Origin of the sequence: Actinoplanes sp. L3-i22, assembly GCF_019704555.1 — a bacterium.
Lineage (GTDB): Bacteria > Actinomycetota > Actinomycetes > Mycobacteriales > Micromonosporaceae > Actinoplanes.
Window position 1 is genome coordinate 6,903,192 of sequence record NZ_AP024745.1, and the last position, 115,343, is coordinate 7,018,534.

At 71.5% G+C, this 115,343-nt stretch carries 94 protein-coding genes (2 of these 94 cut by a window edge); 45 read left to right on the top strand and 49 right to left on the bottom strand.

Annotation, left to right across the window (positions count from 1 at the left end; translation table 11 throughout):
- From L3i22_RS31095 to L3i22_RS31110, 4 genes are all read left to right on the top strand, one after another.
- A protein-coding gene (locus tag L3i22_RS31095; RefSeq protein WP_221321063.1) for an FtsX-like permease family protein crosses the window boundary here: on the top strand, positions 1–1,386 show its end. The gene continues 1,743 nt to the left of window position 1, outside the view; the window shows 1,386 of its 3,129 coding nt (coding positions 1,744–3,129); its start codon lies beyond the left edge, outside the window; its stop codon occupies positions 1,384–1,386.
- On the top strand, positions 1,383–4,079 hold the full coding sequence (locus L3i22_RS31100; RefSeq protein ID WP_221321064.1) for an FtsX-like permease family protein: 2,697 nt from the start codon (positions 1,383–1,385) through the stop codon (positions 4,077–4,079). The genes L3i22_RS31095 and L3i22_RS31100 overlap by 4 nt, the downstream gene beginning before the upstream one ends.
- A 149-nt stretch (positions 4,080–4,228) precedes the next feature.
- Entirely contained in the window at positions 4,229–6,139 is a 1,911-nt protein-coding gene (locus L3i22_RS31105) for a translation factor GTPase family protein (protein ID WP_221321065.1), read from the top strand.
- Between the two features lie 201 nt (positions 6,140–6,340).
- Positions 6,341–7,324 carry an arabinan endo-1,5-alpha-L-arabinosidase gene (locus L3i22_RS31110; protein WP_221321066.1) on the top strand — a complete coding sequence of 328 codons (984 nt, stop codon included), beginning with the start codon at positions 6,341–6,343 and terminating at the stop codon, positions 7,322–7,324.
- Between the two features lie 87 nt (positions 7,325–7,411).
- On the opposite strand, the gene L3i22_RS31115 is transcribed toward L3i22_RS31110, so the two are convergent.
- Together L3i22_RS31115 and L3i22_RS31120 are read right to left on the bottom strand one after the other, a co-directional pair.
- On the bottom strand, positions 7,412–8,626 hold the full coding sequence (locus L3i22_RS31115) for a hypothetical protein (protein ID WP_221321067.1): 1,215 nt from the start codon (positions 8,624–8,626) through the stop codon (positions 7,412–7,414).
- A complete protein-coding gene (locus L3i22_RS31120; RefSeq protein ID WP_221321068.1) occupies positions 8,626–8,901 on the bottom strand; it encodes a hypothetical protein in 276 nt (91 codons plus the stop codon). The genes L3i22_RS31115 and L3i22_RS31120 overlap by 1 nt, the downstream gene beginning before the upstream one ends.
- A gap of 135 nt (positions 8,902–9,036) precedes the next feature.
- On the opposite strand from L3i22_RS31120, the gene L3i22_RS31125 reads away from it, so the two are divergent.
- Both L3i22_RS31125 and L3i22_RS31130 read left to right on the top strand, forming a co-directional pair.
- Positions 9,037–9,336, top strand: a complete 300-nt coding sequence (locus L3i22_RS31125; RefSeq protein WP_221321069.1) for a GlsB/YeaQ/YmgE family stress response membrane protein — start codon at positions 9,037–9,039, stop codon at positions 9,334–9,336.
- Positions 9,337–9,349: 13 nt separating this feature from the next.
- Entirely contained in the window at positions 9,350–9,811 is a 462-nt protein-coding gene (locus L3i22_RS31130) for a YdeI/OmpD-associated family protein (RefSeq protein ID WP_221321070.1), read from the top strand.
- Positions 9,812–9,814: 3 nt separating this feature from the next.
- Here L3i22_RS31130 and L3i22_RS31135 read toward each other — a convergent pair whose 3' ends face one another.
- The 4 genes from L3i22_RS31135 to L3i22_RS31150 form a co-directional block, all read right to left on the bottom strand.
- Positions 9,815–10,495 (bottom strand): GPP34 family phosphoprotein, encoded by a 681-nt coding sequence (locus tag L3i22_RS31135; RefSeq protein WP_221321071.1) that lies wholly within the window; start codon positions 10,493–10,495, stop codon positions 9,815–9,817.
- Positions 10,496–10,501: 6 nt separating this feature from the next.
- Positions 10,502–11,491: an acetamidase/formamidase family protein gene (locus L3i22_RS31140; protein WP_221321072.1), complete on the bottom strand. Its 990-nt coding sequence runs from the start codon at positions 11,489–11,491 to the stop codon at positions 10,502–10,504.
- Positions 11,484–12,890, bottom strand: a complete 1,407-nt coding sequence (locus tag L3i22_RS31145; protein ID WP_221321073.1) for an APC family permease — start codon at positions 12,888–12,890, stop codon at positions 11,484–11,486. Before L3i22_RS31145 ends, L3i22_RS31140 begins: the two co-directional genes overlap by 8 nt.
- A gap of 199 nt (positions 12,891–13,089) precedes the next feature.
- Positions 13,090–13,428 carry a hypothetical protein gene (locus tag L3i22_RS31150; RefSeq protein ID WP_221321074.1) on the bottom strand — a complete coding sequence of 113 codons (339 nt, stop codon included), beginning with the start codon at positions 13,426–13,428 and terminating at the stop codon, positions 13,090–13,092.
- A gap of 118 nt (positions 13,429–13,546) precedes the next feature.
- Between L3i22_RS31150 and L3i22_RS31155 the strand changes: the two genes are divergently transcribed.
- Entirely contained in the window at positions 13,547–15,508 is a 1,962-nt protein-coding gene (locus L3i22_RS31155) for a SpoIIE family protein phosphatase (protein WP_221321075.1), read from the top strand.
- Here L3i22_RS31155 and L3i22_RS31160 read toward each other — a convergent pair.
- Positions 15,491–18,220, bottom strand: coding sequence for a helix-turn-helix transcriptional regulator (locus tag L3i22_RS31160; RefSeq protein WP_221321076.1), 2,730 nt, complete (start codon positions 18,218–18,220; stop codon positions 15,491–15,493). The two genes, L3i22_RS31155 and L3i22_RS31160, sit on opposite strands and share 18 nt — an antisense overlap.
- 103 nt (positions 18,221–18,323) lie before the next feature.
- Here L3i22_RS31160 and L3i22_RS31165 point away from each other — a divergent pair, with 103 nt between their 5' ends.
- Positions 18,324–21,068, top strand: coding sequence for an AAA family ATPase (locus tag L3i22_RS31165; protein WP_221321077.1), 2,745 nt, complete (start codon positions 18,324–18,326; stop codon positions 21,066–21,068).
- Here the strand turns inward: L3i22_RS31165 and L3i22_RS31170 are convergent.
- From L3i22_RS31170 to L3i22_RS31180, 3 genes are all read right to left on the bottom strand, one after another.
- Positions 21,062–21,817, bottom strand: a complete 756-nt coding sequence (locus L3i22_RS31170; RefSeq protein ID WP_221330239.1) for an endonuclease I family protein — start codon at positions 21,815–21,817, stop codon at positions 21,062–21,064. The two genes, L3i22_RS31165 and L3i22_RS31170, sit on opposite strands and share 7 nt — an antisense overlap.
- A 104-nt stretch (positions 21,818–21,921) precedes the next feature.
- On the bottom strand, positions 21,922–23,853 hold the full coding sequence (locus L3i22_RS31175) for a GDSL-type esterase/lipase family protein (protein ID WP_221321078.1): 1,932 nt from the start codon (positions 23,851–23,853) through the stop codon (positions 21,922–21,924).
- 180 nt (positions 23,854–24,033) lie between these two features.
- On the bottom strand, positions 24,034–26,835 hold the full coding sequence (locus L3i22_RS31180) for an RICIN domain-containing protein (protein ID WP_221321079.1): 2,802 nt from the start codon (positions 26,833–26,835) through the stop codon (positions 24,034–24,036).
- A gap of 162 nt (positions 26,836–26,997) precedes the next feature.
- Here L3i22_RS31180 and L3i22_RS31185 point away from each other — a divergent pair, with 162 nt between their 5' ends.
- The 3 genes from L3i22_RS31185 to L3i22_RS31195 all read left to right on the top strand — a co-directional run bounded on the left by L3i22_RS31185 (position 26,998) and on the right by L3i22_RS31195 (position 29,478).
- The gene (locus L3i22_RS31185) at positions 26,998–27,762 is read left to right on the top strand and encodes an MBL fold metallo-hydrolase (protein WP_221321080.1); all 765 of its coding nucleotides are present in this window, start codon (positions 26,998–27,000) and stop codon (positions 27,760–27,762) included.
- Positions 27,763–27,806: 44 nt separating this feature from the next.
- On the top strand, positions 27,807–28,583 hold the full coding sequence (locus L3i22_RS31190; protein ID WP_221321081.1) for an alpha/beta fold hydrolase: 777 nt from the start codon (positions 27,807–27,809) through the stop codon (positions 28,581–28,583).
- A gap of 106 nt (positions 28,584–28,689) precedes the next feature.
- Positions 28,690–29,478: an alpha/beta hydrolase gene (locus L3i22_RS31195; RefSeq protein WP_221321082.1), complete on the top strand. Its 789-nt coding sequence runs from the start codon at positions 28,690–28,692 to the stop codon at positions 29,476–29,478.
- A gap of 120 nt (positions 29,479–29,598) precedes the next feature.
- Here L3i22_RS31195 and L3i22_RS31200 read toward each other — a convergent pair whose 3' ends face one another.
- A complete protein-coding gene (locus L3i22_RS31200) occupies positions 29,599–30,045 on the bottom strand; it encodes a hypothetical protein (RefSeq protein WP_221321083.1) in 447 nt (148 codons plus the stop codon).
- Positions 30,046–30,324: 279 nt separating this feature from the next.
- Here L3i22_RS31200 and L3i22_RS31205 point away from each other — a divergent pair, with 279 nt between their 5' ends.
- Together L3i22_RS31205 and L3i22_RS31210 are read left to right on the top strand one after the other, a co-directional pair.
- The gene (locus tag L3i22_RS31205; RefSeq protein WP_221321084.1) at positions 30,325–30,627 is read left to right on the top strand and encodes a transposase; all 303 of its coding nucleotides are present in this window, start codon (positions 30,325–30,327) and stop codon (positions 30,625–30,627) included.
- The gene (locus tag L3i22_RS31210) at positions 30,624–31,523 is read left to right on the top strand and encodes an IS3 family transposase (protein ID WP_221321085.1); all 900 of its coding nucleotides are present in this window, start codon (positions 30,624–30,626) and stop codon (positions 31,521–31,523) included. Before L3i22_RS31205 ends, L3i22_RS31210 begins: the two co-directional genes overlap by 4 nt.
- A 758-nt stretch (positions 31,524–32,281) precedes the next feature.
- On the opposite strand, the gene L3i22_RS31215 is transcribed toward L3i22_RS31210, so the two are convergent.
- Positions 32,282–34,198 (bottom strand): FAD-dependent oxidoreductase, encoded by a 1,917-nt coding sequence (locus tag L3i22_RS31215; protein WP_221321086.1) that lies wholly within the window; start codon positions 34,196–34,198, stop codon positions 32,282–32,284.
- 144 nt (positions 34,199–34,342) lie between these two features.
- Between L3i22_RS31215 and L3i22_RS31220 the strand changes: the two genes are divergently transcribed.
- Positions 34,343–34,885 (top strand): hypothetical protein, encoded by a 543-nt coding sequence (locus L3i22_RS31220; protein WP_221321087.1) that lies wholly within the window; start codon positions 34,343–34,345, stop codon positions 34,883–34,885.
- A gap of 124 nt (positions 34,886–35,009) precedes the next feature.
- Positions 35,010–36,587, top strand: coding sequence for a hypothetical protein (locus L3i22_RS31225; RefSeq protein ID WP_221321088.1), 1,578 nt, complete (start codon positions 35,010–35,012; stop codon positions 36,585–36,587).
- A 59-nt stretch (positions 36,588–36,646) separates the two neighbouring features.
- Here L3i22_RS31225 and L3i22_RS31230 read toward each other — a convergent pair whose 3' ends face one another.
- Positions 36,647–37,210, bottom strand: a complete 564-nt coding sequence (locus L3i22_RS31230) for a TetR/AcrR family transcriptional regulator (RefSeq protein WP_221321089.1) — start codon at positions 37,208–37,210, stop codon at positions 36,647–36,649.
- Between the two features lie 97 nt (positions 37,211–37,307).
- On the opposite strand from L3i22_RS31230, the gene L3i22_RS31235 reads away from it, so the two are divergent.
- A complete protein-coding gene (locus L3i22_RS31235; RefSeq protein ID WP_221321090.1) occupies positions 37,308–38,210 on the top strand; it encodes an SDR family NAD(P)-dependent oxidoreductase in 903 nt (300 codons plus the stop codon).
- A gap of 46 nt (positions 38,211–38,256) precedes the next feature.
- On the opposite strand, the gene L3i22_RS31240 is transcribed toward L3i22_RS31235, so the two are convergent.
- Complete coding sequence (locus tag L3i22_RS31240) at positions 38,257–38,874, bottom strand: TetR/AcrR family transcriptional regulator (RefSeq protein WP_255657299.1); 618 nt, start codon at positions 38,872–38,874, stop codon at positions 38,257–38,259.
- Between the two features lie 55 nt (positions 38,875–38,929).
- On the opposite strand from L3i22_RS31240, the gene L3i22_RS31245 reads away from it, so the two are divergent.
- The gene (locus tag L3i22_RS31245) at positions 38,930–39,754 is read left to right on the top strand and encodes a PHB depolymerase family esterase (RefSeq protein WP_221321091.1); all 825 of its coding nucleotides are present in this window, start codon (positions 38,930–38,932) and stop codon (positions 39,752–39,754) included.
- A gap of 146 nt (positions 39,755–39,900) precedes the next feature.
- On the opposite strand, the gene L3i22_RS31250 is transcribed toward L3i22_RS31245, so the two are convergent.
- Positions 39,901–40,332 carry a PPOX class F420-dependent oxidoreductase gene (locus tag L3i22_RS31250; protein ID WP_221321092.1) on the bottom strand — a complete coding sequence of 144 codons (432 nt, stop codon included), beginning with the start codon at positions 40,330–40,332 and terminating at the stop codon, positions 39,901–39,903.
- Positions 40,333–40,409: 77 nt separating this feature from the next.
- Between L3i22_RS31250 and L3i22_RS31255 the strand changes: the two genes are divergently transcribed.
- From L3i22_RS31255 to L3i22_RS31275, 5 genes are all read left to right on the top strand, one after another.
- Positions 40,410–41,618 (top strand): lactate racemase domain-containing protein, encoded by a 1,209-nt coding sequence (locus tag L3i22_RS31255; RefSeq protein ID WP_221321093.1) that lies wholly within the window; start codon positions 40,410–40,412, stop codon positions 41,616–41,618.
- A gap of 44 nt (positions 41,619–41,662) precedes the next feature.
- Complete coding sequence (larE, locus tag L3i22_RS31260; protein WP_221321094.1) at positions 41,663–42,505, top strand: ATP-dependent sacrificial sulfur transferase LarE; 843 nt, start codon at positions 41,663–41,665, stop codon at positions 42,503–42,505.
- Positions 42,506–42,898: 393 nt separating this feature from the next.
- A complete protein-coding gene (gene larB, locus L3i22_RS31265; RefSeq protein ID WP_221321095.1) occupies positions 42,899–43,561 on the top strand; it encodes a nickel pincer cofactor biosynthesis protein LarB in 663 nt (220 codons plus the stop codon).
- On the top strand, positions 43,558–44,958 hold the full coding sequence (larC, locus tag L3i22_RS31270) for a nickel pincer cofactor biosynthesis protein LarC (RefSeq protein ID WP_221321096.1): 1,401 nt from the start codon (positions 43,558–43,560) through the stop codon (positions 44,956–44,958). The genes larB and larC overlap by 4 nt, the downstream gene beginning before the upstream one ends.
- Positions 44,959–45,371: 413 nt before the next feature.
- A complete protein-coding gene (locus L3i22_RS31275) occupies positions 45,372–46,289 on the top strand; it encodes a patatin-like phospholipase family protein (protein ID WP_255657300.1) in 918 nt (305 codons plus the stop codon).
- Between the two features lie 157 nt (positions 46,290–46,446).
- Here the strand turns inward: L3i22_RS31275 and L3i22_RS31280 are convergent, their stop codons facing one another.
- The 3 genes from L3i22_RS31280 to L3i22_RS31290 all read right to left on the bottom strand — a co-directional run bounded on the left by L3i22_RS31280 (position 46,447) and on the right by L3i22_RS31290 (position 49,344).
- Positions 46,447–47,466 (bottom strand): alpha/beta hydrolase fold domain-containing protein, encoded by a 1,020-nt coding sequence (locus L3i22_RS31280; RefSeq protein ID WP_221321097.1) that lies wholly within the window; start codon positions 47,464–47,466, stop codon positions 46,447–46,449.
- Positions 47,467–47,576: 110 nt separating this feature from the next.
- Positions 47,577–48,794: an NAD(P)/FAD-dependent oxidoreductase gene (locus L3i22_RS31285; protein ID WP_221321098.1), complete on the bottom strand. Its 1,218-nt coding sequence runs from the start codon at positions 48,792–48,794 to the stop codon at positions 47,577–47,579.
- Between the two features lies 1 nt (position 48,795).
- Entirely contained in the window at positions 48,796–49,344 is a 549-nt protein-coding gene (locus L3i22_RS31290) for an OsmC family protein (protein WP_221321099.1), read from the bottom strand.
- Positions 49,345–49,435: 91 nt separating this feature from the next.
- Between L3i22_RS31290 and L3i22_RS31295 the strand changes: the two genes are divergently transcribed.
- From L3i22_RS31295 to L3i22_RS31305, 3 genes are read left to right on the top strand one after another with little or no spacing between them, the layout of a single operon-like run.
- Positions 49,436–50,590 carry a homoserine O-acetyltransferase gene (locus tag L3i22_RS31295; protein WP_221321100.1) on the top strand — a complete coding sequence of 385 codons (1,155 nt, stop codon included), beginning with the start codon at positions 49,436–49,438 and terminating at the stop codon, positions 50,588–50,590.
- Positions 50,587–51,873 carry an O-acetylhomoserine aminocarboxypropyltransferase/cysteine synthase family protein gene (locus L3i22_RS31300; protein WP_221321101.1) on the top strand — a complete coding sequence of 429 codons (1,287 nt, stop codon included), beginning with the start codon at positions 50,587–50,589 and terminating at the stop codon, positions 51,871–51,873. The genes L3i22_RS31295 and L3i22_RS31300 overlap by 4 nt, the downstream gene beginning before the upstream one ends.
- Before the next feature lie 23 nt (positions 51,874–51,896).
- Positions 51,897–52,379, top strand: a complete 483-nt coding sequence (locus L3i22_RS31305) for a CoA-binding protein (protein ID WP_221321102.1) — start codon at positions 51,897–51,899, stop codon at positions 52,377–52,379.
- Here L3i22_RS31305 and L3i22_RS31310 read toward each other — a convergent pair.
- Positions 52,373–52,570: a hypothetical protein gene (locus L3i22_RS31310; protein ID WP_221321103.1), complete on the bottom strand. Its 198-nt coding sequence runs from the start codon at positions 52,568–52,570 to the stop codon at positions 52,373–52,375. The two genes, L3i22_RS31305 and L3i22_RS31310, sit on opposite strands and share 7 nt — an antisense overlap.
- Positions 52,571–52,737: 167 nt before the next feature.
- On the opposite strand from L3i22_RS31310, the gene L3i22_RS31315 reads away from it, so the two are divergent.
- A complete protein-coding gene (locus tag L3i22_RS31315; protein ID WP_221321104.1) occupies positions 52,738–54,933 on the top strand; it encodes a bifunctional diguanylate cyclase/phosphodiesterase in 2,196 nt (731 codons plus the stop codon).
- Between the two features lie 56 nt (positions 54,934–54,989).
- Positions 54,990–55,169, top strand: a complete 180-nt coding sequence (locus L3i22_RS31320; RefSeq protein WP_370644551.1) for an Lrp/AsnC ligand binding domain-containing protein — start codon at positions 54,990–54,992, stop codon at positions 55,167–55,169.
- 73 nt (positions 55,170–55,242) lie between these two features.
- On the opposite strand, the gene L3i22_RS31325 is transcribed toward L3i22_RS31320, so the two are convergent.
- From L3i22_RS31325 to L3i22_RS31340, 4 genes are all read right to left on the bottom strand, one after another.
- A complete protein-coding gene (locus L3i22_RS31325; RefSeq protein WP_255657301.1) occupies positions 55,243–55,767 on the bottom strand; it encodes a copper resistance CopC family protein in 525 nt (174 codons plus the stop codon).
- 38 nt (positions 55,768–55,805) lie between these two features.
- Positions 55,806–56,966, bottom strand: a complete 1,161-nt coding sequence (locus L3i22_RS31330) for a Dyp-type peroxidase (RefSeq protein ID WP_221330243.1) — start codon at positions 56,964–56,966, stop codon at positions 55,806–55,808.
- A gap of 17 nt (positions 56,967–56,983) precedes the next feature.
- Positions 56,984–57,538, bottom strand: a complete 555-nt coding sequence (locus L3i22_RS31335; protein WP_221321106.1) for a copper chaperone PCu(A)C — start codon at positions 57,536–57,538, stop codon at positions 56,984–56,986.
- A 79-nt stretch (positions 57,539–57,617) separates the two neighbouring features.
- On the bottom strand, positions 57,618–59,495 hold the full coding sequence (locus L3i22_RS31340; protein ID WP_255657302.1) for a cytochrome c oxidase assembly protein: 1,878 nt from the start codon (positions 59,493–59,495) through the stop codon (positions 57,618–57,620).
- 182 nt (positions 59,496–59,677) lie between these two features.
- On the opposite strand from L3i22_RS31340, the gene L3i22_RS31345 reads away from it, so the two are divergent.
- From L3i22_RS31345 to L3i22_RS31365, 5 genes are all read left to right on the top strand, one after another.
- The gene (locus tag L3i22_RS31345) at positions 59,678–60,424 is read left to right on the top strand and encodes a hypothetical protein (protein ID WP_221321108.1); all 747 of its coding nucleotides are present in this window, start codon (positions 59,678–59,680) and stop codon (positions 60,422–60,424) included.
- Positions 60,425–60,462: 38 nt separating this feature from the next.
- A complete protein-coding gene (locus tag L3i22_RS31350) occupies positions 60,463–60,759 on the top strand; it encodes an antibiotic biosynthesis monooxygenase (RefSeq protein ID WP_221321109.1) in 297 nt (98 codons plus the stop codon).
- A 147-nt stretch (positions 60,760–60,906) separates the two neighbouring features.
- Complete coding sequence (locus L3i22_RS31355; RefSeq protein WP_221321110.1) at positions 60,907–61,800, top strand: DedA family protein; 894 nt, start codon at positions 60,907–60,909, stop codon at positions 61,798–61,800.
- Positions 61,801–61,875: 75 nt separating this feature from the next.
- The gene (locus L3i22_RS31360) at positions 61,876–62,598 is read left to right on the top strand and encodes an SDR family NAD(P)-dependent oxidoreductase (protein WP_255657303.1); all 723 of its coding nucleotides are present in this window, start codon (positions 61,876–61,878) and stop codon (positions 62,596–62,598) included.
- Positions 62,599–62,956: 358 nt separating this feature from the next.
- Positions 62,957–63,286, top strand: coding sequence for an STAS domain-containing protein (locus L3i22_RS31365; protein ID WP_221321111.1), 330 nt, complete (start codon positions 62,957–62,959; stop codon positions 63,284–63,286).
- Between the two features lie 188 nt (positions 63,287–63,474).
- On the opposite strand, the gene L3i22_RS31370 is transcribed toward L3i22_RS31365, so the two are convergent.
- A complete protein-coding gene (locus tag L3i22_RS31370; protein WP_255657304.1) occupies positions 63,475–64,026 on the bottom strand; it encodes a TetR/AcrR family transcriptional regulator in 552 nt (183 codons plus the stop codon).
- Between the two features lie 72 nt (positions 64,027–64,098).
- Between L3i22_RS31370 and L3i22_RS53830 the strand changes: the two genes are divergently transcribed.
- On the top strand, positions 64,099–65,355 hold the full coding sequence (locus L3i22_RS53830) for an NADP-dependent oxidoreductase (protein ID WP_255657305.1): 1,257 nt from the start codon (positions 64,099–64,101) through the stop codon (positions 65,353–65,355).
- 545 nt (positions 65,356–65,900) lie between these two features.
- On the opposite strand, the gene L3i22_RS31380 is transcribed toward L3i22_RS53830, so the two are convergent.
- The 7 genes from L3i22_RS31380 to L3i22_RS31415 form a co-directional block, all read right to left on the bottom strand.
- The gene (locus tag L3i22_RS31380; protein ID WP_255657306.1) at positions 65,901–66,527 is read right to left on the bottom strand and encodes a TetR/AcrR family transcriptional regulator; all 627 of its coding nucleotides are present in this window, start codon (positions 66,525–66,527) and stop codon (positions 65,901–65,903) included.
- Between the two features lie 187 nt (positions 66,528–66,714).
- The gene (locus tag L3i22_RS31385; protein WP_221321113.1) at positions 66,715–67,458 is read right to left on the bottom strand and encodes an ABC transporter ATP-binding protein; all 744 of its coding nucleotides are present in this window, start codon (positions 67,456–67,458) and stop codon (positions 66,715–66,717) included.
- A gap of 76 nt (positions 67,459–67,534) precedes the next feature.
- Positions 67,535–69,340 (bottom strand): ATP-binding cassette domain-containing protein, encoded by a 1,806-nt coding sequence (locus L3i22_RS31390; RefSeq protein WP_221321114.1) that lies wholly within the window; start codon positions 69,338–69,340, stop codon positions 67,535–67,537.
- Positions 69,337–70,206: a branched-chain amino acid ABC transporter permease gene (locus L3i22_RS31395; RefSeq protein WP_221321115.1), complete on the bottom strand. Its 870-nt coding sequence runs from the start codon at positions 70,204–70,206 to the stop codon at positions 69,337–69,339. Before L3i22_RS31395 ends, L3i22_RS31390 begins: the two co-directional genes overlap by 4 nt.
- A 5-nt stretch (positions 70,207–70,211) precedes the next feature.
- On the bottom strand, positions 70,212–71,357 hold the full coding sequence (locus L3i22_RS31400; protein ID WP_221321116.1) for an ABC transporter substrate-binding protein: 1,146 nt from the start codon (positions 71,355–71,357) through the stop codon (positions 70,212–70,214).
- A gap of 15 nt (positions 71,358–71,372) precedes the next feature.
- Positions 71,373–73,385 carry a thiamine pyrophosphate-binding protein gene (locus L3i22_RS53835; protein ID WP_255657307.1) on the bottom strand — a complete coding sequence of 671 codons (2,013 nt, stop codon included), beginning with the start codon at positions 73,383–73,385 and terminating at the stop codon, positions 71,373–71,375.
- A complete protein-coding gene (locus L3i22_RS31415) occupies positions 73,385–74,860 on the bottom strand; it encodes an aldehyde dehydrogenase family protein (protein WP_221321117.1) in 1,476 nt (491 codons plus the stop codon). Before L3i22_RS31415 ends, L3i22_RS53835 begins: the two co-directional genes overlap by 1 nt.
- A 313-nt stretch (positions 74,861–75,173) precedes the next feature.
- Here L3i22_RS31415 and L3i22_RS31420 point away from each other — a divergent pair, with 313 nt between their 5' ends.
- Both L3i22_RS31420 and L3i22_RS31425 read left to right on the top strand, forming a co-directional pair.
- Entirely contained in the window at positions 75,174–75,935 is a 762-nt protein-coding gene (locus L3i22_RS31420; RefSeq protein ID WP_221321118.1) for an IclR family transcriptional regulator, read from the top strand.
- 21 nt (positions 75,936–75,956) lie between these two features.
- A complete protein-coding gene (locus tag L3i22_RS31425) occupies positions 75,957–77,138 on the top strand; it encodes a CaiB/BaiF CoA-transferase family protein (protein ID WP_221321119.1) in 1,182 nt (393 codons plus the stop codon).
- Positions 77,139–77,151: 13 nt separating this feature from the next.
- Here the strand turns inward: L3i22_RS31425 and L3i22_RS31430 are convergent, their stop codons facing one another.
- The 6 genes from L3i22_RS31430 to L3i22_RS31455 all read right to left on the bottom strand — a co-directional run bounded on the left by L3i22_RS31430 (position 77,152) and on the right by L3i22_RS31455 (position 85,801).
- Positions 77,152–78,210: a shikimate dehydrogenase gene (locus tag L3i22_RS31430; RefSeq protein ID WP_255657308.1), complete on the bottom strand. Its 1,059-nt coding sequence runs from the start codon at positions 78,208–78,210 to the stop codon at positions 77,152–77,154.
- Between the two features lie 293 nt (positions 78,211–78,503).
- Entirely contained in the window at positions 78,504–79,466 is a 963-nt protein-coding gene (locus L3i22_RS31435; RefSeq protein WP_221321120.1) for an MBL fold metallo-hydrolase, read from the bottom strand.
- Positions 79,463–81,100, bottom strand: a complete 1,638-nt coding sequence (gene pqqE / locus L3i22_RS31440; RefSeq protein WP_221321121.1) for a pyrroloquinoline quinone biosynthesis protein PqqE — start codon at positions 81,098–81,100, stop codon at positions 79,463–79,465. The genes L3i22_RS31435 and pqqE overlap by 4 nt, the downstream gene beginning before the upstream one ends.
- Positions 81,097–82,056 carry a hypothetical protein gene (locus tag L3i22_RS31445; protein ID WP_255657309.1) on the bottom strand — a complete coding sequence of 320 codons (960 nt, stop codon included), beginning with the start codon at positions 82,054–82,056 and terminating at the stop codon, positions 81,097–81,099. Before L3i22_RS31445 ends, pqqE begins: the two co-directional genes overlap by 4 nt.
- 563 nt (positions 82,057–82,619) lie before the next feature.
- Positions 82,620–84,725, bottom strand: a complete 2,106-nt coding sequence (locus L3i22_RS31450; protein ID WP_221321122.1) for a PQQ-binding-like beta-propeller repeat protein — start codon at positions 84,723–84,725, stop codon at positions 82,620–82,622.
- 11 nt (positions 84,726–84,736) lie between these two features.
- Positions 84,737–85,801: a ThuA domain-containing protein gene (locus tag L3i22_RS31455; protein ID WP_221321123.1), complete on the bottom strand. Its 1,065-nt coding sequence runs from the start codon at positions 85,799–85,801 to the stop codon at positions 84,737–84,739.
- A gap of 168 nt (positions 85,802–85,969) precedes the next feature.
- Here L3i22_RS31455 and L3i22_RS53840 point away from each other — a divergent pair, with 168 nt between their 5' ends.
- Both L3i22_RS53840 and L3i22_RS31470 read left to right on the top strand, forming a co-directional pair.
- Positions 85,970–87,166, top strand: a complete 1,197-nt coding sequence (locus tag L3i22_RS53840) for a citrate/2-methylcitrate synthase (protein WP_255657310.1) — start codon at positions 85,970–85,972, stop codon at positions 87,164–87,166.
- 4 nt (positions 87,167–87,170) lie between these two features.
- Positions 87,171–90,269, top strand: a complete 3,099-nt coding sequence (locus L3i22_RS31470; protein ID WP_221321124.1) for a TIM barrel protein — start codon at positions 87,171–87,173, stop codon at positions 90,267–90,269.
- A 22-nt stretch (positions 90,270–90,291) separates the two neighbouring features.
- On the opposite strand, the gene L3i22_RS31475 is transcribed toward L3i22_RS31470, so the two are convergent.
- Positions 90,292–92,052 carry a hypothetical protein gene (locus tag L3i22_RS31475; RefSeq protein ID WP_221321125.1) on the bottom strand — a complete coding sequence of 587 codons (1,761 nt, stop codon included), beginning with the start codon at positions 92,050–92,052 and terminating at the stop codon, positions 90,292–90,294.
- A gap of 201 nt (positions 92,053–92,253) precedes the next feature.
- On the opposite strand from L3i22_RS31475, the gene L3i22_RS31480 reads away from it, so the two are divergent.
- The 3 genes from L3i22_RS31480 (at position 92,254) to L3i22_RS31490 (ending at position 95,277) form a co-directional block, all read left to right on the top strand.
- Positions 92,254–93,432, top strand: coding sequence for an endonuclease (locus L3i22_RS31480; RefSeq protein ID WP_221321126.1), 1,179 nt, complete (start codon positions 92,254–92,256; stop codon positions 93,430–93,432).
- A gap of 174 nt (positions 93,433–93,606) precedes the next feature.
- The gene (locus L3i22_RS31485) at positions 93,607–94,356 is read left to right on the top strand and encodes an enoyl-CoA hydratase/isomerase family protein (protein ID WP_221321127.1); all 750 of its coding nucleotides are present in this window, start codon (positions 93,607–93,609) and stop codon (positions 94,354–94,356) included.
- A 270-nt stretch (positions 94,357–94,626) separates the two neighbouring features.
- Positions 94,627–95,277, top strand: a complete 651-nt coding sequence (locus L3i22_RS31490; RefSeq protein WP_221321128.1) for a DUF6082 family protein — start codon at positions 94,627–94,629, stop codon at positions 95,275–95,277.
- Here the strand turns inward: L3i22_RS31490 and L3i22_RS31495 are convergent.
- The 9 genes from L3i22_RS31495 to L3i22_RS31535 all read right to left on the bottom strand — a co-directional run bounded on the left by L3i22_RS31495 (position 95,211) and on the right by L3i22_RS31535 (position 106,547).
- A complete protein-coding gene (locus L3i22_RS31495; RefSeq protein ID WP_221321129.1) occupies positions 95,211–95,525 on the bottom strand; it encodes a DUF397 domain-containing protein in 315 nt (104 codons plus the stop codon). The genes L3i22_RS31490 and L3i22_RS31495 overlap by 67 nt on opposite strands.
- The gene (locus L3i22_RS31500) at positions 95,525–97,324 is read right to left on the bottom strand and encodes a Xaa-Pro dipeptidyl-peptidase (RefSeq protein WP_221321130.1); all 1,800 of its coding nucleotides are present in this window, start codon (positions 97,322–97,324) and stop codon (positions 95,525–95,527) included. Before L3i22_RS31500 ends, L3i22_RS31495 begins: the two co-directional genes overlap by 1 nt.
- 216 nt (positions 97,325–97,540) lie before the next feature.
- Positions 97,541–100,798, bottom strand: a complete 3,258-nt coding sequence (locus L3i22_RS31505; RefSeq protein WP_255657311.1) for a GH92 family glycosyl hydrolase — start codon at positions 100,796–100,798, stop codon at positions 97,541–97,543.
- 320 nt (positions 100,799–101,118) lie between these two features.
- Positions 101,119–102,129 (bottom strand): LacI family DNA-binding transcriptional regulator, encoded by a 1,011-nt coding sequence (locus L3i22_RS31510; protein ID WP_221321131.1) that lies wholly within the window; start codon positions 102,127–102,129, stop codon positions 101,119–101,121.
- A gap of 286 nt (positions 102,130–102,415) precedes the next feature.
- Positions 102,416–102,817: a hypothetical protein gene (locus L3i22_RS31515; protein WP_221321132.1), complete on the bottom strand. Its 402-nt coding sequence runs from the start codon at positions 102,815–102,817 to the stop codon at positions 102,416–102,418.
- Positions 102,818–103,126: 309 nt separating this feature from the next.
- Positions 103,127–103,786 (bottom strand): methionine ABC transporter permease, encoded by a 660-nt coding sequence (locus L3i22_RS31520; RefSeq protein ID WP_221321133.1) that lies wholly within the window; start codon positions 103,784–103,786, stop codon positions 103,127–103,129.
- Between the two features lies 1 nt (position 103,787).
- Positions 103,788–104,807: a methionine ABC transporter ATP-binding protein gene (locus L3i22_RS31525; protein ID WP_255657312.1), complete on the bottom strand. Its 1,020-nt coding sequence runs from the start codon at positions 104,805–104,807 to the stop codon at positions 103,788–103,790.
- A 4-nt stretch (positions 104,808–104,811) separates the two neighbouring features.
- Positions 104,812–105,765, bottom strand: coding sequence for a MetQ/NlpA family ABC transporter substrate-binding protein (locus L3i22_RS31530; RefSeq protein ID WP_221321134.1), 954 nt, complete (start codon positions 105,763–105,765; stop codon positions 104,812–104,814).
- 197 nt (positions 105,766–105,962) lie between these two features.
- Positions 105,963–106,547, bottom strand: a complete 585-nt coding sequence (locus tag L3i22_RS31535; protein ID WP_221321135.1) for a TetR/AcrR family transcriptional regulator — start codon at positions 106,545–106,547, stop codon at positions 105,963–105,965.
- A 78-nt stretch (positions 106,548–106,625) separates the two neighbouring features.
- Here L3i22_RS31535 and L3i22_RS31540 point away from each other — a divergent pair, with 78 nt between their 5' ends.
- Positions 106,626–107,426: an SDR family NAD(P)-dependent oxidoreductase gene (locus tag L3i22_RS31540; RefSeq protein ID WP_221321136.1), complete on the top strand. Its 801-nt coding sequence runs from the start codon at positions 106,626–106,628 to the stop codon at positions 107,424–107,426.
- Positions 107,427–107,539: 113 nt separating this feature from the next.
- Here L3i22_RS31540 and L3i22_RS31545 read toward each other — a convergent pair whose 3' ends face one another.
- Positions 107,540–109,126, bottom strand: coding sequence for a peptide chain release factor 3 (locus tag L3i22_RS31545; RefSeq protein ID WP_221321137.1), 1,587 nt, complete (start codon positions 109,124–109,126; stop codon positions 107,540–107,542).
- Between the two features lie 242 nt (positions 109,127–109,368).
- Between L3i22_RS31545 and L3i22_RS31550 the strand changes: the two genes are divergently transcribed.
- The 3 genes from L3i22_RS31550 (at position 109,369) to L3i22_RS31560 (ending at position 114,275) form a co-directional block, all read left to right on the top strand.
- Complete coding sequence (locus L3i22_RS31550) at positions 109,369–111,135, top strand: NAD(P)/FAD-dependent oxidoreductase (RefSeq protein ID WP_221321138.1); 1,767 nt, start codon at positions 109,369–109,371, stop codon at positions 111,133–111,135.
- A 75-nt stretch (positions 111,136–111,210) separates the two neighbouring features.
- Complete coding sequence (locus L3i22_RS31555; protein ID WP_221321139.1) at positions 111,211–112,398, top strand: PHB depolymerase family esterase; 1,188 nt, start codon at positions 111,211–111,213, stop codon at positions 112,396–112,398.
- 89 nt (positions 112,399–112,487) lie between these two features.
- On the top strand, positions 112,488–114,275 hold the full coding sequence (locus L3i22_RS31560; RefSeq protein ID WP_221321140.1) for a LamG-like jellyroll fold domain-containing protein: 1,788 nt from the start codon (positions 112,488–112,490) through the stop codon (positions 114,273–114,275).
- Between the two features lie 70 nt (positions 114,276–114,345).
- Here the strand turns inward: L3i22_RS31560 and L3i22_RS31565 are convergent, their stop codons facing one another.
- The gene (locus L3i22_RS31565) at positions 114,346–115,248 is read right to left on the bottom strand and encodes an RNA polymerase subunit sigma-70 (RefSeq protein ID WP_221321141.1); all 903 of its coding nucleotides are present in this window, start codon (positions 115,246–115,248) and stop codon (positions 114,346–114,348) included.
- A 78-nt stretch (positions 115,249–115,326) separates the two neighbouring features.
- On the opposite strand from L3i22_RS31565, the gene L3i22_RS31570 reads away from it, so the two are divergent.
- A protein-coding gene (locus L3i22_RS31570; RefSeq protein ID WP_221321142.1) for a dihydrofolate reductase family protein crosses the window boundary here: on the top strand, positions 115,327–115,343 show its 5' end (the start). 541 nt of this gene lie beyond the right edge of the window; only the first 17 of its 558 coding nucleotides appear in the window; it begins with the start codon at positions 115,327–115,329; its stop codon lies off the right edge, out of view.

The window sequence follows — 115,343 nt, forward strand, 5'->3', positions numbered from 1 at the left end:
CCGGCCACCGACCGCGGCGTCGCGGTCGGGCAGTGGCTCGGCGGCGCCGGCGACACCCCGCACCTGATCGCGGTCGACACCACGCACGCCGGCCAGGTCCTGCGCGGGCGCCTGCCCAGCGGCCGGGACTGGACGTCGGCGACCCGCGGGCTCGCCCCGGCCGGGCCGGCCGCCGGCATCCCGGTCCAGGCCGGCGCCACCCTCGCGATCCGGGGCACGGCGACCGGCTCGGTCCCGCTGACCGTGACCCCGCAACTGCTGCTGCAGGACACCGCCGGGCTGCGGACGGTCTGCACCAGCGCGCCGGTCCCGCTCGACGGCACCCGGCACGCCCTGGCCGGGTGCGCGCCGGCCGACGGGGTCCGGCTGGTGGCGGTGGCGCTGCCGGTCGACTACGACTTCAACTACCTGTTCACGCCGTCGCAGGCCCGGTTCACCGTGGCGATCGGCCTGCCCGGGCCGGCCGGCGACGTCAGCGGCTGGACCACCTCGGCCGTGCTGCCGGACCGCGGCCAGCTGCAGCAGCCGGCGATGACCGCGGCCGGCAACCAGCTGCGGATGACCGGGACCGTGCAGCTCGGCGGCGACGCCGGCAAGCTGGCGCTGATCACGACGGCGTTCCCGGCGCTCGACGCGGTGCCGGTGGTGGTCTCGCAGAAGCTGGCCGACGGGCTCGGGGTCGCCGCCGGGAAGCCGCTGGATCTGACGGTCGGGACGACGGTCGTACCGGCAAAGGTCGCCGGGATCGTGCCGGCCGTGCCCGGCGCACCCGGCGCCGCCGCCGTCCTGGCCGACATCGACGCGCTGTCCCGGGTGCTGACCGCGCGCGGCGAGCTGACCTACCCGGTCGACGCCTGGTGGGCCGGGTCGCCGGCGCACCCCGACGTGGCCGCCCTGCACCTGGGCACGACCACCACCCGGGCCGGCGAGACCCGGCGACTGACCGCCGGGCCGCTCAACGCCGGGCTGCCCGCGGTGCTGAAGCTGCTCGTCCCGGCGGCCGTCCTGCTCCTGCTCGCCGGGGTGATCCTGCACGTCACGCACGACCTGCGGGACCGGGCGGTCGAGGTGGCCCGGCTACGGGGCCTGGGCATGACCGGGCGGGAGATCCGCACGACGCTGCTCGCCCAGCACGCCGCGATCCTGCTGCCGCTGCTCGCCGCCGGAACGCTGGTCGGCGCGCTCGCGACCGTGGTGGTGGCACCGCTGCTGATCCGCTCCGAGACCGGCGCCACACCCGTGCCGCCGGTACAGCCGAGCTGGCCGTGGCCGGCCGAGCTGCTGCTGATCGCCCTGCTCGTGGCCGGCTGCACGCTGGCCGTCGGCGCGGTCGCCACCGTCCAGGCCCGCCGCGCCGGCGCGGCCCAACTCCGGGTGGTCTCATGATCCGGTCCGCGATGCACTGGCCCAGCGTCCGGGGGCGGGCCCGGGCCGACGCCGGCCCGCTGCTGCTCTCCGCCGTGGTGGTGCTGGCGGTGACGATCCTGGCCGGGGCGGTGCCGGTGCTGTTGCGCGACACCGCGGACGAGGCCGTCCAGCACGCGGTCCGGCTCGCCGGCGACGACGCCGACGTACGGGTGCAGGCGCGCTGGGAGTGGGACGACGGCGCGAACGGCGGCCGGGTCCGGGTGCCGAGGTCCGCCGAGGCCCTCGACGACCTGCGGGACCGGTCGCTGGGGCAGTTGGGACCGTTGGAGGAGGTGCTGCTGCCGCCGATCGAGGTCACCGACAGCCCGTACCTCAAAATTCTCGACGGCCTCGAGCCGCGCAGCTTCCGTCTCGACTATCTGGCCGGCGCGGCCGGGCCCGCGGTCACCTGGGTGTCCGGTGGCGCGCCGCGGCCGAGCACCGACCAGCCCGAGGTCGAGGTGCCCTTCGACAACACGCCGTGGCCGGTGCAGGCCGGCGTCTCCGAGGCCACCGCGGCCCGGCTCGGGGTCAAGCCCGGCGATCGGCTGCGGCTCGAGGACGCCCAGCACGCCGCCAAGGACGTCCGGATCAGCGGCGTCTTCCGGCCGGTCGACCCGGCCGACCCGACGTGGCAGGTCGCGCCGTGGCTGCTCGACCCGGTGTACGGCAAGGACGGCGCCGGCATCACCCGGTTCGGTGGCCTGCTGTCGAAGGAGTCGCTGCCCGACGCCCGCCTCGCCTTCGGCCAGGACGACATGCCCCGCACGGTCCGCTTCCGCCCCGACCCGCGACTGCTGACCCTGGACTCGGCGCAGCGGATCGTCGCCGCCGTGATCCAGCTCAAGGTGTCCTCGACGACGTCCGGTGACCGGTCGGCCGAGGCCCAGTGGGCGACCCAGCTCGACTGGGTGCTGCGCGACGTCCAGGACGAGATCGACGCCGCCACCGCACAGGCGTCGGTGCTGCTCACCGCGGTGACCGTGGTCGCCGTGCTGATCCTGCTGCTGGCCGCGAACCTGCTGGTCGCCCGGCGCGCCCAGGCGCTGACCGTGGCCCGGCAGCGCGGCGCCTCGCTGACCGCCCTCGGCGCCGAGCTGCTGCTCGAATCGGTGCTGGTCGCGGCCGGTGCGACGGCCGCCGGCGCGCTGGTCGCCACGCTGACCGCGGGTGGCGTCGCGTGGGGCTGGCTGCTCCCGGTGGTGCTCGCCGCGGTGCTCGCCGGGCCGGCGTTCGGCCTGGTCGCGGCGTATCGGGCGACCCGCGACCGGCGGGTCCCGGCCAACCGCAGCGCCCGCCGGCTCCGCGAGCGCACCGCCGTGCTGCGCCGGCTGACCCTGGAGGTCGCCGTGCTCGCCGCGGCCGCGGTCGCGCTGACCCTGCTCGTCCAGCACGGGGTGCTGCCGTCGGCGGGCGGGACCGTGCTGCTGCCGGCCGCCGCCCCGGCGCTCGGCGTGCTGACCGGCGCGATCCTGCTGCTCCGGCTGCTGCCGCTGGTCACCGGGCTGACGTTGCGGCAGGCGTTGCGCTCGGCCCGGCCCCTGGCGGTCTTCGCGGCGGCCCGCGCCGCCACCTCGGCGTCCCGGGTGCTGCCGGTGCTCGCCCTGGTCAGCGCGGCCGGGCTGGCGTCGTTCGCGCTGACCGTGACCAGCACGGTCGACCGCGGGCTCACCGACGGCGCGTGGCGCGACGTCGGCGCCGACGCCCGCCTGGAGCTGACCACCGACTCGGTCGACACGGTGCCCGCGCTGACGAAACAGCTCGCCGCCGGGGCCGGTGTCCGACACGCGGTCGCCGCGCAGGTCCAGGACGCGGCGCCGATCGTGGTGGGCAGCGCGGCCCGGCCGTCCCGGCTGGTCGTCGTGGACACCGCCGCGTACCGGGCGCTGCTCGCCGACACCCCGTTGCCGGCGCTCCCGGCCCTGCCCGCCGCACCGGCCGGGTCGGTGCCGGCCCTGGTCCGGTCGGCCGCGGGGCACGTGGCCGTCGGCGATGCCCTGGCGCTGCCGCGCGAGGGCGGCGGCCCGGCCTTCCCGCTCGTGTCGGTCGGCGTCGCGCCGCCGGTCGACGGCGCCGAGGACGTGGTCGTCGTCGACGCGGCCGCGATGACCGCCGCGGGGTACCACGTCGTGCCGAACACCGTCTGGGTGACCGGGCCGGGCGCGGAGAAGACGGCCCGCGGCGCCGACGCGCAGATCGTGCTGCGCACCGACGTGGAACGTGGTCACCGCGGCGCGCCGCTGGTCACCGGCCTGATCCGGCTCGCCTGGGCGTCGGCGATCACGCTGCTGGCGCTCGGCCTGCTCGGGTTCGCGCTGGGCGCGGCGGCCGGCGCCCAGGACCGCTGGCAGACCCTGAGCCGGCTGCGGACCCTCGGCCTGCGCACCGGTGAGGCCCGCCGGGTCGCGGCCGGTGAGCTGCTGCCCCTCGCGCTGGGCGCCGCGCTGGCCGGTCCGCTGCTGGGCGTGCTGCTGGCCCGGATCACGCTCGGCCCGCTGTCGTTGCGGCTGCTCACCGGCCAGACCGACGATCCGGTGCTGGTCCTGCCCTGGGCGATGATCGGGGTGGTCGCGCTGGCGTTCCCGCTGATGGTCCAGGCGGTCGTCGCCGCGGAGTCGTCGTCGCGCCGCCGCCACCGCCTCGGCGAGGTGCTGCGGGTCGGTGGTTCCTGAGGAGGTTCGGCGTTAATCGGTTGCCGGGGCGGCCCCGGGGCTGATGGGGTGGGCTGGTCAGTGCCCCCGAGCGGAAGAAGAATCCGAGATGCGAGCTGCGTTCATGTCACCCACGGAATCAATTCGATTCGTTCTTGAGGACATGACGCTTGAGCATTCTCAATCTCGGCATTCTGGCGCACGTCGACGCCGGTAAGACCAGCCTCACCGAGCGGTTGCTGTACACCGCCGGTGTGATCGACGAGATCGGCCGCGTGGACGACGGCAGCACGCGGACCGACAGCCTGGAACTGGAACGGCGACGCGGGATCACCATCAAATCCGCGGTCGTCTCGTTCACCGTCGGCAATCGCACGATCAATCTGATCGACACGCCCGGGCACCCGGATTTCATCGCCGAGGTGGAGCGGGCGCTGTCCGTTCTCGACGGTGCCGTCCTGGTGATCTCGGCCGTCGAGGGCGTCCAGGCGCAGACCCGGGTGATCGCCCGCACGCTGCACCGCCTGGGCATCCCCACGCTGATCTTCGTCAACAAGGTGGACCGCGGCGGCGCCCGCTTCGACGGCCTGCTGACCGAGATCGCGGACCGGATCAGCCCGGCGATCATCCCGATGAGCCGGGTCGACGGCCTCGGCACCCGGGACGCCAAGGTCCGCGCCGACGTCGACCCGCTGCGCCTCGCCGACCACGACGACCGGGTGCTCGCCGCGTTCGTCGAGGACCGGCCGATGCCGCCGATCCGGGTGCGCGGCCGGGTGCATCCGGTCTACTTCGGGTCCGCGATCACCGGCGCCGGCATCGACGACCTCGTCGACGGGATCACCCGGCTGCTGCCGCCGGCGACCGCCGACCCGGCCGGGCCGCCGACCGGAAGGATCTTCAAGGTGGAGCGCGGGCCGGCCGGGGAACGGCTCGCCTACCTGCGGATGTTCCGCGGGACGCTGCGCGTCCGGGAGACCGTCGGCGCGGACCGGGTGACCGGGATCGACATTTTCGCGGAGGGCGCCGCGCGCGCCTCCGGCGCGATCACGGCGGGGCAGATCGGCCGGCTGCGCGGGCTCGGCTCCGCTCGGATCGGGGACGATTTCGGCGTACGGGAAAATGGTGTTGATGAAGGTGTTTTTGCCCCGCCCAGCCTGGAGACCGCGGTCGTCGCGGCCCGGGGCGCGGAACGCGGCGCCCTGCACGCCGCGCTGACCGAGCTCGCCGAGCAGGACCCGCTGATCGATCTGCGCCAGGACGACGAGCGGCAGGAGGTGTACGTGTCGCTCTACGGCGAGGTGCAGAAGGAGGTGATCGAGGCGACCCTGGCCGAGCAGTACGGCCTGGCGGTGACCTTCCGGGAGACCACGACGCTGCACGTGGAGCGGCTGCTCGGGGTCGGTGCGGCGGTCGAGTTCAACAAGGTGGACCCGAACCCGTTCCTGGCCACGATCGGTCTGCGGGTGTCCCCGGCGCCGGTCGGCTCCGGGATCAGTTTCGGTCTGGAGGTGGAGCCGGGGTCGATGCCGCCGGCGTTCTTCACCGCGGTCGAGCAGACCGTTCACGACACGCTGCGGCAGGGCCTGCGCGGCTGGCCGGTGCCGGACTGTGCGGTGGTGATGACGCACTCCGGCTATTCGGCGCGGCAGTCGCATTCGCACGCGATCTTCGACAAGAGCATGTCGAGCACGGCCGGCGATTTCCGCAACCTGACCCCGCTGGTGCTGATGGCGGCGCTACGGGCGGCGGGGACCGTGGTGCTCGAGCCGATCCACACGTTCCGCGTGGAGGTGCCGCCGGACACCGGGCCGGCCGTGCTCCCGCTGCTGGCCCGGCTGCGCGCGATCCCGCTGGCCACGACGCCGGCGGTGATCTCCGGCGAGATCCCGGCCGCCCGGGTGCACGAGTTGCAGCGGCGGTTGCCGGCGCTGACCCGGGGCGAGGGCGTGGTGGAAAGCTCCTTCGACCACCACGCGCCGGTCCAGGGCCCGGCCCCGACCCGGCCGCGGACCGGGCCGGACCCGCTCGACCGCAAGGAGTACCTGCTGCGCGTGGTGCGCCGCGCGGGCCCGCAGTAGCGGCCGATCTCTTTGCAGCGTTGCAAAACGCGTCTTGACTTGTCGGATGTGATCGTTAACATGACGGTAATCGAATCGACGTCGATGAGTCTCTGAGCCCTCGCGGACGCGCCCACCCCACGCGCCGGCCGCGAGGCATCCATCCCGGCGGCGCCCCGATTCCCCGATCGGGCGCCGCACCTCCCGGAAGGCGAATCCCCCATGACGTCTCGCTTCCGCACCCTGCTCCTCGCCGGTGTCGCCGGCCTGCTCGCGGCGACGGCCGGCATCTACGGCGTGCAGAGCGCCCAGGCCGCGACCTACCCCAATCCCGGCGTCGTGACCGGCTCGACCGGCGCGCACGACCCCAGCATGATCAAGAAGCCCGGCGGCGGATATCTGCTGGCCACCACCGGTGACGGCATCACCCTGAAGACCTCGCCGGACCGGACGGCGTTCGCCGACGCCGGGAAGGCGTTCCCCAACGGCACCTCGTGGGCGAACGCGTACACCGGTGGCAGTGCGAATCTGTGGGCGCCGGACATCTCGTACCGGGGTGGCAAGTATCTGATGTACTACGCCGCCTCGACGTTCGGCTCCAGCAAGTCGGCGATCTTCCTGGCCCAGTCGACCACCGGCGCGGCCGGGAGCTGGACCAACTCCGGCCTGGTGATCGAGTCCACGACCAGCAGCAACTGGAACGCGATCGACCCGAACCTGACCGTGACCGCGTCCGGCGAGTGGTGGCTCACGTTCGGCTCGTTCTGGTCCGGGATCAAGATGGTGAAGCTCAACCCGTCGACCGGCAAGCGGGCCGACAGCACGATGTACAACATCGCCGAGCGGTTCGTGAACAGCAAGTCGGTCGAGGCGCCGTTCGTGTTCTACCACGCGGGGTACTACTACCTGTTCATGTCGTTCGATTTCTGCTGCCAGGGGGCGTCGAGTACGTACCGCACGATGGTGGCGCGGTCCACGTCGATCACCGGGCCGTACAAGGATCGGGCCGGGACGCTGACCACGGCCGGCGGCGGGACGGAGATTCTCGCCGGGCACGGGAGTGTCTACGGGCCCGGGCATCCGGCGGTGTTCACCGACAGTGATGCTGATGTGCTGGTCTATCACTACTACACGTCGTCGGGGGCGGCGAAGCTCGGGATCAACCTGCTCGGCTGGGACTCGTCGGCCTGGCCGTACGTCTACTGAACACCGGTCCCCCACCCCGGCCGGCGGTCCCGAACCCGAATCGGGGCCGCCGGCCGTCTGCTCGCTTGCCGTCCTGACCCGAGCCCGTCATCGCTGCTGGACGACGTGGGTGAGCTCGTGCGCGAGCGGGCTGCCGCCCGACGACGGGGCGCTGACACTGACGCCGGGATTGAAGGCCGTCGCGCCGCCGCCGTTCGCGGTGAGCGCGCCGCTGGGCGTAGCGGGATGAGCCCCTACCGCACGGCCCTGCTCCGGACTCTTGCTCACCTCACCCGCGCTGTCGGCGCGCCCCTGCTCCGGGCTCTTGCTCACGTCGCCGGGACGATCAGAGGCGTCACCGTTGCTGGAAGCGCCCGACTCCCGACCACCATCGGACGGGTTCGGCTCGGGGCTCTTGCTCGCGTCACCCGCGCCGTTGGGGGTGCCCGGCTCCGCGGGCCGGCCACCGTTGTCCTCCAGCGAGTCAGCTCCCCCGTTCGGCGCGATGGAGTCGGTCTCCCCGCTCACCCCGCCGCTGATCCGGGAAGCGCCGTCCGCCACCCCGGCCCCGGTCGAGGTGTTCCCACTCAGGCCGGCCCCGGACCGAGCCGCCCCGGCACCCACCGCCGCCCCGAGCGAAGCACCGTTCGGCACCGTCCCACCTGAGACACCGTTCGGCACCGTGCCGGGTGAGGCACCGTTCGGAACCGCGATGGCCGAGTCGCCCCCGTTCGGTTCCAGCCCGCCGGACGGGTTCCCGTTGGGCACGAGCTCGCCCGCGGGCGTGCTCAGACCGGCACCCCGGGACACATCGGTCGGCTGGATCACCGGGTGGCCCCGGGACTCCGCCAGCCGCCCCCGCACCAGCTCGTTGCTCTGCGACATCACCAGGCGCCCACGCCGTACCTCGATGTCCGCCTGCCGGAACGCGATCACCCGCCGGTGATAGGTAGCGTCGGTGACCCCCGCCGGAATCGGCTCCACGATCACCGGACCGCTCACGATCAGCCCGGCCTGCACCGCGATCGCCCGGGCGTGCGCCATCGACGCGAGCGCCGACGACAGCCCGTCGGCGTAGCGGTTCAGGACATCCGCCGTACGGGAAATCTCGGTCTTGAAGTTGTCGACCTTGACCTCCGCATCGCTCATGCGTCCGCGGAAAGCCTGCCCGGCCACCCCGTGCCAGCGTTCGGCGGCCTCGCCGCCGACGCTGCGCAGCGCGATCGCCCCGGCCGAGACCTCGGGCGCGAGCCGCCCGCGAAGCCACTGGGTGGTGGCGTAGACCGACCCGGGATCCCCGTCGAGAAACGTGTTGATCGGCATCAGGGCACCGCCCGCAGCTGCCCGGCGTTGGTCAGGTCCTCGGCGTCGTAGGTCCGGCCCGCCTCGGCGACCCGCCCGGACGCGGCCCGCAGGCCGCCGGCCAGGTTGGTGACGTTCGCCGAGACCGTGGCGAGCAGCTCGGCGATCATCGCGGTGGCCTCGCCGGCGTCCGGTGTGGCCGGAGTCCCGGTGGAGGTGAGCGCGTCGCCGGCGCGGCTGAGCCGGTCCGCGATGCTGTCCAGCAGGGCCAGGTCGACGTCCAGTTGATCGGTCATGTCTTCTCCCCCAGAGCGGTTTCATGACTGACGTTCCGACCGGGTGTACACACCCGCTTCGAGGTCGGTTCACGGCCGGGTTTGACGCGGCACTCACCATGGGCATGGTCAGGATGTTGATGGGGAGGAACACGAGTGAACGGTCAGGAACTCATCGCGGCGATCATCTTCGGCGCGATCATCGGCGTGGTGGCCAGGATCGTGCTGCCGGGGCGGCAGAACATCGGGCTGATCGGGACGGTGCTGGTCGGCATGGGCGCCGCCATCGCCGGGACCTGGGTGTCGAACCGCTATGACTGGCACAGCAGTCACCACTTCACGGTCACCGGGCGGACGTTCGACTGGGCCGTCGTCGGGGTGCAGGTCGGGATCGCGGTGCTCGGGGTGGGTCTCGCGGCGATGCTGACGAAGGCCTTCCGAACCGACCGCGATTGATTACCGTGTCAGCGTGGCCGAGATCCTGAATCTGAATCTGACGCTGGAGTCGCGCGGACCGGCGGGGGCGTTCCTGCTCACCGATGAGCAGGTCGCCGCCGTCGGCGACGGTAGGAAGGCTTTTCCGGTCCGGGTGACCGTGAACGACGTGACGTTGCCGCTGCGGCTGGCCCGGATGGGCGGCGAGAACATGATCGGCCTGGCCAAGGCGGCGCGGGCGCAGGCCGGGGTCGACATCGGTCAGGCGTACGACGTGACGATCGCCGCCGAGTCCGGCGAACGCACCGTGGAGACGCCCGCCGAGCTGGCCGCCGCGCTGGCCGGGGACGCCGAGGCCGGCGCGGCGTTCGAGAAGCTGGCGTACTCGCACCGCAAGGAGTTCGTCCGCTGGATCACCGAGGCGAAACGGGACGCGACCCGCGCGGACCGGGTCGCCAGGACGCTGGAGATGCTCCGCGCCGGCGAGCACCGATGAGGCTCACATCGCCGCGGTCGCCATGTCCTGCACGACGCCGAGCACCGCGGCGGCGACGGCCGGGGCCTGACCCACCGGGTGCCGGCTGGGCCGGGCCCGTTCCGGCAGTTCCCGGATGACCTGCTGCAGCAGCGGTTCGAGCTCGGCGCGCGTGCCGCGCAGCAGGGCGCCGTGCAGGCCGAGCGCGGAGACCAGCCCGCACAGGCAGTCGGCGTCGGGCGAGGGCCCGTCGCGGCCGTCGACGCGGTAGCCGACCTTGGCGCGGACCCGGACGGCCACGCCCTCGTCGGCGAGCTCGTACTCCTTCTTGCGCCAGCGGCGCGCCGGGCCCTCGGCGAGCAGTCCGCGGTGGACCAGGGCGGCGGTGGTCCGTTCGTACAGTCCGGGCGCCGCGACCCGGAGCAGGTTCGGCAGGGCCGGGCCGGGCGTCCGCTCCATGATGATCGCGAGGACGTCGTCGGTGACCGGGTCGCCGGTCGTCTCCCGCTGGTACCGGTCCGGGCTGACGACCCCGGAGTCGATCGTGACGCGCTGGGCGATGAGGAGATCCATCACGGTCGCGCCGGCCAGGCCTGCGGCCAGGGCCGGCACGTGCAGCCGGGGCCGCATGTGCCGGCTTTCGTCGTGGGCGAGGAGAAACAACTGCTCACGTACGAGGGTCGGATCGAGTCCGGGGCGTCGCACCGTGGATCAGCCGTTCCGTAGCCGTTCGTGCACCCCGCCGTAGGCGATCGTGCCCGGCAGGTACGTCTTGTCGATGCCGGCGCTCATCACGTACTGCGGGTCGACGACGTTGCCGGCCCGGGCGCTGGTCGTCTGCGAGACCAGCTGGTACGCGTCGAGCTGGTCCAGCCCGGTCAGCTCGGCGACGTGCAGGACCAGGTCGTGCTGGCTGATCCGGAACGCGTCCTCGAGCGGCCGTGCGGCGCCGAGCGAGACGAGCTGGGTGTCGGTCTCCAGCCGCGGGGTGCCGGTCGGCACCCCGGAGATCACGTCGACCACGATGGTGACGTCCATGGCGACCTCGACGGCCACGCCGCAGACCTCGCCGTCGCCCTGCCGCGCGTGCCCGTCGCCGAGCGCGAGCAGCGCGCCGGGCACGTTGACGCCGAGGTAGAGGGTGGCGCCCGGCCCGAGCAGCGGGGTGTCCAGGTTGCCGCCGTGCACGTCCGGGACGATGGTCTGGCGGACCTCACCGGCGGCCGGCGCGACGCCGACCGTGCCGAGCATCGGGGCCAGCGGCAGGTCGACCGTGAAGTCGCTGCGCCGGGCCTGGTAGCGCACGGTCCGCGCGGCCAGGTCGATGTCGTAGAGCCACACCCGCTCTTCGAGCGGAGCCTGCAGGGTACGGGTGTAGCCGGTCGACGTGAGCGCCCCGAAGTGCGGGAACGTCGAGGAGATGCCGAACGCCGACGCCGGGGTCAGCGCCACGACGTGCACGGCCAGGGTGTCCCCCGGCTGCGCCCCCTCGACGAACAGCGGCCCGGTGACCGGGTTCAGGTACGGGAACTCGCACACCTGGCTGGGCAGGTCGTCGACGGTGCGCACCTTGCCGCCGAAGCAGTCCAGGGTGCGCAGCGTGATCGGCTGGCCGGGCTTGACCGCGGCGATCGCCTCCCGGCCGCCGAACGTGTAGCCGTACTGCCCGGGGTCGGCCGGGATGTGGATCGGGTCAGACATTCTCCACCGCCTTCGCGGTCGTGGCCGCGTCGTCGTCGCCGGGCACCTCGGGCAGGCTCGGCTTGCGGCCGGTGGCGAGCAGCACGACCAGGATGACCGCGCCGACGCCGAGCCAGATCAGGCCGACGGTCTGGGCGAGCAGGCTGCCGTTCCAGATCACCGCGATCAGCACGAGCGCGCCGACCGCCGGGACGACCACGTTACGCAGCACGCCGCCGGCCCGGCCGGTCTTGACCCACTCCCAGATCACGCAGACGTGCAGCACCACGAACGCGATCATCGCGCCGAAGTTGACCAGCGCGCTCATCAGCGTGATGCCGTCGTCGCGCCGGGCCATCCACAGGCCGATGACCAGGGAGATCCCGGCGGTGGTGAGGATCGCGTTGGTCGGCACCGAGCGGGTCAGCGACACCCGGGAGAGGAACTTGGGCAGCTGCCCGTCCCGGGACATCGCCATCAGCAGCCGGCTGGTGGCCACCTGGGCGACCATGTTGTTCGCGATGCCCCAGGCCAGGGCGGTGGCGAGCGCGGTCAGGGTGGCCAGCCAGTGTCCACCGGCGACCTCGGCGGCGTCGTAGAACGCGGAGCCGGTCGGGTCGCCGTTGGCGATCAGGCCGTCCGGGTCCGGCACGAGCAGCGCGGCGACCCAGGTCTGCGCGACGAACAGGGCGGCGACCACGAGCAGCGAGGCGTACATGGCGCGGCGGATCGTGCGGGCGCCGTCGGCGGCGTCCTCGGCGAGCAGGCCGAGCGCGTCGAAGCCGAGGTAGGACAGCATGCCGATGGAGACGCCGCCGAGGATCAGCGACCAGGTGAAGCTGGTGCCGTTGTAGAACGGGTCGAGGCTGAAGCCGTGGCCCTTGCCGTCGGCGAGCGCCTTCAGGCCGTACCCCAGGAAAATGATCAGAATGACCAGCTCGCCGGCCAGGAAGATCCAGTTGAGCAGCTTGGTGGTCTTGATGCCGAGCACGTTGGTCACGGTGTTGACCAGGACGAAGATGATCACCCAGGCCCAGACCGGCACGCTCGCCACGATCGAGTTCATCGCGGCGCCGGCGACCAGCGACAGCAGCAGCGGGATGCACACGTAGTCGAGCAGGATGGCCCAGCCGGTGAGGAAGCCGACGGCCGGGTGGATCGCGCGGCCGGCGTAGCCGTAGACCGAGCCGGCGACCGGGTACTTCTCGACCATCACGCCGTACGACGAGGCGGTCAGGATCATGGCCAGGGCGCCGACCACGTAGGCGAGCGCGATCATGCCGCCGCTGGCCTGGAACACGCTGCCGAAGATGCCGAACGGCGCGATCACCACCATGAAGACCAGACCGTAGGCGATCAGGTCGCGGATGCGCAGTTCGCGCCGCAACTGCTGCTGGTACCCGAACTTGTCGATGGACATGCGGCGGTATGACCTCTTCCCCTAGAGAGGCGCCACATGTCCTATGTGGACCGTGGCATGACAATTACCGCTCCGGCGAGGCCGTGAGCGGGGCATAGTGAAGCGCGTGGATCGGTTCAGCTATTCGAGAAAGCGAGCAAAGTAAATACCTAGATCAGCTCGGCCCGCAAGGCCGGAAACACAACTGATCACTGGCTGTTTACAGGCTGCGACGACGCCAGGGCCAGCGGGCCGGACGGCGGTAGAGCTCGTTGAGCCGGTCGTCGACCACCGTGCGGACCCCGGCGAGCGCGATCACCAGCATCTCCCGCAGGCCGGCGCAGGTGCGGCAGTCCTTGCGCGTGCACTCCTGGCGGTGCTCCAGAGCGGTCATCACCAGACGCTGGGCGAGCATGCCGGAGACGTGCGCGCGCTGCGCCCAGGCCGGGCGCTCGTCGATGCCGGCGCGCCAGGTCTCGACGTCCTGGTCGGTCACCCCGTACAGCTCGGCGGCCTTGCTGACCTGGGCCAGTGAACTCTGAACATCAGCCTCGGCCACAGCGGACCCCCCGTGCCGTTGACGCGATAGGACCGCATCGTACCGCCCCGTCGGCGCGGCATCCGCACATGACAATCTCTACAATTCATCATGTAGCAGGGCGAAATGGGGAGGAACGATGGACGGTCTGGACGAACGGGTGGGTGCGGCCGATGACGTCCGGGCGGTCTTCGAGTCCACGCCGGCCCTGTTGTGCGGGCTGGCCGGGCCGGAGCACCGGGTGATCGCCGCGAACGCGGCCTACCGGGCGGCGCTGGGCCGGTCCGACTTCGTCGGGGAGCCGCTGGCGCAGATGTACCCGGAGGGCGCCGGCCAGCAGCTGTTCGAGATGGCCGACCGGGTCTACCGGACCGGGGTCCCCCAGGTCGGGCAGGGCTGGCGGGCGCACGTCGAGCGCGGCCCCGGCTCGGGCCAGCTCGTCGAGATGTACTTCGACTTCACCATGGCGCCCCGCCTCGGGCCGGACGGCACGGTCGCCGGGCTGACCTATTTCGGGCTGGACGCCACCGACCGGGTCCTGGAGCAGCAGCGCGCGCACCTGGAGACCGTCGAGGCGGTCCGCCGCTACGAGGACGCCCGCGAGCTGATCACCACGCTGCAGCGGCAGCTGCTGCCGGCCGGGCTGCCGGTCCTGCCGTCGGTGCAACTCGCCGGCAGCTACCTGCTGGCCGAGGCCGGTGACGCGGCCGGCGGCGACTGGTTCGACGCGGTGCCGGTCCCGGGCGGCCGGGTCGCGCTGGTGGTCGGCGACGTGGCCGGGCACGGCGTGGCGGCGTCCGCGGCGATGGGGCAGCTGCGCGCGGTGCTGCACGACCGGCTCGACGAGACCGGCGACCCGCTGATCGCGATCGCCGCAGCCGACCGGATGGCGCTGCGGGTGCCCGCGGCCCGCGCCGCGACGGTCTGCGTGGTGGTCCTCGACCCGGCCGACGGCACGCTCGTGCACTGCTCGGCCGGGCACCCGCCGCCGCTGATCGCCGGCCCGCGGGAGAGCCGCTACCTGCCCTGCGCCGGGACCGGCTCGCTGGGCACCGGCGCCACCTTCGCCACCGCCACGGCGCAGCTCGGGCCGGACGAGGTGCTGCTGCTCTACAGCGACGGCCTGGTCGAGCGGCCGGGCCGGACCCCGGCCGCGGCCACCGTCGAGCTGGCCCAGGTGGCGATCGACGCGGTCGCCGGGCGCGGCCTGGACGACTCCGGGCTCACCCCGGTCGAGCGGGTCTGCCTGCACGGCATCGAGCTGCTCGTCCGGCAGACCGGGCACACCGACGACATCACGCTGCTGGCCGCCCGGCGCCGCGTCCCGGCGCCGCCGCTGCGGCTGTCGCTGGCCGCCGAGCGCGGCGTGGTCCGCCCGGCCCGGGACGCGCTGGTGCGGTGGCTGCTCGACCAGGGCGCCGGCGAGGCCGACCTGTCCGCGTTCGCGCACGCCGCGGTCGAGCTGGTCACCAACGCCGCCGAGCACAGCCACCCGGACACCGGCGGCGGCACCGTCACGGTCAGCGCCGACCTGGGCACCGACGGCGTCGCCCGGCTGGCGGTCGCCGACGACGGCCGCTGGCAGGCCCGGGAGAAGCCGGGCGACGAGGACTTCCGCCGCGACCACGGGCTGGGCCTGGCGATGACCGCGGGGCTCGTCGACGACCTGCGGCTGGACCACGGCGCGGCCGGCACCACGATCACCGTGCGCCGCCGGCTGTCCTGCCCGGCGACGCTGCTGACCACCGGCGAGATCAGCCACGGCGCCGCGTTCCGGCCGGCCGACCCGCAGCCGGCCACGCTGTTCCGGGGCGAGCCGGCGGCGCCCGGCAACCGGCTGGCGGTGCACGGGCCGCTGGACGCGGTGAACACCGACCGGCTCGCCGCCGAGCTCGGCCGGCTCACCCTCGGCGGCACCCACGACCTGGTCGTCGACCTGTCCGCGGTGACCCACCTGGCCAGCGCCGCGGTCGCGGTCCTCTACCGCTCGCCGGCGCTGCGGATGTACGCGCCGGCCGGCAGCCTCGCCCAGCACGTGCTCACCCTGGCCGGCCTGCCGCACACCACGGCCGACCCGCACCGGTCAGAGGACCCGGCCTAGCTGGCGGCGGGACTCGATGCCGAGTTTCCGGAACACCTTGCGCAGGTGGTAGTCGACCGTGCTGGCGCTGACGAACAGGCGCTCGGCGATCTCCGGGTTGGTCAGGCCGTCCCGGGCCAGCGCGGCGATCGCGGCCTCCTGGGTGGTCAGCTCGCCGGCGCTCCCCACGTCGCGCCGGCGCGCGGTCTCGCCGGTGCCGAGCAACTCCTGCCGGGCCCGGTCGGCGAACGCCGGCGCGCCGATGTCCTCGAACCGGGTCAACGCCGTACGCAGGGAATCTCTCGCGTCCTTGCGCCGGCGCTGCCGCCGGGACCACTCGCCGAAGAGCAGGTGGGCCCGGGCCAGGTCGCTGACCGCGGCGGTCCGGCCGAGCTGATCGATCGCGGACCGGAACAGCTCCTCGGCCTCGCCCGGCCCGGCCAGCACCGCCCGCGACCGGGCGAGCAGACCGAGCGCCCACGGCGTGCCGCTGACCGTGGCCCGCTCGGTCTGCAGCGCCAGCGCCCACGCCGCGCGGTCCCGGTCGCCGGCGTAGGCCGCGGCCTCGACCAGGTCCGGCAGCACCCGGGTGTAGACGTTCGCCCAGTCCGGCTCGATCAGCTCGGTGGCGACGCGGGCCGCCGACCCGAAGTCGCCCCGCCCGAGGTCCAGGATGATCCGCCCGATCGTGCCGATCCCGGCGGCCGAGCCCATCCCGAGCCAGACCCCGGCCTGGTACGCCCGGTCGAGACGGTCCCGGGCGTCGTCCGGCGCCCGCCAGCCGACCTGCTCGCCGCTGCGGTACACCTCCCACATGTACGGCGTCCCGGCCACCGCGTCGCGCAGCTCGTGCACCTCCAGGAGCAGCTCGTCGGCGCTGTCCAGCCGCCCGAGCGTGGTCTCGTGCAGGGCGGTCGCGTACAGCGCCATCTCCAGCATGTGCAGCGCGCCGGTCCGCCGGGCCACCACGGCCGTCCGGCGCAGGATCCGCTCCCGGGTCCGGTCGTCCCAGTACCGGCTGCACGCGGTCACCCCGGGCGTGAAGTGGGTCAGCAGGTCGGCGTCGGACACCTCGCCACCGGCCAGCTCCGCCCCGGCCCGGGCCAGGATCGGCACCCCGGCGGCGTAGCCGGTCCCGATCAGCTCGGCGAAGCCGTCCAGCAGCAGGTCGGTGACGGTCTCCCCGCGCTCCGGGCGGCCCGCCCACACGCCGGCGAGCTGCCCCAGGTCGGTGCCCTCGATCAGGTATTCGGCGCGCATCCCGTAGTCGAGGGAGCCGACCAGCGCGCCCCGGGCCAGGTCCGGGTCGACCGGCCGGAACGCCTGGTAGGCGGCGACGCAGGTGGCGGCGATCGGCGCCATGCCGCGCTCGCCGCCGAGCGCCATCGCGGTCTGCGCCCGCAGCATCAGCCGGTTGCCCTGCCCGACCGCGTCCAGCAGGGCCGGGTCGATGCCGTCCAGCAGCACCCCGGCCTGGGTGGGCGCGCCCGAGGTGAGCGCGGCGCCGGCCGCGGCCAGCAGCCGCCCGGCCCGGTCCCGGTCGTCCGGGGTCAGCTCGGCGGCCCGGGCCAGGAACGACGCGCGGGCCGCGTAGCCGCCCCGGTCGGCGGCCCGGCCGGCCGCCGCGACCAGGTCGCCGGCCACCTCCTCGGCCGGCTGCAGGGTCGCGGACGCGCGGTGCCAGGCCCGCCGGTCGGCGTCGGCGGCCCGCCCGGTCGCGGCGGCCAGGGCCCGGTGCGCGGCGCGGCGCTCGGAACTGGTCGCGCCGCCGTAGATCGCCGAGCGGACCAGCGGGTGCCGGAAGCGGATCTCGGTGCCGAGCGTGACCAGGCGGGCGCGTTCGGCCTCGTCGGCCGCCTCCGGGGCGACGCCGAGCCCGGCCGCGGCCGTGGTCACGTACCCTGGATCGCCCTGGGGTTCGGCGGCCGCGACCAGCAGCCAGGTCTGGGTGGACCGCGGGAAGTCCCGCACCTGTTCCAGGTAGTGCGCCTCCAGGCGGCTGCCGACCGGCAGCGGCTCGGGCAGCAGCAGCGCCCCGGCCAGCTGGTTGCCGGTCAGCGACGCGGACAGATCGGTGATCGCCAGCGGGTTGCCGCGGGTCGCGGTGACGATCTGCCCGGCCACCTTCGGGTCGAGCACGCCGGTCACCACCGAGCGCAGCAGCTCCAGCGCGTCGGCCGCCGGCAGCCCCTCGACCGCCAGCACCGGCAGTCCCGCCAGGACGGCCACGTCGCCGGTGCCGGTGCGGACGGTCAGGACCAGGCCGATGCCCTCGGCGTGCACCCGCCGGGCGACGAACGCGAGCACGTTCAGCGACTCCCGGTCCAGCCACTGGGTGTCGTCCACACAGCACAGCACCGGCCCGTCCGCGGCCACCCCGGCCAGCAGCGACAACACCGCGAGGCCGACCAGGAAGCGGTCCGGCGCCGGGCCGTCGGCCAGCCCGAAGGCCACCGACAGCGCTTCGCGCTGGGTGCCCGGCAAACCTTCAAGATCTTGGACGTACGCGATCAGCAGCCGATGCAGGGCGGCGAACGGGAACCCGGCCTCGGCCTCCACCCCGGCGACCCGCAGCACGCGCAGGTCGGCGCCCGCCCCGGCGACCGCGTCGAGCAGCGCGGTCTTGCCGATCCCGGCCTCCCCGCGCAGCACCACGACCTGGCTCATCCCGCCGCGGACCCGGTCGAGGAGGTCGGTCAGAGCGGCCTGTTCCACGTCGCGTCCCAGCAGCACCGCCGCAGACTACGTGATCCGCGCGGACGACTACGCGGTCGGCGCGCACGACTACGAGATCGACGGACCCGAGAACCCTCCCTCGGATCCTAGGGTTGAGTCCGTGCTGGAGCTGGACGCCGCGCACCAGGTGATGCGCGGCCGGGACGCCGAGATGTCCGTGGTGGAGCGGCTGCTGGCCGGCACCCGGGCCGGCCGGGGCGCCGCCGTGGTGGTCCGCGGCCACGCCGGGATCGGCAAGACGATGCTCCTCACCGCCGCGCGGGCCGCGGCCGCCGAGGCCGGGATGGCCGTGCTGACCACCAACGGCGCCGAGGCGGAGAAGGCGCTGCCGTTCGCCGGGCTGCACCAGCTGCTCGGCCCGCTGCTGGGCAACGTGCCGGCGCTCACCCCGCGCCTGCAACGGGCGCTGCGCGGCGCGTTCGGGCAGGAGGACGCCTGGCCGGACCTGTTCACCGTCGGGCTGGCCGTGCTGGAGCTGCTCGGTGACCGGGCCGCCCGCACCCCGCTGCTGATCGTCGCCGAGGACGCGCACTGGCTCGACCCGGAGACCCTGGACGTGCTGGTCTTCGTGGCCCGGCGGCTGACCGTCGAGCCGATCGCCGCGATGATGGCGGTCCGCGCGCAGCACACCGGCGTGCTCGCCGGCACCGGCCTGGGCCAGCTGCGCCTGGCCGAGCTGGACGACGACGCGGCCGGGCGGGTGCTCGCCGACCACGCCCCCGGCCTCTCCCCCGGGCTGCGCGACCGCGTCCTGGCCGAGGCCGCCGGCAATCCCCTGGCCCTGGTCGAGCTGCCGCGGGTGCTCACCCCGGGCACCGGGCTGCCCGAGCTGCTGCCGCTCAACGAGCGCCTGGAGTCGGCGTTCGCCGACCGGTTCGCGCAGCTGGACGACCCGGCCCGGGCGGTCGTCACGGCGTTCTCGGCGGACTCCGGCTGCCCGCTGCCCGCCCTGCTGGCCGCCGCGCAGGCGCTGACCGGGACGCCCGTCGCGGCGACCGCGATCCAGCCGGCCATCGACGCCGGCCTGCTCCAGATCCAGGATCGCCGGCTGCGCTTCCGGCATCCGCTGGTCCGGTCCGCGGTCTACCGGGCGGCCGGCGACATCGCCCGGCTGACCGTGCACTCCGCGCTCGCCGACGCCCTGGCCGACGACCCGGACCGGCGCGCCTGGCACCGCAGCGCCGCCACCCTCGGCCCGGACGAGCAGGTCAGCGCCGAGCTGGAGGCGGCCGCCGGCCGCGCGCTGGAGCGCGGCGCGCTCGGCGTCGCGGTGACCGACCTGGACCGGGCCTCCGAGCTGACCGCGGATCCGGCCCGCCGCTCGTCGCTGCTGCTGCGCGCCGCCGAGCTCGCCTCCCAGTTGCTCGACCGGCAGATCGCGGTGCAGCTGGTCGCCAAGGCCGACCCGCGGCAGGGCGACACCGCCGACCGGGCCCGGCTCGCCCTGGTCCGGGACATCGTGGAGCCGGGCGACTTCCGCGACACCGGCCGCCTCGACCTGCTCTGCGACCTGGCCCTGGACGCGCTCGCCGGCGGGCACCCCGAGCTGGCCGGCATGCTGTGCTGGCGGGCCGCGTCGCGCTGCTGGTGGGCCGGGCTGCCGTCGGCGGCCGGCGTCCGGGTGACCGCGGTGCTCGGCAAGCTCGGCCTGGCCGCCGACGAGCCGGCCGCGCTGGCGATCGCCGCGTACGCCCAGCCGGACGTGCACGGGCCCGGCGTGCTGCGGCAGCTGCCCGCGCTGGTGCCGGACCGGACCGACGTGGACGGCATGCGCTTCCTCGGCGGGGCGGCGCTGATCCTCGGCGACTTCGTCACCGCGTCGTCGTTCATGGGCACCGCCTCGGCCGGCTACCGCACCCAGGGCCGGGCCGCGCTGCTGGCCCGGAACCTGTCGTCGACCGGGTTCATCCGGCTCTGGCTGGGCCGCTGGCCCGCGGTCCGGGCCGATCTGGAGGAGGCCGAGTCGCTGGCCGAGGAGATCGGCGACCACTTCTGGATCGTCGCGGCCCGCTCCGCGCAGGCGCTGCAGGAGGCGATGTACGGCAACGACCAGACCGCGGTCCGGCTCGCCGCGTCGGTGCTGGCCAGCCCGCTCGTGGTCGGCGTGCGGTTCGTCGCCAACGCCGCCCAGCACGCGCGCGGGGTCGCCGCGAACGCGGCCGGCCGCCACGACGAGGCGCTGGACCTGCTGCTGCGGGTCTTCGACCCGCAGGACGACACCCATCATCCGGACATGTGCGGCTGGGCGCTCCCAGACCTCGCTGATGCCGCCGTACGGGCGAACCGCCGCCCCGAGGCCGACGACCTGCTCGCCCGCTCGGCGGAGCGGGCCGCCCGGTTCCCGTCGCCGATGCTGGCGCGCTCCCTCGCGTACGCCCAAGCCGTTCTCAGCCCGGAGCCGAGCGCAGCCGCGGCCTATGGGAAAGCCCTCGCCATGGATCTCGGCCCGTGGCCGGTCCACCGGGCCCGGCTGCAGCTGGCGCACGGCTCGTGGCTGCGCCGCACCCGCCGCATCCTGGAGTCCCGCGTCCCGCTGCGCGCCGCCCGCGACGGTTTCGACGCGCTCGGCGCGGCCGCCTGGGGCCGGCTGGCCCGCGAGGAGCTGCGCGCGGCCGGTGAGGAGAGCGCCGGCCGCGCGACCCCGTCGGGCGAGCAGCTGACCGCGCAGGAGCTGCAGACCGCGATGCTGGCCGCGGCCGGCCTCACCAACCGGGAGATCGGCCAGCGGCTGTTCATGTCGCACCGGACGGTGAGCTCCCACCTGTACCGGATCTTCCCGAAGCTGGGGATCACCGGCCGGGCCCAGTTGCGGGCGGCGCTGGAGGCGCTCCCGCTCGATCAGTAGATGTCGTCGACCCACTCCGGGTGGTCGATGAACGGGTTCCGGTTGTGCTGCCAGTGCTGGTAGATGACCTCGTTGCGGTTCTTCTCGAACGCGTCCGGCGGGTCCTCGTCGTTCCACTCGAGCAGCGCCGAGATCCGCCCGATGCGCGGGTCCTTGCCCCGGCTGGTCCGGTCGTCCGGTTCCAGGTCCGGGCTGCCGGCGTCACCCTCCCAGCGGACCGCCATGTAGAAGATCATCCGGGCGACGTCGCCCTTGGCCTCGTCCCGCGGTTCCCACGAGTCGTCGTCCAGGTTGTTGTTCGGGGCGTAGCGGGCGGGATGCCCGCCCTCGTCGAAGTCGAGGTTGCTCCGCTCCGAGTTGACCAGCACGTTCTCCGGCCGCAGGTGGTGCACGTCGGTGCCGGGTCCCGGGGCGGTGCCGAAGTCGCCGTGCGACTTGGCCCAGACGTGCTCCCGGTTCCACTGGTTTCCCCCGCCACCGTGATTCGTCCAGGGCATGCTCCGCCCGGAGTAGATGCCGATCACGTTCCGGGAGTTCGCCGGGTCCCGGTCGGTCTCCTCGAGAGCGTCCCAGACCTTCCCGTACGACAGCGTCGTCACCCGGCTGGAGATGATGTCGTGCAGCGTCTCCTTCAGCGCGGCGCCGTGCAGGCCGCGCGCTGCCGCGTAATAGTCGCCCTCGGCCGCGACCGCCGGGGACTGCGGTACGCCCGCCGCGAGCACGCCCATCAGAAGGGTCGTCGCCAGCATCCTCACCGTGTTCCTCCACCTCTGAGATATCAGCAGCTCAGACGCTAGGAGCGGCCGATCGCCGGGCGGTCCACATCGCCCGGCGATTCCCCCTTACGGGAGGTTCAGCCGCATGCGGCCAGCGCGCGCCGCCGATACGCGAAGAACGCCACCGCCATCAGCCAGGCACCCCCGGCCGCCCCGGCGACCAGCAGCCCCACGCCGCCCCGCAGCAGCCGCCGCCCGACCTGATGCGCCTCCCACCGGCGGGCCTGCTCCTTGCACGTCTCCAGGTCACACGGCACCGGGTCCGGGTCCGCCACCCTCGGGATCCGGGTGGTCCGCGCCGCCCGGCGCAGCTCCGGCTCGTTCTCGCTCAGCCAGGTCCGGAAGACCCGGCGCATGGCGAGGTGGCCGCGCTCGTTCGGATGCAGGCTGGTGTGCATCCAGTTGCTCGGGTTGAAGCGTTCCTCGGCGTGCCCGTGCACCGACCGCAGCCCGAGGAAGTTCATCCCGGCCCGCCGGCCGTTCACCGAGTCGCACAGCTGGAGGTGGTCGTTGACCAGCGCGTCCCGCATGTCCGTGAGGTAGTAGAACCCGTGTTCCTGGGCGGTGGCCCGGATCGCCTGGTTCAGGTCGTCGGTGAACTGATGGAGGAAGGCCTGCTCCCTCAGCGAGAAGGCGACCTGATCGCACGGCTCCCCGGTGTACCGGATCGGCTGCGGGTAGGGCACCACGACCACCGGCACGCCGGGGAATGCCCGGTCCACCGCGGCGTAGGCCTGGTCGAGCTCACCCGGCACCTGCTGGATCATCCCCAGCCAGATCCTGCTGATCTCGGTGCAGTCGCCCGGCGCCAGGCAGGCCTCGGCGATCTTCGCGAAGCCGGCGTCGTTGCCGCCCAGGCTCAGCACCACCAGCCCGGGCCGGTAGTGCCCGTGCATCGGGTCGTCGGTGTACTCCCTGACCTGCCGCACCACGTCCGTCTGCCGGGCACCGGCGCAGGCCAGGAACGTCAACCCGTCGAACCTCCGGTCGTCCTGGGTGATCAGCACGGCCCAGGCGGTCGGCGCCCGATTGCATCTCGGCCGGTTCCGCCCGGCGTCGCCTTCGTCGTAGAAGACCGACGCGCCCTCCCCGGACATGTACGAGTCACCGAGCGCGACGAGCACGTTGGACGCGCCCGCCGTCGGCTGTGGCGTGTCGCTGCCGGGCAGCGTCGGCGGGGTGATGCCCATCAGGGCCACGCCCGCCATCACCGCGGCGACATCGGCGTGGGTGATCGACACCAGCGCGACCACGAACAGTCCCAGCACCACCAGGACCGGGGCCAGCCAGTCCGAATCCGAGACCCGGACCGCGCTCACCGAGGCTCCGAGGTAGAGCACGGCCCCGCCGCCCCCGAGCGCCCACAGCCGGCGCGTCGCGTCGTCCGTCCGGCACAGCCATCGGATCGCCTGCTCGGATCCGAGCCCCATGCCCACCGGGATCAGCCCGGCCACCCCGACGGCGAGCAGCACCGCGCCGACGATCCAGGTGGACCAGGCCAGCAGCACCGCGCCGGCCAGCGCCAGCACCAGCCCGGCGACGGTCAGCCGGACCCCGCAGCGGCGCGCCGAGAACTCCCGTCCCAGCACCCGGACCGAGCAGGTCTGCCGTGCCTGGGTGAGCGCGGACCCGGCCACCAGGTAGATCAGCACCACCCCGCAGATGCCGAGCAGCCCGTTGTCGCCCAGATCCGGCCACGGGGTGAAGAAGAAGGCCAGGAGCAGGACCGCCACGCCGAGCAGGACCTTCCCGGCCCGGTACGGGATCACCCACTGCTTGCCGTCGAGGCTGTCCGCGTACTGCCCGCGGACCCAGACCGTGGCGGCCGCCACGAAGATCGCGAACACCACCCAGACGGTCAGCGTGCCCTGCCCGGAGCGCGCGAACCCGAGCAGCGCGCCCAGCGCGACGACGAACGTCAGCGTCCGGCGCAGCGCCCCGCGCGCGTCGACCGTCGGTCGTGCCGAGGTCGTCCCGCCGGATTCCGGAGCCGTCGATGAAGACTTCACGAAAGGTGCCATGGCAGCCGCCCACGAAACTGATGATCCGTCGATGTCGGCCTGACGGTCTCACCCGAAAATCAGCCGGGAGGCTGGTTTAACGGAATTTCCCCCTCGCCGTGCGGCGCACCGCCACTCTCGCCGGGCAGTGCGCCGCGCGCCCGATTCCCCCGTACCGGAGAAAGGTTTTTACGAAGGAATGATTCGCCAGCGCTGGTTGGCCAGGCCCAGGTCGGGCCACTGGCCGACGTCCGCGCTGTTCGCGGTGGACTGGCCCTGGACCTCGAGAACCTTTCCGCTGTGCCGGGCGACGACGGCGAAGACATTCGTCGCGGTCCAGGCCAGGCGCCACTGCTGGTTCGTTCCGCCGACGTAGTCCCACTGCACGGCCTTGGCGCCGTCCGCCGTCGACTGCCCGGCGATGTCCACGCACTTGCCGTCCAGGTTGCTGACGATCGCGAAGAAGCCACCGCCGGCGTCCTGCAGTTTCCAGACGTGGTCGGCGGATCCGACCGGCGGGTACTGCTGCAGTTGGGCCCCGTTCGCGGTGGACATGTTGTTGATCGCGAGCACCTGACCGGAGTGCGTCGCCTGCAGCTTGACCGTCCCGTCCGGGATCAGCCGCCAGTTGTGGTCGGCCGAGCCGTTGTCGGCGAACTGGACCACGTTCGCCGAGTCCGCCGTCGACATCCCCGCGACGGCGAGCACCTTGCCCGAGTTCTTGTTGCGGATCCGCACGTAGCCGGTGGCGTTGTCGGCCACCTGCCACAGGTGGTCGGCGGTCCCGCTGTCCTCGTACTGCACGACCTGCGCGGAGTCGGCCGTGGACATCACGTCGACGCCGAGCAGCTTCCCGGAGTTGACGTTCTGGATCTTCAGCCAGCCGTCGCCGTTGTCCACGAACCGCCACAGGTGATCGGCCGTGCCGGTGTCGCCGAACTGCACCACCCGGGCGCTGTTCGCGGTAGACATGCCGGCCACGCCGAGCACCTTGCCGCTGTGCTGGTTCTGGATCCGGAAGGCGACCCCGGCGGCCTGCCAGGGCGTGCCGGCGCCGATCGTCGGGAACGACGTGATCCGCAGCCGGGCCGCGCCCATCGGGATCAGCGTGACCTGCTCGACCGGCTCGGCCGACGGCGTCGGGCTGTCCTGCAGCGGGGTGACGATGGTGTCCGCGTCCGCGGTCCAGCCGGGGATCTTCCGGGCCGGCGTGGTGATCCGGATCGGCGCGGTGGCGGGCGTGAACGGGTCGTTGACGTTGCCCAGCCCGGTGGTCACCGCGAACTGGGTGGCCCCGTCGAGCCCGTAGTTCCAGGCCGAGCCGGGCCGGACCTCCCGGGTGGGCCAGGTCGCCGTGCCGCCGGTCTGCGTCCAGTTCTCCGTGACGGCCAGCGAGAACGTCAGCGCGCCGAAGCCGACCGACACCGACTTGTGGTTCGCCGTCCAGGTCCGGGTGCGGGCCTGCATCGGCAGCCGGAGCACGATCTTGTCGCCGGTGTTCCAGGTCCGGGAGATCTTCGCGTACGCCGGTCCGGCGCCCGCGCTCACCGCCGCCCCGTTCACGGTCAGCGCCGGACTCGCGCACCAGGCCGGGACGCGCAGGTAGACCGGGAACGCCAGCGACTTCGGCGTGGTCACCGTGTACGTGATGGTGTCCCCGAACGGATACGCGGTGTCCGCCTTGATCGACACCGTGGTCCCGTCCCCCACCTTGGCGGTCACCGTGGCCGGCCCGTGCAGGGTCGCCGCCAGCCCGCCGTCCGGCGTGGCCACCCACATCTCCTCGACGTAGTACGGCCAGCCCATCCCGTAGTTGTGCGGACAGCACCGGTAGTTGTCGATGCCCAGCATGTACGCCTGCATCGCGAACCCGTTCTGGAACTGCCCGGCCCGTCCCGGCGCGTCCCGCAGCGCGATGCTGTTCGCGCTGGTGATGTAGTGGATCCCGCGCTGCTGCGGGTCGAGCGAGGCGGGCAGCGAGTTGAACGCGAGATCCTCGGTCCGGTCGCCCCACACCGGGTCGCCGGTGATCCGGGTCAGCATCTCGTGGCTGGCCATGAACTCGACGATCCCGCACGTCTCGAACCCCTGGCGCGGGTCGCCGAAGCCGGGCCGGGCGTTCTCGTCCCCGGCGAAGCCGCCACCGGAGAACTGCCCGTACGTGTTCATGATCTGGTTGTAGTCGTTGTAGCTGGCCTGCCGGTGGCCCGCGTCGCCACTGAGGATCGAGTAGACGGCCGGCTCCCGGAACCCCTGGGCCAGGTTCACGTTGTGCAGCGACGGCAGGTTGTTCACGTAGTTCGCCGAGTTCGCGTGGATCTTGCGGGCCAGGTCGAGCAGGAACGCGTCGCCGGTCCGGTTGAACGTCCAGAACACCACTTCCAGGGTGTCCGCCCAGCGCAGGCTGCCCCAGCTCTGGTTGAACGCGCCCGCGCCCTGGGCGTTAACGAACTGGAAGAACCGGGTGAAGAACGGCACGATCCGACTGTCGGCGGTGTACTCGGCGTACGACCGCAGCGCGTGCAGCATCGGCATGTGCGGCCAGAAGTCCGGCCCGCCGCCGAGGCTGGTCCGCAGCGCGGTGGGCCCGAAATAGCCGTCGCTCGCCTGCGTCGCCAGCACGCCGTTGATCCACCGCGTGGTCTCGGTCTGCACCCGCGAGTCCCCGGTGACAAAACCCAGACTCGAAAAACCCTTCAGCCAGTACGGCAACTCCTCCCACCCGCCGAGATTCGGGTGCACCCAGCCGGTGTTGTCGTACTGCAGGAAGTGCGAGATCTCGGTCATCCGGCCGTTGATGCCGGTGAGCTGGTAGTTCAACTGGGTCGCCAGCCAGCCGCCGGCCCGGGTGGCGCCGGGCGGGAGTCGCAGGAAGGCATCGGGCTGGAGCGGGGCGCGGTTCGTGACGTATCCGGGGGTGGCGGCGTGAGCGGCGGTGGCGCCTGCGAAGGGGGCGACGGCTGCTGCGGCCAGGAGCGTACGACGTTGCACGAAGTCCTCCTGCGTGCGCTTGTGCGCGATTATGTGCGTTCGCTAGCGTTACAGGATCGTAAAACGTAAATGTCTCGCTGTAAACAAGCCGTTCCGAATGCGGTCACATGACGCAGTGAAGTTACGGATGCGCGGGCCGGACGGGCCGTGCATGGTCGGGGCATGAAAGACGTACGAGTGACGCATATCGGGGGCCCGACCGCGCTGATCGAGGTCGGCGGGTGGCGGATCCTGACCGATCCGACGTTCGACCCGCCGGGCCGCCGGTACTCGTTCGGCTGGGGCACCGGCTCCCGCAAGCAGACCGGGCCGGCGCTGAGCCCCGCCGACGTCGGGCCGGTCGACGCGGTGCTGCTCAGCCACGATCACCACGCCGACAACCTGGACGATCGCGGCCGCGAGTTCCTGGCCGGGGTACCGCTCGTGATCACCACGCCGGCGGGCGCCCGCCGCGTCGGAGGGCATGGCCTCAGCGCCTGGGAGTCCACCACGCTGCATGACCCGGACCGGTCCGGCATCCGCGTCACCGCCACCCCGTGCCGGCACGGACCCGCGCTGAGCGGGCCGATCGTCGGTCAGGTGATCGGCTTCGCGCTGGAGTGGGACAGCCAGGAGCACGGCATCCTCTGGGTCACCGGCGACACCGTGCTCTATCCCGGCGTGCGCGAGGTGCCGCGGCGGTTCACCGTGGACACGGTGCTGCTGCACCTGGGCGCGGTGACGTTCCCGGTCACCGGCGGGCTGCACTACAGCCTGACCGCGACCGACGCCGTCGAGCTGTGCCGCCTGGTCCGGCCCCGGACGATCATCCCGGTGCACTACGAGGGCTGGTCGCACTTCAGTCAGGGCCGCGACGCGGTCGAGCGGGCGTTCGCCGCCGCGCCGGACGGACTCGGCGACCGGCTGCACTGGTTGCCGTTGCAGTAAACCTACTGATGCCCGCCGATCCGCCGATCATGCAGCGTAAGGGCATGCCAACACGCCGTAACCTGATCGCCGGCTCCGCGGCGGTCGCGTCCGGCGCCCTCCTCGGGGCGCCCGCCGCGGCTTCACCCAAACAGAAACCCACCGTCGTGCTGGTCCACGGCGCCTTCGCCGACGCGTCCGGCTGGAACGACGTCGCCCGCCTCCTCCAGCACGACGGCTACCGGGTCCTCGCGCCCGCCAACCCGCTGCGCGGCGTCACCGGCGACGCGGCGTACCTCGCCTCGTTCCTGGACACCGTCGACGGGCCGGTCGTCCTGGCCGGCCACTCCTACGGCGGCTTCGTGCTCACCAACGCCGCGGCCGGCAAATCCCACGTGAAGGCCCTGGTCTACGTGGCCGCGTTCGCTCCGGACGCCGGGGAGACCGTGCAGGACCTGCAGCTCAAGTACCCGGGCAGCAAGCTCGACCAGACCGCCCTGGAGATCCGTCAGCACCCGGCCGGCGCCGACGGCTACGTCAAGGCCGACCGGTTCCGCGAGGTGTTCGCCGCCGACCTGCCGCGCTCGGTCACCGACGTGATGGCCGCCGGTCAGCGGCCCGGTGACCTGTCCACGCTCGGCACCCCGTCCGGGCCGCCGGCCTGGCGGGAGATCCCGTCGTACTTCCTGGTCGCCCGCGACGACCAGCTGATCCCGGCGGCCGCGCAGCGCTTCATGGCGGCTCGCGCCGGCGGCCACAAGGTCGAGGTCAGCGCCTCGCACGTCGCCATGATCTCGCAGCCTCGGGTCACGGCCGACCTGATCCGGAAGGCCGCCCGATGAGCTTCGTGACCACCGCCGACGGTACGCGGATCCGCTACGGCCGCACCGGCACCCACCAGCCGCGGCTCGGCGAGGACCTGCTGAGCTTCCTCAAGGAGTACCACGCATGAGCACGATCGTTCTGGTCCACGGCCTCTGGATGACCCCGCGCAGCTGGGAGCACTGGGTCCCGTACTACGAGGCGCAGGGGCACACCGTGCTCACCCCGGCCTACCCGGGCTTCGAGGTCGAGGTCGAGGCCCTGCGCGCCGACCCGACCCCGATCGCCACGGCCACCGTCCCGGAGACCGTCGCGCACCTCGAGAAGATCATCACCGCGCTGCCCGAGAAACCGATCATCATCGGACACTCGTTCGGCGGCACGCTCACCCAGATGCTGCTCGACCGCGGCCACGGCGCGGCCGGCGTGGTGATCGACTCGGCGCCGCCGGAGGGCATCCGGGTCAGCCCGCCGTCGCAGCTCAAGTCGCTGTTCCCGATCCTGAACAACCCGGCGAAGCGCCACCAGGCCGCCGGTTTCACCCCGGACCAGTTCCACTACGCGTTCACCAACACGCTGTCGGAATCGGACTCACTCGCCGCCTACGAGCGCTACGCGATCCCGGCGCCGGGCTCCTGGGTCTGGTCCTACGGCCTGATCGCCAACTTCAAGCCCGGCAAGCAGGAGACCTGGGTCGACTTCCACAACGAGAACCGCGCCCCGCTGCTGTTCATCGCCGGCGGCGCCGACCACATCATGCCGCCGTCGGTGAACAAGTCGAACGCCCACCACTACAAGGCCGCGAACACCGTCACCGAGTACGTGGAGTTCCCCGGCCGCTCGCACTGGACCTGCGCCGAGCCGGGCTGGGAGCGGATCGCCGACAAGGCCCTGGAGTGGGCCCTCGCCCACTGACCGTTTCTCATCACGCCGCCCCCGGTTCCGCCGGGGGCAGCCTCACAACTCACGCCGCCCTCGGATCCGCCGGGGGCGGCGTCACAACTCACGCCGCCCCCGGATCCGCCGGGGGCGGCCTCACAGCGCCATCGGCCGCCAGGCCAGCGCCGCGTCGACGATCCCGGCCGGCGTCATCCCCTCCGGATGCCGGTGGACGTCATGCACCCGGAAGTAGGGCACATTGGCCTCGAGCACGTGATCGAACCAGCCCGCGTTCTCCTCGCCCACCTGCACCCGCCGGACCAGCTCGATCAACTCGTCGCGGGTGATGCCGTCGACCTTCGGCCAGACCGGCAGCGCCGCACCGAACGCCGCCTCCTCGAGGCTCATGGACTCCCAGTAGCAGGCGAAGAAGTACGGGTCGTAGTCTCCGCCGGTGTCCGCGTTGAACGCCGCGATCGCCGCGTCGGCCTCGGCCCGCTGTCCGGTCTCGATCAGCTCGCCGATGCGCTCGATCGCGGCGCCCAGCGCGTCCAGCCGCTCCGGCGCGATCTCGGGCAGCCGCAGCTCAGGCCGTAGGTCCATGCCGCACATTCTGCGACCCCGCGCCGGCGGGTGGCATCCCCGCACATAACAGATCAAGATCAAATTCTTCATTGCCCCGGCTGCGGCCAATAACTGATCGTCGCTCCCGCGGGGACCCTTGCGGGCTTCGCAGGGCCGCGAGGCGGCCAAGAACGCGAAACCCGCAAGGGCGATGTCCGTGGGTGGGCGCGCTTGCAAAGTGGGCCTGCCCCGTTTTGACGGACATCCAAGATCAGGGGACCTGGGGTCTCCGGGAGGATGTCCAGCATCATGGAGAGCGTGGGAAAGAAGCGATCGAGGCCGCGGCGGGCGTTCACGCCGGAGTTCAAGGCCGAGATTGTCGAGTTGTGTCAGCGTGGTGACCGCATGGTCGGGCAGGTGGCCAGGGATTTCGATCTGGCTGAGACCGCGGTGCGGTCCTGGGTCAAGCAGGCCGAACTCGACACCGGGACTCGCTCAGACGGGCTGACCAGCGACGAACGAGCCGAGCTCGCCCAGCTACGGGCGGAGAACCGCCGGCTGCAGCAGGACGTGGACATCCTGAAGCGGGCGACGGCTTTCTTCGCGAGGGAGACCCGGTGAACGTGTATCCGTTCATCGGCGCGGAGCAGGCCGGCAAGCACAACGTCAAACGTGCCTGCGAACTGCTCGAGGTCTCCCGGTCCGCCTACTACCAGCACGCCCGCGGCGAGCAGTCCACCCGGGACCGGGCCGACGCCCGGCTGACCGAGCAGATCATCGCGGTGCACGCGGCGTCGAACGGCACCTACGGCGCGCCGCGTATCCACGCCGAACTGGCCGCGGCCGGACTGCGGCACGGCCGTAAACGCATCGCCCGCCGCATGCGGGCCGCCGGAGTCCGGGGTAAGAGCCCGCGCCGCTGGAAGACCACCACGATCCCGGACCCGAACGCCGGTGCCCGCCCGGACCTGGTCGACCGCGACTTCACCGTCGACCCGACGGCGGTCGATACCCGCTGGTGCGGCGACATCACCTACATCAACACGTGGGAAGGCTGGCTGTACCTGGCCACCGTCATCGACCTGGCGTCACGCCGCGTCGTGGGCTGGGCGGTGGCCGACCATCTCAAGACCGACCTGGTCGACGCCGCGCTGACCGACGCCTTGGCCCGCCGCCGGCCCGCCGACGGACTGGTCTTTCACTCCGATCGCGGCTGTCAATACACCAGCGCGCAGCACGCCTGCCTCGCGCAGCGGCACGGCGTACGCCTGAGCGTGGGTCGGCGCGGTCAGTGCTGGGACAATGCGGTCGCCGAGTCGTTCTTCGCCACGATCAAGACCGAGTTGATCCACCGACAGACGTGGCCTACCCACAAGGCCGCCCGTCAGGCGATATTCGAGTACGTCGAAGGCTGGTACAACACCCGCCGCCGACACTCCAGCCTCGGTTACCTCAGCCCCGCCGCCTACGAAGGCGGCACCGTCATCAACCTGCTACCTACTCTCAAGGTAGCTTGAAGATCAACTCATCGACCCTGTCCGTCGAAACGGGTCAAGCCCAAAGACCCTAAACCCGTGAATGCCGGCCCATCGGGTTATCCACACCAGAGGGTTGTCCACAGGCCGTCTACATGATCAAGGCCGGCTTCGATAGCGTGATTTCGAGGGCGGGGGAACCCCCGGTGGGCGGGCCCCTGCCTGCGACACGACGGCCCGGCCCGGCCCGGGACAACCTGCCCCGGCCCACGAGGCGGCGAGCCCTGGCCCGCGACACAGCCCTCACCACCAGCCGAGACCGCGCGGGGCGCGCGGGGCTGGGTGGGAGAGCTGGCGCGGGCCCGGGCACGGCGCGCGGGCCCGGGCACGACTCGCGAGCACGGGCACGGGCACGGGCACGACGCACGGGCCCGGGCACGACTCGCGAGCACGGGCACGACTCGCGAGCACGGCGCACGGGCTCGGGCACGACGCACGACGCACGACGCACGACGCACGAGCACGGCGCGCGGACACGACGCGCGGGCACGACGCACGAGCACGGCGCGCGGACACGGCGCGCGGACACGGCGCGCGGACACGGCGCGCGGACACGGCGCGCGGACACGGCGCGCGGACACGGCGCGCGGACACGGCGCGCGGACACGGCGCGCGGACACGGCGCGCGGACACGGCGCGCGGACACGGCGCGCGGACACGGCGCGCGGACACGGCGCGCGGACACGGCGCGCGGACACGGCGCGCGGGCACGGCGCGCGGGCTGCCGGGGTGGGGCTGGGCTATGGGGTGGCTTGGGTGATGTGTTCGGCGGTTCGGGAGGCCAGGGCCATGATGGTGATCATCGGGTTGGTGCCGGACGAGGTGGGGAACGCCGAACCGTCGCCGATCCAGACGCCCGGGGTGTCGTGCAGCTCGCCACGCGGGTCGGCGACGCTGGTGGACGGGTCGGTGCCCATCCGGCAGCTGCCCATCTGGTGGGCGGAGAAGAGCACCGCACCGCCCGCGCGCAGCGGAATCTCCCGGGCCTGCGCGACGAAGCCGTCGAAGTCCTCCCCGAAGGTCCACGACGGCACGCCCCGCGCGAGGAACCGGATCCCCCGGGCGCCCGCGGCGTGGTGCAGACGGATCTGGGCCTCGATCGCGCGCTGACTGTTCCGTACGTCCAAATCGTCTTTTATCTCGTAAAAGGCCGAACCATCCGAGCCGACCCGCCCGTGCCCGCGATCCCGCACCAACCCGATGAACGATCCGTAGTTACGGTAGTCCGCCATCGCCTGCTTGTGCTCGGCCCCGGTGGTGAACGGCACGGCCGACGCCCCCAGCCCGGTCGTGTACTGCACGCTCTCCATCAGGAAGCCGTAGCCGTCCTCGACCGCCGCGAACTCGTTGACGAGCCCGGCCTGCGGCGGCCCCCACCAGCCCCGCATGTCGGTCCCGTAGTCACCGAGCGTCACCGTGCACGGATGCAGCCGCAGGTGGTCCCCGACCGCCGGCCCGCCGATCCTGGAGCGCAGCAGCACGCCCGGCGAGTCCAGCGCCCCGGCCGCCACCACGACGACCGGCGCCCGCACCGTGACCGCGAAGCTCCGCGAACCGTCCTCACTGGTCCACCCGCCCACGACTCCGGCAGCCCGACCGTTCTCGGTCACGATCCGTTCTACGGAGCACCCGTCGATCACCCGCGCGCCGTGCGACACGACCGCCGGCTCCAGGTAGACCTTGAGCGTCGACTGCTTCGCCCCGGACGGATCCCCGAACCCGAGGCCGCCGGCGACCAGCACGTCGTGCCGCTTCTCGTCCCAGTTGCGGAACGCCGTCGCGAACGACCAGCCGAGCGCCTCCGCGCCCCGGCTCATCGCCTCGTGCGCCCGGTTGAACTGCGAACACTGACCGGTCACGGACAGCTCGCGCCACACCGCGTCCAGGTGCCGGTCGAACTCCGGGGTGGCCAGGTCGGTGAGCCCGTGCTCGTGCGCCCACTCCCGGCGGACCCGGTCGGTGGTCCGGATGCAGTTCGTCCAGTTGATCACGGTGCCGCCGCCGAGCCCGGAGCCGGTCATCAGCGTGATGTTCTGGTCGGCGGTCGGCGTCGGGCCGCCCCGCCGGTACGACTGCTGGTACGCGGCGAGTTCCAACTGCCGGAAGTCACTCTCACTGCGATATCGGCCCGCCTCCAGGACGACGACGCGCGCGCCGGTGGCCGCGAGTCGCCCGGCGATCAGGCCGCCGCCCGCGCCGGATCCGATCACCACGACGTCCGCGTCGAGGTCCAGGTCGGCGGTCGGGCGCAGCGGGGTGATCGGCCGTTTCTCCGGGACCGGTGGGCGGGCGGCCGGGCCGGGGTAGCCGAGGCGGCTCCAGTTCGGATTGCGGCCGGTGACGTCCGGCATGCCGTACGTCAGCAGCAGCACCAGGCTGGTCAGCGGGGTGACCGCCGGCCCGGCCGCGCCCAGGATCTGCTCCCGTTGCGCCTGGGCCGCGGTCAGGAAGCCCTGGGCGGCCAGCGCGTCCAGCAGCAGGCCGACCGATTCCTGCTGGTCGGCGGGCATGGCCGCGATGGTCGCGAGCACGCCCAGGTCGGCGCCGACGTCGGTGGCGCGGCGCGCCCAGAAGCCGTCGGCGTCATCGGGATGGTCGATGGGGGGAACCACGGTGTCGCAGAGCAGCCGCAACACCTGAGTCCGGTCCGGGTTCACGAGACGGGCCTCCTTCGTCGCTGGAGAAGGGCTTCGTGGAGAAGGGCCAATGCATCAATGTACGACGATGAGCGGCACCGTGAACCCGGCGCGACCCCCCGCGGTACACCCGGATACCGAACTTTCGTCACCAAGGGGGAATCCATGCAACCCGTCGCCGAGGAACCGTCCGCCGACGTGACCGCGCTCGCCCTGTCCCGGGGCCTGGGTCACCGCGTCGACAGCCGCAAGCTCGCCAATCCGGTGACCCGGGGCGCCGGCCTGCTGCTGGCCGCGGCCGCCTCGATCGGCCTGCTGGTCCTGCTCAGCTATCTCGGTCAGGACAGCGACGGCTTCTTCTGGGAGGTGCTGCACGTCATCGCGCTGGTCTTCTGCTTCAGCGCGGTCTTCCTGATCGTCAGCGGCCTGCGGGTGTTCATCGTCGGCGCCCAGTCGTTCCACGTCTTCGCCAACGGGTTCGTGCACCGCCGCAACGGGCGGGTGCAGGCCTACACCTGGCCCGAGGTGACCGAGCTGAAGCCGGTTCTGCAGACCCGTGGCGAGGACCGCGGCCGGCTGCTGAGCTACGCGCTCGTCCCGCGCCAGGCCAAGCCGATCGCGATCCCGGTCGCCGTCGTCGACGGCCGCGACCCGTTCCTCGACAACCTGATGGGCCTGCTGCAGCACCACGGCATCCCGGTCAGCTGACCTCCGCCGTGGTCCGGGTCCGCCGCCCTCTCCCGGCCGCGAATTTTCCGGCGGTACGGCGGTAGCCCCGCCCCGCTCCCCGGAAAGCCGTCCCGGGCCCCGGGCCCGCGCATAGGGTCGAGCCGTGGGGGTCATCGCGTCGCTGTACGAGGACGAGTACCGGCCGGAGTTCGGGCACGTCGTGATCCGGGACGCCGGGGACGGCGCCGGGGACGTCCGGGCCGGTCTGCTCGCGCGGGACGCCGGCGGGCTGGCCGGGACGGTCGCCCGGGCCGGCGCGGGATGGCTGGAGCTGCACGCCGGGGAGGACCGGCAGCGGGTCCGGATCGAGGCGCACGACCGGGCGCCGGAGCCGGAGAGCGCGGGGTGGCTCGATGTGCTGGAGACGCCGTACCGGAGCCTGACGGGTCTGCTCGGTTTCACGACGACCACCGGTGGACCGGCCCGGACCGGGATCGAGCTGGGCGCCGGGCCGGGTGACTATCGCGTGCGGGTGTGCCGCCGACCGGCCGGGGACGAGGGCGGCCACTGGATCGTCCGGGTGTGGCCGGCGAGCCCGGTGATCCGTCCTCGATGGCTGGTCCGGGCGCCGGACCGGGCCGGCGAGACGTCCGCCTCGGGCCCGCGCGCGGTGCGGGTCGACGACGACGTGTTCGCGCTGGTGTCCTGGTCGCCCGGCGGGCGGCTGGTGACCACGATCGCGCGGCTCGCCGGCGAGGCGCTGGTCGAGCCCGGCGTGATCGCGGCGGTGCTGAGCGACGCCGCGGCCGCGAACCTGCGCGTGCAGGGCGATGTCACCGACGCCGCCGCGCCGCTGGAACTGGTCGGCGTCGACCGGAACCGCCCCGGAGCGCCGGTGGCCCACTCGCTCGAACTGCCGACCGGCGATCCGCCGCGCCTCGGCTACCTGGTCGGCGGCGACATCACGCTGCCCCGCAGCGGCGCGCCGGCGGTGATCGGGCGCAGCCCGCTGCCGATCGTCGACGCCATGGTCGAGACCGCGGCCGGGGTGATCGTCCTCGGCGGGGTGCTCCAGCCGTCCGGCGACCGGGACAACCGGGCCGCGCTGGTCCGGTGGGACGGCGGCGACGTCGAGCTCAGCCCGGACGCGCACGACCTGCAGATCAGCCGGGACGGCACGGTGTGCGCGATCTACCAGCCGACGATCGGCGACCTGGTGCTGATCGACCTGCGGGACGGCAGCCGGGAGACGCTGCCGCTCGGCGCCGGCGACGACGAGCTGCGGATCACCGGGGTCACGGCGGACACCGTCTGGTTCGAGGGGCGCGAGCCGATGCGCTGGTCGGCCGGCGATCCGGCCCCGGTCCCGGCCGGCGAGCTGCCGCCGACCAGTGGGTGGGACGGCCCGAACACGCCGCGGCATCCGCACTATCCGGCTCGCGGGGCCCGGCGGTCCTGCGGGGGCAGCGGGCGGCCGGCCGGGCTGTCGATCCAGGATCAGGACGGGTGGCGCCGCCATCAGCTGCCGGCCGGGCTCGGTGACGTGGTGGACCATCGGCTGGCGCCGCTCTGGGAGGATCCCGGGCACGTGCTGCTCGCGCCCCGGGCGGCCGGCTTCCCGAGTCTGCTGCTCCGCTTCGACGTGGTGGGTGGCGGGTACGAGATCGCGGCCGCGGACCTGCCGGCCAACCTGCTGGTCTGGCCCTGGCCGCACCGCCCGGAACGCACCCGCCGCCCCTGACCAGCGCCCGAGCCCCGCGCAAGGCGCAGCGCCAACGGCCGCGGCCGGACCCGTGCGGGCTACCCCGGGCGGGTCGCGCCGGCCGGGTTGAGGACGCCGAACAGGAGCAGGTGGATCAGGCGGGTGGCGAGGTCCCGCTGCCGTTCCTCGGCCGCGATCAGCGTGATCCCGCCGAGCGACATCAGCAGGTCACGCGGGTCCACCCCGGCCTGGAGCGTGCCCTCCCGGACCCCGGCCCCGAGCAGCCGGCCGATCGCCGCGACGAGCTCGTCGCGGGTCTGCTGCCGGTCCTCCGCCGAGGTCAGCGCCGCCCGCAGCGTCTCGCCGAGGCCGCGCTTGGTCGCCATGAAGTCCACGAAAAGCTCCATCCAGCGGCGCAGCGCCTCCGCCCCGGGAGCCTCCGCGAGCAGCTCGTCGGCGGCCGCGCAGGTGCGCTCGATCTCCTGCCGGTAGACCGCCTCGACGAGCGCCTCCCGGGTCGGGAAGCGCCGGTAGACGGTCCCGATCCCGACGCCCGCCTCCCGGGCGATCGCCTTGAGCGACGCGCCCGTGCCCTCCCGGGCGAACGCGGCGGCGGCGACCGCCAGCAGACGGTCGTGGTTGCTGCGGGCATCCGCGCGCATGACGAAGGTCCCCTTGCTAAACGGACCGGGGTCCGCTTATCGTCGACGTAAGCGGACCCGGGTCCGCTTAGTCACGGTAACACCGAAGGAGCAGCTCATGGCATTCGGAGCCACCACCACCGCGGCCGAGGTCCTGGCCGGGGTCGACCTGACCGGCCGGCGCGCCGTCGTCACCGGCGGCGCGTCCGGGATCGGGCTGGAGACCGCGCGGGTCCTCGCCGCCGCGGGCGCCGAGGTGACGATCGGGGTGCGCGACGTCGAGGCCGGGCGCCGCGCCGCCGGCTCGTTCGCGAGCGTCGGGGCGCTCGACCTGAGCGACCAGGCCTCGGTCGCCCGGTTCGCGGCCGGCTGGGCCGGGCCGTTGCACATCCTGGTCAACAACGCCGGGATCATGGCCACCCCGGAGCTGCGGACCGCCGAGGGCTGGGAGATGCAGTTCGCGACGAACCATCTCGGTCACTTCGCGCTCGCGTTCGGGCTGCACGACGCGCTCGCCGCCGCCGGGGACGCCCGGGTCGTCGCGGTCAGCTCGGTCGGCCACATCAACGGCGACGTCGACTTCGACGACCTTCACTTCCAGCGGCGGCCGTACGACCCGTGGCAGGCGTACGGACAGTCGAAAACCGCCAACGTCCTGTTCGCGGTGGCGGCGGCCGAGCGCTGGGCGGGCGACGGGATCACGGCGAACGCGCTGAACCCGGGGCGGATCGCCGGCACGAACCTGAGCCGGCACCTGGCCGTCCCGCCGGCGTCGTTCGACCCGGCCGGGGCCACCGGGGTCTCCGTGAAGGACATTCCGCAGGGGGCCGCGACCTCGGTGCTGCTGGCCGCGTCACCGCTGGTCGAGGGGGTGACCGGGCGCTACTTCGAGGACTGCCAGGTGGCCGGCCCGCATCAGCCCGGCATCCGGCGGGGCGTGGCGGCCTACGCCGTGGACCCGGAGCGCGCCGCCCGGCTGTGGGAGGTCTCCACCCGGGCAGTGCGGCCGATCGCCGGCTGACGCCCACCGAAAGTGGGCCACCCCGCGATTCCGCCGGCTGACGCGCTCAGGGACCGGTGGGTCCGGGGGCGGTGCGGAGGCCTGCCAGCAGGACGGTGAGGTAGCGGCGGGCGGTGGCCGCGCGGTCCGGGGCGGCCGGGTCCTGGTGGACGTTCGCGGCGAACATCACGCCGCACATCAGCGGCAGCATGTCGGCCCGGGTCACCGTCGGATCGGCGACGCCGGCGGTGTGCGCGCGAGCCAGGATCTGCCCGAACATCCCGATGAGCCGCTGCTTCAGCTCGGTGGTGGCCGGCAGCGCGTCGACCGGGGCGGCGAACACCGGGGGCAGCGCCGGGTCGGTGAGCTGGGCGTCGACGGCGGCGAACAGGAAGTCGCGCAGGGCGGTCCACGGGTCGTCGCCGGCCAGGGCCTGCTCGGCGTGCGCGACCAGGGCTTCGAGGCCGGGGGCGGCGACCGTCTCGAGCAGCGCCTCCGGGGTCGGGAAGTGCCGGTAGACGGTGGCCACCCCGACGGCGGCGGCCCGCGCGACGTCGTTGAGCTGGATCGGCGTGCCCTCGTCGGCGAGCCGCCGGCCGACGTCGACGATGCGTTGCCAGTTGCGGGCGGCGTCCTTGCGCAGCGGGGCGGTGGTCATGGTCACCAGGATAACCGGATAGCTCATCCACTTGTGCTACGTTGAAGTGGATAGCTCATCCGTTTCACTTCTGGGGGTTACCGTGCTGCGTGACAGCGTCGATGTCGACGGCCGGACGCGGACGTTCACCGTGGTCGGCGGGCCGTCGAAGAACCTGGTGCTGGTCTTCCACGGGTCCCGGCAGACCGGCGCCAAGCACCGGGACTTCACCGGCGGGATCTTCGACTCGCTGCCGGCCGTCGTCGTCTACCTGGACGGCTACCGCGGCAACTGGAACGACGCGCGGCGGGAGAGCGGCTTCCCGGCCCGCGTCGAGAACGTCGACGACGTCGCGTTCACCCGGGCGGTCATCGCGAAGCTGCGGGCCGGCCACGGGATCGATCCGGCGCGGGTGTTCGGGGTCGGGTACTCCAACGGCGGGCAGATGGTGATGCGCCTGGCCCACGAGACGCCGTCGCTCCTGGCCGGCGGGGCGGTGATCGCCGCGAGCATGCCGGAACCGGACAGCTTCCTGCTGCCGGCCGACGGGTTCACGCCGATGCCGATGCTGCTCGTGCACGGCACGAAGGACCCGATCGTGCGGTACGCGGGCGGCGAGATGCCGTGGCTGACGCGGACGGTGTTCCGGGTCGGTGGCCGCAGCCGATCGATGCCGGACACCGCGGCCTACTTCGCCGAGCACAACGGGATCAGCGCGGCGCCCACGGTCACGCGGTGGCCCGGGACGGCGATCGAGACCACCGAGTACCGGGCGCCGGGCCGGCCGCCGGTCGCGTTGTACACCGTGCACGGCGGCGGGCACACGATCCCCGGGCCGCGGCGGGCGCCCGCCCTCATCGGCAAGACCAGCCCGGACGTCAACACCGCCGAGCTGATCACCGAGTTCTTCGAGCTGTCCGGTTTTTAGGACCGCAACCACCCGCGGACGTCGCCCTGGAGGGTCTCGCGTTCTGGGCGCCCCGCGCCCTGCGAGACCCGGAAGGGTCCCCGCGGGAGCGACGATCAGTTATTGGCCGCAGCGTGGGAAATGCTGAATTTGATCTTGAAGGGTTTCTAGCTCTCGACCCAGGGGCCGACGCCGCCGACGCGGGTGACGTGGTAGCGCAGGACGAAGCCCGGGCGTTTCGGCGCGGGGAACTCGCCGGTGGGGTCCACATAGATCTTGTGGAGGTCGTTGAGCAGGTCCCAGGCCTGGTCGCTCGGCTCGACGGAGGCGGTGGCGTGCAGGATCGCGTGCTCGGCCATGACGACGCCGGGGCGGCGGGGCGCCTCGAAGGAGAGCACGACCCGGGGATCGCGCTCGGCGTTGCGCACCTTGACGTGGCGGCCGAGGTGGCTGCTGACCACGTCGTCGCCGTCGAGACCGATCCAGATCACCGACACCTGGGCGCTGCCGTCGGCGTTGATCGTGGTCAGGTGGGCCAGCGGGCCGGATTCGATCAGGTCACGGAGTGCACTGGGCAGTGGCACGGGCTCCGAACTCATGGGGCCAGACTAGTCGTCCGGCGGGCGCGCCGGTGGCCCCTGTGGACAACGCTCGCCCGGCCCCGCAAGGTCTAGGCATGACTAGCACGATCGGTGGACCGGGGCAGGTGCTCGACGAGGCGTACGTCGCCCGATGGGTCGAGGAGCAGGTCGCCGCGGAGCACCTCGACGGCAAGCGGGTCTGCGTCATCGTGCCCGACGCGACGCGCAGTTGCCCGCTCCCGATGCTGATGACCGCCCTGCACACGGCGCTGCACGGCCGGGCCGCGGCGGTGACCGTGCTGATCGCGCTCGGTACGCACGCGCCGATGACCGAGGCGCAGCTGCGGAAACACCTGGGCGGGCCGTATCCGGGTTTCACCGTCCGCAACCACGACCAGGACTCGCTGGTGTCGGTCGGCGTGATCCCCGCCGATCGGGTGAAGCGGCTGTCCGACGGCCGGATGAGCCAGGAGGTGGACGTGGTGCTGAATCGAGCGGTGACCGAGCACGACGTGTGCCTGGTGGTCGGGCCGGTCTTTCCGCACGAGGTGGTCGGGTTCTCCGGCGGCAACAAGTACTTCGTGCCCGGGGTGGCCGGCGAGGAGATCATCGACTTCTCGCACTGGCTGGGTGCCCTGATCACCAGCGCCTCGATCATCGGGACGCGCGGGATCACCCCGGTCCGCGCGCTGATCGACCAGGCGGCCGCCCTGATCCCGAGCCGCCGGCTGGCGTTGTGCCTGGTCGTCCAGTCCGGGACGGGCGCGCTGCACGCGGCGTCCTTCGGGCCGCCGGAGGAGTCCTGGGCGGCCTGCGCGGACGTCTCCGCGGAAACTCACGTGCAGTACCTGGACGCGCCGGTCGCGAAGGTGATCTCGATCGTCCCGGCGAAGTACGACGACATGTGGACCGGGGCGAAAGGGTTCTACAAGGTCGAGCCGGTGGTCGCGGACGGCGGGCAGGTGATCGTCTACGCCCCGCACATCACCACGATCGCGGCGATGCACCCGGAGATCGAGGAGATCGGCTACCACTGCCGCGACTACTTCCTCAAGCAGTGGGACCGCTTCGCGCACCACCACTGGGGCGTGCTCGCGCACTCCACCCACCTGCGCGGCGCCGGCACCTACGATGCCACGCACGGCGAACGGCTGCGCGTCACCGTCACCCTCGCCACCGGCATCCCGGAGGAGGTGGTCCGGCGCGCGAACCTCGACCACCTCGACCCGGCCGCGGTGGACCTCGCCGACCCCGGCGCGCTCGTGGTCCCGAACGCCGGCGAGGTCCTGTTCCGACTCCGATGATCCACCGGCTTTACATGACGCCGAACCAGGCATCAAATAGCGGCATGACGTCCCTGGGTCCCGGCGCGACCGCACGCCTGCGCGAACTGCTCGCCGGCGTCGGCCGCCTCGGCGTCGCCTTCTCCGGCGGCGTCGACTCCTCGGTGCTGCTCGCCCTGGCCGCCCGGGCACTCGGCCCGACCCGGGTCGTCGCGCTGCTCGGCGTCTCCCCCAGCCTCGCCGCCGACGAACGCGCCGGCGCCCACGCGATCGCCCGTGACCTGGGCGTCCGGATCGTCGAGGTGACCACCCGGGAGCTGGACCGCACCGACTACCGGGCCAACGGGCCGGACCGGTGCTTCCACTGCAAGGACGAGCTGTTCTCGACGATCGACGCGGAGATCGTCCGATCCGAACGGCTCGGGGCCATCGCGTACGGCGAGAACGCCGACGACGCCCGCCGCCCGGACCGCCCCGGCAGCCGCGCCGCGAACGCCCACCGCGTGCTCCGCCCCCTCGCCGACCTGGGACTCTCCAAGGCGGACGTCCGCCGGATCGCCCGCGAGCTCGGCCTGGCCAGCGCCGACAAACCGGCCGCCCCCTGCCTGGCGTCCCGGATCCCGCACTTCACCGAGGTCACACCGCGGAAACTGCGGCAGATCGAGGAGGCCGAGGCCGCTCTGCGGCGGCTGGGCTTTCAAGATTTGCGGGTACGGCATCACGGCGACGTCGCCCGATTGGAGCTGCCTGCCGAGGATCTGATCCGGGCGGTCGGGGAGCCGCTCCGGTCCGCGGTGCAGGAGGCGGTGCTGGGGGCGGGGTTCCGCTTCGTGGCGGTCGACCTGGCGGGGATCCAGTCGGGGGCGTTCACGTTGCCGCTGGTCGTCGGCGCCCCGGCCGGCGAGTGACGGGTTCCGCCGGCGCCCTGGGGGCCGGTTCGGGATCGCGGCCCTGCCCGTGCGCCTCGCCCATCGCCTCGCGGCCCTCGTGGCCGGGCCTCGTCGCCTCGTCGCCTCGCGGCAGGCCTGCGGCCTCGTGGCGGCCGCTCCATCGCCCCGTCGCCTCGCGGCAAGATCCGCGGCGGTGTGGCCTCGCGGCAAGGCCCGATCGCCGCGCGGCAGAGCCCCGCCCACCCAGGGGGCAGACCGCCACCAGGTCATTCTCCCAAAAAATCGCAAGATCACGTGGATGGCCTGTGGACAACCCGCCACTGTGGAAAACCTAAATGATCTTCAGGATCCGCCTAACCTTGGGCCCGCGAAGCCATCGCCCTCGACCGCTCTCCCCCTTTGGTTGCCGTCATGACTGACCTCTCGTCCATCGCCGACCTCGATCTCGACCGCACCGCCCGCCGCGGCTACCCCGAGGCGGTCTACTGCGCCGGCAAGACCCCCGCGCAGGTCAGCGCGATCGCGGCGGCCGTCCGCGACCGTCCGGACGTGGTCACCCTGTTCACCCGCGCGACCGCGGACCACGCCGCGGCGGTCCACGCCGAGCTCCCGGACGCCCACCACGACCCGGACGCCGGCCTGCTCGCCTGGCCACCCGCCGTCCCACCGTCCTCGGGCGGTCCCGTCCTCGTCGTCGCGGCCGGCACCTCGGATCTGCCGGTGGCCCGCGAGGCCCTGCTCACCGCCCGCTACCTGGGACGCGACGCCACGCTGATCGTGGATGTCGGGGTCGCCGGGCTGCACCGGATCCTCGGCCACCTGCCGGCGCTGCGGGCCGCGCACGCGATCGTGATCGCCGCCGGCATGGACGGCGCCCTGCCCAGCGTCGTCGCCGGCCTGGTCACCGCCCCGATCGTCGCGGTGCCGACGTCGGTGGGCTACGGAGCGGCCTTCGGTGGCCTGGCGCCGCTGCTCGCCATGTTGAACGCGTGCGCGCCGGGGGTCGCGGTGGTCAACATCGACAACGGTTACGGGGCCGGTCACCTCGCCGCCCAGATCACCGCAGTCCGATGAGCCACCTGTGGATCGATGCGTCGGCCGGGATCGCCGGGGACATGCTGCTCGGCGCGCTGATCGACGCCGGCGCCGACCTCGGCCGGGTCCAGGCGGCGGTCGACGCGGTGGTGCCCGGCGCCGTCCGGATCACCGATGCGGAGGTACGCCGGGCCGGGCTACGCGCCCGCAAGGTCGAGGTCACCCCGGTGGTCGCCGATCAGCCGCACCGGACCTGGCGTGACATCCGTGGCCTGCTGCCCGAGGGATCACGCGCGGCAGCGGTGTTCGCACGGCTCGCCGAGGCGGAGGCCGCGGTACACGGCGTCTCGGCGGAGGAGGTGCACTTCCACGAGGTGGGCGCGCTCGACGCGATCGCCGATGTGGTCGGGGTCTGCGCTGCCCTCGACGACCTCGGGGTCAGCACGGTCTCGGCGAGCGAGGTCGCGGTCGGCTCCGGCACGGTCCGTGCTGCCCACGGGGTCCTGCCGGTCCCGGCGCCCGCCGTCGCCGAACTGTCCCGCGGCTGGCGCATCCGGGCCGGCGGCGTGGGCGAACTCGCTACTCCGACCGGCATGGCGCTGGTCCGTACCCTGGCCGCCACCTGCGAGAACCTGCCCTCCCTGACGGTGACCGCGGTCGGTGTCGGCGCCGGGACCCGAGACACACCGGAGCGCCCGAACGTGGTCCGCGTGATCCTCGGCTCCCCCGCCGCTCCTATCACTCGCCATTCCGCTGTCACCCAGGCTGTCCAGGCCACCCCCTCCATCCCCGCGACACACGCAGCTCAGGCCACCCCTTCCAGCCCCGCGACCCACGCAGCTCAGGCCACCCCTTCCAGCCCCGCAGCTCAGACCAGCCACGTCGACCCGACGATCCGGGCCGACGAAACAGCCCGTGCGGACCAGACACCCCGCCCCGACCGGGCCGCCCAGGAAACGGTGGCAGGACAGGAGGCGGTGCTTCTGGAAGCCAACGTGGACGACCTGGATCCACGGCTGTGGCCAGGAGTGATCAGTGCGCTTCTGGAGGCGGGGGCGGATGACGCCTGGCTGGTGCCGATCCTGATGAAGAAGGGCCGCCCGGCACACACCCTGACCGCCCTCTGCTCCCCGACCGCGGCGTCCGAGGTCCGGGACAGGATCTTTCAAGAGACAACCACCTTCGGCGTACGGTCATCAGCCCGCACCAAGACCCCGCTGGATCGCACGTTCGTCCAGGTCGAGGTCGACGGCTACTTCGTGGCTGTCAAGATCGGCCATGCCGGCGGGGTGATCGTGCAGGTCATGCCGGAGTTCGAGGACGTGGCCACACTCGCCCGGTCGCTGGGGGTCGCGCAGCGGGACGCGCTGGTACGCGCCACCCGAGCAGCAGCGGCGGCAGGGCTGGTCATCGGCGCGTCGCCGCCGGCGGCATAACGGCCCGGCGCGAGCGCGAACCGGCGCGAGCGCGAACGCGGCCAGGCGCGGGCGCGAACCGGCGCGGACGCGAACCGGCGCGGACGCGAACCGGCGCGGACGCGAACCGGCGCGGACGCGAACCGGCGCGAGCGCGGCCAGGCGCGGGCGCGAACCGGCGCGAGCGCGGGCGCGGCCAGGCGCGGGCGCGAACCGGCCAGGCGCGGGCGCGGCCAGGCTCGGGCAGGAGCCGGGCGCAGGCGCGGGCAGGCGCGGGCAGCCGCGGGAGCGGGCACGGCCGACGAGGGTGGGCGGATCGGCGTGTGCCGGTGGCGGGTTTGGGCTGGTGGGTGGGGGCTGGTTGCGAGGTAGAGCACATGGCCCGGGGTGGCTTTGTTGATCATGAGGGGACGGGGCTTCGGTAGCATCGCGGGATGGGGCGGGAACGGCGGGTTGCGCTGGCGCTGGGGTCTGGGGGCGCTCGTGGGTTTGCGCACATCGGGGCGGTTCAGGTTCTGGAGGAGCGTGGGTTCGAGATCGTGGCGGTGGCCGGGTCCTCGATGGGGGCGCTGGTCGGCGGGGTGCTGGCGGCCGGGCAGCTGAAGGAGTTCGCGGATTGGGCCTCCGTGCTCAAGCAACGTGACGTGCTGCGGCTCGTGGACCCGAAGTGGTCGTCGCCCGGGGCGATGGCCGCGGATCGGCTGATCGCGCGGCTAGGGAGTTTCCTCACCGACATCGCCATCGAGGATCTGCCGATTCCGTATACCGCGGTGGCGACCGACATCGCGGCCCGGCGGGAGGTTTGGTTCCAGAAGGGGCCGCTGCGGGCGGCGGTCCGGGCCTCGATCGCGATTCCGGGAGTGATCACGCCGGTGGTGATCAACGGGCGGCTGCTGGCGGACGGCGGGATGCTCAATCCGGTGCCGATCGAACCGACCGCCGGGGCCGGGGCCGATCTGACCATCGCCGTGTCGTTGCAGGCGCCGCGGCCACCGCAGGAGTCGGCGGCGCCGGTGCGGGCCACCGCGGAACCGCAGTGGATCGAGGACTGGCGGGTCCGGTTGCGGCAGGTGTTCCGGCTGACCGGGCTCTCCGCGGCGACCGATCCGGCGGAGATTCCGAACATTCCCGAGGCGCTGCCCGCGGATCTGCGGATCGCGGACGTGCTGTCGCTGTCGCTGGACGCGATGCAGGACCTGATCGCCCGCTACCGGATGGCCGGGCTGCCGCCGGACGTGCAGATCGCGATCCCGGTCAACGCCTGCCGCGTGATGGACTTCCACCGCGCCGCCGAGATGATCGATCTCGGTCGCGCCCTGACCAACAAGACCCTGGACGAGGCCGGCTACTGACCGCCGGCGCCCACGGCAGAGCCGGCCACTGACGGCCCGGCCAGGGCAAGACTGACCGCCGGCGCCCACGGCAGAGCCGGCCACTGACGGCCCGGCCAGGGCAAGGTCGCCTGGGGCCCAGGCCGGATCGGCTGATAGCGGCGCGGGTGGAAGTGGATCAAGCGGGCTGGGGCAGGGCGGATCTGATGTGGTTGGCGATCATCTGGCGCCCGGCTCGGGCTTCCGGGACCGGGAGCAGTGGGTAGACGTGGAGTGCGCCCGGCTCCTCGTGGAACGTGAGCTCGGTCGTCGACGGGAGGCGGTCACGGAGGGTTCGGCAGTCGGCCAGGGTGATGTCGCGGGTGCCGACCAGGATCTGCGTCGGGGGCAGACCGGTCAGGTCGCCGTAGATCGGGCTCACCCGGGGGTCCTTCAACGGCAGGCCGTTCGCCCAGGCGTCCGCGATCGGGCGCAGGCCGGGCCGGGCGAGCCACGGATCGTGCGGCTCGATCGCCTCGATGCCCGGATTGTCCATGGACAGATCCAGCCACGGCGCGAGAAGCGTCATCCCGACAACACCCGCAACCGCGCGAGCAGCCCCGGCGCCATCCAAGAGCGCGTCGCCGGCCGGGCCGACGTCCGAAATCGCCGACGCCGCCCCGGCCTCACCCGAAGGCGCCGCCCCGGCCTCGCTCAGAGGCGCTGCGGCCCCGGCGTCACCTGGGAGCGCTGCAGCCCCGGCGTCGGCCAGCAGGGCCTGGGCGGCGAGCAGTGCCAGGCCGCCGCCGGCTGAGTCGCCGACCAGGTAGACCGGGCGGTCGGCGGCCGCGATGACCTCCGTGACGAACTCCAGCGCGGCGAGCCCGTCGTACTCCGGCGCCAGGCCGTAGATCGGCACGTGCACGTCGCAGCCGGTGCGCGACGCGAGGAACTCGATCAGCGACCAGTGCTGGCCGACGATCTCACTGGTGTACGCGCCGCCGTGCAGGTAGACGACGATCGCCGGGCCGCCGGCTTTCACCTCGTACATCGGGAATCGGTGTTTGTGGGAAAGGGTGACCGGGAAGCGCAGCTTCGGTGGCGCGGACGGGCCCTTGGGCCGGGTCAGCGTGCGCCGGCCGGCGTCCTCGCTGGTGAATTTGCGCCGGTAGACGAGCCGCGTGAAGGCGGCCACGCCGTGCATCTGCCAACTCGTCATGCCGCAGCACGCTGCCACCCCGGCCCGAGATGATCAATAGCGCGATCGAAATCAGACAGGCCCGGCGGAGAAGACCCAGACCGGCGGCGTGGCCCTGCCTCCGATCGAAATCAGACCAGGCCGGCGGCGAGGTGGTCGACGACGTAGCGGGCGTCGTCCTCGATCCCGTTGAGGAACGTCGACCGCCGGCGGCGCAGCAACGGCAGCCCGAGGGCGTAGAGCCCAGGACTGTCGACCACCCCACCCTCGTGCCGCAGACGACCCTTCTCGTCGAGAACCGGCACGTCGAGCCACCGATAGTCCGGCCGGAACCCGGTCGCCCAGATGACCGTGCCGATCTCCCCGCTGCCCAGATCCAGCTTGAGCCGGGTCCGAGCCGGCACCAGAGTCGGCGCGATCTCCTCAAAAGAGGAGGAGGAGGAGGCCCACTGATCAAAACCCGCCAACAGCCGATTCATCTTCAGATCCGCCAGCGAACACACATTCCGCAGCCCCCCGGAGAAGAGCGCCGCCCCATCCCGGACAGCCGCCCACCGTCCGACAAGCTCGACCCCCAGCTCGGTAAGCGCGTTCAGATCCAGCGTCTCCCGCTTGGCACCCCCCACCAGCTGCGGCGACGGCAACCGCCGAGCCCGGTCGAGATCCTCCACCTCGTCATACCGCTGATCCCACACCCCGGACGCGTCCATCCACCACAGCACGTCCCGATCCCGGTACATCCGGGGCAACCGCACGTGCTCCCCCACCGAGAGGATCACCTGCCGCCCGGATCGCTGCAGCTCAGCCGCGATCTGCACCCCGGTGGCCGACGCCCCCACCACGAGCACCCCACCCTCGCCGACCTGCGCGGGACTGCGATAGTCGAACGGCGTCAACTGCCGCACCCCCGACGGAACGGCCGCCGCGAACGACGGCGTGACCGGCACGTTGCACGCCCCGCTGGCCAGCACGACGGACCGGGCGAGCAGCTCCCCGCCCCCGGTCGAGAGGCGGTATCCACCCTCCGTACGGGAAAGGGCAGTTAATGCTGTTTGTTCGCGCACCGGGGCGGCGACCACGGCGGCGAAGCGGTCGATGAGACCGGCCACCTCGCCCGCCGTCATGTATCCGTCCGGGTCCGGCCCGTCGTAGTCCAGGCCGGGCAGGCGGCTCAGCCAGTTCGGGGTGAGCAGCCGCAGCGATTCCCAGCGTTCGCGCCGCCACGAGTTCGCCACCTCGCCGCGTTCGAGGACGACGTGGTCGATCGAGCGCGCGGTGAGGAAGTGGCTCGCCGCCAGGCCGGCGTGCCCGGCGCCGACGACGACCGTGGTGACGCGTTCGGCGGACAATTCAGGCGACCTCGACGGTCACGTCGGTCGGGTTGGTGAGCGCGTCGAAGACCGCGGACCGCTTCTGCGACTGGGCGACGATCGCCTCGATCTCCTCCTTGGACGCGTCGGCGTCGATGTGGAAGGTCACCTTGATGTCGTTGTAGCCGTTGCGGATGTCGCTGTCGGCGCCCAGGATGCCCCGGATGTCGTGGTTGCCCTCGACGGTCGCCTCGACCGAGCGCAGCTGGATGCCCCGGTTCTGGGCGACCGACGCGACGCCCGCGGTGAGGCAGCCGGCCAGTCCGACCAGCAGGTACTCGATCGGGGTGATGCCGTTGTCCTCGGCCGCGAAGACGGCCGGGTGGTCCGACGCGTACTCGGTCTGGGCCTTGTGGGTCTGTTCCTGGCCGAGGCCGAAGAACTTCTCGATGGTGGTGGTGCTGTGCACGCCCCTGGTCCACTTGCTGGAGGCCCGCCAGGTGAACTGGGCGGCCTCCGGCGCGCCCTTGAGCACCTCCCGCGCGTCGAGCAGCGCCTGAACGTTGACTCCGTTATCAATAGTGGTCATGGCCTGGCATCCTTCCCGCTCCCAGAGCCTTTCTACAAGACCCATCGGGATACTAGACAATTGTCGAGGGCTGGCTTAGCTTCGGGGAGTTATGGATCCAAGATCGGTCGGCGTCGTCGAGACCCAGCACCTGGAGCTGCCAGGCCCATTGTGCCTGGATTCGGGGCGTCAACTGCGGCAGGTCAAAGTCGCATATGAGACGTACGGAACGCTGTCCCCCGCCCGGGACAATGTCATCCTGGTGTGTCACGCCCTGAGCGGCGACGCGCACGCCGCCGGCCTGTCGCCGACGCCGCCCGCGGAGAGCACCCGCGACGGGTTCGCCGCGGCCGGCAGTCCCAAGGGCATCGGCTGGTGGGACGGCATGATCGGGCCGGGCAAGGCGTTCGACACCGACCGGTTCTTCGTGGTCTCGACGAACCTGCTCGGCGGCTGCCGCGGGACGACCGGCCCGTCCTCGATCGACCCGGACACCGGGGCGCCGTACGGCTCGACCTTCCCGGTGATCACCGTGGCCGACATGGTCCGCTGCGAGCGGGCGTTCCTCGACGAGCTCGGCATCGAGCGGCTGGCCGCGGTGGCCGGCGGCTCGCTCGGCGGGATGCAGGCCCTCGAATGGGCGACGAGCTACCCCGATCAGGTCGACAACATCGTGGTGATCGCGTCGACGCACGCGCTGCAGCCGCAGGGGGTGGCCTGGAACGCGATCGCCCGGGAGGCGATCATGCGGGATCCGGCCTGGCGGGGCGGGCACTACTACGGCACCGGGAGCGCGCCGGACGCCGGGATGGGGGTGGCCCGGATGGTCGGGCACATCACCTACCTGTCCGCGCCGTCCCTGGCGGAAAAATTCGGGCGGCGCCTGCAGTCCGGCGAAAATCTCCGCTACACGCTGCACGAGCCGGAGTTCGAGGTGGAAAGTTACCTCCGGCATCAGGCGGCGTCGTTCGTGCGGCGCTTCGACGCGAACACCTACCTGTACCTGTCCCGGGCGCTGACCTACTTCCAGCTGGATCTCGAGGCGGCCGCCGAGCGGATCCGGGCCCGCACGCTGCTGATCGCGTTCAGCTCCGACTGGCTGTACCCGCCGGTGGCGTCGGAGGAAATTTCCGCCGCTCTGCACAAGCACGGCAAGACCGCCGAGTTCCACCTGATCGAGGCGCCGTACGGCCACGACTGCTTCCTGCTGGAAGAGGCCCGCCAGACCCCGATCGTCCGCGATTTCCTGAACGAAGGCCGACCATGAGCGAAGACCACGAGTTCGGGTTCGAGACCCGCCAACTGCACGCCGGCCAGCGCCCCGACCCCAACACCGGCGCCCGCGCGGTCCCGATCTTCCAGACCACGAGCTACGTCTTCGAGGACCCGGAGTCCGCCGCCGCGTACTTCAACCTGCAGGAGTACGGCAACACCTACTCCCGGATCATGAACCCGACCGTCGCGGTGTTCGAGGAGCGGGTCGCCAGCCTGGAGGGCGGCGCCGGCGCGGTGGCCTTCGCCAGCGGCATCGCCGCCCAGGCCGCCGCCCTGTTCACGCTGCTCAGGCCGGGCGACCACGTGGTCTCCTCGCAGGCGCTCTACGGCGGCACGGTCAACCAGTTCAAGCACCTGCTCGGCAAGCTGAACGTGGAGCTGACCTGGGTGAACCCGGACGACCCGGAGGCCTGGCGCAAGGCGGTCCGGCCGACGACGAAAGCTTTCTTCGCCGAGACGATCGGCAACCCGGGCGGCAACGTGCTGGACATCGCGACGGTGGCGGCGATCGCGCACGAGCACGAGCTGCCGCTGATCGTGGACAGCACGTTCGCCACGCCGTACCTGTGCCGGCCGATCGAGTGGGGCGCGGACATCGTGATCCACTCGGCGACCAAGTTCCTCGGCGGGCACGGCACCAGCCTCGGCGGCGTGGTCGTCGACGCGGGCACGTTCGACTGGTCGAACGGGCGCTTCCCGGTGATCGCCGAGCCGTCGCCGGCGTACCACGGGCTGAAGTTCCACGAGACGTTCGGGACCTACGGCTACCTGATGAAGCTGCGCGCCGAGACGCTGCGTGACCTGGGCGGGGCGCTGTCGCCGTTCAACGCGTTCCTGCTCCTGCAGGGCCTGGAGACGCTGTCGCTGCGGATGGAACGCCATGTCACGAACGCGCGCCGGGTGGCGGAGTTCCTCGATCGGCATCCACGGGCGTCGAACCTGACGTACGCCGGCCTGCCTGGAGGAATTTATGAGCCGCTGGTGGCGAAGTATCTGCCACTCGGGCCGGGCGCGATCTTCTCGTTCGACTGCGAAGGCGGTCGCGACGGCGGGCAGGACCTGATCCGCGGCGTCACCCTCTGGTCGCACCTGGCCAACGTCGGCGACGCGAAGAGTCTGATCATCCACCCGGCGAGCACCACACACCGGCAGCTCAGCGACGACGAGCTGCGGGCGGCCGGGGTCGGGCCGGGCACGATCCGGCTGTCGGTCGGCCTGGAGTCCGTCGACGACCTGATCTGGGACCTGGACCAGGCCTTGAGCGGCAAAAAATGAGAACAGGCCCTGAGGGGGAACGCATGACCGATCTCGACCGGTATCAGGACACCACCGCGATCCAGCGCGTGCTGAACACCGCGAAGACCGTCGCGGTCGTCGGGCTCTCCGGCAACGAGCTACGGGCCAGCTACTTCGTCGGCTACTACCTGAAGCGGCACGGCTATCAGGTGATCCCGGTCAACCCGCGGGAGACCGAGATCCTCGGCGAGCGCAGCTACGCCGGCCTTTCCGAGATCCCCGGGCACGTCGACGTGGTGAACGTCTTCCGGGCGCCGGCCGCACTGCCGGACATCGCCCGGGAGGCGGTGGCGATCGGCGCCGGCACGCTCTGGTGCCAGTTCGGCGTGATCAACGAGGAGGGCAACCGGATCGCGGCCGACGGCGGGCTGACCGTGGTGGTGGACCGCTGCCTGAAGATCGAGCACGCGCGCTACGTCGGCCGGATGCACTGGCTCGGCTTCAACACCCACCGGATCACCTCGGTGCGCACCGGGCTTCAGTAGCCGCCCGGCAACGTGACGCTGATCCGGCCGGAGCGAAGGAAATTGTCGACCTCGAAGTCGGTCAGCTTCTCCCCGTTGACCGCCCGCCAGGGGAACAGGCCGACCGGCTTCTTGACGTACCAGCGATCCAGGGTCTGATCGTGGGCGGTCGTGCCCTCGGGCAGGTCGACGGACCTTGCGGTGACGGTCACGATCTCGACTCCTTAAAAAATGCGAATCACTTGCGAACTTCGGACATCCCGCGCCCGTTCCTGACCATAACGATCGGGAACGGCGGTTCGGGCGGTTGCGGCCCGACGTCACCCCAGGTGACACAGGTAACTCTCAGTTACGGGCGGTACCGGACGATTGATTGCCCGTGCGGCGAGAGAAATTGTGGTGCTGGTGGGTGGCGGCCGGGGTGGCCGCCATCGCCGGCTTCCACCTGCTGCCGTCCGGTGGCCTGGCCGCCAACCTGTTCTACAACGGGATCGGCCTGTTCTCCGCGCTGGCGATCCTGCTCGGCGTCCGGCTGCACCGCCCCCGGCGGCCCGCCGTCTGGTACTGGCTCAGCGCCGGTCAGGCCGCCTCGGTCGCCGGCGACCTGGTCTGGGAGTACTACCAGTACATCCTGCACCAGGCGCCGTACCCGTCCGTCGCCGACGTCTTCTACCTGGGCAGCTATCCCCTGCTCGCGGTCGGGCTGTGGCTGCTGGTCCGGGGCCGCCGCCGGGGCGGGGCGCTGGTCTCGGCCGCGATGGCCGGGACCGGGCTGGGCCTGGTCTTCTGGATCTTCGTGCTGCACCCGATCGCCGCCGAGGCCAGCACCTCCCGGCTGACCTGGCTGATCAGCACGGCGTACCCGGCCGTGGACGCGCTGCTGCTGGTGATGCTGGTCCGGCTGGCCACCTCGCGGGGCGGCACGACGAGCACCTGGATCCTCGGCGCGGCCGCGATGCTGCTGCTGGTCTCCGACGTCGGCTACTCGATCATCACGCTGAACAGCGACGACGACGGCAACCAGGTCTCGGCCGGCTTCCTGCTCGCCTACGTGATGTGGGCGGCCGCCGCGCTGCACCCGTCGATGGCCGCCGAGGCCGCCCCGGGCCGCTCCGGCGGCGCCCGCCACGACCTCGCGCACCGCGTCTTCCTGACCGCCTGCACGCTGCTGCCCCCGGTGATGCTCTTCATCCCGGACGTCGGCGACAACGGCGTCGACCGGGTCGCGATCGGCGCCGGCTCGGCGATGCTCTGCCTGCTCGCCGCGTCCCGGGTGACCGGGCTGGTCAAGCAGGTGCAGGCCAAGGCCGGCGCGCTGCGCGAGCTGGCCATGCACGACGACCTGACCGGCCTGCCGAACCGGCGGCACTTCGAGCAGTCCCTGGCCCGCGCCGCCCACACCGGGCGGCTGCGGGTGGTGTTCCTCGGGCTGAACGGCTTCAAGAACGTCAACGACGAGCTCGGCCGCCCGGTCGGCGACCAGGTCCTGGTCATCGTGGCCGCCCGGATCGTCGCGGCGGCGCCCGGCGCGCTGGTCGCCCGGCTCGGCGGGGACGAGTTCGCGCTGCTGCTGCCCGGCGACGGCTCCGGCACCGAGGTCGCCGAGCAGTTGATCGCGGTGCTGGCCGCGCCGGTCGGGGCGGGCGGGCACGAGCTGCTGGTCGGCGCGAGCATCGGGCTGGCCAAGGCGGCCGAGCCGGTGGAGGCGCTGCGCCGCGCGGAGACCGCGATGCACATGGCCAAGGACACCGGCGAGCCGTACCGGCACTGGTCCCCCACCCTCGACGAACGGGCCGGAGAGCACGCCCGGCTCGGCGCCGAGCTGCAGGCCGCGCTGCACGCCGGGGACTTCCGGGTGGTGTACCAGCCGATCGTCGCCGTACCGGAGCGCCGGGTCGTCGCGGTCGAAGCCCTGGTCCGCTGGCAGCATCCGCAGCGCGGCCTGATCAGCCCGGCCCAGTTCATCCCGGTCGCCGAGCGCAACGGGCTGATCGTCGACCTGGGCGCGTGGATCCTGCGGACCGCGTGCGAGCAACTGGTGACCTGGCGCGCCGAGCTGGGCCCGGACGCGCCGGACCGGATCAGCGTGAACGTCTCCGCCCGCCAGCTGGCCCGTCCCCGGTTCGCGGCCACCGTCGCGGACATCCTGACCAGCACCGGGCTGCCGGCCACCCGGCTGACCGTCGAGGTCACCGAGACCGCGGTGTTCGGCGGCGGCCAGGCCGTGACCACCCTGCACGAGCTGCGGGCGCTCGGCGTGCGGATCGCGCTGGACGACTTCGGGACCGGGCACTCCTCGCTCGGGCTGCTGCACACCGTGCCGGTGGACGTGCTCAAGGTCGACAAGTCGTTCGTCGACCGGGTCACCGAGGCCGGCCGGCACGCGGTGATCGCCCGCGCGCTGATCCAGGTCAGCGACGGCCTGGGCCTGACCGCGGTGGCCGAGGGCGTGGAGACCGCGGAGCAGGCCGAGGCGCTCGAGCACCTCGGCTACCGCCTCCTGCAGGGCTACCACTTCGGCCGACCGGCCGCCGCACCCGACTTCCGGCCCCGCGTTCACACCCTGGACGCCTGACCGTCGCGCCGCCCGCGCTGGCCACGGTCACGGCGGCGCTGGCGACGCATCCGCAGATCGGCTACGCCAGCGCGGTCACCGGGCCGGCCGACGTGGTCGCGTCGGTGGTCTGCCGCAACCTCGACGACCTCTACGACTACCTGGCCACCGGGGTCGGGTCGCTCGACGGGATCTCGCACGCCGACACGTCCCCGGTGGTCCGCCGGGTCAAGGCCGCCGGCCTGCGCATTCTTTAACCCGATTTCGGCGTACGGCCATTGCCCGCGCCCGTCGGACAAGCCTCACGGGCGCCGACGGCATCCGCGCGGGTCAACTTTCCCTCCTCGATCGCCAGCTCCGTCCGTACCAAATCATCGCGGCAATGAGCACAGCGGCGAGTGGGATGAGCAGCAAGAAGGGGTTGAAACCGCCCGCCGCAGGCGTGGCGGCGAAAGGAACCGCCGAGGCCGGCGCGATCGCTGCGGGCAGGGACGGATCGGCGACCGTGAACGGATAGGACCCCTGGACCGTGTGCCCGTCGGTCGAGACCACCCGGTAGGCGACCGTGTAGGCCCCGTTGCCCAGCGGGCGACCGAGAGTGATCGTGCCCGCGTCGCCGGCGATCACCGGTGCCGCGGCCGGGATCGGCTGCCGGGCGGTGTCGCTGACGACGATCGTGGTGTAGTCCGGGTTGAGGCGCTGGCTGAAGCGCAGCGTGACCGTGGCCGGCGCGGCGGCCAGCACCGCGCCCTTCGCCGGGTCCGCGGTGAGCAGCTGGGTGTGCGCCCAGGCCGGCGCGGCGGGCGCGAGGAGCGCCAGCAGCAGCCCGATCAGGACCGATTTTGCCCACCTCACGAGCGGGCTCGCAGGCCTCACGAGTGGGTCTGCCCGCCTCACGACAGGAGCTGCTCGCCGATCCAGCCGTCGTCCGGGCAGCCGGGTGGGACGGCGAAGACGGCGGAGCCGATCGGCGTGATCCATTCGTTCAGCAGGTCCTTCTCGGCTAGTCGGCGCTGGATGGGGAGGAACTGGCGGGCGATGTCGCGCTGGTAGGCCGCGAAGATCAGGCCGGCGTCCGGGCGCCCGGCGGCGTCCGGCGCGCCGTCGTAGTTGTACGGCCGCCGCAGGATCTTCAGCGCCGGATCGGTCACGTGCGCCCGGGTGACGTGCGAGAAGTCCGGCATCGCCGGCAGCCCGGCGGCGTCCAGCGCGGTGAAGTCGGGCTCGTCGTGCTCGGCCTGCCCGCTCAGCGGCGCCCCGGACGCCAGGCGGCGGCCGGCCGCGCTCTCCTTGTCGCCGGTCGAGAGCATGTCCCACTTCTCGATCTCGGCGCGGATCCGGCGCACGACGAGCGTGGTCGAGCCGTCCGGATTCCACACCGCCGCGTCCAGCACGGCGCCGCGCGGGTTGGCGGTGCCGTCGAGCTGGCCGAGCACGTTGCGCTGGGTGTGCTCGGGCGCCTGGACGCCGGGGCTGCGCCGGAAGCCCTGCTGGACCCACCGGATCGCGGCGAACGGGCGGGCGTCCTTGATCAGCATGCGCTGGGCGTGGGCGACGGTGAGCGGGTCGTCGGCGCAGATCTGCAGAAGGAAATCTCCGCCGGTCCAGCGCGGTTCCAGCCGGTCGACGGTGAAGGCGGGCAGGTCTGCCACCGGTGCCGGCAGGCCTGCCGCTTTGTACAGGCCGGGACCGAAACCGAACGTGACCGTGAGCCGCGCGGGCAACGTCGCCAGGGTCGCGTCGGTGTCGCCGAGCGCGGGGGTGCCCTGGGTGAGCCGGGACGCGTCGTCGGAGAGCAGCCGGAGCATCCGGGCCAGGGCTGCCCGGTCGGTGCCCTTGGCCAGGGTGAATGCCACGAAGGCGGCGTGCGCGGGCGGGTCCTCGGCGATGCCGGACTGGCGTTGGCCGTGGAAGGCGACGGTGGCGGTGCCGGTGCTGAGATCGGCGGCGGCGGCCGGTCGCGCGCCGGGGTCGGCGGCGGCCGGTCGCGCGCCGGGGGCGACCGCGGCGAGGCCGGCGACCGCGCCCCCGGCGAGCAGGCGCCGCCGGCTCACCGGGGCGGGTCGTGGCGTCACGGCTTCGTGCTGCCCATCGGCGTGCCCGAGGCCGGCATCTGCATGCCCGGGTCGTAGCTCTCGCCGGCGCCGACGAACGGTTTCGCGATCGCGGTGAAGGCCACCGCCGTACCGTCGGAAAGTTTCAAACTGAAAGCGATCTCGTCGCCGGCCTCGATGGCCTGGGCCGGTTTCATCAGCATCAGGTGGTCGCCGCCGGGCGACAGCTCGTGGGTGGCCTTCGCCTTGATCACGAAGCCGCCCGCCTTCGGCTGCATGACCATCTTGCCGTCCTTCATGGTCATCTCGTGCAGCTCCATCGGCGAGGCCGCCGACTCGGCCGCGGTGACGGTGATGTCCGCGTCGGTGTCGTTGACCAGCACGCCGAACGCCGCGGTCATCACGCCGGCGTCGGCCGCCTTCACCCACGGGTCCTTGATCGTCAGCGTGCTCGCCGTGGCGGACGGCGCCGGGGTGACGCCGCTCGCGGTGGTGTCGTCGCCGCTGCCGCAACCGGCCAGGCCGAAAGTGATCAGAGCAGCGGTGAGCATCGCCGCGGGGAGGATTCGCATGGGTGTCCGTTCTGATCGGGAGTCTTCACCGCGTTGGTCCGCGCTCACGTTCCAGAAGTTCCCGGCAAAACATGAATTTTCAGGATTTCACGGTACGAACCTCGAGACGGTCCAGTGCCCGGTCGGTCCGCACCTGCTCGCGTTCGTCGTCCCGGATCCACTGCCGCACCAGCAGCAGCATCACCGCGACCGCCGGCAGCTCCCCGAACGCCCAGGCCAGCCCGGCCCCGAGCCGCTGATCGTCGAGCAGCGGCGCCGCCCAGGCCGGATGCACGCCGGTGTACCAGCCGGCCGCGATCACCGTCGTCGACTGCAGCAGCACGAACCCGAAGAACGCGTGCGCCACCATCGCCAGGAAGTGCACGATCGTGAGCAGCGCCGGATGCACCCGCCGGCGCCCGGGATCCGTCCCGATCAGCACCCCGAACAGCAGGTACCCGGCCAGCACGAAGTGCACCAGCATGGCGAGATGCCCCAGGTGGTAGCGCATCAGCGTGGCGAGCAGGTCCCCCAGGTACAGCCCGTACAGGCTGACCACGTAGATCCCGAGCGCCACCAGCGGATGACCGATCAGACGGAACACCCGGCTGTGCAGGACCACCAGCAGCCACTCCCGGGCGCCGCGCACCTGCGGATCCGCGGGCCGCCGCAGGGTCCGCAGCGCGAGCGTCACCGGCGCGCCACCGACCAGCAGGATCGGCACCACCATGGACAGCACCATGTGCTGGACCATGTGGACGCTGAACAGGACGTAGGCGTACCGCGCGACGCCCAGCATGGTGATCGCGCCGAGCAGCAGCAGACCGCCGATCCACGAGGCCGTGCGGCTCACCGGCCAGTCGTGGCCGGCCCGGCGCATCCGGCGCACCCCCGCCAGGTAGGCGACGATGCCGACGATCACCACGGTCAGGAAGAAAAAATCCGGCAGAAAACCACTGAGCATCCGTACGGCGGTGGGCGCGCCCGGCGGCGTGAACCCGAGCACCTCCACCAGCGGATCCGGCGCCCCGGCGTCCTCGACGACCGGGGTCGGCGTCCGCGACAGCCCGACCGCCAGGCCGGCCGCCGCGCCGAGCACGACAAGTTCCCCCACGGCCAGCCGCACGAAACTTCCCGCCCAGACCGCCCGGCGCCGGTGCACCGCCCCGATCACCCCGACGACCAGCAGGGCGGAAACCTTCAGGAGCACCAGTACGCCGTACCGGGAGCCCCACAGCTCCGGCCACGTCCCCAGCCGCACCGCCGCGCCGGCCACCCCGCTGACCGCGGTCGCCACGAAGCACCCGAGCGCCAGCCGGCTGTACCGCCCCGCGGTCTCCGCGAACCGCCGGTGCCGCCGGACCAGCAGCAACCCGGCCAGGCCGCCCACCCAGAGCGAGGCCGCGAGCACGTGCACGGCCAGGCCGGTGACCGCGACCTGGTGGTTCCCGGCGCCGGCCGCGTGCCCGGTGAACGCGGGCGGCAGCACCGCGACCACCGCCACCCCGGCGGCCACCGCGGCGAGCCCGCGCGACGTCCCGCCCCGGCTCAGCACCGCCACGGCGAGGGCCAGCCCGAGTTGCAGCAGCAACGCCTGCCCCTGCGAGACGGAGAGCGCGAAGCTGACCACGGCGGGCCGGCTGAGCTGCCCGATCGGCACGGCGAGCACGTCCGAGACGGTGAACAGGATCAGGGCGCCGGACGCGACCGCCCACAGCAGAGCGACCCAGGTCGTCCGCCGCAGCAGCCACCACCCCCGCGCCGCGACGCTGACCCCGTCCCCGGGCAGCAGGAACGCCGCCGTCACGGTCAGCCCGACGGTCAGGACCCCGAGCAGGGTCGCCGCCAGCGTCACCACCGGCAGCCCCCACTCGGTGACCGCTCCGGGACTCGGGATCCCGGGCAGCACCGCGTCGTCAACCGCTCCCCCGAACCGCAACGCCCCGATCAGGACGACCACGGCCACCACTACCGGCACTGTCCGCACACCTCGCACGGACCGTCAGTCGCCCGCCGCCCCCGATCAGTTCCCGCCATGATCGACATCTCGGTGCTGATCGGATTCGATCTTTGCCGGACGACCGGGTTGAATACATCGCACGATGACCGCCGCGACACGGGGAGTATCCGGGGTCCGGCCAACCGTAACGGGGGACCCCTTTGGAACCGACCACGCCCGATGTCCCGGACACGCCGCCGGCACGGTGGACCCGCCCGGCGTTCGTGCTGCCCGTGGCGCTCGTCGTCGTACTCGTGGCCGGGGCGGTGCTGATCGCGATCGGCTCCGGCCGCGGCGACCGGCCCACCGGACCGGGCGCACCGCGGGCCGTCGGCACCACCGGGGCGGTCGATCCCGGCGGGGCGCTGTCCACGACCCTCCCGACGGTCGCTCCGGCGGGCGTCAGCTGGGAGCCGTTCGGCGGGACCAGCCTGCCGGTGAGCAGGACGGCCGGCCCGTCCTCGGTCCGGGGCGGCGTCGCCTCCGGCTACGCCCACTCCCCCGAAGGCGCCCTCATCGCGGTGGCGCAGATCAGCCTCCGGGCCGGTTACAGCTCCGGCCGCGAGTCCTGGGAACCGACCATCGAGCAGCAGTTCCTGCCCGATGCCGCCCGGGACCAGCTCCTGGCCGCGATCCGGGCGTACGAGGCCGGGCCGCAGACCGCCACCGGCGGCCGGCTGGGCCGGCTGGCCGGCTTCGTGTACCAGTCGTACAGCCCGGACACGGCCGTGATCGGGCTGGTCTACGACGCCGTCGTCGCGGGCACGACGGCGTACCAGGTCACCACGTTCACGGTCCGCTGGGTCGACGGCGACTGGCGGATGGTCGCCCCGCCCGGCGCCTCGTGGGCCTCGGTGAGCCGCCGGGCCACCGACCTGTCCGGCGTCGTGACGTGGGCGGCCGCCTGACCCGCGATGCCCCGGCTGCCGGCCTCTAGGGTGGGCGCATGACGGTGCAGTACATCCGGTACCGGATCCTCCACGACGCGGCCGGGTTCGAGGCGGCGCTCGGGCGGGCGGTGCGCGTCCTGGAGCAGGCGCCGCAGTGCGTGGACTACGAGCTGACCCGCGGCACCGACGACGGCACGTCCTACGTGCTGCGGATCACCTGGACCTCGGAGGGCCACCACCTGCGGGACTCCGGGTTCCTGGCCGCGACCCGCGAGTTCGCCGAGACGGTGCTGGAGACCCCACGCCACTACGAGCCCACGGCCGTCCGCGGCACCGGGTCCCACCAGGGCTGATCCCGGCCGGAAGTTCAACCCGGCGAAACCCCTGGGACGCCTTCGGATGGTGGTGTTATCCCTACCCAGATCGGCGGGTTCGCACCATCGAAGCGGTGCCGCCCTCATCCGTACGGTCGGTGACAACGGATTGAGGGAGGGACGCCGATGCTGCACCACCTGCTGCCACTGATCTGTTCACCGTGGCTCTACGTGATCGTCTTCGTGGCCGTGGCCATCGACGGGTTCTTCCCGGTCATGCCGTCCGAGACGCTGGTGATCGGCCTGTTCGCGCTCTCCGCGACCGGCTCACCGAACGTCTTCGCCCTGCTGGCCGTGGTGGCGGCCGGTGGGATCGCCGGGGACCGGATCACCTACCGGCTCGGGCGGCGGGCGGGGCGGCTCACCCGGGGCCGGATGGCGGAGGTCCGGACAAAGGGCGAAAGAGCGCTTCTCCGGTACGGCGGAGCGGCCATCCTGGTCGGGCGCTTCATTCCGTACGGGCGGACGGCGACGACCGTGACCGCCGGGTCGGCCGGTCTGCACCCGGCCAGGTTCCGGCTCTTCAGCGCGCTCGCCGGGCTGGCCTGGGCGGGGTATGCGCTCGGGCTGGGCCGGATCGGCGGGGCTACGTTCGCGCATCATCCGCTGGCCGGGGCCGGGTTCGGCATGCTGCTCGGCATGGTTCTGGCCGCCGTCTGCGCCCTGGTCGAGAAGCGCCGCAGCGCCACCCCGACCGCGGCCGAGACCTCCCGGAACGCCACACCGGCCGCCCTCGGAACATGCCCGGACACCACGCCGACCGCCGTCGGGACATGCCCAGACACCATGTCGGCTGCCCTCGTGACGTGCCTGAACACCACGCCGGCCGCAGCCGGGACCTGCCGGAACGCCACGCAAGCCACCGTCGAGAAGCGTCGGAGCGCCTCGCCGGAGCAGCCACGGCTGAGTCATCAGCGGACGCCGTGGCATCAGCCGGAGGTTCCGGTCGGCCTGCGCCGGGCGGTGCCGTGCCAGCCGAAGATGCACCGGATCCCGGAGCCGAGCGGACTCCCCGGCTGACCATCAGCCCCGGTGATGGCCGGCATCGGCGAATCCGGTCTTCCCGGAACTCCCGGCCACCCCGATCCTGGGACCGTGCGGGTCAACGGAAAGATCGTCGTGGTGACGGGCGCCGGCCAGGGGCAGGGCGCCGCCGAGGCGCGGCTGCTCGCCGCCGAGGGCGCCACCGTGATCGCCTGTGACATCAACGCCGGGCCGGGGATCCGGGAACTGGACGTCACCGACCCGGCCGGCTGGGCCGCCCTCGCGGCGGACCTGCGACAGCGCTACGGCCGGGTCGACGCCCTGGTCGCCAACGCCGGGATCACCTGGCGGGCCCGGCTCGGCGAGCTCGACCCGGCCGACCTGCGCCGCGTCTCGGACGTGAACGTCACCGGCACCCTGCTCGGTATCCAGGCGCTGACCCCGCTGATGACCGGGGGCGGTTCGATCGTCGTGGTCGGCTCGGTCGCCGCGCTGACCGGGCACTATCCGGTCGCGTACACCGCCAGCAAGTGGGCGCTGCGCGGACTCGCCAAGGCCGCGTGCCTGGAGCTCGGACCACGCGGCATCCGGGTCAACACGGTGCACCCCGGATACATCGAGACGCCGATGACCGCCTCCGCCGCCCCGGCGTTCCGGGACGCCAACGTCGCGGAGACCCCGCTCGGTCGTACCGGAACCAGCGACGAAGTCGCCCCCTTGATCTTGTTCTTGGTAAGCAACGAGTCATCGTTCATCACCGGCGCAGAGATCCCTGTCGACGGCGGCCTGACCGCCCACGGCGGCGTAAAGTCAATCAGCGACGCGATGGTGTAGCCCGCCAACACCGCGGCCACCATTCCGCACGTCCGCCAGCAGTGCGACGACCTTCAAGACCGACCCGACACCACGGCCACCCTCCCGCACGAGCGCCAGCGCCACGGCGACACTCCCGCTCAGGCGACAACACCACCCGGTCCAGCCAGCAGTGCGACGGGCGACGGGACCGGCCTGGCACCACGACTACCCTCCCCGCACGAGCGCTAGCGCCACGGCGACGCTCCCGCTCGGCTGACAACGCCGCCCGGCCCGGCCAGTGGTGCGATGAACGACGGGACCGGCCGGGGAATCACGTACTGTCGCTGATGTCAGCCCTATTTTTTCGCGCCGACGCCTTTCGACGCAGGAGAGATCCGTGGAGCACGATCACGCACTGCGCATCGGTGCGCCGGTGGCCGTCGACGGCCGGACGGTCCGCATCGATCTCGACGGTGAGCTCGACACTCCCAACACCGCGGCCTTCGTGACCGCTTTTCATCAGATCCTGGCCGACACGGCGGCGCCGTTGATCGAGCTCGGCGCGAGCCACCTGACATTCCTGGACTCGGCCGGGGTCCAGGCCCTGGTCGAATGCAAGAAAGCGGCAAGCGTAGCGGGCCGAGACGTGCTGGTGCGTGATCCGGTGCCGATCGTCCACCAGGTCCTGGCGATCACCGAACTGCTGGGCGACTTCGGCCTGGAGTGACGTATTCGGTCCCGCCTTGTTCCGGCGGTTTGTTTTTGCCGGTTTGTTTTTGCCGGTCGTTTTTCCGGTCTGTTTTCGGCGGAGTTTTTCTACCGGCTGGTTTGGTGGTTTGTTTCTACCGTTTGGTTTCGACGGTTTGTTTCGGTGGTTTGTTTCTGCCGGCAATTTCTGGTGGTTATTTTCGGCGGTTATTTTCGCCGAAGCCCCGCCAGGATCAAATCGCGGAGCTTGCCGATCACCGCACCACTCGTCTCCGGCGGCAGCCGGCGCAGCGACGCGATCGCGAGCAGCCCGGCCCGCACGTCGTCAGCGTCCACCCCGGCCCGCAGCACGCCCGCCTTCCGCGCCCGTTCGACCAGCGTGTTCAGCGCCCGCGAGTGCTCACGACGCTCCTCCGGAAACGCATCGTGCGCGCCGAACAGCGCCTCGTTGAGCGCCCGGTCGCTCGCCTGCCGGTCAGCGAACTCCCGGATCGTCCCCTCCAACGCCCGCCACGGATCCGGATCCTCGAGCGCCGCCCGCATCCGCTCGGAGCACTCCGCGACCCGCTCGGCGAGAACTGCCGTCAGCAGATCGGCCCGCGCCGGAAAATGTCGATAGAGGGTCGCGACACCGATCCCGGCCCGCCGCGCGACCGCCCGCATCGGCGCCTCGACACCATCGGCGGCAAACGTCTCCCGCGCCGCGCCGATAACCCGCTCCCGGTTGGCACGCGCGTCCGACCGCGGTATCCGAGACATTGCCGGCCGCCGCCCTTCTCACTTCGGTCGCGTTCCGGAACAGCTGCTCCGGTTCCGACTTACCGTACCGGCATGTTCGCTGTTCACTACACCGAGTTCGGTGGCCCGGAAGTCCTCCACCTCGCCGAAGCGGCTGCGCCGCACCCCCTTCAAAACCAAATTAGGGTACGAGTGAAGGCCGCCGGAGTCTCCCCGGTCGACGCCGCCCTGCGCTCCGGCCGTACCCCGATGAGCGCCCGCCTCGCGCTCCCGCACATTCCCGGGGTGGACGCGGCCGGCGTCGTCGACGAGATCGGTCCCGGCGTCACCGGGGTCGCACCGGGCGACGAGGTGTTCGGAAGCGTCGAGCTGGCCGGCCTGGGCGGCGCGTCCGCGGAGTTCGCGATCCTGCGGTCCTGGGCCCCGAAGCCGGCCACCATGCCGTGGGCGCAGGCAGGCGCAGCCGGCACCAGCGTCGAGACGGCAACCAGGGCGTTGGACCTGCTCGACGTACACCCAGGAATGACCCTCCTGATCGACGGCGCCGCCGGCGGTGTCGGCAGCGTAGCGGTGCAGCTGGCGGTAGCGCGGGGCGCCCGGGTGATCGGCACCGCCCGCCCGTCGAACCACGACTTCCTACGCAAACTCGGCGCCACCCCCATCACCTACGGCCCAGACCTACCCACCCGGGTGACCAGCACCAACCACCCCCTGAACCCGACCAGCGCAGGGGCCAACCGCGCGCTCGACCCGGCAGGTGCCCACCTCGACCACGCCCGCGACGTGGCCGGCACCCGCGACGTCCGCGCCCTGAACGCGGACGGTGCCCCTGCGGACCGCGCCCACAGTGCGGCGGGTGCACTCGACCACCACGCCCTGAACGCAGCCGGTGCCCGCGTGGATCGCGCCCTGGACGTGGCCGGTGCTGGCGTGGACCGCGCCCTCGACGCGGCGGGTCCCCGCGTGGACCGCGCCCTCGACGCGGCGGGTCCCCGCGTGGACCGCGCCCTCGACGCGGCGGGTCCCCGCGTGGATCGCGCCTTGGACGTGGCCGGCGCCGGCTCGCTACCGGAACTGATCAGCCTCACCGGCGATCCGGCGTCGGTACTCAGCCTGGCCGACTTCAGCGCGGCGTCGCACGGCGTGCGCCTCTCGATGGGCGAGCTGGCCGGCGAGCCACACGGCCGGCACGGCCTGCGGGCGGCGGCGGAGCTGTTCACGCAGGGCCGCTTCGTCATCCCGATCGAGGCCGAGTTCTCCCTGATGAACGCCGCCGCCGCACACACCGCCGTAGAGTCCGGATCCCGGCGCGGCAAAATCGTCCTGATCCTGGACGACCACCCAGCCTGACCTCAGTCGGTGCGGACGCGGCCCAGGTCGCGCCCGCACCACCTCACCTCGCGCCCAACCCCTCGCGCCCCCGCGCCACCACGCCTCGCGCCACCACGCCGTCGCGCCTCCGCGCCACCACGCCCCGCGCCACCACGCCCTCGCGCCTCCGCGCCTCGCGCCCCGCGCCACCACGCCCTCGCGCCTCCGCGCCTCGCGCCACCACGCCCTCGCGCCTCGCGCCCCGCGCCACCACGCCGTCGCGCCTCCGCGCCACCACGCCCCGCGCCACCACGCCCTCGCGCCTCCGCGCCTCGCGCCCCGCGCCACCACGCCCTCGCGCCTCCGCGCCTCGCGCCACCACGCCCTCGCGCCTCCGCGCCGCCACGCCGTCGCGCCCTCGCCCCGCCCGCGCCGCCACACCGCCCCGCCCCGCCACACCGTCGCGCCGCCACACCCTCGCGCCTCCGCGCCCCGAGCCCCGAGCCCCACGCTGCATTTCTCCACCGCCGACCCACCTCACCGCCGCGGCGCACCGCGTCGACCAGGAACTCAACCGGCGCAGCTCAGCGAGGAGGTCCTGACAGATCGGCCGCCGGAAGCGATCCGCCGCCCCGCGCGCTGACGTGCGCGACGACCAGGTCACCGATGGTCCGACGCAGATGATCACGCAGGGACGGATCCAGCAGATCCCGGCCGAAGATCGCCCGGAACGTATAGCGGTTGGCCCCCCGGAACACACAGAACGCACTGATGATCATATGAACGTCCAGCGCGTCCAGACCGTCCCGGATGACGCCCGCAGCCTGTCCCCGCTCCATGATCCGGGTAAGAACCTCCAGAGCCGGCGCGGCCAGAACCTCACGGGACTCCGAACGCTGCAGATGCCGCGCGTAGTGAATGTTCTCGATCGCCACCAGCCGGACGAAGTCCTGATGCGACTCATGGTGATCAAAGGTGAGCTCGGCCAGCTGCCGCAGCGCCTCGATCGGCTCCAGATGATCGACATCCAGCTGCTGCTCGAGCGAACGGATGTGCCGATACGCCTGCTCCAGAACGGCAAGAAACAAACCTTCCTTGCCACCGAAGTAGTAGTAGATCATCCGCTTCGTGGTCCGGGTCTTGGCCGCGATCTCGTCGACCCGCGCGCCCGCATAGCCCTGGTCGGCGAACTCCCGGGTCGCCACCTCCATGATCTCGGCGCGGGTGCGCTCGGGGTCCCGGACGCGCTCCTTGGCCGCCGGAGGTGGCGGAGTCGGCATGTTTGTTTCCTTCCGTTGGAACTTTCCTTCGAACTCTATGGTTTCCGGAGCCAGCGGTCGCGGACGCCGACGGCTTCAGCGGCCCGAGGTTTCCGTGGCCACGGATGCGGCCACGGAATCAGAGTCCGAGATAGATCCGCCTCACTTGCGGGTCGTGCCGGAGCCGATCCGCGGTACCGGTCATCGCGACCTCCCCGTTCTCGACGACCAGGCAGGTGCTGGTGGCCTCGAAGGTAAGTTTCGCGTTCTGCTCGACCAGCAGCAGACTTAATCCTTCCGCTCGCAGGCGCAACAGCACCGCGAGAATGTCCTCGACCAACTTCGGTGACAGGCCCATCGACGGCTCGTCGAGCAGCAACAGGCGCGGCTTCGACATCAGCGCCCTTCCGATCGCGAGCATCTGCTGCTGGCCCCCGGAGAGCGCGCCGGCGAGCCGCCCGCGCATCTCGCCGAGCACCGGGAACAGCTCGTACACCTCGCCGAGGGTCGCGCGGGTCTCCGCGTTCCATTTCCGCGCGTAGGCACCCAGCAGAAGGTTCTTTTCGACGGACAGCCCGGCGAACACGTGCCGCCCTTCGGGGACGTAGCCGATCCCGTGCCGGACCATGTCACGAGCACTGACCCGGCCCAGGTCGACGTCGCCGAACCGCAGCGCCGTGACCGTCCGCGGCACCAACCCCATGATCGCCTTCAACGCCGAGGTCTTCCCCGCACCGTTGGCCCCGATCACACCGACGGCATCCCCCGCCGGAACCTCAAAACCCAGATTGCGTACGGCGCAGACGCCGCCGTAATGCACGGTCAGCCCCTCAACGGTCAGCGTCCGGCCGGTAGTCACCGGCGCAGTGGGCGCCGCGGTCATCACACCACCTCCAGATTCAGCCGCACCCAGCGACCCGCAACCATCGCTCCGGGCAGCCACAGACGAGACATCACCGTCATCGCGTCACCTCCGAGATCGGCGGCAGGTCGTCCGAGGACATCGAATCCCCGAGGTACGCCTCGATCACCGCGGGCGTCCGGGCCACCTCGGCCGGCGTCCCCTCCGCGATGATCCGCCCGCTGGCCAGCACCGTCACCCGCTCGCACAGCGACATGACCAGCCCCATGTTGTGCTCGATGATGATCACCGTGATGCCGCTGTCCCGGATCGAGCGCACGATCTCGGCGAGTTGCCGCACCTCCTCGCCGTTCAGGCCGGCGGCCGGCTCGTCCAGCAGCAGCAGGGCCGGCCCGGCGGCGACCGCCCGGGCGATCTCGACACGCCGCTGGATGCCGTAGGGCAGCGACTTCGGGGCCAGCCCGGCGAACTCGGTGAGGCCGTACCGGTCGAGCACGTCCCGGGCCTGCCGGTGCAGCACCCGGTCCCGGCGCAGCACGCTGACCGGCCGCAGCAGATACCGCCAGCTCTCCCGGGTCCGGCTGCGGTCCTGCGCGACAAGGATATTTTCTTCGACGGACAGGTCGCCGAAGAGCCGCAGGTTCTGGAACGTCCGCGACATCCCGGCGCGCGCCAGCCGGTAGGGCGCGCTGCCGGTCCGATCGCTGCCCCGGAACCGGACCCGGCCGCGGGTCGGCCGGTACAGCCCGCTGACCACGTTGAACAGGGTGGTCTTGCCGGAGCCGTTGGGGCCGACGATGCCCCGGATCTCGCCGGCCGCCACGGTCAGCGAGACGTCGTCGAGGGCTTTCAGACCGCGGAACTGTTTGGTCACCTGGTCGACCTGAAGAATGTTTTCGCCGTCCGGGCGGGACTGCTCCACCTCGTACGGATGGAAGGGTCGTAATTGCGCGGCAGCGCCCTGATGCCCACGGCGGCGGGCGACGGCCGCGCGGACCCGGACCGGCAGCCCGGCCAGACCGGTGGGGGCGAAGACCACCACCAGGACGACCACCGATCCGTACGCGATCTGGGCGATCTGTGGGTGATCGACGAGCGCCTCCCGGACCAGGGACAGGCCCACCGCGCCGACCACGCAGCCGACCAGGCTCTGCCGGCCGCCGATGATCACCATGCCGAGCAGCAGGAACATGTTGGCGATGTTGAAAGATTCCGGCGCCACGTAGCGGATCAGTCCCGCGTAGAGCACGCCGCCGACTCCGCCGTAGACGCTGGCCAGCATGAACGCGGTCATCCGCAGCACCGGGACCTCGGCGCCGAGCGAGCCGGCGGCGAGCGCGTCGTCGCGCATCGCGCGCATCCGCCGCCCCAGGCTGGTCCGGACGACGAAAAGTCCGAACGCGAGCAGGACCGCGAAGACAATTATCTCCAGGTAGTAGTAGAGATATTCGCTGGAGAGATCGACGCCGGGAATTTCCGGCACCGGGATCCCGGAGATGCCCTCGGCGCCGCCGGAAACCTGCGCGTTGGTGACCCAGCTGGTGAACGCGAGCGCCAGCCCGAGCGTGACGATGCCCAGGTAATGCGACTGCACGCGCAGCGCGGGGACACCGATGACCAGGCCGATCAGCACGGTGGCCAGGACCGCCAGGACCGCCGAGACCCAGAAGCCGAAGCCGGCCTTCGTGGTGAGAATTGCCGTCACATAGGCGCCGACGCCGAAAACCGCCACCTGGGCCAGGTTGACCTGCCCGGCGATGCCCATCGCCAGGCCGAGCCCGATCGCCAGGACCGCGAAGATCAGGATGACGTCGACGACGTGGATGGCGTAGGAGTCCAGGCCGTAGGGCAGCAGCCAGGCCGCGATCGCGGCGGCCGCCAGCAGCAGGATCTTCGTTCTCATGCCCGGTTCACCGTCCGCTCGCCGAAGATGCCGGTCGGGCGCACCATGATGATCACCGTGAAGACGATGAAGGTGACCAGTTCGGAGTAACCCTGGAAGTGCCCGGCGGTGAACGAGTCGAGGATGCCGATGGCGAGGCCGCCGACGATCGCGCCGGGGATGCTGCCGAAGCCACCGAGGATCGCCGCGGCGAAGCCCTTGATGCCGAGCGCGCCGCCGAGCGCCGGGCTGACGTAGAGCAGCGGGCCGACCAGGCCGCCGGCCAGCGCGGCGAGACCGCCACCGATCATGAAGGCGATCGCGTTGCTGCGCCCGACGTGGATGCCGACCGCGGTGGCCGCCTCGTGGTCCATGGCGACGGCCTGCATCGCGGCACCGCGTTTGGTCCGGGAGAGGAAAAGAACCAACAGGATCGTGGCGACCGCCGCGATGGCGAGCACCACCAGGTCGTACGTCCGGATCCGCAGCCCGAACACGTCGAGCGGCTCGGCCGGCACCGGCGACGGGACGGCCCGCCCGGTGGCGCCCCAGATCGCGATCACCAGGGCGTCCAGGACGATGCCGAAGCCGATCGTGCCGATCAGCATCAGGTCGAAGTCGCGGTTCTCCAACGGGCGCAGGACCCGTTCGATGACCAGGCCGATCATCCCGGTCACGGCGATGGCGGCGATCATCGCCAGGGCGAACGGCAGCTTGCTGGTCAGGTAGAAGGTGGACGCGAGATAGGCGCCGACGGTGACGACGTTGCCGTGGGCGAAGTTGACCAGGCCCATGGTGCGGTAGACGAGCGAGAAGCCCAGCGCCACCAGGGCGTAGACGGCGCCGAGACTGACGCCGCCCACGATCGTCTGAAGAAAGACCTGCATGCTGGTCAGCCCGTGACCGCGACGAGCTTGCCGTTCTGGATGGTGCCGATCGAGGTGGCGAAGATGCCGACGCCGGTCTGGTCGAAGGCGAAGTCGCCGAGCAGCCCCTGGTACTTGGTGGCGCGGATGGCGTCGGCGAGGGCCTTGCCGGTGCCCACGTTGCTGGACTTGAGAGCGGTCAGCATGATCTGCGTACCGTCGTAGGCCTTCGCCCCGTGCAGCTCGGCATCCTCGTTGTACTTCGCCTTGTAGGCGGCGGCGAATTTCTTCGACGCGTCGCTGACGTCGTTGCTCAGGTACGGCGAGCTGACGATCGTCTTCTCGGCTGCCTTCGCCCCTGCGGTGTCCAGGAAGACCGGGGTGCCCTGCGGTGCGGCGCCGGCGAACGGGACGGTGATGCCCAGGTCGCGGGCCTGTTTGACGATCAGGCCGGATTCGACCTCCTCGGCACCGACGAAAATTACCTGCGGGTTCTTCTGCCGGATGCCGGTGAGGACGGCGGAGAAGTCCTTCTGGTCGGTGGTGACCACCTGGTCGGCGACCGGGGTGATGTTCCGGCTCTTCAGGGACTTGAGGAACGCGTCGTGCTCACCCTTGCCGTACGAGCCGTTGTTGGTGATCATCGCGATGGTCTTCAGGCCCTGCTGGTCGACGACGTACTTGGCGAGGGTCTCGTCGTACGTCGTGCTGGTCGGCCCGTTGAGGAACAGGAATTCGGAGCCGACCGCGACCAGGCCGGGCGACTGGCCGGAGGTGATGTTCGGGATCTCGGCCTGCTTGAGGATGGGCGCCATCGCGATGGTCACCGCGCTCTCCGCGGTGCCGATCATCGCGAGGTAGTTCTCACTGTCGATCTTGCGGGCCAGGGTGGTGCCGGTGGTCGGGTCGCCCTGGTCGTCGAAGACGTCGAGCTGGATCTGGCGGCCGTTGATGCCGCCGGCCGCGTTCCACTCGTCGACGGCGAGCCGGGCGCCCTTGAGCTCCCACGCGCCGAGCGAGCTGAGCTGGCCGCTCTGCGCGTCGACCAAGGCAATCTTGATCGGGCCGTTGCCGGACGTGGCCTTGTCGTCGTTGCTGCCGGGGGCGCTGCAGGCGGCGGCGCCCATCAGGAGGAGAACGGAGATTATGGTGGTGGCGCGAAGTCGGGGCACGTTCGTCTCACCTCTCTATTCGAATACACCTTGGTAAATGTCCTTGATGTTCCAATGGCCGGGCGTGGGAACGGGCTCGTTGACCATCGGGACGTCGATGACGGCCGGGCGGCGGCGCTGCACCGCGGACTTCAGCGCCTTCTCGAGATCGCCGGGCTCGGCGACGTCGTAGCCGTCCAGGCCGCAGGCCCGCCCGAGGGCGGCGAAATCGGGGCTGTACGGATTGCCGTCCGGGTCGGTGAAGTCGCAGCCGTAGCTGCGGCCGAAGAAGCTGGACTGCAGGTCGGAGATGGTCCCGTGGGCGCGGTTGTTCATCACCAGGAAGATCACCGGCAGGCCCTGTTCGACGGCCATCGGCAGCGCCGGGAGCTGGGCGCTCATCCCACCGTCGCCGATCAGCGCGACCACCACCCGGTCCGGCTCGGCGATCTGGACGCCGAGCGCCGCGGCCGGGCCGAAACCCATCGTGGAGGCGCCGCCCGGGGTGATGAACCGGCCCGCGGCCGGGAGCGGGTAGCACTGGGCCACGCCGTTCTTGTTCCAGCCGACGTCGGTGACCAGGACCGCGTTGTCCGGCAGGTTCGCGCGGAGGTCGGCGAGGATCCGCTCGGGGCGCAGCGGGAACTGGTCGCCGCGGCCGCGTTCCGCGCTGTCGGCGAAAAGTTTCGTGCGCGCGGTGACGATCCGCTCGCGCAGGCCCGGTTGTTTCTTTCCTCCGGGGCGGTGGCGGCGGACGGCGGCGAGAATCTGCTCGACGGCGCGGGTGGCGTCGGCGACCGCGCCGATCTCGACCGGGTAGTTGCGGCCGATCTCGGCCGGGTCGATGTCGATCTGGATGAGCCGGGTCGGCGGGAACCGCCAGGTGTAGTCCGGGTCCCAGGAGCTGGCGTCGGTCTCGGCGAAGCGGGTGCCGATGGCCAGCACGAGGTCGGCGTTGCGGGCGTAGTCGTTGGTTTCTTTCAGGCCCCAGAAGCCGGGCATGCCGAGGAGCAGGGGGTGGTCGTCGGGGAGGGTGCCCTTGGCCATCAGGGAGTGGGCGACCGGGATGTCCAGGTGCTCGGCGAGCTCCTGAAGAATCTTTTCGCCGCCTCCGCCAACCGCACGGCCCCCGCCAAATGCACCTCCCCCGCCACCAGCGCCGCCCCCGCCTTGCGGACCGCCCGCGCCTTGCGGACCGCCCGCGCCTTGCGGACCGCGCACGCCGCCCTCACCACGTGCGCCTTGCGGGCCGCGCACCTCTCCGCTCGATCCATCTGGCCCGGCCCCCGCACGCGCGCCGCCATCCGGCCCAGCCTCCGCACGCGCGCCGCCATCCGACCCAGCCTGCGGACCCGCGCCGCCATCCGCCTCACCGCGCAAGCCCCCGACCTCGCCCCGCAGCCCGCCCCCGAGATAGATCAGCGGCCGTTCGGCTGCCACGAGCGCCGCCGCGATCCGCTCCGCGTCCGCCACCGACAGATCCGGCCGCGTCACCACCCGCGGCAGTGGGTAACTTCCCGCCGGCAACGGCCGGTTGAAAATATCCATCGGCACGTTGAGCAGCACCGCACCCGGCCGCCCGCTGGTCGCCGTCCAGAACGCCCGCTCGGTGAACCGCGGCAGATCCTCGACCCGATGCACGTGCCAGGCGCGTTTCACGAACGGGCGATAGATCGCCGTCTGGTCCGCATCGGCGTGCAGGTTCACTTCCTGGTGCGGATGCCGCCCGTACAGATAGGAAGGAATGTCCCCGGAGATCGCGACGAGCGGCACCGAGTCCATGGCTGCCGTCGCCACCCCGGTGACCGCGTTCATCATGCCCGGCCCGACGTGCATCAGGACGACGCCGGGCCGCCCGGTCGCGCGGGCGTAGCCGTCGGCGGCGTGCGCGGCGGTCTGCTCGTGCCGGGCGATGACGAACTCGATGTCACTCCTGCCGATCGCGTCGAGCAGCGCGATGTTGGTATGCCCGCAGGTGCCGAAAACTTTCGTCACCCCGTAAGCGGTGAGCTGGTCGACCAGGGCGCCGGCGCCGGTCCGCGTCTCCATCAGTTCTCCCCCCAGATCGACATCCCGCGCACCAGCAGCGTCTTGATCACCGTGTAGTCCTCGACCATGCAGCGCGGCGACTCCCGCCCGAACCCGGAGTCCTTGACCCCGCCGAACGGCACGTGGTCGAGCCGGTAGTTCGACGAGCCGTTCACGATCAGGCCGCCCACCTCGAGCTCGCGCCAGGCGGTGAGGATCCGCCCGATGTCGCGGGTGAAAATTCCCGCCTGCAACCCGAAGCTGCTGGCGTTGCAGGTTTCCAACACCGACTCGAAGCTGTCGTACGGCAGCACGGTCACCAAGGCGCCGAAAACTTCCTTCGTCACCACCTTGTCGTCGGCGCGCGGCCCGGCCACCACGGTCGGCGCCAGCGTCGCGCCGTCCCGGCTCCCGCCGACGGTGATCCGCGCGCCCCCGCCCACCGCCTCGGTCGCCCAGCCGAGCACCCGCGCGGCCGCCCGCTCGTCCACCATCGACCCCACGTCGGTCGCCGGGTCCAGCGGATCGCCGACCGTCAGCGCCGCCACCTCGGCCGTCAGCTGGTCCACGAAGGCGTCGAAGTGCTCCCGCACCACGTAGACCCGCTGCACGGAGATGCAGCTCTGCCCCGAGTTGGTGTATCCGGTCCGCGCGCACACCCGCGCGGCCTCGCCCAGGTCCGCGTCCTCGCAGACGATCGTCGCCGCGTTCCCGCCGAGCTCCAGCACCAGACGTTTGGCCCCGGCCGCCCGGGCCACGGCGGCACCGGTCTCCGCGCTGCCGGTGAAGCTGATGACGGAAATCTCCGCCGCCGCGCAGAGCGCCGCGCCGACGTCACCGCCACCGTGCAGCAACTGGACGGATTCCACCGGCGCGCCCGCCTCGAGCAGCAGCGCGACCAGCGCGGCCGACACCGCAGGCGCCTGTGGCGGCGCTTTGACGACGGTGCTGTTCCCGGCGGCGAACGACGCGCCGAGCTTGTGCGCGAGCAGGTTCGCGGGCGCGTTGAACGGCGTGATCGCGAGCGCCACCCCGGCCGGCGCCCGGTAGGTCAGCGCGGTGTTGCCGACCCCGCGCGCCCAGCCGGCCACCGGCAGCAGATCGCCGCCGATCTGCCGGGCCTCGGCGGCGCAGACCGCGAACGTGTCGGCGACCCGGTCCAGCTCGCCCCGGCCGTCCTTGACCGGTTTTCCCAGCTCAAGGGCGACGAGCCGGGCGAATTCGTCGCGCCGCTCGGTGGCGAGCACCGCGGCGCGTTCCAGGATGCCGGCCCGGGTGGCCGGGGCGAGCCGCGCGATCGTGCGGGCGCCGGCCTTCGCGTACTCACCGGCGAGGGCGACGTCGGCGGGCTCGGCGACCCGGGCGCGGCTGACGACGGCCCGGGTGTAGGGGCCGACACGCTCGGCCGCGGGACCGTCGCCGAGCCACTTTCCGGCGAGCAGCGACGGTGCCGTGACAACGGTGCCGGGCGGGGTGTCGAGGATGGCGGACAGCATCGAGACCTCCAGAGGGTCCGCTACACGGACCGCAAATGGCTTTCTGGACCACTGTGTGGACTCCGGTGTAACGTACGGTTGGCCGCGAGCCGAAGGCAATAGGCGGACGTCGAAAAGTTACGAAGCGATGACGCGTCGGCCGGGACGGCAGAATCGCAGGTGTCCGGAACACCCGCGGTCGCGTCACGACCGGAACCGGGGCGCGAGGTCGTGCCACGCTGACGCCGTGACACGAGGTCGTGCCACGGCACCCGCCGTGACGCGAGGTCGCACCATGGCCTGCGCCGTGGCGCGAGGGAGGAAGTGAAGCACCGTGAGCAATGAGTCCGCCGACAGCCAGGGCGTGCGCAGCATCCAGCGCGCCCTCGACATCCTGTCGCTGCTCAGCGAGGACCGTCCGCTCATCGCCGTGCGCGACATCGTCGCGGCCACCGGCCTGGCGAAAACTACCGTCATCCGGATCGTGCAGACCCTGGAGCAGAGCGGTCTGCTGTGGGCGACCAGCTCCGGCTACATGGCGGGCCCGGGGCTGTGGCGGTGGGCGCACCTGGCCCGCCGCGGCTGGGAGCTGCCACCGGAGACGCAACGGTTGATGCGCGAGCTCGCTTCGCGAGAAAGAGAAACGGTCAACTTCTATGTCGTACGGGATGTAGTGCGCGTCTGCATCGCCCAGCAGGAGTCGCCGCAACCGCTCCGGCACGTCGTCCACGTGGGTGACGAGCTTCCCCTGTGGGCAGGTGCGTCGGCGAAGATCCTGCTGCGCAACGCGTCGCCCGCGCTGTTGGAAAGAGTCGCCCGTTCGTCGCCGTACGGCGAAGGTCATGTCCGCCGGATGCGCGAGTGGATCGACGAGGCCACCGCGGCGGGTTTCGCGGTCAGCCACGGCGAGCGGGAGAACGGGCTGTCCGCGGTGGCCGTGCCGATCCTCGGTCGCGCCGGGACGGTCGTCGCCGCGCTGACCCTGAGCGGTCCGACGGTCCGCTTCACCGAGGACCGGGTCGCCGAGTTCGCCAAGGCGCTCGGCGCCGCCGCCGACCACCTGAACGAACGGGGTTTCGAACACCCCCTGTTCTGAGCCACGACGGGAGTACCAGGCATGCACGACCGGCCGCTGGAAGGCATCCGCGTCCTCGACCTCACCAACGTCCTCGCCGGGCCCTACTGCACGTACCATCTCGCCTTGCTGGGCGCCGAGGTCATCAAGATCGAGATTCCCGGCCGCGGCGACCTGGCCCGGCGGCTGGGCCCGGACCCGGAGCTGAACCGGGCCGGGCTGGGTGCCTCGTTCCTGGCGCAGAACGCCGGCAAGAAGTCGATCGAGCTGGACCTCAAGCAGCCGGCCGGGAAGGAAACTTTTACCGACCTCGTCCGGCACGCCGATGTGCTGGTGGAGAACTACCGGGCCGGGGTGCTGGCCCGGATCGGCTTCCCGTGGGAGCGGCTGTCCGCGCTGAACCCGGGGCTGATCTACTGCGCGATCAGCGGGTTCGGCCAGTCCGGGCCGATGAGCCAGGCGCCGGCGTACGACCAGATCATCCAGGGCCTGTCCGGGATGATGTCGGTGACCGGGACCCCGGAGACCGCGCCGATGCGGGTCGGGTTCCCGGTCGCGGACACGGTCGGCGGGCTCAGCGCCGCCCTGGCGGTGACCGCCGCCCTGGCCGGTCGGCGACACGACGGCCGCGGCCGGTTCCTGGACGTCTCGATGCTGGAGGCGTCGCTGTCGGCGATGGGCTGGGCCGTCTCGAACTACCTGGTCAGCGGCGTCGAGCCGCAGCCGATGGGCGATCAGAACGCGACCGCGGCGCCGTCCGGCACGTTCACCGCGCTCGACGGCCCGCTCAACATCGCGGCGAACCGGCAGGAACAGTTCGAAACTTTGTGCCGCCTGGTCGGGCGGGCGGATCTGATCACGCACCCGCTGTTCGCCGAACGGGAGGCCCGCAAGACCCACCGCACGCAGCTGAACGAGCTGCTCAACGCGGCGTTGTCGGCGCGCCCGGCAGCCGAGTGGGAACGGATGTTGTCGGCCGCCGGGGTGCCGGCCGCCCGCATCCTGACGGTCGCGCAGGCGGTGACCGCCGACCAGGTCGCGCAGCGCGGCTTCTTCGCCGAGCTGCCCTTCCCGGCGCCGCTGAACCGGAACGACCCCCTGCGCGTCTCCGGCAACGGCGTCCTCTTCGACGGCGAGCAACTGTCCCCGGCGACCAGCCCGCCGTCCCTGGGCGAACACAACGACGAACTGCCCGCCCTGCTGAAGCGCTGGTCCCGCGGGTAGTCCCGCCCGCCCCCTAGCCACGGCCGCCCGCACCTCCACCGGCGGTGCCGCCATCGCTCCCGCCGGCGCCGTTTCCAGCAGCCTCACCGCCCGCGCCGCGTCCGGCGCCTTCGCCCACGCCCGCACCGCCGCCATCCGCGGGCCGTCCGCGGCCGGCGCCCCGATCGCCCGCGTTTCCACCACCGGTGCCTCCAAGGCCGGCGGCACCGCGGCCACCGCCCGAGCCGCTCAGCCGCACGAAGTCCTCGATCATGAGCCGCTCATCCGGCATACGGCCGGTGAAGAGCCGGAACGACGCCGCCGCCTGCGAGACCACCATCCCGCCGCCGTCGGCGACCCGCAGGCCACGATCGCGAGCCGCCCGGATCAGCTCGGTCTCCAGCGGCCGGTAGATCACGTCCGCCACCCACAGACCCGCATGCAGATGCGTCGCCGCGATCGGCATGCCGGGATGCCCTTCCATCCCGATCGGAGTGGCGTTGACCAGCCCATTCGCCTCGGCCAACGGCCCCGGCACCGCATCCGGCGAGACAATCTCGACCGTCATCGACGGATGCACCGCCATCGCCTCGGCCAGGCGCCGCGCCCGCCCGGCATCGAGATCCGCCAGAGTCAGCCGCCGCACGCCGGCCGCGGCCAGTGCCGACGCCACCGCCGCCCCGGCACCCCCGGCACCGAGCTGCACGACGTGCCCGAAGGAAACTTCCGGCAGCGCCCGCCCCAGCCCCGCCGCGAACCCGTACCGGTCGGTGTTGTGCCCCACCACGCGCCCCGGTTCGAAGACGACGGTGTTGACCGCGCCGAGCTCGGCAGCCTCCGGGCTCAGCTCATCGAGGTACGCGAGCACCTCCTGCTTCGCCGGGTGCGTGATGTTGAGCCCGCGAAACCCCAGTTTCCGAGCCGCGTCCAGTAATTCCCCCACCGCCTGCCGACGTTCCTGCAGGTCAATGAGCTGGTAGTAGTAGCGCAACCCCTGCCGCTCCGCCTCGAGCTCATGCAACGGCGGACTCATCGAGGTACCGATCCCGGCCCCGATGAGCCCCACCAGAAATCGCTGATCCGAACGGGTCACCACGGCCCACCGCCTTTTGTACGAACCAGTACGTTAGTTATCAAGGTAGAAACATGTCGATGTCAAGAGCTGTGCCTGCCCTGCCAAAAACCTTCCGCCACCTCCAGGCCGCTACCACCCGGCCTCACCCCAATTTCCCGGTACGGATCAGCCCCTCCCGCACCCAGCCCTCCCGCACCCAGCCCTCCCGCACCCAGCGCCCCCGCACCTGACCCGCCCACAGGCCGCCCAACTCCTGGCGAGGCCCATCCCACCGGCCGGCTGCCGAAGCAATCGCCGCTGATCGGAAGCGGTCAGAGCAAGTCGCCGTCGGCGACGATGTCGTCCCCGACGGCCGGGTTGGTGTTATTGAGGTGACTGAACCGAAAACGCGTACCGGGATGCCGCCCCGCATGCTCTCTCGACACAGACATCGGCAGATGTCCCATCGACCGTGCCGTACCCGGCCGCCCGGTCATCAAAGTCAGCTCGTCCTCGGTTCCGAAGGTCCCGTCAAGCAGAACTTCATCAGCACCATCGACGAACGCGTCGAAATCTTCCGTCCACTCCGGAAGACAGGTGGCATAGACCAAACTTTTCTTCGTCGCGCGATCCGTGAGTCTCAGCGCGGAAACCCAGTCCCCCCGCCCACAGCTTCCCAGCCCGCGGCCATCGCCGGATTCGCCGACCTTCGGACCGGACCCGCCGACCTTTGGACTGCCGCCCTCCGCAAGGCCCTCTTCCGAGAGGTCAGCTCGGGCGTATCGCGGACGCTTCGTGCCGACGGTCAGCCGCTGGACGTCGAGTCCACCGTCCAACGCAATCCCGTCCGACACCTCGTGCACGTCGATGCCGGTGTACTGGGCGAGGGTAGGAAAAACCGGAAATACACTGGTCAAGGCCATCGTCACGGTCGCCGTGGCATAGATCCGCAGGCGTATCGCCTCACGCAGGCTCAGCAATCCCAGCGTGTGATCCAACTCGGCCGTCGTCAGCAAGACCCCGCGCAGGGGTGTATCCCGCAAGCCCGGCCCTGACGCCAGTTCCGGCGTATCCCGCAAGCCCGGCCCTGGCGCCAGTTCCGGCGTATCCAGGATGCCGGCCCGCACGTCCGGCGCCGCGTTGATCAGGTACCAGGCTGTTCCGTCGCCACTCACAGCGGCCGTGTCCTGAAGACGGAAATTTCCTTCAGCACGAGCCTGCCGGCAAACCCGGCAAGCACAGTTCCACTGCGGAACACCACCGCCCGCAGCGCTGCCGAGCACCCGGATCCTCATGCGTATCGCCGCGGAATCATCGGCGGCCGCCCGGTAGCCGCAGTCGCAGCCGCCGCGGTCATCGCCGTCGCCGCGACCTCCGCGACCTCCGCGACCTCGGCGGCCACCGCGACCTCCGCAGTCGACGCAGTCGACGCCGCAATCACCGCGACCCTCGCGGCCTCCGCAGTCGGCGTGCGTGGTGTGGTCGGCGCAGCCGGCGTGGTCGGCGCAGCCAGCGTGATCGGCGTGATCGGCGTGATCGGCGTGATCGGCGTGATCGGCGTGATCGGCGTGATCGGCGAAGTCGCTGCAGCTGCCGTGGTTATCGCGACCAGGCGATCGTGATTCGGTGACAGAACGCATGCCGGATCGGTGGCCGCGGCGTCCCCGGTCAGCTGGAAGGCCTGGCAGCGGCACCCGCCGAAGTCGACTTCCCGCAGGTCACAGCTCCGACATGGGGACCGCATCCACGCCGTACCCCGGAAGCGGTTGAAAATTTCCGACCGGTGCCAGATATCGGCGAGGCGGTGCTCCCGGACCGACGGCGCCGGAGGCCCGGGCAGTTGCTGCGCCGCCAGACACGGGAGCACGGCACCGGCCGGGGACACCGCGAACTGCCGCGACCCCCAGCCGTTCATGCACGGTTTCGGCCGGCCGGTGTGATAGTCCGGCTCGACGTAGACAATTTCCAACAACCCAGCGAAGTGCTCCCGCACCACGTCAGCCGCCAGATTCGCCTGTCGCACCTGGTCGGCGGTGGGCATCAGGGCCGCCCGGTTGAGCAGTCCCCATCCGTAGAACTGGGTGTGCGCGAGTTCGAGGCGCTCGGCTCCGAGCTCGAACGCGAAGGTAGCAATTTCCTTCACCCGATCCACGTTGCTCGCGTGCAGCACCACGTTGACCGTGAGCGGCAGCCCAGCAGCGCGGATCATGGTGGCCGCCGCGATCTTCTTGTCGTGCGCCCGGAACCCGGCGATCGCGTCCGCCGCCGGGCCATCGGCGTGCTGGATCGACAGTTGCACGTGATCAATAGCGGCCAGCTTCGCCTCCGTCAAACCGATGCCGCTGGTCACGAGGTTGGTGTACATGCCCAGCCGCCGTGCGTGACCGGCCAGCACCGGCAGATTGGGGCGCAGCGCCGGCTCGCCGCCGGAGAAGTGCACCTGCAGGACCCCGAGCGCCCGCGCCTGATCCAGCACATCGACCCACGTCGCCGTGCCGAGTTCCGAACCGTCGATCTGCACCGGATTGGAGCAGTATCCGCAGCGCAGCGGGCACCGATAGGTCAACTCGGCAATCATCCCGATCGGCAGCGGCGCCCCATCGCCGGATGAGCTGCCGGGATGGCTGCCGGATGGGTGGGCGAGCGGATCGGCGCATTCGACGGCTACCGCCGCACTGCCGCCGTCACGGAGGAAGCGACGCCCGGCCAACTCGCCGATGAGGTTCGCGACGTCGTCGGCGTGGACCCCCTCGTACGTCTCGGAAAGAACCGCGAGGATCTCGCCGACATCGCGTCGCCCGTCGCAGGCGCGGACGATGTCCGGGGCCGGCCCGTCGAGCAGCAGACTGCCCTCCGGATAGAGCAGCGCGTCCACGTCGCGGACCGGATCGTGGACGAGGCGCACGCCGTTCGCCAGACCGGGCCTCACGGCACGCCGCCCTGGTAGTCGACCGCGTCGAGGATCGCCCCGAGGACGTCACATTTGAAGGCGAGCGCGCCGATCGCGGCCTGCTGCTCGTCGGCGGTACGGCAGTGGGTCAAGACCAGGTCGAGCGTCTGCCGGGCGTCGCCGCGCACAGCCTGGATGCGATTTTCGAAGTACGCGTAACCGTCCGGTTTGATCCAGTCGTAGTGCCGCCGCCACGCGACGATCCGGGCGGCCATGAGCTCGGGGGAGAAAAGTTCCGTCAGCGCCGCGGCGACGGTTTCTTTCCACGGTGCCAGTCGGCAGAAGGTTAGGTAGCCGTCGACCGCGAACCGGGTGCCGCGGGCCACATGCCGCTCGTCGAGCAGTTCGTCGCGGCTCAGTCCGACGGCGTCGGCAAGTACCAGCCAGTCGTCGCGTGCGCCGCCGTCGAAAAATGTCACCCGTTCCACCCACTGCCGCCGGACCTCCGGCACCGGGCAGGCGGCGATGATCGCGGCGTTCTTCCGCGCCAGGACGCTCTGGTAGTACCAGCGGTTGGCGACCCACGACCGGACCTCGCCCGGCGTGCAGTCCCCTGCGTGCAGGCGCAAGTGAAACGGATGCCGATCCCAGTATCGCGGAGCCAGCCCGCGCAGCGCCGCCGCGAAATCGTCCCGGCTGAGCAGGGCAGTCCCGGATTCGGCGAAGCCCAGCGAGGCGCTGGCGATATCGGCGGGATGCGGCGGCGCTGTTCCGATCGCATCACCACGGCTCAGTACCGCGCCAACTGCGCCGGCGATCCCCGACACGACGCCCGTTCCCTCAATGCCGTCGGGCGAAGCAACCATCACGCCGTCGCCGTCACCTAATGGAGCGGACACCGCCTCGTCGCCGTTACAGCCGCCGTCGCCTAGCGGAGCGGACACCGCGTCGTCGCCGTCGCCGTCGCCGTCGCCGTCGCCTAGCGGAGCGGACACCCCGTCGTCGCCGTCGCCTAGCCGAGCGGACACCCCGTCGTCGCCGTCGCCTAGCCGAGCGGACACCCCGTCGTCGCCGCCTGGGGCTGGGGCTGGGGCTGGGGCTGGGGCTGGGGCTGGGGCTGGGGCTGGGGCTGGGGCTGGGGCTGGGGCTGGGGCTGGGGCTGGGGCTGGGGCTGGGGCTGGGGCTGGGGCTGGGGCTGGGGCTGGGGCTGGGGCTGGGGCTGGGGCTGGGGCCGTTTCATCATGGCGGCTCGACGTGGTGCCCGTTGACTTGTCGCCGCCGGGCGGTGCGGCCGCCGCGTGGTCGCTGATCACCGGGGCGGCCGCCATGCCGTCGTGGATCACCGGGGCGGCCGCCGTGCCGTCGTGGGTCAGCGGGTCCGCGGCCACGGCCACCCGTCTCCGGCGTACGCGGAGACCTCCGGCCGGGACTCGAGGCACTGTGTCTTCGGCTTCGTCCACGCCTTCTTCGTGCGGGTGCTCTTCATCGTTCTCCTCCTTGTCGACGGTGTCGGCCACGGGCGATCTCGCCCGTCTGGCCTGGTAGGAGCGTTGCCTCGTCAGGACACGACGATCTTGCCCGTGCTCTGCGGAAATATGGCGTCGTTGTAGAAATAGGTGCCCGGTGTGGTGAACGTGTGCGTCCAGGAACCGCCCGGCATCAGCACACCCGTGTCGAACTCGTCGTCGAAGAAAGAAACCGCTGCGTGGGCGAAGGCGTTGTCCGCCGGGTTGACGAAAGTTACCGTCGTGCCGACCGATACGGCCAGGTGCTGCGGCGACATCGTGTTCTGGGCGACGGTGTTCTCCGTCGCCCCCGGTGCTCCGGTCGATGAATTCCACACCCGCCCGAGCGTGACGGTGGTGCCGGTGACCGCGGCGACGCGCACGTCATTGCGCTTCGACGGCGGGGTCGGAGTGGGCGCCGGCGCGACGGTGCCGCCCAGCTTGAACGCCCACAGGTGGTCGCCCTTCGGGATGTCCGGGTACGGCAGGCCGTTGCCGCCCGCGAGCACCGCGATGTACTGCTCGCCGTCGATCTCGTACGAGATCGGGCTGGTGTGCACCCCGGCGCCGGTCTGGAAGCTCCAGAGCACGTCACCGCTGACGTCATCCATGGCGTGCAGCACGCCGTCCGGCCCGCCCTGGAACATCACCCGGCCGCCGGTGGTCAGAATGCCGTTGCCGTGGGCGAGTGACCACTCGCCGTCCTTGACCCAGACCGGCGTGTTGGTGGCCGGGTCGACCGCGGCGAGCCCACCGGCGAAGTACTCCCCCAGCGGCCGGGAGGTGTTCACCCGGCCATCCCGCGCGTTGGAGTACCCGGAGTTGATCAGGCCGTAGCCGACGTAGATCCATCCGGTGTGCGGGTTGAAGGAAAGTTGCGTCCAGTCGGCGCCGCCACCGGCGCCGGGGAAGAGAATCACCGGCCGGTCCCAGTGCGGCGTGTACAGCCCGCCGGTCTCGTAGAACGGCACCGGCCGGGTGGCCTTGTCGATCCGCGGCTCCTGCGGCACGAACGGCTTCCCGCCGGGGAACGGCTGGGTCGGCGCGGTCTTCTGGCGTACGTCCTGGGGGACGGCCTTCTCGGTCATCCCATGCACGGCTTCCCCGGTGCGCCGGTCGAGGATGTAGTACATGCCGACCTTGCTGCCGTAGACGACGACCTTCCGCGTACGCCGGTCGACCTGGACGTCGGCGAGGACCGGGGCCATCACGTTGTCCAGGTCCCAGATGTCGTGGTGGATGGACTGGAAGTGCCAGCGCCGCTTCCCGGTCTTCGCCTCGAGCGCGACGATCGAGTTCGCGAACAGGTTGTCGCCGGCGCGCGACGAGCCATCGGTGCGCGGCCACGGCCCGCTGAACGTCCAGTAGACCAGCCCCAGTTCGGGGTCGATGGCGGGATGGATCCACGGCACGCCGCCGCCGGTCTTCCACGACTCGCCGGCCCACGTATCGTTGCCGTACTCCCCCGGCCCCGGTGCCGCCCAGAAGGTCCAGGCCACCTCACCGGTGGAAGCTTTCAACGCGTACGCACGTCCGCGTGCGCCCCCGGTGCTGCCCTGCATCCCGACGTAGACCAGCCCGTCGAAGTAGACCACCGCGCCGGCCAGCGTCCCGCTGCTGCCACCGTTGCCGTTGTCCTCGTCGGCGGTGATGAGCTGCCGTTGCCAGACGACGGCGCCGGTCTCCTGGTCCAGGGCGTACACGATGTTCGATCCGCTGGTGGAGAAGACCTTCGCCGCGCCGAGCGCGACCCCGCGCATGTTCGTCGTCCGGGTGCCGACGTTGGTCTTCCATTTGATCGCGCCGGTCCGGCCGTCGACGGCGAAGACGTTCTGCTGCGTGGTCTGCACGTACAGGACGCCGTCCTGGACCACCGGCGTGCTCTGCTGGTGCTGGGCGGTGCTGCCGCCCTCGAGGTTGACGTGCCAGGCGCCGCCGAGGCGTTCGACGGTGCGCTTGGTGATCCGGCTCAGGTCGGAGTGGTTGGTGTTCCCCAGGTCGCCGCAGACCTTGGGAAAGTTCTTCCCGGGCCGGCCGAAGGCCGGAGGCTGCTTCGGTACGACGGTGGAGGTTTCCTTCAGCCCGGGAACGCCCAGGCCGACGGTGCCCGCGCTGACCGCCCCCGCAGTCGCACCCGCCAGAAATTTCCTTCGTTCCACGACCCCTCCGCTCAGCTGCAGAACGGGAGGTTGCCCATGGCGGACAGGATCCCGTTGACGATGTGCTTCTTGAAGAAGGCCTGCCCCACGTATCCGGAGCCGTCGGTCCACGCCGCCGAGTCGTGCCCGAGCGCGGTGACCCAGGAGCGGCCGCCGTCGTAGTACTGGCACCAGGAGATCGGGTGGAACTTTCCGTGGCCGGGGTGCGTGCCGGATTTCGTCGCCAGGCTGGACTCGTCCACGGCGAGCAGGAACTTCACCCGGCTCGGGAAGGGCATCCAGTTGTACCACTCGTCCTTGAAGTCCCACCGGGCCGGCAGTCCGTCGGTCGACGAGTCCCGGGCGAGCGTGACCACGGTGCCGGCCCGCAACGCGCCGTGGTCGTAGTACTGGGTGCCGCCGCTGAGCCCCTCGTAGTAGGGCCAGTTGTACTCGGTCCCGCCGATCGCGTTGTGGATGCCGGCGAATCCGCCGCCGGCCCGTACGTACTGCCGCAGCGCCGTCTTGCCGGCGTCCAGGTGCGCGCCGGTGGTGGTGTTCACCGCCGCGGCCGGCTGCACCGCCGTGCCGTGCTTCCACAGCGTGTCCCGGCTGGTGCTGCCGAAGACCACCGCCTTGTACGTGCTGCCGATGCCCGGCAACTGGGTCACGTCCTCGGTCCAGTCGACACCCACACCGACCGCGCCGAGCCACGTGACGATCGCGTTCTGCAGCACGTGGGCCGCGGTCAGCGGCGGGTTCAGGCCCGCTGCCAGCGCCGGGCCGAGGTGCGCGTGCCGCGGACCCGCGGTACGGGTGTAGAGCAGCACCCGGTCCTGCCGGTTGCTCACCCACGGGTGGTACGACGCGGGCACCTGCCCCCGGACCACGTTGTAGTACGGGTCGAAGTACTGCTCCTGCCCGCGGGGAATGTTCGTCGTGATCGGCTGTTTGGTCGTCGGTTCTTTTCCGCCGGAGTGGCGCTCGCCCGCTTCGGCGGGAGCAGCGGCGGCCACGCCGGCGGTCGTGGCCGCCGCGGTGGCCGCGGCTGTCGCGGCGGCGCCCCGCAGGACCGCGCGCCGGGGAAGTCTCGCCATGGAATGCCGCCCTTCAGTCTGCGGCGGATGGTCCGCTAGACGGACCTACAGAACCGCTCTAAGGTCCGGCTCAATATAGAGACGATGTTTCCGGCCGCGCAAGCATCGATGACGTTCCACTGTTCAGATCGTCTGGACCACTGGGCGGACCACGATTAGGGTGCGGGTATGACGGACACCGAGGTCGCTGACTGGTGGGGCACCGCGGTGTCCCGCATCGAGCCGGATCGGATCGAACTGCGTGGCATCCCGGTCCAGGACCTGATCGGGACGACCGGGTTCGGGGCGATGATCTGGCTGATGCTGCGCGGTTCGCGCCCGACCGCCGGACAGGCACGGCTGCTGGAGGCCGCGCTGGTGGCCGGAGTCGATCACGGGCCGCACGCGCCGTCGATCGCGGTCGCCCGGATCGCCGTGACCTGCGGTGTAGGCATCAACAACGCGATGGCCAGCGCGATCAACACGCTCGGCGACTCACACGGCGGCGCCGGCCAGCAGTGCGTCGAGCTGCTGGCGGAAATCGTCGCCCGCTCCGCCGGTGCGGCGAACGGCTCCGCCGAACCCGGCTCGTCCAGGAAGCCCGGCGCGAAGGAAAGCTCCGCCGCCGGAAATTCACCGACACCCGCCGCCGACATCACGACGGAACTTGCCGCCACCGAGACCACGACGGCGGCAGAAAGCTTCGCCGCCGAGACCGGCACGGCTGGAAGCCCCGCCGCACAGACGGGCACGGCAGAACGCGCCGTCGCTGAGACGAGCGCGGCAGAACGCGCCTTTGCTGCGTCCAGTGCTGCGGGAGGCGTGGCTGTTGACGACAGGAGCGCGACGACTACCGCCCGCGACGAGGCGGCGAAGGCGATTGCCTACGACAACAACGCGGCGGCGGCGGTTGCCGACCACGAGGTGGCGGCGCAGATCGACGAGGACGAGGCGGCGGCGCCGATCGACGACGAGGCGGCGGCGATTGCTGCCGCGGAGGTTGTGGCTGAGTGGCGGGAGCGGGGAATCCGGTATCTGCCCGGCTTCGGGCACCGGTTCCATACCAGGGATCCACGCCGGGATCCGCTGCTGGCGTTGGTCGACGAAGCGGTCCAGGCCGGAGATGTCGAAGGAAATTTCCTGCGGGCGGCGCGAGCGGTCGAGGCCGTTCTCAATCGTGGGCGCGCCCGGCCCGTACCGATGAACATCGACGGTGCCACCGCGGTCATCTACGCCGAACTGGGATTTCCCGCGCCGCTGGCACGAGGCCTGTTCGTCCTGAGCCGGAGCGTCGGCGTCCTCGCCCACACCTGGGAGGAGATGGGCCAGGGCCGCCGGAACAAGGGTCCGATCCCGCCCGCCGTCCAGCCGACCTACCTGGGGTGACGCCATGCTGTCCATCGCCACCGCGTGCCTGTCCGGAATCCTCGACGACAAACTGGCCGCCGCCGCGGCAGCCCGGTTCCAGGGCATCGAGCTGGCCGAAAGTGATCTGATCGCATCGCCCTGGTCCCCGGCGCGGATCCGGCAGGAATGTGCGCGGCGCGGGCTGACCGTCAACGTCTATCAAGCGGCACGGGATGTCGAGGCCGTCCCGCCACGGGAGTTCGCGGCGACGCTGCGCTGGGCGGAGCGGACGTTCGGCGTACTGGAAGAACTTGGGTCTGGAATGCTTTTGATTCGCTCTTCGGTGTCGCCGGACACCGTGGACGACGACGATCTGGCGGCGGAGCAGCTCGCCGTGCTGGCCGGCCGGGCGGCGGCGCACGGTCTGCGGATCGCCTATGAGCCGCAGGCCGAGGGGCGGTTCGTGAACACGTACGCGCATGCCTGGCGGATCGTTCGTCGCGCCGGACATCCCGCGCTGGGGCTGTGCCTGGACAGTTTTCAGGTGCTGGCCACCGGGGACGACCCGGCCGGGATCCGCGTCATTCCTGGCGAAAAGATTCTTCACCTTCAGGTCGCCGATTCGACGAATCGGCAGCAGCGGGTCTTTCCGGGGCTCGGTTCGTTCGACCTGACCGGGTTCGTCGCGCATGTGCTGAGCACCGGATACGACGGGCCGTTGTCGTTGGAAGTTTTCAACGACGTGTACCGGCAGGAGGATCCCCGGCACGCGGCGATCGACGGGATGCGGTCGCTCCTCGCCCTCCAGGAATCCGTGCACCTCAGCGAGCCGTCACCAGCAACTGAACCCAACCGGCCAGCCCGCAGCACCAACAGCGGCAGCAGCGGCGACGACTACAACGGCAGCAGCGGCAGCAGTCCCGGGACCTTGGCACGGCAAGGCGAAACCTCGTCGTCGGCTGACCGGACTGCAGCGGCAAGCGGCCAGACCGACGGTTTGACGGCGGAACCACGGCCCGGCGGTTTGGCGCCGGCACTACCGCTCGCTGGATTGGCGGCGGCACCACCGCTCGCCGGGCTGGCGGCGGCGACACGGCCTGGTGGGCTGCCGCCGGCGCCGGAGCTCGGCGGGCACGCCTTCACCGAGATCGCGGTCGACGCGGTGTCCGGCCCGCTAGTGGCGCGGGCGCTCACCGGCCTCGGCTTCGCCCACACCGGACAGCACCGCACGAAACCGGTCCAGCTGTGGGAACAAAGCACCGCCCGGATCCTGCTCAACTTCGGATCACAACGTACGGTCGCGCCCGGCACCGCCGCGATCTGCGCCCTGGCCGTGTCCAGCGCCGATCCGGTCGCCTCCACCAGACGCGCGGAAATGCTGCTGGCACCGGTCCTCCCCCGGCTGCGGGAACCCGGCGAGGCCGAGCTGAACTCGGTCGCCGCCCCGGACGGCACCGCGGTCTTCCTGGTCCGCACCGGCGCCGACCAGGACACCTGGCTGCGCGACTTCGCCCTGCCCGATCGTGCCGACGAAGATCATGCCCCAGTCACCGAGCAGGGCACGGCAGGCACGGACCGAAATCCCGGCCCGCCGACCAGCTCAGCCGAGCAGGGCGGGGATCCGGCAGCGCGCGGCACGGAACCGACAGTGCGGATCACGGAAGCGACAGGACCCAGCGCGGAACCGACAGCGCGCGGCGCGGAGCCGACAGCACGGGGCGCGGCGGCCGCCGGCATCACCGGGATAGACCATGTCTCGCTGACCACCCCGGTCGACGCCTTCGACGAGGACACCCTCTTCTACCGCACCCTCTTCGGCCTGCGCATCGACGGCACGGCAGAGGTGGCAGCCCCGTTCGGCATGATCCGCAGCAGGTCCGCGACCGACCCGAATCATCGAGTGCGGATCACCCTCAACACCGCGCCCCTACGGCGCGGCGACTGGGCCCCGACCGTCGCGGATCCGCAGTACGTCGCGTTCCGCACCGAGGACGCCATCGCCAGCGCGGAAACTATGCGGCATCTTGGCGCCCCGGTTCTGACCATACCCGGGAACTATTACACCGATCTGGACGCCCGCCTCGATCTCCCGCCCGCCCTGCTGAGCAAGCTGCGCGAGCACTCGATCCTCTACGACCGCGACGAACACGGCGCCTACCTGCACTTCTACACCCAGATCCTGGGCTCCCGACTGTTCTTCGCGGTGATTCAGCGGATCGGCGACCACGACGGCTACGGCGGCGCCGTGAGCTCCCCGGTCCGGATGGCCGCGCACCGCTCGCAACGCCTGCACTCCCTGCGGGCACGAGGCGGCGACACCGATCCGCCGACCCGGCACGACTTCTCGCTCGCGCACCTGACCGCCCTGAGCCTGTCCCCGCCGGAGCTGATCGACGCGGCGGCCGAGGGCGGCTACCGGTACGTCGGCCTGCGCCTGACCCGGGTCACCCCGCAGGAGCCGCACTATCCGCTGGCCACCGACCCGGCGCTGATGCGCACCACCAAGGTCCGGCTGGCCGCGACCGGGGTCGAGGTGCTCGACATCGAGCTGGCCCGGATGAGCCCCGACGACGAGCCGGACGACTTCCAGCGGTTCCTCGAGGCCGGCGCCGAGTTGGGCGCCCGGCACGTCATCGCCCAGCTCCCGGATCCGGACCGGAACCGGAAGATCGACCGGTACGCCCGGCTCTGCGAGATGGCCCGCCCCTTCGGACTGACCGTGGATCTGGAGTTCCCGTCCTGGACCGAGACGCCGGACCTGCACACCACCGTGCGGATCCTGCGCGAGGCGGCCCAGCCGAACGCCGGGATCCTGGTCGACCTGCTGCACTTCGCCCGATCCGGGTCCAGCATCGCCGAGCTGCGGCAACTGCCGCCGGAGTGGTTCCACTTCGCGCATGTGTGCGACGCCCCGCCGACCGTGCCGGCCACCAACGAGGGGCTGATCCACACCGCCCGGTTCGAGCGGCTGTTCCCCGGCGAGGGCGGCATCGACGTGCACGGGATCCTCGACGCGCTGCCGCCGGGGCTGCCCTACGCGCTGGAGATCCCCCGGGCCACGCTGGTCGCGCAGGTCGGCGGCAAACAGCACGCGCGAATGGCCCTGGCCGCCACCCGTGAATACCTGGCCACGCCACAATGAGGGACAGCGGAGTGCCCGGCAATTACCGCCGCCACGCCTCCCTGATGTTGACGAAAAGCACCAACATCGCCGCCAGGAAGAAAATCGACGTCACCACATCGCGCCCGTCGAACCAGAGCACCACCAGGATCGCGATCACCGCACACGCCAGGAGCAGCCGCAGCAGCACCGCAAGAAACTTTCCACGGACCGCCCCCTCCACGGTGAGCAGCAACAACAGCAGGGCCAGCGAGCTCTGCGACGCGGCCACCCCGGCGACGCCGCGCGGGTTCACCACCGCGCCCAGGGCGAGCAGGATCAGCGGCGTGCTGAGCACCGCCCACCAGGACCGGGCCCGCCCGAGCAGGCCGATCTGCGGCTCCATCGGCAGCCGCCGGTGCAGCAGGTGCGCGTGCGGGTCGTGAGCGACCGGCTCGGCCACCGCTGACTGTTTCTGTTCATCCGCGAGACGGGTCCGTTCCATCCGCATGCTGAGCAGTCGCTGCTCCTCGGGAAGGAGACTGCGCACCGCCGGCCCGGCCACCGGCAGCCCGGCCGCCGCGACCGCGAGGTCGTGCCGCAGGGTCTCGATCTCGCGGTCCAGGGCCGCGAGACGATCGCTGTTCTCCCGGGTACGGATCTCGATGAGCTGCTGCTCGGCCTGGGGATTGGGGACGACCTTGGCCAGCCCCGCCCAGCCCACCGGATCCGCCCAGGACTGCCGGACGGTGCCGTTGCGGCTGTATCGCGGCCCGGCCGGCCCGCGCTCCCCGCCGAGCCGATCGCGGGTGTCCCGCCCCCACAGCCCGCGGAAGTCGCGCACCCACGGCGTGTCGTCGCCGATCAGGACCGGCCGCCAGCTCTCGTCCTGTCCGGGACCGATCATCCGCCCGTCGCCGCGGGCGTAGTCGACGTACGGGATGCCGACGGTGTTGCGGTCCTCCGCCGACCACGGGGCCAGCAGCCGGGCCGAGCCGCGCAGCGCGCCGACGATCCCCCGGAGCTTCGGCGGCCGTACCGTGATCAGGTAATCGCCCGGCAGGTAGGCGCCGGAGTGCGAGCCGGCGCCGACGAAGACCACCGGATGGCGGCCGCCGTGGATCGTCAGATCCGGGTCGTCCCACCGGCGGCGGAGATCGTCGCCGGTCTCGTCGTGCGCGGAGAAAACCACCCACCGCGCCGGCGGCAGCCCGTCCGGGCCGGTCACGCCGGTCCCGTCCAGGTAGACGGTGACCTGTTCCCAGTCCGCCTCGTGCTCGTTGACCCCGCCGAACGCGGAGCGCCAGTTGTTGAAGCTGTAGAAGTACCAGTACTGCAGGACGATCCACGGGTCGTCGCGCATCACCCGCGCGTAGTAGGTGGGCTGGTCCGGCCGCAGGTGGTCGCGTTGCAGCAGGAACGACCGGGCCGCGCTGCCACCGGGGACACTGCCGCGGAACAGCAGCGAGAACCGGTTCATCGCGTCGACCAGCCGGGCGGTCAGGCCGACCGAGGCGAGGCGGCTGACCCGGGCCAGGTGCGGCGGGCGTTCCCGCAACGGGATGTGGGCGAGGTGCTTCTCGGCGCCGATCCCGGACAGCGAGTACTTCAGCCCCTGCTCCCGGCCGCCGGCCGCGGCCAGGGTGGGCAGGCTCAGGCCACCGGCCGGCACCACCTGGACCGGGCTGTTGCCGGGCTCGACCCGCCACAGGCTGGCCCGGTCGACGTAGCGCTCCACCGAGACCGGATAGAACCACTCCCCCTCGGTGAACTTCGCCACCGGCTCGTAGGCACGCAGTAACGCCAGGTCTTCCTCGATGCCCAAGCCGATCCGTTCCCTTCCCCGCTCGCCTCCCGAGGTTATCCACCGCGCGATGCGGCTCGACAGGCAGGAGGGGCGGACGCCCACCCGGGTCAAGGAGAAACGAACGTTGCCCATATGACCTGTTCGGTATGGATACCCCGGGGAGCCGATCACTGAGACTTATATAGCTGTCTATACAACTTGGCGAACGGAGCACCCCCCATGCCCGTACCTAAGCGCGCTTTCGCGCTCTCCTTCACCGCTGCCCTCGGTTTCCTCGCCCTGCTGTTCGCCCTGGTGTCGGTGCCCGCCGCGGCCGCCACCACGCTGACCGTCGCGCAGGCGATCAGCAGCCAGACCGGCGCGTCCGGCACCGTCGCCGGCTACATCGTCGGCGAGCCGACGGCGACGAGCACGGTCCGGTTCAGCGATTTCACCGGCGACACCGCCCTCGCGATCGCCGACAGCAAGACCGAGACCAGCACCACCAAGATGCTGTACGTCCAGATCACCAGCTCGTACCGGGCGTCGTTCGGCCTGCTCAGCAACCCGTCGCTGATCGGCAAGGCGCTGACCGTGACCGGCACGCTGACCGCGTACTTCTCGCACGCCGGCGCCAAGTCCCCGACGGCGATGACGCTCGGCACCTCGTCGACCACCAGCCCGACCGCGACCGCCACCGGTACCGCCTCGCCGACCGTGTCCAGCAGCACGGACGCCTACTACGCCGCGGCCTCCGGCAAGTCCGGCACCGCGTTGAAGGCCGCCCTGCACACGATCATCTCGACCGGAGTGACGAAAATTTCCTACGACGCCGTCTGGGACGCGCTGAAGGTGACCGACCAGGACCCGTCGAATTCTTCCAACGTGATCCTGATCTACTCCGGGATCAGCCGCTCCAAGACGCTCAACGGCGGGGACAGCGGCGACTGGAACCGTGAGCACGTCTGGGCGAAGAGCCACGGCGACTTCGGCACCGCCACCGGGCCCGGCACCGACCTGCACCACCTGCGCCCCGAGGACGTGGCGGTCAACGCGCTGCGCGACAACAAGGACTTCGACAACGGTGGCAGCGCGGCGACCGGCGCTCCGGGCAACTACACCGACTCCGACTCGTGGGAGCCGCGCGACGCGGTCAAGGGCGACGTGGCCCGCATGGTCTTCTACATGGCGGTCCGCTACGAGGGCGACGACTCCTGGCCGAACCTCGAGGTCAACGACTCGGTGAGCAACGGCACCAACCCGTACCTCGGACGGCTTTCGGTCTTGAAGCAGTGGAACACCCAGGACCCGCCGGACGCCTTCGAGAAGAACCGCAACCAGGTCATCTACTCGACCTACCAGCACAACCGCAACCCGTTCATCGACCACCCGGAGTGGGTCGCCTCGATCTTCGGCTGACGGAAAGCACCTTCGAAAAAACCTTCCTTCAGTCAAAACCTTCCTTCGGTACGGCCTGAGCCGCCCGTCCCCAGGCTCCGCGGCCCCGGTCCCCCGCCGGACGGCCCGCGTACGCCCGGAGCCACACCCGTGGTTCCGGGCGTATGGTCGAGGAGCCCGACCCGGGAGGTACCGGTGATCGATCTCGACGAGGCCGGCGGCGTCACCGTGGTCCGGCTCGCCCACGGCAAGGTCAACGCCCTCGACCTCGAGCTGCTGGAACGCCTCACCGCCACGTTCGCCCAGCTGGACGTGGACTCCTCGCGAGCCGTCGTGCTCACCGGCAGCGGCCGCGCGTTCTCCGCCGGCGTGGACCTGTGGCGGATCGTCGACGGCGGCGCCGCGTACCTTCATGCCTTTCTCCCGGCCCTGGAAGCGGCCTTCCGCGCGGTCTTCTCGATCGGCAAGCCGGTCGTCGCCGCCCTGAACGGCCACGCGATCGCCGGCGGCGCGATCCTCGCCGCCGCGTGCGACCACCGCGTCATGGCCGCCGGCACGATCGGCGTCACCGAGCTGCAGGTCGGCGTCCCGTTCCCGGCGACCGCGCTGGAGATCCTGGCGAACGCCTACGGCGGTCCGCAGGCCCGGCGCGCGATCCTGGCCGCCGACACCCTGGAGCCGGCCGCCGCGCTCACCACCGGCCGCGTCGACGAGCTGTCACTTCCGGACACCCTGCTGGAGACGGCGAAGGCCCGCGCACGGCAGCTGGCCGACCGGACCACGCCGGACGTCTTCCGCCTGACCAAGCGCCAGCTGCAGGCCCCGGCGCTGCACCGGATGACACCCGACCCGCGGGTCCTGCGCCTGTGGTTGCGGGCCGCGGAGGACGGCCGCCTCCGCCGCTACATGACCGCGGTCAGTTCCGGCCGCCCCCGCCGGGGATGACGTCCCGAAACCTCCGACATGGCGTGCACGCTCGCAACGGACGCTGTGATCACCACCTGCGCGACCTTCGCCGGGCACCGAGCAGCCACCGAGCAGCCACCGAGCAGCGTAACCGCATGTAGTTGATTGATTGCATTGAGTACGCATGCTGGAGTGGTGGTCGCATGGGTCAACGTGACAAAGCCCGCCGGTATCCGGCGGTCCCGCATCGGCATGTGGGCGACCGGGTCCCTCCTGGTCGCCGCTCTGGTCCTGGTCATCCCACTGTTGATGGCGCTGCTCTCCGCCACCGCCCTCCCCTGGGCCAAGCTGGCCGACGTCGGGGACGCCTTCGGCGGCGCGTCGGCCGTCCTGTCGGCGCTGGCCCTCAGCGGGGTCGGCGCCTCCCTGCTCTTCCAGCAGCGCCAGATCCGCCAGGAGTTGGCCGACCTCGACCGCCAGCAGCACCTGGAACTGCTCAAGCTGGCGATCGACAATCCCGAGTTCATCGAGGTTCTCGACAGCGACACCGCCCGGACCGAACATCCGCGGCACGAGATCTACGCGAACCTCACGATGATGTATTGGCTGGCGATCTGGCAACTCGGCGAGATCGACGACGACGAGCTTCGCGAAATGGCCGCGAGCATGTTCCGCAGCCCGGTAGCCCGGAAATGGTGGGCCCGGGTCGGCGGCAAATGGATCGGCACCCGGCTTCACCCGGACCGCCACCGATTCATGGAAATCGTCACCCAGGAACTCCGGGCAGCCGAGATCTCGAAGCCGGCAGCGGCCCCACCCCGCCCCGCCGGCCGCAGGTCAGCACTTGCCGCCTCCGGGCTCGCGGTGCTGGCCGGTGCGATCGTTCTGGGCGCCTATGGGCGCCGGATCCGGTCGGCGCGGACGTCGTCGATAAAGGCCCGCCACGAATCGGATTCGTAACAGAGAACCGCGCCGGACGGATTCTTCGAGTCGCGCATCATGACGACATTCCGTTCCGCACTGGCCGCCACCTCGACGCACGCACTGTTCGCCACGGAATATGAACTCTTCCGGAAGGACGGAACCACGACGACCCCCAACCCGATACCCGTTGTTCGACGGGCCGAGCCTAACCCGGATAAACGGGAATGCGGCACGCTGTACCTCGCGCGGGGGTTGGCGTGCGCCAAACCCCCGCGCGAAATCATCAGCCCAGGCGGACGTCCAGTTTTGACAGAGACGGCTGGACGCCGACGACCGTTCCGGCGGGATAGCGCAGCGTGTGGTCCCGCTCGGTGGAGATCAGCACCACCCCGATCCGGTGCCCCGCGGCGAACACATGGTCGGTGCTCTGCAGGTCCCAGTGGAACGTGTACGGACGGCCACTCTCCACCGGCGTGGTCCGCGACGGCGAGAAGCGGTTGCGGATGTCCAGCCAGCCGCGGGTGACGATCTCGTACGGCGTCGTCGCCGTCACGTACTCCCGCCGGTTGAAACAGCCCGGATCACCAGGAATACCAGGCCCGACGCAGTCCTGTTCGGCAAGCGTCCGCACCCCGGCGAAACGTTCCGCCGGACCGTAGTCAACGAGAAGTGCGGTGAGATAGGGCGAGTCACCCCGCACGTCCGCACGGACCGTGATCTCCGGCGTACCGGAAATGCGGGTTTCTCTGGAAAGTGCGGGGAAGAGGTAGGCAAGCCGGTTCGGGTCGACCGCGGACCCGTCGGCGGAAAGTTCCTCCGCGGTGCGCGCCGGGTTGTCGACGAACGTGTCCCGGCCGCCCGGGCCGAGGGGCAACGACACCGGGCGGGTGGCCGGAACCGGCCAGGTCGGCGCCGTCCGCCACTGGTTCGGCGCCACCTCGACGTCGGCCATCGGCTCGCGCATGATCCCGGTGTCGATCCGGTACAGCCAGTAGTCGAACCACTTGTTCAACGTCGACAGCCACACATCGCGCCGGATGTTGAACGGGTCGGTGTGCGCGGCCTGGTGCAGCCAGATCTTGCGCGGGACGTGCCGGGCGGCGAGCGCGTCCCACCACTGCCCGGCCTGCAGTGTGCGAACATTTTCGTCGTGCAGCCCGTGCACCAGGAACACGCTGGCGCGGACCTTGCCGACGTCGCGGGTGTAGTCGCGCTCCGCCCAGAACGCGCTGTAGTCGCCGGTCTCCCGGTCCTGCCGCCGTTCGATGTCGTCCATCACCCCGGCGCAGACTTCCGGGTTCTCCCTGGTCAGCACGGCTCTGGCGAGCACGTCCAGGTCCTCGCCCTGGAAGCCGCCGGGCGCGACGACACCGCCGTTGGCGCGGTAGTAGTCGTACCAGCTGGAGATGCCGGCGATCGGCACGATCGTCTCCAGGCCCTCGACGCCGGTCGCCGCGACGGCGTTCGGCAACGTGCCGTTGTAGGAAACCCCGATCATTCCGGTACGGCCGGTCGACCAGTCCGCGCGCACCCGGGCGCCGTCCGCGGCGAAAGCTTTCGCCCGCCCGTTGAGCCAGTCGACAACGGCCTTCATGCCGAGCGTCTCGTTGCGTCCGCCGGAGGTCGGGCAGCCGGTCGAGCCGCCGGTGCCGAGGCTGTCCGCGAAGACCACCGCGTAGCCGCGCGGCACGAAATAGTTGTCGAGATAGCCGGCGAAGGTGATGTCGTCGGCCCGGTTCAAGGACGAGGCTGCGGCCAACCCTGCGGCGCCGCCTCGGTCGATGTCGTCATGATTGGGTACGTCGTTGAGCCCCGCGTAGTAGGGACTCGCCTGGAAGATGACCGGCACTTTCCGGGTGGTCGCCGGCCGGATGATCCGGACGGCGACCCGGTCGGGCCGGCCGTCGAAGTCGCTGTCCACGCCGGTCTGCACCCAGACCTGTTCGCGGACGGCCTGCGTGTAGTCGTAGGTCGGCTGGGTGCCCGGCGGTGAGCCGCCTGGTGGCGAGCTCGCCGGTGAGGCGGCGGCGGCCGACGGCGTGAGAAGCACGGCAATCACAGCAATCGATGCGGCAAGACGCATCGGGCCACCATATCGTCGTTGGTCGATTCTTGGGAGGCGCGGCGGTAGCACGTCGCGGGCGGCTCCGGTGGTTTTCCACAGTGCCGGGTTGTCCACAGGGGGTCCGCGTGATCATGGCCTGAGCAGCGATAATGGCGGGGGCGGTCAGCCCCCGGTGGTGGGTGGGGAGGGTGTGTCGGCGGGCGATCTTGATGGGACGGCCCGCCGACCGGGCACTCAGCCGAGCAGCTGCAACTCCGCCAGCTGCGTCTCCGCCGCCCCGTGGTTCGCGCTGACCACGAGCCGGTACCGGGCGTAGGACGCACTCCCGGTAACCGAGAACGCCCTGGTCTCCCGCCGGTCCCCGAAGTCCACGCCGCTGCGCGTGTCCACCGTCGTCCAGCTCGATCCGTCGTCGGACCCCTGCAACGTCCAGTCCCGCGGATCCCGCCCCGGGGTGTCATTCGCCGAGGTCAGCGTGTACTGCTTGACCGCCACCGCCGAACCGGGCTGGTCGGTGATGGTCGCCGTGTTCGCGAAGACCAGCCACTTGGTCAGTGACGTGTCGTCGGTCAGTGACGCCCGGCCCTCCGCCCCGGTGTTCTCCCCACTCACCGTGACCGTCCCGCCGGTCGCGCGGTCGGTCTGCCGGGCCGGCGCCGACGTCCCGCTGGTCAGCGACGACGGGATGTCGGCCGTTCCGGTCCCCCACGACGACGGATTCGGGCCCATCGTGAACGCGAGAGTTCCCCCGGCCAGCAGATCGGCGTGGGTCAGATAATTCTTCGTATAGGCGACCCCGTTCAGCGTCGCGTTCTGGATATAGCGATTGGTGTCGCTCACCCCGGGCGCCGAGACCGTGAACGTCCGCCCGTTCTCCAGGGCGATGGTCGCCTTCGCGTGCAGCGGCGCGCCGATCGCATAATCGGTCGTGCCCATGCGCGCCGGATAGAAGCCGAGCGCGCTGAAGATGTACCAGGCCGACATCTCGCCGTTGTCCTCGTCGCCGAGATAACCGTTCCCGGTGCCGGCGCCCGAGTCGTACAGCTTGGTGAGGACGTTGCGGACCTGGTTCTGCGTCTTCGACGGCGTCCCGGCGTAGTTGTACATGTAGAGCATGTGGTGAATCGGCTCGTTGGCATGCGCGTACTGGCCCATGTTGCCGTCGTAGGCCTCGCGCATCTCGTGAATCACGCCGCCGTAGCAGCCGGTCTGGTAATCGCGGGACGCGGCCAGCACCGCGTCGATTTTCGCGGCCATCTGGGCGCGGCCGCCGTACAGATTCGCCATGCCCTGCGGATCCTGCGGGGCCGGCAGCGCGTAGTGCCACGCGTTGCCCTCGGTGTACTCACATCCCCAGGTCGCGGGATTGAAACTCGCGTCCGAGGTGCGCCAGCTGCCGTTGCTCTGCTTACCCCGGAAGAATCCGACGGTCGGCGAGTACAGGTTCGCGTAGTCCAGGGTCCGGTTCCGGAAATACGCCGCGTCCTCGTTCTTCCCGAGCGCGGTCGCCATCTGGTAGATCCCGAAATCGCTCGTCGCGTCCTCGATCGTCCACGACAGCGAACCGTCCCGCGAATCCGACGGCACATAGCCCTTGAACGTGCTGACTTCCTGCCCGGCGCGGCCGTTGACCGACGGCGAGTAGACCATCGCATTCTTCACCATCGACGCGTAGGCCGCCGAAAAATCAAAATTCCGGACCCCCTTGACGTACGCGTCGGCCAGCGCCAGATCCTGATTCGTCCCCGGCATCACCGCCTTGTTCCACGGTCCCGACCAGATCGGCGTCCATCCGGCCGTCTTGTACACATTGACGAATCCGTCGAGCATCTCCCCGGTCCTCGCCGGCGACAGCAGGGTGTAGAGCGGCCACACCGCGCGGGCGGTGTCCCAGAAACCGTTGTTGACGTACATCTGGCCGTCGTGCAGCTGATTGTCGTAGGGGCTGTAATAGCGGCGGACGCCGTTGACCATTTCGGAGCGGTTGTTCGGGTACATGTAGACGCGGTACAGGTTCGAGTAGAACGTGATCAGCCGGTCGGTGTCGGCGCCCTCCAGGCTGACCTTGCCGAGCACCGCGTTCCACTGGGTGGCGGCCTCGTCCCGTACCGTGTCCAGGGTTTTCGTCCCGACCTCCTGGCCGAGGTTCGCGGCGGCCTGGGCCACGCTGATCCAGGATGTCCCGATCCGCATGGTGACCTGCTCGTTCGCCGCGGTGGCGAAGCGCACCCAGCTGGTCGCGCCGCCGCCGCTGACCTGACCGGTCGCGGTGATCGCCTTGTCGACCGTGGCCGAGAAGTAGAGCCGCGCGCCGCGGTGGTCGGTATAGCCGGAGATGGTCCGGGCCGCGGTGTCGACGCTGAACGAGCCGGTGTTGCTGTCCGTGGTGTCGAACAGGAGCACCGCCTCGGAGGTGGCCGGGAACGTGAAGCGCAGGACGCCGGCGTGGTCGGTCGGCGCCATCTCCGCCGTGATGCCGTACGTGTCGAGCCGGGTCTTGTAGTAGTGCGCCCGGGCCACCTCGTTGGCGTGGCTGAACGTCGACTTGCGGGCGTCCGGGGTGGCCTTGACCGCGCCGGTCATCGGCATCACCTGCAGCTGGCCGTAGTCGCCGAGCCACGGGCTCGGCTGGTGACTGATCGCGAAGCCCTGCACGGTGGTGTCCGACCACTGGTAGAGCCAGCTGTCGTCGTTGCCGTTGGTCACCGGCGTCCAGAAGTTGAAGCCGTTCGGCACGGTCGCGCCCGGGAACGTGTTGCCGCGCGAGTAGCCGGAGTCCGAGTTCGAGCCGCGCCGGGTGTCGACGAGATCGGCGAGCGAGCCGGCCGCGGTGACGCTGACGTCGTCGAGGTAGCCGCGGAACGTCCCGGTGCCCTCCGGCTTGTCGTAGCCGATCAGGATCCGGTCGATGGTCTTGCCGGCCACCTTCGCGCCGATCACCGAGGTGACGTAGTTCCAGGTGCCGAAGCTCGGCACGCTGCCGCTGCCCTGGTCCCGCGGGTGGACGCGGACGCCGTGCTGGTCGACGGCGCCGGAGTCGCGCAGGAACGTGCCGTCGGTGAACGCCAGGTCGACGGCCACGTCCAGGTTGCCGCCGCTCTGCGGGTACAGCCAGTACGACAGGGTGGTGGCCGGGGTGACCGCGACGTCGACGTCCAGGATCCGGTTGTACGAGTAGCTGGTGGTGGCGCTGGTGTCCGCGCCGGAGTACATCAGCGCGGTGGTGCCGGAGTGGGCCGATTCGGTCCGGGTGCCGGTCTCCATGCCGGTCAGGCCGCAGCAGTAGCCGCCGACGCCGGAGCTGCTCTCCACACTGTCGGTCCAGGTGGGCTGGGGCTGGCCGGTCTCGAAACCGGTGCTGAACTCGGCGGTGGCGGCGGCCGCCGGGATGGACGGGACGACCGCGAGGATCAGGCCGGCGGCCAGGGCCGCGACCGCGCCGAACGCGGTCGACCTGGCACGCCGATGGGAGCGATGGGAATCGAGGAGCACAGGTCCTCCTGGCGGGGGCACGGGGACACCATTGATCCAGCAACGTCGATGACAACGTTGTCGGGACGACAGTCAACGCCCGCCCGGCAGAAACAGTCAAGAACCTTATCGAAAGATTTCACAGCATGGATGCAACACGGCGGCCGTGGATCCCGACGGCCTCGGCGCGGCGCGACAGCCGGCCGCGCTGGTGTCCGGCCTGGTCGGCGGCGGCGCTGATCCGGGCGGCCGTCAGGGCGCCCGGATCACCCGATCCGCCCGGGATCGCGTGACCGTCAGGGCGCCCGCTCACCCGAGCCGCGCGGGACCCCGCGAGGCCGTCAGGGCGCCCGTTCGCCCGAGCCCCGGGGGATCAGCGACGCCGGGATCACCACGGTGCGCGGCGGGCCGGTGTATCCGCTGATCCGGGCGTGCGCCAGGCCCGCCGCCTCCCGGCCCAGTGCCGTCATGTCGTGCGCCACCACGGTGGTGCCGACCACGTCGGCCAGCTCGAAGTCGTCGAAGCCGACCAGCGCCGGTGGCCGCGACCGGCCGGCCAGCACCCGCAGGGCTCCGGTGGTCAGCCGGTTGTTGGTGGTGAACAGCGCGGTCGGCGGCTCGTCCAGGGTCAGCAGCGCGCCGATCGCCTGCTCCGCGGTGGTCGCGTCGTGCACGTCGGTGCGCAGGTACCGCTCCCAGTCGGCGTTGCCGGCCGCGCGCATCGCGGTGGCGAAACCCTCTATGCGGGCGCGCTGCGAGGCGGTCCGGGCCAGATCGGCGACGAGCGCGATCCGGCGGTGACCGCCGGCGAGCAGGTGCTCGGCCGCGGCGCGGGCGCCGCCGGCGTTGTCGATCAGCACGCTGTCCGCGGCCAGGCCCTCCGGCGGGCGATCGAGGAAGACGACCGGGACGCCGATGTCGTCGCGGGCCAGGTACTCCTGGCCGCCGCCGCTGGGGACGACCAGCAGGGCCCGGACCCGGCGCTCCAGGAACACGTTCACCAGGTGCCGCTCCTGGGCGACGTCCTCGTCGTTGTTCGCGGTCACCAGCAGCAGGCCGTGGCGGCGCAGCTCGCGCTCGACGCCGCTGGCGACCGCCGAGTAGAACGGGTTGGCCAGGTCGCCGCTGATCAGGCCGACCAGGGCGGACGTGCCGCCGCGGCGCAGCTCGCGGGCGAGACCGTTGAGGCGGTAGCCGAGCTGCTCGGCGGCGGCCCGGACCCGGCGACCGGTCTCCTCGGCCACGTTGGGTTCGCTGTTGAGCGCTCGGGAGGCGGTTTTGAGGCTGACACCGGCCAGCGCCGCGACCTGACTCAGGGTCGGCAGCCGGACGGCCGGATCGTCGGCGGGCATGTCACTCCGGGTGCGCAGTCGGCGAGGGCCCCAGTATGGCATCCCGAACCGTCATCGACCGGTCACCGCGACCCAGACCGCATGATCATTTCACCGGCGCCGGATCAGGACCGGCCGCGGAGCCACGACGTGCCGCACGAAAATTCCTGCAAAACCGGCGACCGAGTGGCAGAACGCCGCAGGAAAGTATCCTGCGGCGTCGGCGGCTGGGTCACGGAGCCTGCAGGAAAGATTCATGCGGGAGCTGACGGAGGCATCAAAGAACGCTTCGGACGGTGCCGTGTGGTCAGTTCGCCGGGCGGCGGTGCGGCGGGATCGTCCGGAACACGGCGGTGACCAGCAGCGCCCCGGCCGCCGCCCCGAGCGCCGGCATCACCGTCAGCAGCGCGGCCACCCCCAGCCCCAGCGCCGACCAGACGACGACCCGCAGCGCGGTGTCGAGCCCGGCCCGTCCGGTCGGGCGCTCCGCGGACCACCGGGGCAGCCAGGCCACCGCGGCGGCGACCGCGATCGCCCCGAGAATCCCGGCGACGGTACGGGCCTCGGCCGGCCAGCCGAAACGATCACCGGCCACGAACGCCGCCGCCAGCACGCACACCGCCCACACCTTGCCCAGCAGCCAGCGGGCCGCACGGCCGGCCGGCCCGTTCGCGCTCTCGGCCGGCCCGTTCGCGCTCTCCTCGATCACGCGCCGAGGCGTACCCCGGATTCAGAATTTTCATTCACCCGCAAGAGCACGGATTCACGAAAAACAATGCCGGGGCACACTCACCGCGGCCCACGACCTGGCCCGAACCTTCACCAAGACCACCGCGGCAAAGGAAAGTTCCTTCGGCCCAACACCCGGCAGGCAAGACCCGGACCCTCACCAAGGCCGCCGCGACAAAGGAAAGTTCCTTCGGCCCTGCACCCAGCAAGCAAGGACAGTTCCTTCGGCGCAGGACCCAACGGGCAAGGACAGTTCCTTCGGCGCAGGACCCAGCGTGGAAGGACAGTTTTATCGGCGCAGGACCCGGCGGGCGAGGAAGTTGCCGAGGAACTGACCGGCCTGGACGATCACCACGATCGTCGCGACGCTGATGTAGACCAGCGTCCAGTTGTACCGGTGCGCCCCGTAGGTGATCGCGAAATCCCCGAGCCCGCCCCCACCGACCAGCCCGGCCTGCGCCGACATGTCCACCACCCCGACGAAGATGAACGTGTACCCGAGGATCACCGGCCCGAGCGCCTCCGGCACCACCACCGTGAGCAGGATGCTCAGCGGCCGCGCGCCCGCCGCCCGGGCGGCCTCGAGCACACCCGGCTCCACCGTCAGCAGGTTCTGCTCGATGATCCGGCTGACCGCGAACGCCGCCGCGACGGTCAGCCCGAACGTGACCGCCTCCTTGCCGATGGTGGTCCCGACGGTGGCCAGCATGACCGGCTGGAACGCGGCCAGGAAGATCACGAACGGAATCGGCCGGATCACGTTGACCAGCAGATTCATGATGATGTGCACCGGCCGGTTGGCGAGCAGGCTGCCCGGCCGGGTGGCGTAGAGCACCAGCCCCAGCACCAGTCCGAGCAGTCCGCCGAGGACCACCGAGATCCCGACGATGTAGAACGTCGTGCCGATCGCCTCGCGGAAGAGCGGCAGGTTGGTACGGAACTCGTCCACGTCAGTCCTCCTCCTCGGTCACGTCGACGCCGTCGGCCCGCAGCGCGGCGAGCGCCTGGTCGATCCCGTCGTCCGGCCCGGTCAGCGCGAACGTCAGGCTGCCGACCGCACGTTCCTGCACCTCGCTGACGCCACCGAAGACCAGCTCGGCGATCACGCCGTACGCGAAGAAGGTTTTCGCCAGGCCGGACCGGTCGCGAACGGTGACCGTGACCAGCCGCCCGGGGTGGGTCCGGCGCAGCCGGGCAAAAGTTTCCTTCGACGGACGGTCGCGCAGCGCGTCGCGGGTGAAGTCCGCGGCCACCGCGCTGGACGGGTTGGCGAACACGTCGTAGACCGTTCCGGTCTCGGCGACCCGGCCGCCCTCCATCACCGCGACCCGGTCGGCGACCGTCCGGATCACGTCGAGCTCGTGCGTGATCAGCACGATCGTCACGCCAAGTTCGCGGTTGACCCGCCGGAGCAGGGCCAGGACCTCGGACGTGGTCTTCGGGTCGAGCGCGCTGGTCGCCTCGTCGGCGAGCAGCAGCGACGGGTCGGTGGCCAGCGCCCGGGCGATGCCGACGCGCTGTTTCTGCCCGCCGGAGAGCTGCTCGGGATGGTCGTGGGCGCGGTCGAGCAGGCCGACGAAGTCGAGCAGCCGGGCCACCCGCCGGTCGCGTTCGGCGCGGCCGACCCCGGCCACCTTGAGCGGGTAGGCCACGTTGCCGGCCACCGTGCGTGACCGGAACAGGTTGAACTGCTGGAAGATCATGCCGATGTCCCGGCGGACGCCGCGCCGATCCTTCTCGGACAGCGCGGCGATGTCCCGGTCGTCCACCCAGACCCGCCCGCTGGTCGGCGTCTCCAGCCCGTTGATCAGCCGGATCAGCGTGCTCTTGCCGGCGCCGGAGTGGCCGATGACGCCGAACACCTCGCCCTTGGCGACTTCCAGGCTGACGTCGTCCAGCGCGACCACCCGGGACCGGTCGCGGTCCCGGGTGAACGACTTGGCGACATTCTCCAGGCGTACGTGCGGCACGGGGTTACTTGCCCGCCGCGACGGCCTGGTCCTGGACCTTCTTGAGCAGCGCCTGCAGGTCGGCGGCGGGCACCGTGCGCAGCACCGCGACGTTGCCGTTGGCCTCCTGCACACCCTTCTCCACCGCCGGGTCGTGGTAGAGCTCGGCCAGCTTCAGGAAGGTCGGGTTGTCCTTGTCGGCGGCCCGGGCGGTAAAAATGTTCACGTAGGGCGCGGCGCTGTCACTGGCCGGGTCGTCCTGGAAGATCGCCGCGTCGCGCGGCAGCTTCGCGCTGGTCGCGTAGTTGTTGTTGACGATCGCCCCGGCGACCGAGCCGCTCTGCAGGGCGCCCGCGGTCTGCGACGCGTCCAGGGCGACCGGCTCGACCTTCTTGGTGTCGACGTCGGTGAGACTGGAGAACGCGCTGCCGCCGTTCTTCAGCGTGAGCAGCCCGGCCGCCTGCAGCACGAGCAGCCCGCGCGCCTGGTTGATGGCGTCGTTCGGGATGGCGATCTTGGCGTTGGCCGGGATGTCGGCCGGCGCCTTGAACTTCAGCGAGTAGAGCGGCAGCGGGTAGACCGCGGTGGCGCCGATCGGCTGCAGGTCGTCCTGCGCGGTGACGTTGTAGTTCGCCAGGTACTGGATGTGCTGGAACTGGTTGAGGTCCAGTTGCTTCTGCTTCAGCGCCGGGTTCGGCTGGCTGTAGTCACTGAAGTTGATCAGCTCGACGGTGACGTTCAGCCTCTGCTTCGCCAGGTCGAGGTAGGTCTTCCAGTAGGGCGACTCGGCGTCGGCGACGCCGATCCGCACGGTCTCGGCCTTCGTGCCGCCGGCGGTGGTGGCGTCCTCGTCGTCGCGGTTGGCGACGACGCCGACGATCACGCCGGCCACCACCACGATGACCGCGGCGGCGGCGATCCAGGGCCACCGGCTGCGCCTACGGGTGGGCAGAACCGGCTGGTCGGACTGGTCAGACATCAATGACTCCGAAACATGAAGGTCGATCAACTTGGCGGAGTCACCATAACCCACTTCCCCGATAGGAGAAATGTGTCCTGCGTCTAGTCGGCCACCCCGCCGGCAGAAGACCCAAGATCAGATCAAAACCGATCATTCGGTACGGACGGAGCCGCCACGATCAGCGAGACGCCCAGGCCCGGGTCGCGACAGGTCGATCACTCCGGGGTGACGACGACCGCCAGCATCCGGGTGAGGCGGGCGGTCAGCTCGCCGGCGTCCGCGTCGCGCAGGGCCGGCGTGCCGATCAGCCGGCGCATCAACCAGGTCCCGGCGACCAGCGCAAGCCCCAGCTCGGCACGCTCCGCGGCACCGGACCCGGACAGGGCGGCGGCGAAGCGGGCGCCAACGTGCTTCTCGATCCCGGCCCGGATGATCTCCGCGGCCCGCGGGTTCGCCGCTGACTTGATCATGAGCTCGAACGGGCCGAGATGCTCGGCGCCGGCCTCGGTGCGGGCCACCAGGGCGCGCGCGGTCCCGGCCGCGAGGTCCTCCGGCGCGGCGCCGGGAGCGTCGCCCGGCACCACCGTCGGCGGCGCGAAGGACACGTCGACCACCTCGGCGAACAGCCCCTCCTTGGAGCCGAAGTAGCGGTTCACCAGCATCGCCGTCACGCCCGCCGCGGCCGCGATGTCGCGGACCCCGACCCCGTCGTAGCCGTGCCGGGTGAACGCGGTGATCGCCGAGGTCAGGATCGCCTGGCGGGTGACGGCCGCGTTGCGCGGGCGAGTGGCGGGGCTCATACCGAAAAGTCTACAGACGCAGACTTGGCCGCCGTAATCTACAGGTGTAGACATCGGTTCCACACTGAGGAGCAACCCATGGATCTGCAGCTGACCGGCCGTCGCGCCCTGATCACCGGATCGACCTCCGGGCTCGGCGAGACGACCGCCCGCCTGCTCGCCGCCGAGGGCGCGGAGGTCGTCATCCACGGCCGCGACGCCGGGCGGGCCGCCGCGGTCGCCGCGTCGATCACCGCCGCCGGCGGAAAGGCGTCCGTCACGATCGGCGATCTGGCCACGGACGCCGGCGCCGACGCGGTGGCCGAGGGCGCGCTGGCCGGTGGCGCCGTCGACATCCTGGTCAACAACGCGGGCGCCTACGAGCACCTCGACTGGGCCGCGGCGACGCCCGACATCTGGCTCAACACCTACAACATCAACGTCGTTTCCGGCGTACGGATGATCCACCGTCTCGTCCCGGCGATGCGGGACCGCGACTACGGCCGCGTCGTCACGATCGGTGGCGGCCTGAGCCTGCAGCCGTTCGCCGGCCACCCGCACTACAACGCATCGCTGGCCGCCCGGCACAACCTGGCCGTCTCCCTGGCCCGCGATCTGGCCGGCACCCGCGTCACGTCGAACGTCGTCTCGCCCGGCGCGATCCTGGTCCCGGCCGTGCGCGAGTTCCTGACCAAGCTGGCGCCGGAGCGTGGCTGGGGTGAGGACTGGGCGGAGATCGAGGACCGGTCGGTCCGCGAGATCGTCCCCAACGACCGGGTCCGCTACGGGCGCCCGGAGGAGATCGCCGGTGCGGTCGCCTACCTGTGCGGCCCGCACGCGGAGTACATCAGCGGCGCCACCATCCGGGTCGACGGCGGCTCGGTCCGCGGCGCCTTCTGAGCCCCCGCCGCCCCCGGGCACCCGGGTCGAGGCAACGACCGCCCGGGGGCGGCGGTCCCCACGTCAGTCAGGCCCCACGTCAGGCGGGGCCCCACTTCAGGCGCGGGCCCAGGTCAGTCGTCGAGGCGCAGGTTCGGGTGGCGGCCGGCGATCGAGCGCATCCGCCAGCGGTGCGGGAAGACCGCGAGCAGGGCGCCGTCCCGGACGCGGGTCATCACCTCGACGTTCGACTCGGTGCGCAGGATCTCGCGACCGGCCTCGTCGGTGCGCGCGGCCACCTCGTACGGAAGATGGTTGAGTTGGACCTTGACCCCGAACTCGGCCTCGAGCCGGTGGGTGGCGACCTCGAACTGCATCGGCCCGACCGCGGCGAACACCGGCACGCCGTCGCCGCGCTGCTCGGAGCGCAGCACCTGGACCACGCCCTCGCCGTCGAGCTGCTCGATGCCGCGGCGGAAACGCTTGTAGGTGGAGGTGTCCGAGGCGGTGACCGCGACGAAATGTTCCGGCGGGAACGACGGGAGCGCCGGGTACTGCACCGGCGGGCCCACGTAGAGCGTGTCGCCGATGCCCAGTGAGGTCGCGTTGACCAGGCCGATCACGTCGCCCGGGTAGGCCTCGTCGATGGTCTCGCGACCCTGGCCGAAGATCTGCTGGGCGTATTTGGTGGCGAACGGCTTGCCGGTGCCTGCGTGCGTCACGACCATGCCGCGCTCGAACTTGCCCGAGTTGATCCGGACGAAGGCGAGCTGGTCGCGGTGGGTCCGGTTCATGTTCGCCTGGATCTTGAAGACGAAGCCGGAGAAGGCGCCGTCGACCGGGCGATCGATCTCGGACACGGTCGGCCGGGCCGAGGGCGGCGGGGCCAGCTCGAGCAGGATGTTCAGCAGCTGACTCACGCCGAGGTTGGCGACCGCCGCGCCGAACAGCACCGGGGTGCTCTTCGCCGCGAGGAACTCCTTCTCGTCGAAGTCCGCGCCGGTCATCTCGAGCAGTTCGAGCTCCTCGGTCGCGGTCGTCCAGTCCGCGCCGAACCGCTCGGCCGCCGCCTCGGCGGTCATCTCCTCCTCGATGGCGAGGCTCGCGCCGCCGGGCGCGCGTTCCATCCGGATGAACTGGCCGGTGCGCCGGTCGACCACGCCGCGGAAGTGCCCGGCGATGCCGACCGGCCAGGTCAGCGGAGTCGGCTTGAGCCCGATCCGCTGCTCGATCTCGTCCATCAGCGCGAGCGCGTCCAGCCCGGGCCGGTCCCACTTGTTGATGAACGTCATCACCGGGATGTTGCGCTGCCGGCACACCTCGAACAGCTTGAGCGTCTGCGGCTCCAGGCCCTTGGCCGCGTCGAGCAGCATCACCGCGCTGTCGACCGCGGTCAGCACCCGGTAGGTGTCCTCGGAGAAGTCGGCGTGGCCGGGCGTGTCCAGCAGGTTGATCACGGCGTCCTGGTACGAGAACTGCAGCGCGGCCGAGGTGACCGAGATGCCACGCTCCTGCTCCATCGCCATCCAGTCGGAGACCACGCCCTTGCGGTCGCCCTTGCCGTGCACCGCGCCGGCCTGGCCGATCACCCGGGCGTGCAGGGCGAGCGCCTCGGTCATCGTCGACTTTCCGGCGTCCGGGTGCGAGATCACCGCGAACGTCCGTCGCCGGTTCGCCTCGACGGCCACACCCTCTGCCGACGCCGGCACGTTCTGACTCACGATCCGCTCCCCCAACTGGCACATCCTCGACCTGAAACCGTATCCCGTCGCCGGCGATCACGAGCAGTAAGGGGTGGTGATCGCCCTCACCAGGCGGGCCGCGGCGTGGGTGCGCGGTCGAGCGGTCACCGAGAGCAACTCTCCACAGTGGCCTGGGCCACAGTTTAGTTCAATCAGTTGCTTTAAAAGTTGGCCTTGGGTTGGCTCTGCCGTACCGGACAACCCCTGTGAAAGGCCCCACCATGTCGCCCACCCCGCACCGCTACCGGCCCGACGAACTCGAGGCCCTGCGCGCTCGGTACCGAGCGGAGCGTGACCGTCGCATCCGCCCGGAGGGCTCCGCTCAGTACCGGCGTGCCGCCGGCGAGTTCGGCTACTACGCCAAGGACCCCTACACCGAGTGGACCGAGCGGGAGCCGGTCCAGGACCGGGTCGAGGCCGTGGTGATCGGCGGCGGCTTCGGCGGGCTGCTGACCGGCGCGCGCCTGCGGCAGGCCGGTGTGGCGAGCATCCGGATGATCGACGAGGCCGGTGACTTCGGCGGCACCTGGTACTGGAACCGGTACCCCGGCGTGCACTGCGACATCGAGGCGACCGTCTACATGCCGCTGCTGGAGGAGGTCGGCTACGTCCCGAAGTGGCGCTACGCCCCCGGCGAGGAGATCCGGCAGCACTGCGTCGCGATCGCCAAGCAGTTCGACCTGTACGCGGACACCATGTTCCACACCCGCGTGGTCGAGCTGCGCTGGGACGAGGACGCCGCCGAGTGGAACGTCACGACCGACCGCGGCGACCAGTTCCGCGCCCGGTACGTGGTCGTCGGCTCCGGCACGCTCACCCAGCCGAAGCTGCCCGGCATCCCGGGGATCGAGGGCTTCACCGGGCACACCTTCCACACCAGCCGGTGGGACCACGGTTACGACCTGGCCGGCAAGCAGGTCGCGGTGGTCGGCACCGGCGCGACCGGCGTCCAGGTGATCCCGCAGATCGCGCCGGAGGTCGAGCACCTCTACGTCTTCCAGCGCACCCCGTCGTCGGTGGACGTGCGCGGCAACCGGCCGACCGACCCGGCGTGGGCCGCGTCGCTGGCGCCGGGCTGGCAGCGCGAGCGGATGGAGAACTTCCTCACCCTGGTCACCGGCGGTGACGTCACCGAGGACCTGATCGCCGACGGGTGGACCGGCACCGCCCGGCTGCAGCGGCAGATGCTGACCGGCACGCTCGACACCACGATCCCGGCCGAGGAGCGCGAGTACCTCGACGAGCTCGCCGACTTCCGCAAGATGGACGAGATCCGGGCCCGGGTCGACGAGATCGTCACCGACCCGGCCACCGCCGAGGCGCTCAAGCCCTGGTACCGGTACATGTGCAAGCGGCCCACGTTCAGCGACCTGTACCTGCCGACGTTCAACCGGGACAACGTCACCCTGGTCGACACCGCGGACTTCGGCGGCATCTCGGCGATGACCGCGACCTCGGTGATCGTCGGCGACAACGAGTACGAGGTGGACTGCGTCATCTTCGCGACCGGCTTCGAGGTCGGCATCTCCGGCGTGCTGTCCGGCACCCTGCCGGTGTACGGCCGCGGCGGGCTCCCGCTGCTCGGGCACTGGCGCAACGGCCCGCGCTCGCTGCACGGCTTCTACAGCCACGGCTTCCCGAACCTGTTCCACCTGGGGTCGCTGCAGAACGCCGCGTCGGTGAACTTCGTGCACGTGCTGCAGGAGCAGGCCACCCACATCGCGGCGGTGGTCGGCGCGGCCGCCGAGCGTGACGCCCGCTGGATCGAGCCGAGCGCCGCGGCCGAGGAGCGCTGGGTCGCCACGATCCGGGAGACGGCCCCGGACAACTTCAATTTCCAGGCCGGATGTACGCCGGGCTACTACAACGGTGAGGGCAAGCCGCGCCCGGTGAACAATTCCTTCGGTCCCGGCCCGGTCGTCTTCCACGACCTGCTGCGCCACTGGCGCTCCTCCGGCGGCCTGGACGAGGTGCTGCACGAAGGCTGACCGACACTTTCATCGGAGTCGATGTGGCGTCCGGGCACATGGGCTTGCCGTTCACAGGTCCGTAACGTTCGCGACATGAATCCCCGGAAGCTCTGGCCGGCGCTGCTAGCTGCAGCGCTGGCCGTGGCCGCGCTCGCGGTCGCCCCGTTCTCCCCCGCGAACGCCGCCGCCACGCTCACCGCGGTCGGCTCGTTCGGCAGCAATCCCGGCGCGCTGAAGATGTACGCCTACGTCCCGGACGGCCTGCCCACCGGCCGTCCGCTGGTCGTGGCGCTGCACGGCTGCACGCAGAGCGCCACCGACTACTACTCGCACTCCGGCTGGCCCAAGTACGCCGACCTGTACCGGGCCGCGGTCGTCTTCCCCGAGCAGACCACCGGCAACAACTCGCTGAGCTGCTTCAACTGGTTCACCGCCGGGGACATCGGCCGCGGCCAGGGCGAGGCATTGTCGATCAAACAGATGGTCGACAAAGCCATTGCGGCGTACGGGTCGGACCCGTCCCGGGTCTACGTCACCGGCCTGTCCGCCGGCGGCGCGATGACCGCCGTGATGGTGGCCGCCTACCCGGACGTGTTCGCCGGTGGCGCGGTCGTCGCCGGGCTGCCGTACAACTGCGGCACGGTCTGCCAGTACCAGGCCCAGAGCAAGACCCCGAAGCAGTGGGGTGACCTGGTCCGCGCCGCGAATCCGGGCTACACCGGGCCGTGGCCGAAGGTCGGCATCTGGTACGGCACCTCGGACACCACGGTCGTCCCGGCGAACGCCACCGAGCTGCGCGACCAGTGGACCAACGTCGCCGGGGTGTCGCAGACGGCGACGTCGACGGAAACCCTGCCCGGATCGACGACCGTCGAGCACTACGGCAGCGCGGTCACGCTCTACCGGGTGCAGGGCATCGCGCACGGCACGCCGGTCGCGCCCGGCAGCGCGGAGAACCAGTGCGGCACGACCGGGACGTACTATCTCGCCTCGATCTGCTCGTCCTACTACATCGCCCAGTCCTGGGGCCTGACCGGCGGCACCACCCCGCCGACCAGCCCGACGCCGTCGACCAGCCCGACGACGACCCCGCCGACCGCGCAGCCCTGTTTCACCGCCAGCAACTACGCGCACACCACGGCCGGGCGCGCCTACCAGTCCGGTGGTTACGCCTACGCCAACGGATCGAACCAGGCGATGGGGCTGTGGAACACATTTACCACCCACACCCTGCGCCTGACCGGAACAAACTTCTACGTGCTCGCCGACGGGCAGTGCTGAGCCACGGCGGGCGGCCGCACATCGATGTTCTTCTGCTCATCGATTGATGGCCGCCCGCCGTTGCCGTACGCCGACGATATTGATCTCTCGTGGAACGAAGGAATCTTCTCCGCGCGGCCATCGCCGTGCCCGCCGTCCCCCTGGCCGTCGGCGCGTTCGACGTCGCCCCGGCCGCGGCCTCGTCAGCGAAGTTCGACACCCACGACCCGCGGTTCGCCCTCGCGGTCCTGCCCGACACGCAGTACCTGTTCGACGCGGACAGCGCCGACCCGGCACCGCTGCGGGCGACCTTCAAATACCTGCTGGAGCAGCGCGCCGAGGACAACGTCGCCTTCCTCACCCACCTGGGCGACGTCACCGAGCACGGCACCGAGCAGGAGATCAACCTGGCCGGGACGACGTTCCAGGCGATCGACGGGCGGCTGCCGTACAGCGTGCTCGCCGGCAATCACGACGTCAACGGCGGCACCGACGACCAACGCGGCGACACGCCGTACCGGAAGGTCTTCGGTCCTGATCGGTTCCGGCACGCCGCCACGTTCCTCGGCTCGTCCGCGGACGGCTACAACAGCGCCCACCGGATCACCGCCGCCGGCCGGCAGTGGCTGATCCTGGCGCTCGACTGGCGCATCTCCGACGCGGGCCTCACCTGGGCACGAAACATTCTCACGGCGAACCCGAAGCTGCCGGCGATCGTCACCACCCACGACCTGGCCTGGGCCGACGACGCCGGGCAGGCCTACCTGTCCGGGAACGGTCAGCGGCTCTGGGACCAGTTGATCAACGAACACGACCAGATCTTCCTGACCTTGAACGGCCACTACTGGCCGCCGGGACGGACCGTGCTCAAGAACGCCGCCGGGCACGACGTGCACGTGCACATCACCAACTACCAGGACCGGTACTACGGCGGCGCCGGCATGATCCGGCTCTACCACTTCGACCTGGTGCGCAACCGGATCGACGTGGAGACGTTCGCGCCCTGGTTCCTCAAGCGCGACGCCGAGGACCGCACGCCGCTCGAGGCCGAGACCATCGAGCTGACCAGCGACGTCGACCGGTTCAGCCTGTCGGTGGACTTCGACGAGCGGTTCGCCGGCTTCGCGCCGCCGGCGCTGCCCGCCCCGCGCCCGGCCGCCCAGGTCATCGACCGGCACACCGCCGCCTACTGGCGCTTCGAGGGCGACGTCGAGAAGGTCAACGACCTGACCGGCAAGGGCAACGACCTTACGGTACGGCGTTTGACCGCAACCGATCATCTGACCGTCTCCCCCGAGCACCACCTCGGCGCGCCCACCCACTCCAGCATCCGCTTCGACGGCGGATCCGGTCGCGGCGCCCTGCTGCAGACCGCCCCGAACGCCCCGCTGAACAGCCTGAAGTTCCTCGACGGCTACACGTTTGAAACTTTCCTCAAGCTGCCCGAGCCGTTCGAGGGCAACCACAACTGGATGGGCATCTTCAGCTGGGAGGGGCGCAGCGGCGACGCCGGCAAGCACAGCGGCTGGTCCCCGCTCGAACCGACCTGCAGCCTGAACCTGTCGCCGGAAAGATTCCTCCAGTACGTGCTGTACACCGAGGACGGCGACCACAACCCGACGTCGTGGGGCCACGCCATGCCGGTCGGCGTCTGGCACCACGTCGCGGTCGTCAACGACGGCAAGCGCAGCATCGTCTGGGTCAACGGCTCGAAGATCGCCCGCAACCCGACCCAGCCGGCGCACGGCGTCGCCACCCTGGGCCGCCCGTTCACGCTCGGCGGCACGTCCTTCGACCTGAACTACGACCAGAGCTTCTACGGCTGGATCGGCGACACCCGGATCACCACGCGCGCCCTGCGCCCCGAGCAGTTCCTCCCGGCCGGCCGCTTCCGCTAGGCCGGCCCCGGGGCGGCCCGCCAGCGCGCGGCCGGGCCGCCCCGGCCCTTACCGCCTCGCCCGGTTCCGCTCATAGCTCGAACAGCGCGAACAGGGCCGGGTCGACGAAGGACACCGAGGACCGGATCAGGCCGCCGGTGACGGTGAAGAGCTGGATCGAGTGCGGGGCGCCGGCCGGGGTGTAGGCGGCCAGGGCCGGGCTGCCGTTGGCGGCGATCGGGACCAGGCGCCAGCCCGGGCCGCGCATCGCGAAGACCCGCTCGATGAAGGTCCGATAGTGATCGCGGCCGGCGAGCCAGAGGTTCACCGGCGGCATCTCCAGGACCACGTCCTCGGCCAGCAACCGGGTCAGGGCCGGCACGTCGGCGGCCTCGAACGCGGCCGCGTACCGCGCGACCACCGCCTGCCCGGCCGGGTCGGCGGGCTCGCGCAGCGCGTCCGGGGACGGGGACGCGGCGCGCAGCGCGGTCCGGGCCCGCTGCAGGCCGCTGTTCACCGCGGCGACGCTGCAGTCCAGGATCTGCGCCGTCTCGGCGGCCGACATCTGCAGCACCTCGCGCAGCACCAGGATCGCCCGCGGCCGGGCCGGCAGCAGCTGCAGCGCCGCGACCAGCGCGAGCCGCAGCCCGGCCCGTTGCAGGACGGCGTCCGCCGGGTCGCCGAGCCGGGCGTCCGGGAACGGCTGCAGCCACCGGATCTCACGACTCGGCGTCAGCGGCGCGTACGGGTCGTCGCCGGCCGGGCCGAGACCGCTCGGCAGCGGGCGGCGGGCCCGGCCGTCCAGCGCGGTCAGGCAGGCGTTGGTCGCGATCCGGTGCAGCCAGGTGCGCACCGAGGCACGGGCCGGGTCGTACCGATCGGCGGCCGTGAAGGCGCGCAGCATCGTCTCCTGCACCAGGTCCTCGGCCTCCTGGAACGAGCCGAGCATCCGGTAGCAGTGCGCGAGCAGATCGCCGCGGAATTCTTCGAACATGGCGGATTCTCCGATGAGTTCACCGGCCCGGGCCGGTATGTGGTCGGTGAGAGAGTTTCCGACCGAAGGGATCCGACCATGGGCGACGTCATCGT

Bases quoted from the DNA above. Each gene is read 5' to 3' on its own strand.
- L3i22_RS31535 (WP_221321135.1), bottom strand. From the start codon at position 106,547: ATGAGCCCCGCCACTCGCCCGCGCAACGCGGCCGTCACCCGCCAGGCG.
- L3i22_RS31145 (WP_221321073.1), bottom strand. From the start codon at position 12,890: ATGTCCATCGACAAGTTCGGGTACCAGCAGCAGTTGCGGCGCGAACTG.
- L3i22_RS31120 (WP_221321068.1), bottom strand. From the start codon at position 8,901: ATGACCGATCAACTGGACGTCGACCTGGCCCTGCTGGACAGCATCGCG.
- L3i22_RS31355 (WP_221321110.1), top strand. From the start codon at position 60,907: ATGCTGCACCACCTGCTGCCACTGATCTGTTCACCGTGGCTCTACGTG.
- L3i22_RS31305 (WP_221321102.1), top strand. From the start codon at position 51,897: ATGACCGATCTCGACCGGTATCAGGACACCACCGCGATCCAGCGCGTG.
- L3i22_RS31155 (WP_221321075.1), top strand. From the start codon at position 13,547: ATGGACGGTCTGGACGAACGGGTGGGTGCGGCCGATGACGTCCGGGCG.
- L3i22_RS31565 (WP_221321141.1), bottom strand. From the start codon at position 115,248: ATGTTCGAAGAATTCCGCGGCGATCTGCTCGCGCACTGCTACCGGATG.
- L3i22_RS31530 (WP_221321134.1), bottom strand. From the start codon at position 105,765: ATGTCTGACCAGTCCGACCAGCCGGTTCTGCCCACCCGTAGGCGCAGC.
- L3i22_RS31390 (WP_221321114.1), bottom strand. From the start codon at position 69,340: ATGAGAACGAAGATCCTGCTGCTGGCGGCCGCCGCGATCGCGGCCTGG.
- L3i22_RS31480 (WP_221321126.1), top strand. From the start codon at position 92,254: ATGCCCGTACCTAAGCGCGCTTTCGCGCTCTCCTTCACCGCTGCCCTC.
- L3i22_RS31370 (WP_255657304.1), bottom strand. From the start codon at position 64,026: ATGTCTCGGATACCGCGGTCGGACGCGCGTGCCAACCGGGAGCGGGTT.
- L3i22_RS31470 (WP_221321124.1), top strand. From the start codon at position 87,171: ATGCTGTCCATCGCCACCGCGTGCCTGTCCGGAATCCTCGACGACAAA.
- L3i22_RS31490 (WP_221321128.1), top strand. From the start codon at position 94,627: ATGGCGCTGCTCTCCGCCACCGCCCTCCCCTGGGCCAAGCTGGCCGAC.
- L3i22_RS31190 (WP_221321081.1), top strand. From the start codon at position 27,807: ATGCCAACACGCCGTAACCTGATCGCCGGCTCCGCGGCGGTCGCGTCC.
- L3i22_RS31425 (WP_221321119.1), top strand. From the start codon at position 75,957: ATGCACGACCGGCCGCTGGAAGGCATCCGCGTCCTCGACCTCACCAAC.
- L3i22_RS31230 (WP_221321089.1), bottom strand. From the start codon at position 37,210: ATGCGCGCGGATGCCCGCAGCAACCACGACCGTCTGCTGGCGGTCGCC.
- L3i22_RS31185 (WP_221321080.1), top strand. From the start codon at position 26,998: ATGAAAGACGTACGAGTGACGCATATCGGGGGCCCGACCGCGCTGATC.
- L3i22_RS31380 (WP_255657306.1), bottom strand. From the start codon at position 66,527: ATGGAGGTGGCGACCCGGGAGTTCGCCGACCAGGGCTATGCGGGCGCG.
- L3i22_RS31300 (WP_221321101.1), top strand. From the start codon at position 50,587: ATGAGCGAAGACCACGAGTTCGGGTTCGAGACCCGCCAACTGCACGCC.
- L3i22_RS31275 (WP_255657300.1), top strand. From the start codon at position 45,372: ATGGGGCGGGAACGGCGGGTTGCGCTGGCGCTGGGGTCTGGGGGCGCT.
- L3i22_RS31290 (WP_221321099.1), bottom strand. From the start codon at position 49,344: ATGACCACTATTGATAACGGAGTCAACGTTCAGGCGCTGCTCGACGCG.
- L3i22_RS53830 (WP_255657305.1), top strand. From the start codon at position 64,099: ATGTTCGCTGTTCACTACACCGAGTTCGGTGGCCCGGAAGTCCTCCAC.
- L3i22_RS53840 (WP_255657310.1), top strand. From the start codon at position 85,970: ATGACGGACACCGAGGTCGCTGACTGGTGGGGCACCGCGGTGTCCCGC.
- L3i22_RS31510 (WP_221321131.1), bottom strand. From the start codon at position 102,129: ATGCCCGCCGACGATCCGGCCGTCCGGCTGCCGACCCTGAGTCAGGTC.
- L3i22_RS31495 (WP_221321129.1), bottom strand. From the start codon at position 95,525: ATGATTTCGCGCGGGGGTTTGGCGCACGCCAACCCCCGCGCGAGGTAC.
- L3i22_RS31140 (WP_221321072.1), bottom strand. From the start codon at position 11,491: ATGTCTGACCCGATCCACATCCCGGCCGACCCCGGGCAGTACGGCTAC.
- larB (WP_221321095.1), top strand. From the start codon at position 42,899: ATGACTGACCTCTCGTCCATCGCCGACCTCGATCTCGACCGCACCGCC.
- L3i22_RS31220 (WP_221321087.1), top strand. From the start codon at position 34,343: ATGCAACCCGTCGCCGAGGAACCGTCCGCCGACGTGACCGCGCTCGCC.
- L3i22_RS31435 (WP_221321120.1), bottom strand. From the start codon at position 79,466: ATGAGGATCCGGGTGCTCGGCAGCGCTGCGGGCGGTGGTGTTCCGCAG.
- L3i22_RS31385 (WP_221321113.1), bottom strand. From the start codon at position 67,458: ATGACCGCGGCGCCCACTGCGCCGGTGACTACCGGCCGGACGCTGACC.
- L3i22_RS31170 (WP_221330239.1), bottom strand. From the start codon at position 21,817: ATGCTGGCGACGACCCTTCTGATGGGCGTGCTCGCGGCGGGCGTACCG.
- L3i22_RS31455 (WP_221321123.1), bottom strand. From the start codon at position 85,801: ATGGCGAGACTTCCCCGGCGCGCGGTCCTGCGGGGCGCCGCCGCGACA.
- L3i22_RS31415 (WP_221321117.1), bottom strand. From the start codon at position 74,860: ATGCTGTCCGCCATCCTCGACACCCCGCCCGGCACCGTTGTCACGGCA.
- L3i22_RS53835 (WP_255657307.1), bottom strand. From the start codon at position 73,385: ATGGAGACGCGGACCGGCGCCGGCGCCCTGGTCGACCAGCTCACCGCT.
- L3i22_RS31240 (WP_255657299.1), bottom strand. From the start codon at position 38,874: ATGAGCTATCCGGTTATCCTGGTGACCATGACCACCGCCCCGCTGCGC.
- L3i22_RS31335 (WP_221321106.1), bottom strand. From the start codon at position 57,538: ATGCGAATCCTCCCCGCGGCGATGCTCACCGCTGCTCTGATCACTTTC.
- larC (WP_221321096.1), top strand. From the start codon at position 43,558: ATGAGCCACCTGTGGATCGATGCGTCGGCCGGGATCGCCGGGGACATG.
- L3i22_RS31540 (WP_221321136.1), top strand. From the start codon at position 106,626: ATGGATCTGCAGCTGACCGGCCGTCGCGCCCTGATCACCGGATCGACC.
- L3i22_RS31255 (WP_221321093.1), top strand. From the start codon at position 40,410: ATGACTAGCACGATCGGTGGACCGGGGCAGGTGCTCGACGAGGCGTAC.
- L3i22_RS31395 (WP_221321115.1), bottom strand. From the start codon at position 70,206: ATGCAGGTCTTTCTTCAGACGATCGTGGGCGGCGTCAGTCTCGGCGCC.
- L3i22_RS31200 (WP_221321083.1), bottom strand. From the start codon at position 30,045: ATGGACCTACGGCCTGAGCTGCGGCTGCCCGAGATCGCGCCGGAGCGG.
- L3i22_RS31235 (WP_221321090.1), top strand. From the start codon at position 37,308: ATGGCATTCGGAGCCACCACCACCGCGGCCGAGGTCCTGGCCGGGGTC.
- L3i22_RS31280 (WP_221321097.1), bottom strand. From the start codon at position 47,466: ATGACGAGTTGGCAGATGCACGGCGTGGCCGCCTTCACGCGGCTCGTC.
- L3i22_RS31100 (WP_221321064.1), top strand. From the start codon at position 1,383: ATGATCCGGTCCGCGATGCACTGGCCCAGCGTCCGGGGGCGGGCCCGG.
- L3i22_RS31550 (WP_221321138.1), top strand. From the start codon at position 109,369: ATGTCGCCCACCCCGCACCGCTACCGGCCCGACGAACTCGAGGCCCTG.
- larE (WP_221321094.1), top strand. From the start codon at position 41,663: ATGACGTCCCTGGGTCCCGGCGCGACCGCACGCCTGCGCGAACTGCTC.
- L3i22_RS31350 (WP_221321109.1), top strand. From the start codon at position 60,463: ATGACGGTGCAGTACATCCGGTACCGGATCCTCCACGACGCGGCCGGG.
- L3i22_RS31195 (WP_221321082.1), top strand. From the start codon at position 28,690: ATGAGCACGATCGTTCTGGTCCACGGCCTCTGGATGACCCCGCGCAGC.
- L3i22_RS31500 (WP_221321130.1), bottom strand. From the start codon at position 97,324: ATGCGTCTTGCCGCATCGATTGCTGTGATTGCCGTGCTTCTCACGCCG.
- L3i22_RS31115 (WP_221321067.1), bottom strand. From the start codon at position 8,626: ATGCCGATCAACACGTTTCTCGACGGGGATCCCGGGTCGGTCTACGCC.
- L3i22_RS31250 (WP_221321092.1), bottom strand. From the start codon at position 40,332: ATGAGTTCGGAGCCCGTGCCACTGCCCAGTGCACTCCGTGACCTGATC.
- L3i22_RS31110 (WP_221321066.1), top strand. From the start codon at position 6,341: ATGACGTCTCGCTTCCGCACCCTGCTCCTCGCCGGTGTCGCCGGCCTG.
- L3i22_RS31295 (WP_221321100.1), top strand. From the start codon at position 49,436: ATGGATCCAAGATCGGTCGGCGTCGTCGAGACCCAGCACCTGGAGCTG.
- L3i22_RS31555 (WP_221321139.1), top strand. From the start codon at position 111,211: ATGAATCCCCGGAAGCTCTGGCCGGCGCTGCTAGCTGCAGCGCTGGCC.